The sequence below is a fragment of the Mesorhizobium metallidurans STM 2683 genome (assembly GCF_000350085.1).
Taxonomy (GTDB): Bacteria; Pseudomonadota; Alphaproteobacteria; order Rhizobiales; family Rhizobiaceae; genus Mesorhizobium; species Mesorhizobium metallidurans.
The window spans coordinates 1-108,587 of the sequence record NZ_CAUM01000149.1 but is presented as its reverse complement, the minus strand read 5'-3'; the positions used below and the strand labels follow the sequence as shown (position 1 = coordinate 108,587).

115 protein-coding genes and 7 pseudogenes are annotated in these 108,587 nt (G+C 63.2%); 55 read left to right on the top strand and 67 right to left on the bottom strand.

The window, feature by feature from the left end:
• Positions 1–133: 133 nt before the first annotated feature.
• The gene (locus MESS2_RS26695; RefSeq protein ID WP_008877703.1) at positions 134–592 is read right to left on the bottom strand and encodes a tRNA (cytidine(34)-2'-O)-methyltransferase; all 459 of its coding nucleotides are present in this window, start codon (positions 590–592) and stop codon (positions 134–136) included.
• 466 nt (positions 593–1,058) lie between these two features.
• On the opposite strand from MESS2_RS26695, the gene MESS2_RS26690 reads away from it, so the two are divergent.
• The 4 genes and pseudogenes from MESS2_RS26690 to MESS2_RS26675 all read left to right on the top strand — a co-directional run bounded on the left by MESS2_RS26690 (position 1,059) and on the right by MESS2_RS26675 (position 5,609).
• A complete protein-coding gene (locus MESS2_RS26690; protein ID WP_008877702.1) occupies positions 1,059–1,490 on the top strand; it encodes a hypothetical protein in 432 nt (143 codons plus the stop codon).
• A 27-nt stretch (positions 1,491–1,517) separates the two neighbouring features.
• Positions 1,518–3,398 (top strand): ABC transporter ATP-binding protein, encoded by a 1,881-nt coding sequence (locus MESS2_RS26685; protein ID WP_008877701.1) that lies wholly within the window; start codon positions 1,518–1,520, stop codon positions 3,396–3,398.
• Positions 3,399–3,408: 10 nt separating this feature from the next.
• Positions 3,409–5,290: pseudogene (locus MESS2_RS26680) on the top strand (ABC transporter ATP-binding protein).
• A gap of 8 nt (positions 5,291–5,298) precedes the next feature.
• Positions 5,299–5,609 (top strand): annotated as a pseudogene (locus MESS2_RS26675) (DUF6665 family protein).
• Between the two features lie 3 nt (positions 5,610–5,612).
• Here the strand turns inward: MESS2_RS26675 and MESS2_RS31585 are convergent.
• From MESS2_RS31585 to MESS2_RS26660, 3 genes and pseudogenes are all read right to left on the bottom strand, one after another.
• Positions 5,613–5,956: pseudogene (locus MESS2_RS31585) on the bottom strand (cupin domain-containing protein).
• Between the two features lie 5 nt (positions 5,957–5,961).
• Entirely contained in the window at positions 5,962–6,381 is a 420-nt protein-coding gene (locus MESS2_RS26665; RefSeq protein ID WP_008877697.1) for a type II toxin-antitoxin system VapC family toxin, read from the bottom strand.
• Entirely contained in the window at positions 6,381–6,677 is a 297-nt protein-coding gene (locus MESS2_RS26660) for a type II toxin-antitoxin system Phd/YefM family antitoxin (RefSeq protein WP_008877696.1), read from the bottom strand. The genes MESS2_RS26665 and MESS2_RS26660 overlap by 1 nt, the downstream gene beginning before the upstream one ends.
• A 259-nt stretch (positions 6,678–6,936) precedes the next feature.
• Here MESS2_RS26660 and petA point away from each other — a divergent pair, with 259 nt between their 5' ends.
• The 4 genes from petA to MESS2_RS26640 all read left to right on the top strand — a co-directional run bounded on the left by petA (position 6,937) and on the right by MESS2_RS26640 (position 10,347).
• Positions 6,937–7,497, top strand: a complete 561-nt coding sequence (gene petA / locus MESS2_RS26655) for a ubiquinol-cytochrome c reductase iron-sulfur subunit (RefSeq protein ID WP_006338541.1) — start codon at positions 6,937–6,939, stop codon at positions 7,495–7,497.
• Positions 7,498–7,515: 18 nt separating this feature from the next.
• On the top strand, positions 7,516–8,817 hold the full coding sequence (locus MESS2_RS26650) for a cytochrome b (RefSeq protein WP_040594093.1): 1,302 nt from the start codon (positions 7,516–7,518) through the stop codon (positions 8,815–8,817).
• A gap of 27 nt (positions 8,818–8,844) precedes the next feature.
• The gene (locus tag MESS2_RS26645) at positions 8,845–9,702 is read left to right on the top strand and encodes a cytochrome c1 (protein ID WP_040594092.1); all 858 of its coding nucleotides are present in this window, start codon (positions 8,845–8,847) and stop codon (positions 9,700–9,702) included.
• Positions 9,703–9,801: 99 nt separating this feature from the next.
• Positions 9,802–10,347 carry an adenine phosphoribosyltransferase gene (locus MESS2_RS26640; protein WP_008877695.1) on the top strand — a complete coding sequence of 182 codons (546 nt, stop codon included), beginning with the start codon at positions 9,802–9,804 and terminating at the stop codon, positions 10,345–10,347.
• A 170-nt stretch (positions 10,348–10,517) separates the two neighbouring features.
• Here the strand turns inward: MESS2_RS26640 and MESS2_RS26635 are convergent, their stop codons facing one another.
• The 7 genes and pseudogenes from MESS2_RS26635 to MESS2_RS26605 all read right to left on the bottom strand — a co-directional run.
• Positions 10,518–10,985: a MaoC family dehydratase gene (locus tag MESS2_RS26635; RefSeq protein ID WP_008877694.1), complete on the bottom strand. Its 468-nt coding sequence runs from the start codon at positions 10,983–10,985 to the stop codon at positions 10,518–10,520.
• Complete coding sequence (locus tag MESS2_RS26630; RefSeq protein WP_008877693.1) at positions 10,982–11,479, bottom strand: MaoC family dehydratase; 498 nt, start codon at positions 11,477–11,479, stop codon at positions 10,982–10,984. The genes MESS2_RS26635 and MESS2_RS26630 overlap by 4 nt, the downstream gene beginning before the upstream one ends.
• Before the next feature lie 103 nt (positions 11,480–11,582).
• Positions 11,583–12,557 carry a magnesium/cobalt transporter CorA gene (corA, locus tag MESS2_RS26625; protein WP_008877692.1) on the bottom strand — a complete coding sequence of 325 codons (975 nt, stop codon included), beginning with the start codon at positions 12,555–12,557 and terminating at the stop codon, positions 11,583–11,585.
• 224 nt (positions 12,558–12,781) lie between these two features.
• Complete coding sequence (gene ychF, locus MESS2_RS26620; RefSeq protein WP_008877691.1) at positions 12,782–13,885, bottom strand: redox-regulated ATPase YchF; 1,104 nt, start codon at positions 13,883–13,885, stop codon at positions 12,782–12,784.
• A 94-nt stretch (positions 13,886–13,979) separates the two neighbouring features.
• Entirely contained in the window at positions 13,980–14,690 is a 711-nt protein-coding gene (pth, locus tag MESS2_RS26615; RefSeq protein ID WP_008877690.1) for an aminoacyl-tRNA hydrolase, read from the bottom strand.
• A 23-nt stretch (positions 14,691–14,713) separates the two neighbouring features.
• Positions 14,714–15,358 (bottom strand): 50S ribosomal protein L25/general stress protein Ctc, encoded by a 645-nt coding sequence (locus tag MESS2_RS26610; protein ID WP_008877689.1) that lies wholly within the window; start codon positions 15,356–15,358, stop codon positions 14,714–14,716.
• A gap of 349 nt (positions 15,359–15,707) precedes the next feature.
• A pseudogene (locus MESS2_RS26605) lies at positions 15,708–16,049 on the bottom strand (MarR family winged helix-turn-helix transcriptional regulator); the annotation flags it as partial.
• Between MESS2_RS26605 and MESS2_RS26600 the strand changes: the two are divergent.
• A pseudogene (locus tag MESS2_RS26600) lies at positions 16,048–16,478 on the top strand (alpha/beta fold hydrolase); the annotation flags it as partial. The pseudogenes MESS2_RS26605 and MESS2_RS26600 overlap by 2 nt on opposite strands.
• Positions 16,479–16,552: 74 nt before the next feature.
• Here MESS2_RS26600 and MESS2_RS26595 read toward each other — a convergent pair.
• Positions 16,553–17,803: an MFS transporter gene (locus MESS2_RS26595; protein WP_008877685.1), complete on the bottom strand. Its 1,251-nt coding sequence runs from the start codon at positions 17,801–17,803 to the stop codon at positions 16,553–16,555.
• A 131-nt stretch (positions 17,804–17,934) separates the two neighbouring features.
• Between MESS2_RS26595 and MESS2_RS26590 the strand changes: the two genes are divergently transcribed.
• Positions 17,935–18,825 (top strand): AraC family transcriptional regulator, encoded by an 891-nt coding sequence (locus MESS2_RS26590; protein WP_008877684.1) that lies wholly within the window; start codon positions 17,935–17,937, stop codon positions 18,823–18,825.
• 247 nt (positions 18,826–19,072) lie between these two features.
• On the opposite strand, the gene MESS2_RS26585 is transcribed toward MESS2_RS26590, so the two are convergent.
• From MESS2_RS26585 to MESS2_RS32500, 7 genes are all read right to left on the bottom strand, one after another.
• Positions 19,073–20,008 carry a ribose-phosphate pyrophosphokinase gene (locus MESS2_RS26585; RefSeq protein ID WP_008877683.1) on the bottom strand — a complete coding sequence of 312 codons (936 nt, stop codon included), beginning with the start codon at positions 20,006–20,008 and terminating at the stop codon, positions 19,073–19,075.
• A gap of 169 nt (positions 20,009–20,177) precedes the next feature.
• Positions 20,178–20,801, bottom strand: a complete 624-nt coding sequence (locus MESS2_RS26580) for a hypothetical protein (RefSeq protein WP_008877682.1) — start codon at positions 20,799–20,801, stop codon at positions 20,178–20,180.
• 36 nt (positions 20,802–20,837) lie between these two features.
• Positions 20,838–21,989, bottom strand: a complete 1,152-nt coding sequence (locus MESS2_RS26575; protein ID WP_008877681.1) for a M24 family metallopeptidase — start codon at positions 21,987–21,989, stop codon at positions 20,838–20,840.
• Positions 21,989–22,783, bottom strand: a complete 795-nt coding sequence (gene pgeF / locus MESS2_RS26570; protein WP_008877680.1) for a peptidoglycan editing factor PgeF — start codon at positions 22,781–22,783, stop codon at positions 21,989–21,991. The genes MESS2_RS26575 and pgeF overlap by 1 nt, the downstream gene beginning before the upstream one ends.
• A 169-nt stretch (positions 22,784–22,952) precedes the next feature.
• Entirely contained in the window at positions 22,953–24,041 is a 1,089-nt protein-coding gene (locus MESS2_RS26565) for a class I SAM-dependent methyltransferase (protein WP_008877679.1), read from the bottom strand.
• Positions 24,038–24,877: a prolipoprotein diacylglyceryl transferase gene (lgt, locus tag MESS2_RS26560; protein WP_008877678.1), complete on the bottom strand. Its 840-nt coding sequence runs from the start codon at positions 24,875–24,877 to the stop codon at positions 24,038–24,040. The genes MESS2_RS26565 and lgt overlap by 4 nt, the downstream gene beginning before the upstream one ends.
• Positions 24,878–25,017: 140 nt before the next feature.
• The gene (locus tag MESS2_RS32500) at positions 25,018–25,176 is read right to left on the bottom strand and encodes a hypothetical protein (RefSeq protein ID WP_157357861.1); all 159 of its coding nucleotides are present in this window, start codon (positions 25,174–25,176) and stop codon (positions 25,018–25,020) included.
• A gap of 157 nt (positions 25,177–25,333) precedes the next feature.
• Between MESS2_RS32500 and MESS2_RS26550 the strand changes: the two genes are divergently transcribed.
• From MESS2_RS26550 to MESS2_RS26540, 3 genes are all read left to right on the top strand, one after another.
• Positions 25,334–25,636, top strand: a complete 303-nt coding sequence (locus MESS2_RS26550) for an accessory factor UbiK family protein (protein ID WP_008877677.1) — start codon at positions 25,334–25,336, stop codon at positions 25,634–25,636.
• Between the two features lie 409 nt (positions 25,637–26,045).
• Positions 26,046–26,546: a type III secretion system chaperone family protein gene (locus tag MESS2_RS26545; RefSeq protein ID WP_006338495.1), complete on the top strand. Its 501-nt coding sequence runs from the start codon at positions 26,046–26,048 to the stop codon at positions 26,544–26,546.
• A 6-nt stretch (positions 26,547–26,552) separates the two neighbouring features.
• Positions 26,553–26,912: a tRNA-binding protein gene (locus MESS2_RS26540; RefSeq protein ID WP_008877676.1), complete on the top strand. Its 360-nt coding sequence runs from the start codon at positions 26,553–26,555 to the stop codon at positions 26,910–26,912.
• 10 nt (positions 26,913–26,922) lie between these two features.
• Here MESS2_RS26540 and MESS2_RS26535 read toward each other — a convergent pair whose 3' ends face one another.
• The 4 genes from MESS2_RS26535 to MESS2_RS26520 all read right to left on the bottom strand — a co-directional run bounded on the left by MESS2_RS26535 (position 26,923) and on the right by MESS2_RS26520 (position 30,895).
• Positions 26,923–27,945, bottom strand: coding sequence for a glycosyltransferase family 4 protein (locus MESS2_RS26535; protein ID WP_040594089.1), 1,023 nt, complete (start codon positions 27,943–27,945; stop codon positions 26,923–26,925).
• A gap of 246 nt (positions 27,946–28,191) precedes the next feature.
• A complete protein-coding gene (locus MESS2_RS26530) occupies positions 28,192–29,604 on the bottom strand; it encodes an ATP-binding protein (protein WP_083918697.1) in 1,413 nt (470 codons plus the stop codon).
• Positions 29,605–29,655: 51 nt separating this feature from the next.
• Positions 29,656–30,375: a response regulator gene (locus tag MESS2_RS26525; protein ID WP_008877673.1), complete on the bottom strand. Its 720-nt coding sequence runs from the start codon at positions 30,373–30,375 to the stop codon at positions 29,656–29,658.
• The gene (locus tag MESS2_RS26520) at positions 30,362–30,895 is read right to left on the bottom strand and encodes a MarR family winged helix-turn-helix transcriptional regulator (RefSeq protein WP_008877672.1); all 534 of its coding nucleotides are present in this window, start codon (positions 30,893–30,895) and stop codon (positions 30,362–30,364) included. Before MESS2_RS26520 ends, MESS2_RS26525 begins: the two co-directional genes overlap by 14 nt.
• A 266-nt stretch (positions 30,896–31,161) precedes the next feature.
• Between MESS2_RS26520 and MESS2_RS26515 the strand changes: the two genes are divergently transcribed.
• The 3 genes from MESS2_RS26515 to MESS2_RS26505 all read left to right on the top strand — a co-directional run bounded on the left by MESS2_RS26515 (position 31,162) and on the right by MESS2_RS26505 (position 33,292).
• Positions 31,162–32,055, top strand: a complete 894-nt coding sequence (locus tag MESS2_RS26515; RefSeq protein WP_008877671.1) for a branched-chain amino acid aminotransferase — start codon at positions 31,162–31,164, stop codon at positions 32,053–32,055.
• Positions 32,056–32,200: 145 nt separating this feature from the next.
• Entirely contained in the window at positions 32,201–32,521 is a 321-nt protein-coding gene (locus MESS2_RS26510; RefSeq protein WP_006338484.1) for a hypothetical protein, read from the top strand.
• A 129-nt stretch (positions 32,522–32,650) separates the two neighbouring features.
• Complete coding sequence (locus MESS2_RS26505; protein WP_008877670.1) at positions 32,651–33,292, top strand: MBL fold metallo-hydrolase; 642 nt, start codon at positions 32,651–32,653, stop codon at positions 33,290–33,292.
• 136 nt (positions 33,293–33,428) lie between these two features.
• On the opposite strand, the gene MESS2_RS26500 is transcribed toward MESS2_RS26505, so the two are convergent.
• From MESS2_RS26500 to MESS2_RS32495, 4 genes are all read right to left on the bottom strand, one after another.
• A complete protein-coding gene (locus MESS2_RS26500; protein WP_008877669.1) occupies positions 33,429–33,842 on the bottom strand; it encodes a BA14K family protein in 414 nt (137 codons plus the stop codon).
• A gap of 199 nt (positions 33,843–34,041) precedes the next feature.
• Complete coding sequence (locus MESS2_RS26495; protein ID WP_008877668.1) at positions 34,042–34,254, bottom strand: cold-shock protein; 213 nt, start codon at positions 34,252–34,254, stop codon at positions 34,042–34,044.
• A 307-nt stretch (positions 34,255–34,561) separates the two neighbouring features.
• Positions 34,562–34,774 carry a cold-shock protein gene (locus MESS2_RS26490; RefSeq protein WP_006202520.1) on the bottom strand — a complete coding sequence of 71 codons (213 nt, stop codon included), beginning with the start codon at positions 34,772–34,774 and terminating at the stop codon, positions 34,562–34,564.
• 138 nt (positions 34,775–34,912) lie between these two features.
• Entirely contained in the window at positions 34,913–35,299 is a 387-nt protein-coding gene (locus MESS2_RS32495; protein WP_157357859.1) for a hypothetical protein, read from the bottom strand.
• On the opposite strand from MESS2_RS32495, the gene MESS2_RS26485 reads away from it, so the two are divergent.
• The gene (locus MESS2_RS26485) at positions 35,298–35,699 is read left to right on the top strand and encodes a Kazal-type serine protease inhibitor domain-containing protein (protein WP_008877666.1); all 402 of its coding nucleotides are present in this window, start codon (positions 35,298–35,300) and stop codon (positions 35,697–35,699) included. The two genes, MESS2_RS32495 and MESS2_RS26485, sit on opposite strands and share 2 nt — an antisense overlap.
• A gap of 58 nt (positions 35,700–35,757) precedes the next feature.
• On the opposite strand, the gene MESS2_RS26480 is transcribed toward MESS2_RS26485, so the two are convergent.
• The 5 genes from MESS2_RS26480 to MESS2_RS32490 all read right to left on the bottom strand — a co-directional run bounded on the left by MESS2_RS26480 (position 35,758) and on the right by MESS2_RS32490 (position 38,845).
• On the bottom strand, positions 35,758–37,311 hold the full coding sequence (locus tag MESS2_RS26480; protein WP_008877665.1) for an EAL domain-containing protein: 1,554 nt from the start codon (positions 37,309–37,311) through the stop codon (positions 35,758–35,760).
• Positions 37,312–37,468: 157 nt separating this feature from the next.
• Positions 37,469–37,693 carry a hypothetical protein gene (locus MESS2_RS26475; protein WP_008877664.1) on the bottom strand — a complete coding sequence of 75 codons (225 nt, stop codon included), beginning with the start codon at positions 37,691–37,693 and terminating at the stop codon, positions 37,469–37,471.
• Positions 37,694–37,736: 43 nt separating this feature from the next.
• A complete protein-coding gene (locus MESS2_RS26470; RefSeq protein WP_008877663.1) occupies positions 37,737–37,985 on the bottom strand; it encodes a hypothetical protein in 249 nt (82 codons plus the stop codon).
• Positions 37,982–38,248: a hypothetical protein gene (locus tag MESS2_RS26465; RefSeq protein WP_008877662.1), complete on the bottom strand. Its 267-nt coding sequence runs from the start codon at positions 38,246–38,248 to the stop codon at positions 37,982–37,984. Before MESS2_RS26465 ends, MESS2_RS26470 begins: the two co-directional genes overlap by 4 nt.
• Positions 38,249–38,554: 306 nt before the next feature.
• Positions 38,555–38,845, bottom strand: a complete 291-nt coding sequence (locus MESS2_RS32490; protein WP_157357857.1) for a hypothetical protein — start codon at positions 38,843–38,845, stop codon at positions 38,555–38,557.
• Between MESS2_RS32490 and MESS2_RS26455 the strand changes: the two genes are divergently transcribed.
• Both MESS2_RS26455 and MESS2_RS26450 read left to right on the top strand, forming a co-directional pair.
• Entirely contained in the window at positions 38,835–39,101 is a 267-nt protein-coding gene (locus MESS2_RS26455; RefSeq protein WP_008877660.1) for a DUF1488 family protein, read from the top strand. The genes MESS2_RS32490 and MESS2_RS26455 overlap by 11 nt on opposite strands.
• A gap of 160 nt (positions 39,102–39,261) precedes the next feature.
• Complete coding sequence (locus tag MESS2_RS26450; protein ID WP_008877659.1) at positions 39,262–40,896, top strand: tetratricopeptide repeat-containing sulfotransferase family protein; 1,635 nt, start codon at positions 39,262–39,264, stop codon at positions 40,894–40,896.
• Between the two features lie 55 nt (positions 40,897–40,951).
• Here the strand turns inward: MESS2_RS26450 and MESS2_RS26445 are convergent, their stop codons facing one another.
• From MESS2_RS26445 to MESS2_RS26415, 7 genes are all read right to left on the bottom strand, one after another.
• Positions 40,952–41,305 carry a DUF1428 domain-containing protein gene (locus tag MESS2_RS26445; RefSeq protein ID WP_008877658.1) on the bottom strand — a complete coding sequence of 118 codons (354 nt, stop codon included), beginning with the start codon at positions 41,303–41,305 and terminating at the stop codon, positions 40,952–40,954.
• 13 nt (positions 41,306–41,318) lie between these two features.
• Entirely contained in the window at positions 41,319–41,747 is a 429-nt protein-coding gene (locus tag MESS2_RS26440) for a VOC family protein (RefSeq protein ID WP_008877657.1), read from the bottom strand.
• Between the two features lie 132 nt (positions 41,748–41,879).
• Positions 41,880–42,068: a hypothetical protein gene (locus tag MESS2_RS26435; protein ID WP_008877656.1), complete on the bottom strand. Its 189-nt coding sequence runs from the start codon at positions 42,066–42,068 to the stop codon at positions 41,880–41,882.
• Positions 42,069–42,230: 162 nt separating this feature from the next.
• Positions 42,231–43,757 (bottom strand): ABC-F family ATP-binding cassette domain-containing protein, encoded by a 1,527-nt coding sequence (locus MESS2_RS26430; RefSeq protein WP_008877655.1) that lies wholly within the window; start codon positions 43,755–43,757, stop codon positions 42,231–42,233.
• Between the two features lie 238 nt (positions 43,758–43,995).
• Entirely contained in the window at positions 43,996–44,901 is a 906-nt protein-coding gene (locus MESS2_RS26425) for a DMT family transporter (RefSeq protein WP_008877654.1), read from the bottom strand.
• 191 nt (positions 44,902–45,092) lie between these two features.
• Positions 45,093–48,284: an excinuclease ABC subunit UvrB gene (gene uvrB / locus MESS2_RS26420; protein ID WP_008877653.1), complete on the bottom strand. Its 3,192-nt coding sequence runs from the start codon at positions 48,282–48,284 to the stop codon at positions 45,093–45,095.
• 119 nt (positions 48,285–48,403) lie between these two features.
• Complete coding sequence (locus MESS2_RS26415) at positions 48,404–49,339, bottom strand: LysR substrate-binding domain-containing protein (RefSeq protein WP_008877652.1); 936 nt, start codon at positions 49,337–49,339, stop codon at positions 48,404–48,406.
• A gap of 89 nt (positions 49,340–49,428) precedes the next feature.
• On the opposite strand from MESS2_RS26415, the gene MESS2_RS26410 reads away from it, so the two are divergent.
• The 3 genes and pseudogenes from MESS2_RS26410 to MESS2_RS26400 form a co-directional block, all read left to right on the top strand.
• Entirely contained in the window at positions 49,429–50,628 is a 1,200-nt protein-coding gene (locus MESS2_RS26410; protein WP_040594084.1) for a clavaminate synthase family protein, read from the top strand.
• A gap of 329 nt (positions 50,629–50,957) precedes the next feature.
• A complete protein-coding gene (locus tag MESS2_RS26405) occupies positions 50,958–52,007 on the top strand; it encodes a CapA family protein (RefSeq protein WP_008877650.1) in 1,050 nt (349 codons plus the stop codon).
• A 54-nt stretch (positions 52,008–52,061) separates the two neighbouring features.
• Positions 52,062–52,331, top strand: a pseudogene (locus MESS2_RS26400) (hypothetical protein); the annotation flags it as partial.
• 201 nt (positions 52,332–52,532) lie between these two features.
• On the opposite strand, the gene MESS2_RS26395 reads toward MESS2_RS26400, so the two are convergent.
• Together MESS2_RS26395 and MESS2_RS32485 are read right to left on the bottom strand one after the other, a co-directional pair.
• The gene (locus MESS2_RS26395; RefSeq protein ID WP_008877648.1) at positions 52,533–53,048 is read right to left on the bottom strand and encodes a hypothetical protein; all 516 of its coding nucleotides are present in this window, start codon (positions 53,046–53,048) and stop codon (positions 52,533–52,535) included.
• A 376-nt stretch (positions 53,049–53,424) separates the two neighbouring features.
• A complete protein-coding gene (locus MESS2_RS32485) occupies positions 53,425–53,577 on the bottom strand; it encodes a hypothetical protein (protein ID WP_157357855.1) in 153 nt (50 codons plus the stop codon).
• A 465-nt stretch (positions 53,578–54,042) separates the two neighbouring features.
• On the opposite strand from MESS2_RS32485, the gene MESS2_RS26390 reads away from it, so the two are divergent.
• Positions 54,043–54,981, top strand: a complete 939-nt coding sequence (locus MESS2_RS26390; RefSeq protein ID WP_008877646.1) for a diacylglycerol/lipid kinase family protein — start codon at positions 54,043–54,045, stop codon at positions 54,979–54,981.
• Positions 54,982–55,072: 91 nt separating this feature from the next.
• On the opposite strand, the gene MESS2_RS26385 is transcribed toward MESS2_RS26390, so the two are convergent.
• The 4 genes from MESS2_RS26385 to MESS2_RS34210 form a co-directional block, all read right to left on the bottom strand.
• On the bottom strand, positions 55,073–55,990 hold the full coding sequence (locus MESS2_RS26385) for an NAD(P)-dependent oxidoreductase (protein ID WP_008877645.1): 918 nt from the start codon (positions 55,988–55,990) through the stop codon (positions 55,073–55,075).
• The gene (locus MESS2_RS26380) at positions 55,987–57,201 is read right to left on the bottom strand and encodes a mandelate racemase/muconate lactonizing enzyme family protein (RefSeq protein ID WP_008877644.1); all 1,215 of its coding nucleotides are present in this window, start codon (positions 57,199–57,201) and stop codon (positions 55,987–55,989) included. Before MESS2_RS26380 ends, MESS2_RS26385 begins: the two co-directional genes overlap by 4 nt.
• Positions 57,198–58,814 (bottom strand): GMC family oxidoreductase, encoded by a 1,617-nt coding sequence (locus MESS2_RS26375; protein WP_008877643.1) that lies wholly within the window; start codon positions 58,812–58,814, stop codon positions 57,198–57,200. The genes MESS2_RS26380 and MESS2_RS26375 overlap by 4 nt, the downstream gene beginning before the upstream one ends.
• Before the next feature lie 422 nt (positions 58,815–59,236).
• Positions 59,237–59,734 (bottom strand): GNAT family N-acetyltransferase, encoded by a 498-nt coding sequence (locus MESS2_RS34210; protein ID WP_008877642.1) that lies wholly within the window; start codon positions 59,732–59,734, stop codon positions 59,237–59,239.
• Between the two features lie 175 nt (positions 59,735–59,909).
• Between MESS2_RS34210 and MESS2_RS26370 the strand changes: the two genes are divergently transcribed.
• On the top strand, positions 59,910–60,305 hold the full coding sequence (locus MESS2_RS26370; RefSeq protein WP_008877641.1) for an acyl-CoA thioesterase: 396 nt from the start codon (positions 59,910–59,912) through the stop codon (positions 60,303–60,305).
• A gap of 129 nt (positions 60,306–60,434) precedes the next feature.
• Positions 60,435–60,749: a hypothetical protein gene (locus MESS2_RS26365; RefSeq protein WP_008877639.1), complete on the top strand. Its 315-nt coding sequence runs from the start codon at positions 60,435–60,437 to the stop codon at positions 60,747–60,749.
• Positions 60,750–60,798: 49 nt separating this feature from the next.
• Here MESS2_RS26365 and MESS2_RS26360 read toward each other — a convergent pair whose 3' ends face one another.
• Positions 60,799–61,167, bottom strand: coding sequence for a winged helix-turn-helix transcriptional regulator (locus MESS2_RS26360; protein WP_008877638.1), 369 nt, complete (start codon positions 61,165–61,167; stop codon positions 60,799–60,801).
• A gap of 91 nt (positions 61,168–61,258) precedes the next feature.
• On the opposite strand from MESS2_RS26360, the gene MESS2_RS26355 reads away from it, so the two are divergent.
• Positions 61,259–61,864: an NADPH-dependent FMN reductase gene (locus MESS2_RS26355; protein WP_008877637.1), complete on the top strand. Its 606-nt coding sequence runs from the start codon at positions 61,259–61,261 to the stop codon at positions 61,862–61,864.
• A 267-nt stretch (positions 61,865–62,131) separates the two neighbouring features.
• Here the strand turns inward: MESS2_RS26355 and MESS2_RS26350 are convergent, their stop codons facing one another.
• Positions 62,132–62,818 (bottom strand): GntR family transcriptional regulator, encoded by a 687-nt coding sequence (locus MESS2_RS26350; protein ID WP_008877635.1) that lies wholly within the window; start codon positions 62,816–62,818, stop codon positions 62,132–62,134.
• A 291-nt stretch (positions 62,819–63,109) separates the two neighbouring features.
• Here MESS2_RS26350 and MESS2_RS26345 point away from each other — a divergent pair, with 291 nt between their 5' ends.
• The 8 genes and pseudogenes from MESS2_RS26345 to atzF all read left to right on the top strand — a co-directional run bounded on the left by MESS2_RS26345 (position 63,110) and on the right by atzF (position 71,371).
• Positions 63,110–64,237: a BMP family ABC transporter substrate-binding protein gene (locus MESS2_RS26345; RefSeq protein WP_008877633.1), complete on the top strand. Its 1,128-nt coding sequence runs from the start codon at positions 63,110–63,112 to the stop codon at positions 64,235–64,237.
• Between the two features lie 20 nt (positions 64,238–64,257).
• On the top strand, positions 64,258–65,382 hold the full coding sequence (locus MESS2_RS26340; RefSeq protein WP_008877632.1) for an ABC transporter permease: 1,125 nt from the start codon (positions 64,258–64,260) through the stop codon (positions 65,380–65,382).
• Positions 65,382–66,308, top strand: coding sequence for an ABC transporter permease (locus MESS2_RS26335; RefSeq protein WP_008877631.1), 927 nt, complete (start codon positions 65,382–65,384; stop codon positions 66,306–66,308). Before MESS2_RS26340 ends, MESS2_RS26335 begins: the two co-directional genes overlap by 1 nt.
• Before the next feature lie 16 nt (positions 66,309–66,324).
• Entirely contained in the window at positions 66,325–67,020 is a 696-nt protein-coding gene (biuH, locus tag MESS2_RS26330) for a biuret amidohydrolase (protein ID WP_008877630.1), read from the top strand.
• A gap of 10 nt (positions 67,021–67,030) precedes the next feature.
• Positions 67,031–68,563, top strand: coding sequence for an ABC transporter ATP-binding protein (locus tag MESS2_RS26325; RefSeq protein ID WP_008877629.1), 1,533 nt, complete (start codon positions 67,031–67,033; stop codon positions 68,561–68,563).
• On the top strand, positions 68,563–69,231 hold the full coding sequence (locus MESS2_RS26320; protein WP_008877628.1) for a cysteine hydrolase family protein: 669 nt from the start codon (positions 68,563–68,565) through the stop codon (positions 69,229–69,231). The genes MESS2_RS26325 and MESS2_RS26320 overlap by 1 nt, the downstream gene beginning before the upstream one ends.
• Positions 69,224–69,574: a cupin domain-containing protein gene (locus tag MESS2_RS26315; protein WP_008877627.1), complete on the top strand. Its 351-nt coding sequence runs from the start codon at positions 69,224–69,226 to the stop codon at positions 69,572–69,574. Before MESS2_RS26320 ends, MESS2_RS26315 begins: the two co-directional genes overlap by 8 nt.
• A pseudogene (gene atzF, locus MESS2_RS26310) lies at positions 69,571–71,371 on the top strand (allophanate hydrolase). The gene MESS2_RS26315 and the pseudogene atzF overlap by 4 nt, the downstream one beginning before the upstream one ends.
• Positions 71,372–71,591: 220 nt before the next feature.
• On the opposite strand, the gene MESS2_RS26305 reads toward atzF, so the two are convergent.
• Positions 71,592–72,647, bottom strand: coding sequence for a LacI family DNA-binding transcriptional regulator (locus MESS2_RS26305; protein ID WP_040594080.1), 1,056 nt, complete (start codon positions 72,645–72,647; stop codon positions 71,592–71,594).
• 199 nt (positions 72,648–72,846) lie between these two features.
• On the opposite strand from MESS2_RS26305, the gene MESS2_RS26300 reads away from it, so the two are divergent.
• Both MESS2_RS26300 and MESS2_RS26295 read left to right on the top strand, forming a co-directional pair.
• Positions 72,847–73,176 (top strand): MoaF-related domain-containing protein, encoded by a 330-nt coding sequence (locus tag MESS2_RS26300; RefSeq protein ID WP_008877624.1) that lies wholly within the window; start codon positions 72,847–72,849, stop codon positions 73,174–73,176.
• 78 nt (positions 73,177–73,254) lie between these two features.
• Complete coding sequence (locus MESS2_RS26295) at positions 73,255–73,641, top strand: hypothetical protein (protein WP_008877623.1); 387 nt, start codon at positions 73,255–73,257, stop codon at positions 73,639–73,641.
• A 104-nt stretch (positions 73,642–73,745) separates the two neighbouring features.
• On the opposite strand, the gene MESS2_RS26290 is transcribed toward MESS2_RS26295, so the two are convergent.
• Both MESS2_RS26290 and MESS2_RS26285 read right to left on the bottom strand, forming a co-directional pair.
• Positions 73,746–75,056 carry a hemolysin family protein gene (locus MESS2_RS26290; RefSeq protein ID WP_008877622.1) on the bottom strand — a complete coding sequence of 437 codons (1,311 nt, stop codon included), beginning with the start codon at positions 75,054–75,056 and terminating at the stop codon, positions 73,746–73,748.
• Positions 75,057–75,130: 74 nt separating this feature from the next.
• Positions 75,131–76,045, bottom strand: coding sequence for a LysR family transcriptional regulator (locus MESS2_RS26285; protein WP_008877621.1), 915 nt, complete (start codon positions 76,043–76,045; stop codon positions 75,131–75,133).
• Between the two features lie 285 nt (positions 76,046–76,330).
• Here MESS2_RS26285 and MESS2_RS26280 point away from each other — a divergent pair, with 285 nt between their 5' ends.
• On the top strand, positions 76,331–77,479 hold the full coding sequence (locus MESS2_RS26280) for a Gfo/Idh/MocA family protein (protein WP_008877620.1): 1,149 nt from the start codon (positions 76,331–76,333) through the stop codon (positions 77,477–77,479).
• Here the strand turns inward: MESS2_RS26280 and MESS2_RS26275 are convergent.
• The 4 genes from MESS2_RS26275 to MESS2_RS26260 all read right to left on the bottom strand — a co-directional run bounded on the left by MESS2_RS26275 (position 77,476) and on the right by MESS2_RS26260 (position 80,736).
• Entirely contained in the window at positions 77,476–78,183 is a 708-nt protein-coding gene (locus MESS2_RS26275; RefSeq protein ID WP_008877619.1) for an LssY C-terminal domain-containing protein, read from the bottom strand. The genes MESS2_RS26280 and MESS2_RS26275 overlap by 4 nt on opposite strands.
• Before the next feature lie 125 nt (positions 78,184–78,308).
• Positions 78,309–79,124, bottom strand: coding sequence for an extensin-like domain-containing protein (locus tag MESS2_RS26270; protein ID WP_008877618.1), 816 nt, complete (start codon positions 79,122–79,124; stop codon positions 78,309–78,311).
• 115 nt (positions 79,125–79,239) lie between these two features.
• Positions 79,240–79,785 carry an extensin-like domain-containing protein gene (locus tag MESS2_RS34205; RefSeq protein ID WP_425277760.1) on the bottom strand — a complete coding sequence of 182 codons (546 nt, stop codon included), beginning with the start codon at positions 79,783–79,785 and terminating at the stop codon, positions 79,240–79,242.
• A 525-nt stretch (positions 79,786–80,310) separates the two neighbouring features.
• Complete coding sequence (locus MESS2_RS26260; RefSeq protein ID WP_008877615.1) at positions 80,311–80,736, bottom strand: DUF3775 domain-containing protein; 426 nt, start codon at positions 80,734–80,736, stop codon at positions 80,311–80,313.
• Between the two features lie 224 nt (positions 80,737–80,960).
• On the opposite strand from MESS2_RS26260, the gene MESS2_RS26255 reads away from it, so the two are divergent.
• Both MESS2_RS26255 and greA read left to right on the top strand, forming a co-directional pair.
• Positions 80,961–81,497 (top strand): tetratricopeptide repeat protein, encoded by a 537-nt coding sequence (locus MESS2_RS26255; protein WP_008877614.1) that lies wholly within the window; start codon positions 80,961–80,963, stop codon positions 81,495–81,497.
• A gap of 284 nt (positions 81,498–81,781) precedes the next feature.
• The gene (greA, locus tag MESS2_RS26250) at positions 81,782–82,255 is read left to right on the top strand and encodes a transcription elongation factor GreA (protein ID WP_008877613.1); all 474 of its coding nucleotides are present in this window, start codon (positions 81,782–81,784) and stop codon (positions 82,253–82,255) included.
• A 307-nt stretch (positions 82,256–82,562) separates the two neighbouring features.
• Here greA and waaC read toward each other — a convergent pair whose 3' ends face one another.
• The 3 genes from waaC to rfaD are packed head-to-tail and all read right to left on the bottom strand — an operon-like array spanning position 82,563 to position 85,476.
• Positions 82,563–83,549, bottom strand: a complete 987-nt coding sequence (waaC, locus tag MESS2_RS26245) for a lipopolysaccharide heptosyltransferase I (protein WP_008877612.1) — start codon at positions 83,547–83,549, stop codon at positions 82,563–82,565.
• Positions 83,546–84,553: a lipopolysaccharide heptosyltransferase II gene (waaF, locus tag MESS2_RS26240; RefSeq protein WP_040594078.1), complete on the bottom strand. Its 1,008-nt coding sequence runs from the start codon at positions 84,551–84,553 to the stop codon at positions 83,546–83,548. Before waaF ends, waaC begins: the two co-directional genes overlap by 4 nt.
• The gene (gene rfaD, locus MESS2_RS26235; protein ID WP_008877610.1) at positions 84,526–85,476 is read right to left on the bottom strand and encodes an ADP-glyceromanno-heptose 6-epimerase; all 951 of its coding nucleotides are present in this window, start codon (positions 85,474–85,476) and stop codon (positions 84,526–84,528) included. The genes waaF and rfaD overlap by 28 nt, the downstream gene beginning before the upstream one ends.
• Before the next feature lie 767 nt (positions 85,477–86,243).
• Between rfaD and MESS2_RS26230 the strand changes: the two genes are divergently transcribed.
• The 4 genes from MESS2_RS26230 to MESS2_RS26215 all read left to right on the top strand — a co-directional run bounded on the left by MESS2_RS26230 (position 86,244) and on the right by MESS2_RS26215 (position 89,720).
• Positions 86,244–86,876: a LysE family translocator gene (locus MESS2_RS26230; RefSeq protein WP_008877608.1), complete on the top strand. Its 633-nt coding sequence runs from the start codon at positions 86,244–86,246 to the stop codon at positions 86,874–86,876.
• 136 nt (positions 86,877–87,012) lie between these two features.
• On the top strand, positions 87,013–88,506 hold the full coding sequence (gene rfaE1, locus MESS2_RS26225; protein WP_008877607.1) for a D-glycero-beta-D-manno-heptose-7-phosphate kinase: 1,494 nt from the start codon (positions 87,013–87,015) through the stop codon (positions 88,504–88,506).
• A gap of 7 nt (positions 88,507–88,513) precedes the next feature.
• On the top strand, positions 88,514–89,086 hold the full coding sequence (locus MESS2_RS26220) for a D-sedoheptulose-7-phosphate isomerase (RefSeq protein WP_008877606.1): 573 nt from the start codon (positions 88,514–88,516) through the stop codon (positions 89,084–89,086).
• Between the two features lies 1 nt (position 89,087).
• Positions 89,088–89,720 carry an HAD family hydrolase gene (locus tag MESS2_RS26215; protein ID WP_008877605.1) on the top strand — a complete coding sequence of 211 codons (633 nt, stop codon included), beginning with the start codon at positions 89,088–89,090 and terminating at the stop codon, positions 89,718–89,720.
• A 96-nt stretch (positions 89,721–89,816) separates the two neighbouring features.
• Here the strand turns inward: MESS2_RS26215 and MESS2_RS26210 are convergent, their stop codons facing one another.
• Positions 89,817–90,293, bottom strand: a complete 477-nt coding sequence (locus MESS2_RS26210) for an Lrp/AsnC family transcriptional regulator (protein ID WP_008877604.1) — start codon at positions 90,291–90,293, stop codon at positions 89,817–89,819.
• A gap of 251 nt (positions 90,294–90,544) precedes the next feature.
• Here MESS2_RS26210 and trxB point away from each other — a divergent pair, with 251 nt between their 5' ends.
• Positions 90,545–91,519, top strand: coding sequence for a thioredoxin-disulfide reductase (trxB, locus tag MESS2_RS26205; protein ID WP_008877603.1), 975 nt, complete (start codon positions 90,545–90,547; stop codon positions 91,517–91,519).
• 114 nt (positions 91,520–91,633) lie between these two features.
• Positions 91,634–92,530, top strand: a complete 897-nt coding sequence (locus MESS2_RS26200; protein WP_008877602.1) for a LysR family transcriptional regulator — start codon at positions 91,634–91,636, stop codon at positions 92,528–92,530.
• 21 nt (positions 92,531–92,551) lie between these two features.
• On the opposite strand, the gene MESS2_RS26195 is transcribed toward MESS2_RS26200, so the two are convergent.
• The 3 genes from MESS2_RS26195 to MESS2_RS26185 all read right to left on the bottom strand — a co-directional run bounded on the left by MESS2_RS26195 (position 92,552) and on the right by MESS2_RS26185 (position 96,863).
• On the bottom strand, positions 92,552–93,049 hold the full coding sequence (locus tag MESS2_RS26195; RefSeq protein ID WP_008877601.1) for a methyltransferase family protein: 498 nt from the start codon (positions 93,047–93,049) through the stop codon (positions 92,552–92,554).
• Positions 93,050–93,744: 695 nt separating this feature from the next.
• Entirely contained in the window at positions 93,745–95,796 is a 2,052-nt protein-coding gene (locus tag MESS2_RS26190; RefSeq protein WP_008877599.1) for an elongation factor G, read from the bottom strand.
• 200 nt (positions 95,797–95,996) lie between these two features.
• Entirely contained in the window at positions 95,997–96,863 is an 867-nt protein-coding gene (locus MESS2_RS26185; RefSeq protein ID WP_008877598.1) for an alpha/beta fold hydrolase, read from the bottom strand.
• Between the two features lie 243 nt (positions 96,864–97,106).
• Here MESS2_RS26185 and MESS2_RS26180 point away from each other — a divergent pair, with 243 nt between their 5' ends.
• Both MESS2_RS26180 and MESS2_RS26175 read left to right on the top strand, forming a co-directional pair.
• Positions 97,107–97,688, top strand: coding sequence for a methyltransferase family protein (locus tag MESS2_RS26180; protein ID WP_008877597.1), 582 nt, complete (start codon positions 97,107–97,109; stop codon positions 97,686–97,688).
• Between the two features lie 63 nt (positions 97,689–97,751).
• Entirely contained in the window at positions 97,752–98,147 is a 396-nt protein-coding gene (locus MESS2_RS26175) for a (R)-mandelonitrile lyase (RefSeq protein WP_008877596.1), read from the top strand.
• Between the two features lie 46 nt (positions 98,148–98,193).
• On the opposite strand, the gene MESS2_RS26170 is transcribed toward MESS2_RS26175, so the two are convergent.
• Complete coding sequence (locus tag MESS2_RS26170) at positions 98,194–99,396, bottom strand: pyridoxal phosphate-dependent aminotransferase (protein WP_008877595.1); 1,203 nt, start codon at positions 99,394–99,396, stop codon at positions 98,194–98,196.
• A 198-nt stretch (positions 99,397–99,594) separates the two neighbouring features.
• On the opposite strand from MESS2_RS26170, the gene MESS2_RS26165 reads away from it, so the two are divergent.
• From MESS2_RS26165 to MESS2_RS26155, 3 genes are all read left to right on the top strand, one after another.
• Complete coding sequence (locus MESS2_RS26165; protein ID WP_008877594.1) at positions 99,595–100,488, top strand: EAL domain-containing protein; 894 nt, start codon at positions 99,595–99,597, stop codon at positions 100,486–100,488.
• Positions 100,485–101,339, top strand: a complete 855-nt coding sequence (locus MESS2_RS26160; protein ID WP_008877593.1) for an EAL domain-containing protein — start codon at positions 100,485–100,487, stop codon at positions 101,337–101,339. The genes MESS2_RS26165 and MESS2_RS26160 overlap by 4 nt, the downstream gene beginning before the upstream one ends.
• A 113-nt stretch (positions 101,340–101,452) precedes the next feature.
• Entirely contained in the window at positions 101,453–102,064 is a 612-nt protein-coding gene (locus MESS2_RS26155) for a glutathione S-transferase family protein (RefSeq protein ID WP_008877592.1), read from the top strand.
• 288 nt (positions 102,065–102,352) lie between these two features.
• Here MESS2_RS26155 and MESS2_RS34200 read toward each other — a convergent pair whose 3' ends face one another.
• Positions 102,353–102,631 (bottom strand): hypothetical protein, encoded by a 279-nt coding sequence (locus MESS2_RS34200; RefSeq protein ID WP_008877590.1) that lies wholly within the window; start codon positions 102,629–102,631, stop codon positions 102,353–102,355.
• Positions 102,632–102,749: 118 nt separating this feature from the next.
• On the bottom strand, positions 102,750–102,962 hold the full coding sequence (locus MESS2_RS26145) for a cold-shock protein (protein WP_006338270.1): 213 nt from the start codon (positions 102,960–102,962) through the stop codon (positions 102,750–102,752).
• 296 nt (positions 102,963–103,258) lie between these two features.
• On the opposite strand from MESS2_RS26145, the gene MESS2_RS26140 reads away from it, so the two are divergent.
• The gene (locus MESS2_RS26140) at positions 103,259–103,585 is read left to right on the top strand and encodes a hypothetical protein (RefSeq protein WP_008877588.1); all 327 of its coding nucleotides are present in this window, start codon (positions 103,259–103,261) and stop codon (positions 103,583–103,585) included.
• Positions 103,586–103,609: 24 nt separating this feature from the next.
• On the opposite strand, the gene MESS2_RS26135 is transcribed toward MESS2_RS26140, so the two are convergent.
• Positions 103,610–104,179 (bottom strand): methylated-DNA--[protein]-cysteine S-methyltransferase, encoded by a 570-nt coding sequence (locus MESS2_RS26135; RefSeq protein WP_008877587.1) that lies wholly within the window; start codon positions 104,177–104,179, stop codon positions 103,610–103,612.
• A gap of 165 nt (positions 104,180–104,344) precedes the next feature.
• On the opposite strand from MESS2_RS26135, the gene MESS2_RS26130 reads away from it, so the two are divergent.
• Together MESS2_RS26130 and MESS2_RS26125 are read left to right on the top strand one after the other, a co-directional pair.
• Entirely contained in the window at positions 104,345–105,226 is an 882-nt protein-coding gene (locus tag MESS2_RS26130; RefSeq protein WP_040594073.1) for a lytic transglycosylase domain-containing protein, read from the top strand.
• A 33-nt stretch (positions 105,227–105,259) separates the two neighbouring features.
• A complete protein-coding gene (locus MESS2_RS26125) occupies positions 105,260–105,748 on the top strand; it encodes a GNAT family N-acetyltransferase (RefSeq protein WP_008877585.1) in 489 nt (162 codons plus the stop codon).
• Positions 105,749–106,005: 257 nt separating this feature from the next.
• Here the strand turns inward: MESS2_RS26125 and MESS2_RS26120 are convergent, their stop codons facing one another.
• Positions 106,006–106,356 (bottom strand): hypothetical protein, encoded by a 351-nt coding sequence (locus MESS2_RS26120; protein WP_008877584.1) that lies wholly within the window; start codon positions 106,354–106,356, stop codon positions 106,006–106,008.
• 199 nt (positions 106,357–106,555) lie between these two features.
• Between MESS2_RS26120 and MESS2_RS26115 the strand changes: the two genes are divergently transcribed.
• Both MESS2_RS26115 and MESS2_RS26110 read left to right on the top strand, forming a co-directional pair.
• Positions 106,556–106,978, top strand: coding sequence for a lysozyme inhibitor LprI family protein (locus tag MESS2_RS26115; protein ID WP_008877583.1), 423 nt, complete (start codon positions 106,556–106,558; stop codon positions 106,976–106,978).
• A 301-nt stretch (positions 106,979–107,279) separates the two neighbouring features.
• Positions 107,280–108,023 (top strand): DUF899 family protein, encoded by a 744-nt coding sequence (locus MESS2_RS26110; RefSeq protein ID WP_008877582.1) that lies wholly within the window; start codon positions 107,280–107,282, stop codon positions 108,021–108,023.
• A gap of 43 nt (positions 108,024–108,066) precedes the next feature.
• Here the strand turns inward: MESS2_RS26110 and MESS2_RS26105 are convergent, their stop codons facing one another.
• Positions 108,067–108,387, bottom strand: coding sequence for a DUF1476 domain-containing protein (locus tag MESS2_RS26105; protein WP_008877581.1), 321 nt, complete (start codon positions 108,385–108,387; stop codon positions 108,067–108,069).
• Between the last annotated feature and the right edge of the window lie 200 nt (positions 108,388–108,587).

Sequence of the window (108,587 nt, the reverse complement as noted above, 5' to 3'; positions counted from 1 at the left end):
AATATGCAAACCGCAGGAGAAGGCGATGTGCGCCTGGGTGAAAATGACAAGAGAGGGCGCAGTCGTTGGCCAGGAAGCAGCCGGGGGCCAGAAAGCGGCCGTGATTGCCATACCCACTGATGGCCGGCGAATCCTATCGGAGCTGCCGGATCGCTTCGCCGGCCACCATGGCCACGGAAAGCGCGACATTGATGCTGCGCGCGCCGGGCTGCATCGGGATCGTCAATCGCGCATCGGCCGCCTCGTGGACAGAATCCGGCACGCCTGCGGATTCGCGGCCGAAGAGGAGTACGTCGCCGGCAGCGAAGGCGAAATCCGTGTAGGCGATCGCGGCTTTGGTCGACAGCAGCACCATCCGCCGCGCTTCGCTTCGGCGCCAGTCTTCGAAGGCCTGCCAGTCGACATGCCGGGAAAGCCGCGCCATTTCGAGATAATCCATGCCGGCCCGTTTCAGCGAGCGGTCGGAGATCGGGAAGCCGGCCGGTTCGATAATGTCGACGCCAACGCCGAGGCAGGCGGCGAAGCGCAGGATTGTTCCGGTATTGCCGGCGATATCAGGCTGGTAGAGCGCGATGCGGAGACCGTCGTTCATTTCCAGGCCCTTTTGATCCGTGGCAGATCGGCCACAGCGGGTTCGCGGTTTCGGAAATTGCTGGACTGGCGGGTGGTCATTTTCTGCGAAGTCGGGTATGTCAGTTCCATTGTCAACCCGAACCGAAGGAGGGGAATTCATGATGACCATGCACATCCAGCACCCCTCTCGGGGCCTTGTACGCCCCACGGCGGTTTCGGTACGACGATTCTCCTGACACTTTAAGATTTGATCGCACCGATTCCCGCCGAACCCTGTTTTCGGCTTTCGAAGGAATCCTGCGATGTTTTTCAAACCGCGAAAGGGGCCGAGCGCCCCACCTGAACGTGTCCGGACCGATGCTTGGCATCCTGTCCGGACCGATACTTGTCGCATCCCGACCGACGCAACCCGTCTCTCCGGCCGAATGCCGGCGGTCGAGCTTGTTTCACCCTTTCTATCGCATCTTCACATGGAGGACGGACCAATGTTCGATCCCTGTAAAATACCCGGCTCAAGAAGCCTGCACGAGCGCAAGATGGCGACCTGGGCGCTGCTGATCGGCGAAACCTATTCGTCGGCGGTCCACGCCGAAACGCGCCGGCGTCCGCATCGCGGCATGCTGCCCGATGTCGATTTCTCGCGCGCCGTCCCCGACCACAGTCGTCCTTCGCTGGTGCGCCGGATCATCAGGCTGATCCGGCCAGGCGCGAAGATCCGGGTCGTTGACACCGCGCCGTCAGGATTGTCAAACGAGCCTGTCGGCGAAAAGGCCGCGACACCCTATATTGGGCGAAGCAGGACCGATGGCCCGGGTGATTCCGGGCCATCGGTCCTTGACGCCATGCGGCCTGGAGACGCTGCGCGCTCCGGGGACGCTGCGCGCTCCGGGGACGTTGACCACCGCCGTGCCGCCTGAGCGGAAGAGAGATTTGCGAGCATAACAATGTTTAGCTGGTTTGAAAAAAGGCTCGATCCGTTCCCTGCCGCCGAACCGGTAGAGCCGCCGAAGACGCTGGTCGCCTTTTGCGTGCACTATACGCGCGGCGCCTGGCATTACATCATTCTGGACGCGATCCTGGTGACAGCAATTGCCTTTGCCGAAGTGTGGATGTTCGGCTTCCTCGGCCGCATCGTCGACTGGCTGTCGGGGCAGAATCGCGAAACCTTCCTGCAGACCGAGGGCTGGAAGCTCGCCGGCATGGCCTTCATCGTGCTGTTCGCGCTGCCGGGCACGGTGTGGCTGCATTCGATGCTCAACCAGCAGACGCTGATGGGCAACTACGCGATGCGCATCCGCTGGCAGGTGCATCGCTATCTGCTGAAGCAGTCGATGGCCTTCTATCAAGACGAGTTCGCCGGGCGCATCGCGACCAAGCTGATGCAGACGGCGCTCGCCGTGCGCGAATGCGTCATCAAGCTGATCGGCGTGCTCAACTACATCATCGTCTATTTCCTCGGCATGCTCTTCATCGTCGGTTCGGCCGACTGGCGGCTCGCCGCGCCGCTGGTCGTCTGGCTCATCGGCTATATCGGGCTGCTGCGCTTCTTCATCCCGAGGTTGGGCAAAGTCGGCGAGGAGCAGGCCAATGCGCGTTCGACCATGACCGGCCGCGTCGTCGACAGCTACTCCAACATTCAGACGGTCAAGCTGTTTTCGCATGCGCGGCGCGAGGCGTCCTTCGCAAGGGAAGGCATGGCGGGCTTCCTCGATACGGTCTACCGGTCGATGCGGCTGGTGACGGTGCTCTACGGCCTGCTCTACATACTCAACTCGCTGCTCCTGTTCTCGGTCACCGCGATCTCGCTGTGGCTGTGGCTCGGCCAGGCGGTGACGATCGGCGCCGTTGCTGTCGTCATCGGCCTGGTGCTCAGGCTGTGGGGCATGTCGCAATGGATCATGTGGGAAATGTCCAGCCTGTTCGAGAACATCGGCACGGTCCAGGACGGCATCGGTTCGATCTCGCTGCCGCGCCTGGTCGAGGACAAGCCTGATGCCAAGGACATTGTCGTCACCAAGGGCGAGATCCATTTCGAGGACATCCGCTTCCACTATGGCAAGCAGAAGGGTGTGATCGAGAGCTTGTCGCTGACGGTGAAGCCGGGCGAAAAGGTCGGCATCGTCGGCCGTTCGGGCGCCGGAAAGTCGACGCTGGTCAATCTTCTCCTGCGCTTCTACGACCTGGAAGCTGGCCGGATCCTGATCGACGGCCAGGAGATCGCCTCGGTGACGCAGGATTCGCTGCGTGCCCAGATCGGCATGGTCACGCAGGACACATCGCTGCTGCATCGTTCGGTGCGCGAGAACATCCTGTACGGCCGGCCCGATGCCAGCGAGGAGATGCTGATCGAGGCGGCACGCCGCGCCGAGGCGCGGGACTTCATATCGGCGCTTGTCGACGCCACTGGCCGCAAGGGTTTCGACGCCCATGTCGGCGACCGCGGCGTCAAATTGTCCGGCGGCCAGCGCCAACGCATCGCCATCGCCCGTGTTATGCTGAAGGACGCACCGATCCTCATTCTCGACGAGGCGACGTCCGCGCTCGATTCAGAGGCCGAGGCCGCCATCCAGGAGAACCTTTACAAGCTCATGCAAGGCAAGACCGTCATCGCCATTGCCCACCGGCTGTCGACCATCGCCGCGATGGACCGGCTCGTCGTCATGGACAAGGGCCATGTCATCGAGGAAGGTTCGCATGAGCAGCTCGTCGCCAGCGGCGGGCTCTACGCGCAGCTCTGGCAGCGCCAGTCAGGCGGCTTCCTGCTCGAAGATAGCCCGGCCGACGCCGCCAATGACGCACTTGCAAAGGGTCAAGCCGCAGAATGATGGCCGCCGCATGATGACTGCCGTCTATCGCTGGTTCGAGAACTGGGTCTATCCGTTCCGGGAGCCCGCGAATTTTCGGCCCCCCCTCAGCGTCGGCGGCTTCCTCTGGCACTATGTCGGGCAGGCGAAATTCGCCTTCTTCGCCATGCTGGTCATCGGCGGTATCGCACCGCTGATCGAAGCCGGACTGTTCTATTTCGTCGGACGGCTGGTTGACATACTCGACCAGCTTCCCGAGCGCAGCTGGCACGCCCTGTGGACTTCCGCCGGTCCCGAACTGGTCTTCATGGCCGTGGTGGTGCTGGTCATCCGCACCATCGTCGTCGGATTGTCGGCGCTGGTCGACGAGCAGACGATCACGCCGGGCTTCTACAATCTGGTGCGCTGGCAGGCGCATCGCCATGTCTCGCGCCAGTCCTACGCCTTCTTCCAGAACGACTTCGCCGGCCGCATCGCCACCAAAGTCTGGCAGGCGGGGCAGGCAACCGGCGACCTGATGGAAAGCTTCATCGAGGTCGTCTGGTTCATGATCGTCTATACGGTGACGACGCTGGCGCTGATCGCCGGCCTCGATCTCAGGCTGGCGGTGCTGGTGGTGATCTGGATTTCCGCCTTCGGCTTTCTGGCCAAGCTCTATCTGCCGGCGATCCGCAAGCATGCCGAGGAAACCGCCGAGGCCGGTTCGATGATCACCGGCCGCATCGTCGATTCCTATTCGAACGTGCAGACCCTGAAACTGTTCTCCGCCGATGGCGACGACCGCTATCATCGGGAACGGCTTCGACATCTATCTCGACGCGCTTCGCCCGTTCACCCGCCGGCTGACCGGCGTGCGCATGGCGCTGACCACGCTGTCTGGCATCATGATCACGGCGATCGCCTGTTTTGCCGTCTACCTCTGGGTCGAAGGCTCGATCACCGTCGGCGCGGTCGCCTTCACGCTGTCGCTGGTGCTGCGGCTCAACATGCTGCTCGGCCGTTTGATGATGCAGCTCAACAGCATCCTCAGGAATCTCGGCGTGCTGGAAAACTCCAAGGCGCTGATTTCGCAGCCGCTCGGCCTGACCGATGCGCCGGACGCGAAAGAGCTTGTCGTGGCCGGCGGACGGATCGACGTGAAAAATGTCGAGTTCCACTACGGCAAGGGGTTTGGCGTGCTCAATGGCATCGATCTCACCGTGCGGCCGGGCGAAAAGGTCGGGTTGGTCGGACCGTCCGGCGCGGGCAAGACGACATTGGCCAATTTGATCCTGCGGCTCTACGACCTCGAAGGCGGGAAGATCACCATAGACGGCCAGGACGTTGCCAAGGTCACGCAGAACTCGTTGCGCGCCAATATTGGCGTCGTCAGCCAGGATACCGCACTGTTCCACCGTTCGCTGCGCGACAACATCAAGCTCGGCATGCCTGACGCGACCGAGGCGCAAGTGATCGCCGCGGCGAAGAAGGCGGAGGCGCATGAGTTCATCCTCGGCCTGCGCGACAATCGTGACCGCCAGGGCTACGAGGCCTTTGTCGGCGAGCGCGGCGTCAAACTCTCCGGCGGCCAGCGCCAGCGCGTGGCGATCGCTCGCGTCTTCCTCAAGGACGCGCCGATCCTGATCCTCGACGAGGCGACATCGGCGCTCGATTCCGACGTCGAGGCGGCGACCCAGGAGAATCTGGCAAGGCTGATGGAAAACAAGACGGTCATCGCCATCGCGCACCGGCTGTCGACCATCGCCGCGCTCGATCGCCTGGTGGTGCTCGATGGCGGCCGTATCGTGGAACAAGGCACGCATGACGAGTTGGTGGTGCTCGACGGGCTCTATGCGCGGCTGTGGAAGCGGCAGTCCGGCGGTTTCCTGTTCAACGAGGAAAGCGCCCTGGAAGAGACAAGGCCGGCGGAGTAGGACGAGCCATGTCGGTGCGGATGCCTTCGAATTTTGGACGTTCGGGCGCGCAGGAAAGCGCGCTCGATCTGCTCGGCCATGAAATCCTCGCCGAAAAGGCGGCGGCGCTCGGCCGCGCCGGGCAGCGCGTCGAGCAGACGCTGGCGAGGTTGCGCGAAAACGGTGACGACGAGCATCGGCCCGGCTGCTCAGGGATGCGGCCGAGGCCGTCCACGGCTATTTCATCCAGCGCGAACTGTGCGGCCTGCGCAAGCATGACGCGGTGATCCGCGAATACAACATCCCGAAAGCCGTGCTTGTCAGGCTTGGCGCGAAGTAGATGTCACTCCAACCATTCGGTGATGAAGCTGCCGTTCTCGTGGATATCGGTCGTTTCGAGCGGGCCAGGGCCAAGATTGGTGAATTTGTGCGGCGTGTTGGGCGGAACGATCAGGATCTGGCCGGCGGTGGCCTCGATTTCCTGATCGCCGACGGTGAACAGGCCGGTGCCGGCGCGGATGATGAAGATCTCTGCGTAGGGATGCCGGTGCAGGCGCGGGCCGCCGCCGATGCCGGGCAGATGGTTGAAGATCAGGCAGCTTCTGGAGCCCCAGGCGCCGCATTCAGCTCGCCTTGCCAGCGGTCGGGCGTGTTCGCCCAGCGGTCACGGTTGATGACATGCGCCACGACCATTAACCCGTCACCGGTATCCAGGGATTGAACAATTTCGCTCCCGTGCCTTCGAAATCCTTCGTATTGCGGGTCACGATCGTCATGTTGTTGACGAGCGCCGTGGCAGCGATGTAGGCGTCGCGGTCAGGCCGGGGATCCGGAACGTGGAGAGGCGCGCAGCGCAGCGCAACAGCAAGATCCACGGGGAGTATGCGCTCTGCGATCTCGGCAACCATTCCGTCGATCCAAGCGCGCAGGACGGCTGCTTTCCTTATGTCTTTTCGTTCTGCTCTCAGCGCGCCGATCTGAGCCTCGAGAATGCTGACGGCCGAAACATGAAACTCGGCAGGATTTCGACTCTCTGCCCAAACGCGAACGTTCGGATCGCACCGGTCTCTTCGTCTGAGTTCGGAGATGACATTCGTATCGAGTAGATACATCAGTCGAACTCGGGAGGCCGCAGGGACACGCTCTTGAATTCCGGGATGTCGAAATCAAAATCCGCTTCAGGCCGATCGTCCGCCAGAAGGTCCGCAAGGCTTCTGAATTTTTCCGGGTGGCCTCGATGGCTTTTCAATTTCTCGTATTCCTCCATCGACATCAGCACATGGGAAGGTTTGCCGCGATCGGTGATGAAGACCGGGCCATTCCTGGCGGCGCGCTTGGCGCGAGCCGTATCCTGATTGAATTCACGGCTCGACATGGTGGTGGTGATCGTCTTCGCCCCGATGTTCATTCGGCACCTTTATCGAGAAGATGTAGACATATTGCTACATTCATGTTCGTGGGTCAAATTCATGTCTGCGCGGGACGCCCGCGACAATCTGCCCTTGTGCCTTCACCCGTCTGGACAAAAACGGGCTTCACGCATAAACCGAACTCCAAATGCCGGAGGAATTCGCTAGCCTGTTCGCCATGCGCTGTCGGGCTGGCGTAAACGAGCGGGGAGCTAGGCTCGGCCACCGGCACGGAAGAGGCGAAAGGATCAGGCACCCGTGAGCGCAACCGACATCCACGATCCCAACCGTCGCGATTTTCTCTACGTCGCCACCGGCATGGCCGCAGTGGTCGGCGCGGGCGCCGTCGCCTGGCCGTTCATCGACCAGATGCGCCCGGACGCCTCGACGCTGGCGCTGGCCTCGGTCGAGGTCGATGTCGCCTCGCTGACGCCGGGCATGTCGCTCGTCGTGAAATGGCGCGGCAAGCCAGTGGTCGTGCGCAACCGCACCGAACAGGAGATGAAGGACGGCGAGGCGGTCAATCTGGCCGACCTCAAGGATCCGATCGCCCGCAACGCCAACCTGCCGTCAGACGCGCCGGCGACCGACGCCAACCGCACAACGCCGGGCAAGGAAGCCTGGATGGTGATGGTCCAGGTCTGCACCCATCTCGGCTGCATTCCGCTCGGCCAGGAAGGCGAGTTCGGCGGCTGGTTCTGCCCCTGCCACGGTTCGGTATACGACACCGCCGGCCGTATCCGGAAGGGGCCGGCGCCGGAGAACATGGCGGTGCCGGTATTCCAGTTCATTTCCGACACCAAGATCCGTATCGGCTGAGGGCTAGGGGACATTCCGATGAGCGAGGGACACTCGACCTATACGCCCAAGACCGGTATCGAACGCTGGTTCGACGCCCGCATGCCGCTGCCGCGGCTGGTCTATGACAGCTTCATCGCCTATCCGGTGCCGCGCAACCTCAATTATGCCTGGACCTTCGGCGGCATCCTGTCGATCATGCTGGTGGCGCAGATCCTGACCGGCATCGTGCTGGCCATGCACTACACGGCGGACAGCACGCTGGCCTTCAATTCGGTCGAGAAGATCATGCGCGACGTGAATTCGGGCTGGCTGTTGCGCTACCTGCATTCGAACGGCGCGTCGTTCTTCTTCGTCGCCGTCTACATCCACATCTTCCGCGGTCTCTATTACGGCTCCTACAAGGCGCCGCGCGAGCTTCTGTGGATCCTCGGCTGCATCATCTACCTGTTGATGATGGCGACGGGCTTCATGGGCTATGTGCTGCCCTGGGGCCAGATGAGCTTCTGGGGCGCCACCGTCATCACCAGCTTCTTCACCGCCATTCCGCTGGTCGGAGACTGGATCCAGCAGCTTTTGCTCGGCGGCTTCGCCGTCGACAACCCGACGCTGAACCGTTTCTTTGCGCTGCACTACCTTCTGCCGTTCATGATCGCCGGCGTCGTTGTGCTGCATGTCTGGGCGCTGCATGTGGTCGGCCAGTCGAATCCGACCGGCATCGAGGTCAAGTCGAAGACCGACACCGTCGCCTTCACGCCTTACGCGACCATCAAGGACGCGTTCGGCATGATCGTCTTCCTTTTCTTTTTCGCCTATTTTGTCTTCTATCTGCCGAACTATCTGGGACACCCCGACAACTACGTTGTCGCCAACCCGCTGAAGACGCCCCCCCATATCGTGCCGGAATGGTACTTCCTGCCCTTCTACGCGATCCTGCGCGCCATTACCTTCAATGTCGGGCCGATCGACGCCAAGCTCGGCGGCGTGCTGTGCATGTTCGGCGCCATCGCCATGCTGTTCCTGGTGCCGTGGCTCGACACCTCGAAGGTGCGCTCGGCGGTCTACCGGCCCTGGTACAAGCTGTTCTTCTGGCTTTTCGCCGCAAATGCCATCTTCCTCGGCTGGCTGGGCTCGCAGCCGGCGGAAGGCAGCTATGTGTTCATGGCGCAGATGGCGACGCTGTTCTACTTTGTCTTCTTCCTAGTCGCGCTGCCGGTGCTCGGGCTGATCGAGAAGCCGCGCCGCTTGCCGAATTCGATCACCGAGGCGGTGCTCGAGAAGAACAAGGGTGGCGGCCACCATCCAGCGGGGGCTACGGCCGCGCCGGAAACCAAGGGCTGAGCGGCAGAGAATCTAAGGGGATTTGGCATGAAGAAGATTCTCACCTCGCTGGCGCTGCTCGGCCTGGTCGTTGCCGGCACCGGCGCCATCGCCGCCGAGGACGCAAACAACGCGGCCGCGCCGACGCATCTCCCGATTAACGAGCCGAAGGAAATGGACTGGAGCTTCGCCGGGCCGTTCGGCACCTACGACAAGGCGCAATTGCAGCGCGGGCTGAAGGTCTACAAGGAAGTTTGCTCCGCCTGCCATTCGATGAATCTGGTGGCCTTCCGCACGCTGGAGGGGCTCGGCTATTCGGAGGCGCAGGTGAAGACGCTTGCCGCTGAGTACACGATCCGTGACGGCCCGAACGATGCCGGCGACATGTTCGATCGCCCGGGCAAGCCTTCCGATTATTTCCCGTCGCCGTTCCCCAACGAGGAAGCCGCCGCCGCCGCCAATGGCGGCGCTGCGCCGCCCGACATGTCGCTGCTGGCCAAGGCGCGCGGCGTCGTGCGCGGCTTTCCGCGCTTCGTCTTCGACATCTTCACGCAATATGCCCAGGGTGGTCCCGACTACATCCACTCGCTGCTGACCGGCTACGACCAGACGCCGCCGGCGGGCATGGTGATACCGGAAGGCACGTACTACAATCCGTACTTCTTGTACGGCGTGTCGCTGAAGATGCCCAAGCCGCTCTCCGACGGCCAGGTGACCTATGACGACGGTTCGCCGCAGACGGTCGATCAGTACTCCCGCGACGTCTCGGCCTTCCTGATGTGGGCGGCCGAGCCGCATCTGGAAGACCGCAAGAAAACCGGCTTTCGCGTGCTGGTGTTCCTGCTTCTCTTCGGCGCACTGGTGTATTTGACCAAGCGCAAGGTGTGGGCCGGCGTGGCGCACTGAGCGGTATTGGAAGAACGAAAATGCGCGGGGCGCCGAAGGGCGCCCTTTTCTTTTCGGCCGCTTACCGGCAAAACTGTACGGTAACGGAATCTCCGCCTCATGAAATCTTCGCTCGAAGACACGCTGCTTGCCGCGATCCGCACCATTCCCGACTATCCCAAGCCGGGCATATTGTTTCGTGACATCACCACGCTGCTCGGCAATGCGCGCGCCTTCCGCCGTGCCATCGACGAACTGGTGCATCCCTATGCCGGCGAGAAGATCGACAAGATCGCCGGGATCGAGGCGCGCGGCTTCATCTTGGGCGGGGCCATCGCCCACCAGCTCTCGGCCGGCTTCGTGCCGATCCGCAAGAAGGGCAAGCTGCCTTTCGACACGGTGCGCGTCGCCTACAGCCTTGAATACGGGCTGGACGAGATGGAGATGCACAGGGACGGCGTGTCTCCTGGCGAGAAGGTGATCCTTGTCGACGACCTGATCGCCACCGGCGGCACGGCGGAAGCGGCGGTCAAGCTGCTCAGGCAGATCGGCGCCGACATCCTCGCCGCCTGCTTCGTCATCGACCTGCCGGACCTTGGCGGCCGCGAAAAGCTCGAGGCGCTCGGCGTGCCGGTCAGGACGCTGATCGGGTTTGAGGGGCATTGAGGTGCAGCTCTTCCTTCTCCCCCTTGTGGGAGAAGGTGGCCGAGCGAAGCTCGGTCGGATACAAGGGGTGTTCCAGAAGACACCAATGCCTCATTCCTTCCAACACCCCATCCGTCTCGGCGCTCCGCGCCGATCCACCTTCCCCCACAAGGGGGGAAGGAAAGGGTGCCTCACCCCACCTTCACCAGCACCGCGCTGTCGAACTCCAGAACCTTGTCGCCGGTCGAATCGAAGGCTTCCGAGCGCAGCGAGAGCAGCCGCCAGCCCGGCCGCGAGACCATCGGACGATGGCCGAGCGCCGTGCGGGTGAAGGTCACGGTTTCCCCGGCATGGACGGGCTTAAGCCATTTGAGGTTCTTGAAGCCGGGCGAGGGACCGAATTCGGGCTGAGGTCCGGGACCCGTCCAGTCGCCCTCTGCCACCATGCGGGTTTCGAGGTTCAGTTTCATCCAGGTGGCGGCGGTGTGCCAGCCCGACGCGCAAAGCCCGCCAAGCACGCTCGTCTTTGCCGCTTCCTCATCGAGATGGAAAATCTGCGGATCGTATTTCCTGGCGAAGGCCTTGATCGCATCGGCCTCGAACTTGTGCGAGCCGAGCGTCACGGTGGTGCCGATGCAGAAAAACTCGTCGAGGGTCACGCCGCGGCCCCACGGGTCAGGAACATGACGGTGTTTTCGAGATCGAAGACGCTTTCGCCGCGCTGGTTGAACAGTTCGGACCGCATGGTGACGAAGCCGAGCTGGGGCTTTGACTTGGACAGGCGCTTGGCAAGGACGGTGGTGCTGCCGCGCAACATGTCGCCGGCCAGCACCGGCTTCTTCCACCGGACCTGGTCGACCCCGGGCGCGCCCTGGCAGGTCGAATCGAGCAGGAAGGCGTCACACAACATGCGCATGAACATCGCGCAAGTATGCCAGCCGGAGGCCGCCAGGCCGCCAAGGATGCTGGCCTTGCCCGCCGCCTCGTCGAGATGCATCGGCTGCGCATCGAATTCGGTCGCGAACTCGATGATCTCGGCAGCGCTTACCAGCTTGGTGCCGAGGTCGAGCGATGCGCCCTCGGTGAAATCCTCATAGGCCCAAGTCTTTCCGATGGCCCAAGTCTTTCCGATGGCCCGAGTCTTTCCGGTCATGGTCTGGAATCCGGTTCAAGATTGTACGATCCCGCGGATCGGCGTTCCCGGATGCAGGTCGGACGGAATTTGGTCAAGTGATTTCTAGTGAGCCAACTCCTGGTCAGAGCCAGCCACGGCGGCGGAAATACCAGAACGGCAGGACCGCCGACAGGATCATCAGGCCGATGGCGAAGGGGTAGCCAAAGTTCCAGGTCAGTTCGGGCATGACATTGAAATTCATGCCGTAGATCGAAGCGACCAGTGTCGGCGGCAGGAAGATGACGGCGGCGACGGAGAAGATCTTGATGATGGCGTTCTGCTCGATCGAGATCATGCCCAGCGTCGCGTCGAGCAGGAAGGAGATCTTCTGCGACAGGAAGGTGGCGTGGTCGGCCAGCGATAGCACGTCGCGCGCCACGGTCTTGATGCGCGCGCGGATGTCCTTGCTCGTCCTGGTTTGCGTCGAGGCATGGGCGAGGAAGCCGGCGAGGCGCTGCAGCGAGATCAGGCTGTCGCGGATCGAGGAGGCGATGTCCTCCTTGCGGCCGATGGCTTTCAGCAATTCCCGGAAATCGCGGTTGCGCTTGGACACCTTGGTCGATCTTGCCTCGAAGATGTCGCGCGAGATCGTCTCGATGTCACGGCCGGCGCGTTCCAGAATGTCGGCCAGGCGGTCGACGATGGCCTCCAGCAGGCCGATCAGGATGGTGTCGCTGCTGGTGCAGCCGGTCGCCACCTTCTCGGCGCGCAGCGGAAAGGTCGTGAAGGCCTTGGGTTCGTGATAGCGCACGGTGACCAGCCTGTTACCAGCCAGCACGAAAGTGACCGGCGACATCAGCGGATCGTCGACCTCGGTCTGGGAGGGCAGCGTGGCGGTCATGAAGTAGGCGCCGTCCTCGATATAGAGACGGCTGGAAATCTCGATCTCCTCCATCTCCTCACGCGTCGGAATGGCGACGCCGAGCCAGGTCTCGATGGTGGCGTTCTCTTCCTTGGTCGGGCTGAGAAGATCGGCCCATACGACCCTGTCGCCTTTTGCCAGGAGATCGTCGACGACGCGCAGGCGATCATTCTCCACGACGAAGGCCTTGATCATCGCCGGGTCTCCCTTGCTGGGGCCAAAGAGGTTTCGTTCGATAGCGACGCGTCGTTTCGGATTGCCGCGGGACAGGCGTTCTTGACGTAAGCCCGGGCCGATGCAGACGCCCTTTAGACCGGGTGCCATGGGTAGTCAAGCAGCGCGAAACGGCTTCTCTCCAGCCTGGCACGAAGCTGTGATCGGCAGCCCTCAGGCCAAATGCCGCGAGACCGTTTGCCGGCTCAGGTGTTGAACTTGAACAGCATCACGTCGCCGTCCTGGACGACGTATTCCTTGCCTTCGTCGCGGGCCTTGCCGGCTTCCTTGGCCGCCACTTCGCCGCCCAACGTGACGAAGTCGTTGTAGGCGATGGTCTGGGCACGGATGAAGCCGCGCTCGAAATCGGTGTGGATGACACCGGCCGCCTGTGGCGCCCTGGCGCCCTTGTGCACGGTCCAGGCGCGCGTCTCCTTCGGCCCGGCGGTGAAATAGGTGATGAGCTGCAGAAGCTCGTAACCGGCGCGGATCACCTTGTTCAGGCCTGGCTCATCGAGCCCGAGCGAGGAGAGGAATTCCATCTCCTCCTCGTCGCTGAGTTGGGCAACCTCGGCCTCGATCGCAGCCGAGATGACGACCGTGCGGGCGCCTTGGGCGGCAGCCATCTTTTCCACCGCCCTGGTGTGCTCGTTGCCGGTGGCGGCGTCGGCCTCGGCGACATTGCAGACATAGAGCACGGGATGCGAGGTCAGCAGGTTCAGTCCCTGCAGGATGCGCAGGTCTTCGGCGGAAATCCCCTTGAGCAGGATTCGGGTCGGCTTGCCGGCCTGCAGCAGTTCGAGCGCCGCCTCCATCATCGGCAGCACGGTGGTCGCTTCCTTGTCCTTGCCGGACGCGCGCTTGCGGAATTGCACGATGCGGCGTTCGAGGCTGTCAAGGTCGGCAAGCATCAGTTCGGTTTCGACGGTCTCGGCATCGGCGACCGGGTCGATGCGGCCCTCGACATGGGTGATGTCGTCATCCTCGAAGCAGCGCAGCACATGGACGATGGCGTCGACCTCGCGGATGTTGGCGAGGAACTGGTTGCCCAGCCCTTCGCCCTTCGAGGCGCCTCGCACCAGGCCGGCGATGTCGACGAAGGAGATGCGGGTCGGGATGATCTCCTTCGACTTGCCAATGGCGGCGATCTTCTGCAGGCGCGGGTCGGGCACCGCCACCTCGCCGGTGTTCGGTTCGATGGTGCAGAAGGGATAATTGGCGGCCTGCGCCGCCGCCGTCCTGGTCAGCGCGTTGAAAAGCGTCGACTTGCCGACGTTGGGCAAGCCAACGATGCCGCATTTGAAACCCATTTTGTCCGGTCCTATCGGGAAATCGAAATTTGATGAGGGCTATGGGGAAAGGGACGACGAGCGTCAAGCCCTCCGGGCTTGATCGTGCCAAAGCTCAGTCCTTGCCGCCGAAGAGCTTCTTCAGCATGGCGGCCATCGGGCCGGTTTGCGGCGGCTTGACCGCCGGCTGCTGCGGCCGCGCCTGGCGGATGTGGCTCTGCTGTTTGGGGTCTTCCTGCTTCGGCTTTTCGCCCGCTTTGCCCTGGACGGCAACGCTGACCTTGTTCATGAAGCCGGGCTCGTCACCCCTGACGATCATTTCGGCGTTGGCGGCGATGGCATCGAGCAGCGGGTCCAGCCATTCGCGGTCGGCTTTGGCGAAATCGCCCAGGACATGGTTATGGACCAGATCCTTGACGCCGGGATGGCCGATGCCGATGCGCACGCGGCGATAGGCGTTGCCGACATGCTCGTCGATCGAGCGGATACCGTTATGGCCGCCGGCGCCGCCGCCGGTCTTGACGCGGAGCTTGCGCTCGGCAAGGTCGATCTCGTCATAGAAGACGGTAAGCGCCGAGGGGGCGAGCTTGTAGAAGCGTAGCGCTTCGCCGATCGCCTGGCCGGACAGGTTCATGAAGGTCTGCGGCTTGATCAGGATGATCTTTTCGCCGCCAAGCATGCCTTCGGCGATCAGGCCCTGGAACTTCTTCGACCAGGGCGAAAAGGAATGGCGGCGGGCGATCGCGTCCGCCGCCATGAAGCCGACATTGTGCCGGTTATTGGCGTATTTCGCGCCCGGATTGCCGAGGCCTGCAAACAGCAGCATCGTCACCTCCGGGCGGAAAGGAATTACTTCTCTTCGGCGGCAGGAGCCGCCGCTTCGGGTTCAGCCGCCTCGACCGTCTCTTCCGTCTCCGGCTTCATCGCCGCGGAGCCGGCAATGGTCGCGATGGTGAAGTCGCGGTCGGAGATCACAGGCTTGACGCCGGCCGGCAGCGTGACCGCCGAGATGTGGATCGAGTCACCGATATCGGTGCCGGTGAGATCGACGGTGATGAATTCCGGGATCGCATTGGCCGGGCAGTGGAACTCGACTTCGTGACGCACGATGTTGAGCACGCCGCCGCGCTTGATGCCGGGCGACTTGTCCTCGTTGATGAAGTGGACAGGCACGTCGACATTGACCTCGGTGTCCTTGCCGATGCGCAGGAAGTCGACATGGACCGGGAAATCCTTGACCGGGTCGAGCTGGAAGTCCTTGGGCAGGACCTGGATCTTCTTGCCGTCGACATCGATCGTGGCGATCGTGGTCAGGAACCCGCCGCCATGGATCTTGTAGTAGATGTCCTTGTAGGTCAGCGCAATCGCCAGGGGAGGCTGCTTGTCGCCGTAAATCACTGCAGGCACTTTACCGTTGCGTCGAACTGCACGGGCGGACCCCTTACCGACCTGTTCGCGCGCTTCGGCCTTGAGCTCGTAAGCATCGTGGCTCATGACATTTCCTTTCGCGTTGTTCTGGAGCGCTCACGGTCAGCGTGGCTGGGCCGTAAACGTCGAAAGCCGCCGGGCCTGGATATCCGAAAGCCGGCAGCCGCATAAGCAAGCGGACCTGTGTTCGGGATCACAAGGGAAGGCAGCCTTCCGCCGCGTTGCCTCCAAGGGTGTCTACGCGGGTGGCGGCTCTATAGCCGAAGGCGGGAAAGGGTGCAAGCCGTGGCTGAAAGTCGTGGCTGAAAGGCCAACGAATGCCGGGCTTGGAGCTGTGAGCCGACATTCTCATTTCGAAGGTCGTAGTGCAATCGACTGCCGTATCCGCTAACCCAAGTGGCCATCTGGCGGCTGGCTATAGGCCACCACTCAACGCATTGCGCAGCGCCTGGACCTGCCGGTTCAGGGCATCAATCTGTGCCAACGTCATGCCCGAGCGCACGATCAGAGTCTCGTTCAGACAGTTGCACTGGATGAGCAGTGCGCGCCCGGCCGCAGTCAGATCGACCTGCACCTGGCGCTCATCGGTCTGGCTGCGCTGGCGGGTGACCAGCCCCGCCTGTTCCATGCGCTTCACCAGCGGTGTGACGGTGCTCGATTCCAAGGCGAGCCGGTGCGCGATGCTGCCAACCGACATGCCGTCGGCCTCTCCCAGCGCGTTCAGCACGAGATACTGCGGATAGGTGATCCCCATCTCTCCCGGCGGCCTGCCAATCGAGGTCTTCGACGGTTTCCGTTCCGCCCAGGCGGCCAATCGCGCCCAGTTCTTCCGCGACGTTCCGGCCGGTCCGTTTTACGGTTTCAACCGTCCCGGCGCGGAAGTCTCACAAGGGATCATCGACAATTGGTGGCGTCAGGGCATGATGGGCGGCACCAAGGCGCATTATGATTGCATCAAGGCCTTCTCGGAAACCGACTTTACTGAGGATCTGAAGACAATCGACGTGCCGGTTCTGGTCATGCATGGTGACGACGACCAGATCGTCCCCATGGCGGACTCGGCCCTACTGGCAATCAAGCTGCTCAAGAAGGGCGAGCTCAAGGTCTACAAGGCTTCCCGCATGGCATGGCCACGACCCATGCCGATGTCATCAACGCCGACCTGCTGGCCTTCTTCAAGGCCTAGGATATTTTTCGGAATGGAATAGAAAAGCATCCGCCTGAGGCGGGTGCTTTTCCCAGTCGCAGCCTAGGTCGCGTTCACCTGCTCGCCGCGCCGGCTTCCAGCTTTCTCGCTTCCTTCATATTGGGCAGGAACACCGTCAGCAGGCCGAGCAGCGGCAAATACGAGCAGACCTGGAAGACGAAATCGATGCCTTTCATGTCGGCGACTACGCCGAGCACAGCGGCGGCGATGCCGCCCATGCCGAAGGCGAAGCCGAAGAAGATGCCGGCGATCATGCCGACACGGCCGGGCACCAGTTCCTGCGCAAAGACGACGATGTTGGAGAAGGCCGAGGACAGGATCAGGCCGATCAGCACCGTCAGCACCATCGTCCATTCGAAATTGGCGTAGGGCAGGGCCAGCGTGAAGGGCAGCACGCCGACGATCGAGAACCAGATCATCGCCTTCTGTCCGTAGCGGTCGCCGAACGGTCCGCCGAGCAGGATGCCCAGCGCCGACGCGCCGAGGAACAGGAACAGCATGACTTGCGACATCTGCACCGAAACGCCGAACTTATGGATGGCGTAGAAGGTGTAGTAGCTGGAGAGGCTGGCGATATAGGCGTTCTTGGTCAGCACCAGCAGCGTCAGCACCGCCAATGCCCACATGACCTTGCGGCGCGGGAAGGGCGAGACGAAGCTCGCTGCCTTGCGGTTTGCCTGCGCGGCGCGCAGGCGGCTGTACCAACCGCCGACCTGCCAGAGCGCGACGATGCCGATCAGCGAGCCGACGGCGAACCAGGAAATGCTGGTCTGACCGAAGGGCACGACGATGAAGGCCGCCAGCAGCGGCCCCATGGCCTGGCCGAAATTGCCGCCGACCTGAAACAGCGATTGTGCCAGGCCGAAGCGGCCGCCGGAGGCGAAGCGGGCGATGCGCGAGGATTCCGGGTGGAAGATCGCCGAGCCGATCCCGATCAGCGAGGCGCCGATCAACAGCAGAAAATAATGTCCGGCATAGGCGAGAACGACCAGGCCGATCAATGAGGACGCCATGCCATAGGGCAGCGAATAGGGCATCGGCCGCTTGTCGGTGGCCATGCCGATCAATGGCTGCAGCAAGGACGCTGTCACCTGGAAGGTGAAGGTCAAGAGCCCGATCTGCCAGAAATCGAGACGATAATTGTCCTTCAGCAAGGGATAGATGGCCGACAGCAGCGACTGCATGACGTCGTTGATGAAATGGCAGAAGCTCACCGCAAGAATGACGGTGAAGGCCGTCGCTTGCGCCGAACTGTGGCTGGCCGTCGCTGGCGTGGCGACGGTGGTGGCTGTGGTGTCGGTCAAGGCAATGCTCCGAGGTCTTTCTGGCGGGGCGCTCCCACAGGCGGCCTTATCGCCGGGTTGCCTTATAAGTTACTTGCCGGGCGACTTCTTTCGTGGTTTGGTCCAATAGTTTCGCGAGTGGGCCATTGGCGATGCCGCATGGCAAGGAAATCTTCAAAGCGGACGCCGCCGAACTCGGGCAACTGCACGAGCGCCGCTGGCAGTGGCTGGAAGAGGCCGTCGGGCCGGCGGTGGCGCTGCCGACCGAATATCCCGACGGTTATCACGTGCCGCAGCATCGTCACAGCCGCAGCCAGTTGCTGCATGCGCTTGTCGGTGTCGTGCTGGTGACGACACGTCATGGGCGCTGGATGGTGCCGCCCGACCATGCCATGTGGATCCCCGCCGGCACCGAGCATTCCGTCGAGATGCTGGGCGATGTCAGCATGCGCTCGGTCTATGTCATGCCTGACGCCATTGCCGGGTTGCCGGACGGCTTACGTGTCGTCGGCATCACCGATCTGATGCACAGCCTGATCGTGGAATCGGAAAAGTTGCCACAGGGCGCCGAGCTTGAAGGGCGCGGCGGGCTGATCATGAATCTTCTGCTGCATGAGATCCCGAACCTACCGGAAAGGCCGCTCGGCCTGCCTTTTCCTTCGGATCCAAGGCTTGCGGCGCTGTGCCGGCGCTTCGTTGCGGCGCCCTCGCCGCATGCGACGATCGATGAATGGGCCGACGCTGTCGGCATGAGCCGGCGCTCGTTCACCCGCGCCTTCCAGCGCCAGACCGGGCTGTCGCTGTCGACCTGGCGCCAGCAGGCCTGCCTGTTCGCGGCGCTGCCGCGGTTGGCCGACGGCGAGCCGATCACCAGGGTGGCGCTCGATCTCGGCTATGACAGCGTGCCGGCCTTCATCACCATGTTCAAGCGCATGCTGGGAGCCTCACCGCGCGGCTATATGCGCGGCGCGCGCGACAGCGTTGATGCCGCACGGCGGGCAACGCCCGACACAGGAACCAGATTGCTGCCTTCCGGGGTTTAGTCCGAAGTTCGCGGCCCTAAACCGCTGAAAGCTGAATCTTTTGAGTCGGTTGGGCCGAAAATCGCTTTTGAGAAGTGTCCATGTCTCTGTCCATTTCGCCCTTCACACCTCGGCCAATTTGTGATTCGATTCGGCTGAAAACGTTCGTTGATGCCAGTGGGGGGTGTGTCCAGTAGCGGAAAAACCCACTTTTCAGATACGCGAATCAAATCAAGCAGTTGCTTGTCTCGCGAGCGCAAACTTCGGTTTAGTCGAACAGGCTCGACACCGATTCCTCGGTCGCGGTGCGCGAGATCGCCTCGCCCATCAGGTCGGCGATGGAGATGACGCGGATGTTGGGCGCGTCGAGCACACCTTGCGTCGGCTGGATGGAATCGGTGATGACCAGTTCCTGCAGCTTCGAGCCGCTGATGCGGGCAACGGCGCCGCCCGACAACACGCCATGGGTGATGTAGGCGGTGACGCTGGTGGCGCCATTGGCAAGCAGCGCGTCGGCGGCGTTGCACAGCGTGCCGCCCGAATCGACGATGTCGTCGATCAACAGGCAATCCTTGCCGGCGACCGCGCCGATGATGTTCATGACTTCCGATTCGCCCGGACGCTCGCGACGCTTGTCGACGATGGCGAGTTGCGCGTCGAAGCGCTTGGCCAGCGCGCGGGCCCGCACCACGCCGCCGATATCGGGCGAAACGACGACGACATTGGCAAGCTGCTTGTATTTCGCCTTCACGTCGCGGGCCATGACCGGCACGGAGAACAGATTGTCGGTCGGGATATCGAAAAAGCCCTGGATCTGACCGGCATGGAGATCGAGCGTCAACACACGATCGACGCCGGCCCGGGTGATCATGTTGGCGACCAGCTTGGCCGAGATCGGCGTGCGGCCGGAGGCGCGGCGGTCCTGCCTGGCATAGCCGAAATAGGGAATGACCGCCGTGATGCGCCTGGCCGAGGAGCGCATGAAAGCATCGATCATGATGAGCAGTTCCATCAGGTGATCGTTGGTCGGGAACGAGGTGGACTGCAGGATGAAGACATCCTCGCCACGCACATTCTCCTGGATCTCGACGAAGATTTCCTGATCGGCGAAGCGTCTGACGCTGGCCTTGCCCAGGGGAATGTTGAGATAGCGGGCGACCGCTTCAGCCAGCACCCTGTTGGAATTGCCCGCGAAGAGCTTCATGCACCGTTCCTGGCGAAGGATGGAGACTCTGACAGACTCGCTTGAGCCTCTTAGTCGGGCTTTTAGCGGCCCGTGCCGGTATTGCAAGCGTCGTGATCGGGAATCCGCCGGCTAATCTCAATAAACGTTTACAGCTGTCAAAGCCGGCATGCCGTCTGCGGGCACCCTGTCACCCCGCTTGCCCGCCAAGCCAAGTGGCGAACTGGTCGATCGTCTGGTCGGCGATCGACTGCATGGTCGCCGGCGCGACCGCCGCCCAGCCTTCGGCGCCGTTGGCGGAGGGCGCCTTCTGCTGGCCGTTGATGCGGTGCAGCCGGTTTCCCGAGGGGTCATAGACGTCCCAGACATAGATGACGGTGGTGTCCTTGCCTTCCGACATCGTCGAGAAATAGCCCTTCAGCACGTGGGTGGCGGCCTGGTCGGTGCTGCCGGCAAGCGTGATGCCGCGTTGCTTGGCGCGCGTCTGGAGTTCAGCGGTCAGCGGCGTCGCCGCTTCCACCGACGCGCCAACGATCGGCGCCACCTGCAGCCGGGTCCGCGCGATGGCCGAGGCGCTCTTGGCGGACGGCACGGTCGGCGCCGCGGCTTGCGCAGAGGCAGCAGGTGCCGTTGCGGGCTGCGCGCCAGCTGCCGGTGGGGCGGGCGTTGCAGGGGGCGTGGTGCCGGCTCCGGCCACGGACTGTGTCGATTGCGGGGCGATAGCCGAGGGCTCGAGAACGTCCTTGGCATTGGTGCACGCGGCCAGCGCCAGCGCCGCGAGCAATGACACGGTCGTCACATGCGATCGTCTCATTTGCCTGAAACTCCGATGACCGCCCCCATTATGGATTCACTGCACGATCAAGTCGAGATCATGGCGGGACAGCGGCTTCGGCTGCGATTCAGTGGTCAGATAGGTGCGGCCAAGCGTCATCGCGGTCTCCGTTTCCGAATCCATGATGATCATATGGGCGAACAACGTCATGTTGGGCGCGATCGGTTCGGGATTGCCCTGATAGAACATCGGCATGTCCATCCAGGACGGGGTGAAGCGGGCGCCGACCGAATAGCCGCAGGCGTTCAGCCGGTGCTTGGTCAGGTTGTGGGCTTCCAGCGTGCGGGCATGGGCGTCGAACACATCGCCGAAGGTATTTCCCGGCGTCATGGCTTTTTCGACTGCTAAAAGTGCCGCGCGAGCGGCGTCGAAAAGCTCCTGGTGACGCTTTGACACTTTGCCGGTTAGCACGGTGCGCATCATCGGGGCATGATAGTGATGGAAGACGCCGGCCCATTCGAGTGTCAGCTGGTCGTTCTTGGTCAGTTTGCGGCGTCCGGCCTTGTAGCGGCAAAGCAGTGCGTCCGCACCGGAACCGATGATGAACTCGTTGGCCGGATAATCACCACCGCCGGCGAAGACCGCGCCCTGCATGGCGGCAAGGATCAAGGCTTCGTCGCCGCCCTGCTTGATCAGCGGCAGCGCCGCATCCAGCGCATCGTCGGCGAGATTTGCCGCCTTTTCCGCCTTGGCGATCTCGGCCGGGCTCTTGAACAGGCGCAGCCGGCTAACGATGCCCGACGCGTCGGCGATCTGGCCAAAGGTCTGCAATTGCTCGTCCAGGCGGCGGCCATTGAAGGCGGTCAGGCCGTGGGTGTCGTATTCGACGCCGATGCGGGCGCCGAGCAGGTCGAGATCGTTGAGCAGATTGCGCAGGTCGATCGCCGGATTGGCGCCGTCGCGGTCCGTCCACAGCACGATATTGTCGATGATGGAGGTGTGGCGCGCTTGGCGCAGATCGGCCGAACGGGTGAGCAGGACCATCGAGCCGTCGGCCTTTACCACCAGGCACTGGAAGAAGCAGAAACCGAACGTGTCGTAGCCGGTCAGCCAGTACATGCTCTCCTGCGCGAACAGCAGCACGGCGTCGAGCTTCTTCTCGGCGAGTTCGATCATCAGCCGGTCGCGCCGCGCGTCAAATTCCGACCGTTCGAAATGCAACGCCATTACTCTTTCTCCAAAACAATTGCCGAAATCTGCCGCCCGTAATCCGGTTCCTTGCGATGCGTGGTGCGCCGGTAGGAATAGAACAGATCCTCCTCGGCGTAGGTGCAGCGGCCGAGCCCCTCGGCGGTCACGCCCGCCTTGGCGAGCCGATCGACTGTGTAGCGATTGAGGTCGAACATTGCATGTCCCGATTTCGCCGATGGCGCGAAATAGCTGGTATTGCCGGCATCGGCCTCGACGAAGCGGGCAACGAATTCCGGTCCGACCTCGTAATTCAAGGGGCCGATGGAAGGGCCGAGAACCGCAACGATGCGCTCGCGCCGGGCGCCGAGGCCTTCCATAGCGGCAATGGTGTTTTCCAGTACGCCCGTGAAAGCGCCCTTCCAGCCGGCGTGCGCGGCGCCGATGATGCGCGCCTCGGCATCGGCGAACAGGACCGGTCCGCAATCGGCGGTCGAGGCGCCGATGGCGATGCCCGGCCGGTCGGTGACGATGGCGTCGGCCCTGGGCCGCTCGGCGGAAAAAGGCTCCCTGGCGATGACCACGTCAGGTGAGTGGATCTGGTAGGCGGTCAAAAGATGGCTGGCCGGCACGCCCATCCAACTGGCGACGCGGCGACGGTTCTCTGCCACCAATGTCTGGTCGTCGCTCGAGCCGGTGCCGATGTTGAGACCCTGATAGATGCCGCCGGAGACGCCGCCAACGCGCGTGAAATAGCCGTGGCGGATGCCTTGCGCCCGCGCCTTTTCCAGCGAGGGCGACCGAACGGGATCCGGTTTGGTCTGATTCAACATGCGGGCGTTGTTGTCCGTGCGGGCGATTTCGTCAAGCGGCAGTCAAAAAAAGGGCGGCAGTCAAAAAAAGGGCGGCAGTCCAAAAGTGAGCGGCAGTCGAAAGAGGGCAGCAGTCGAAAGACGGGTGACAGCCGGAAGTCGGAAGAGTGGGAGAGGCGGCAGCGAAAAGTCAATCCGTTGCAGGAAAGGGTGGAACGGCAATCCCGGTGGGCAGGACAGCCAGCACCTTGAAGAGCTCGCCCATGGCTTGCGGGCCGGCGAGGCGTTCGACCTCGCCCGCTATCTTTTCGCGGGCCGCCTCACTGGCATTGGCGCCGAGCCGGCCGGCGCGTTCGAGAAGCCCCATCCTCACCAGGAATTCACCTTGCGTGGCAAGATGGGCATCAAGACCATGCGCCCGGACAATGGCGGCGAGGGCGGCGAAATCGACATGGGCGGTAAGGTCGGCCTCGCCCGGATTGGCCAGCACATCTTCGTGATCGTGCTTGCGCAAGGCCTGCAACGTGTCGCCGATCCCTGGCTGGAGATGGCCGTAGTCGAGGAACAGGCCGGCACCGCCAAGCCTGGCTAGTCGTTCGGAGATGGTCGCCATCAAGGCGGTGCGGGCCGGCGCGATCTCGGCGATCGCGCCTTGCGGGGCCTCTTCGGCATCATCCGGCAGCAGCGTCGGATCGACCGAACCGGCGCCGGCGAAAAAGCGCAACCCGCCCGTGTCGTCGAGCCCGATCATCCGTTCGCGCCAGCCTGTGCCGGCGTGGACGAACTGGCGGATGGGCACCGCGTCGAACAATTCATTGCCGACGATGAGAAGCGGGGTGCGCGGCAGCGTGTCGATGGCTTCATGCCAACGAATAGTGGCCGATGTGCCGGCAAGCGTCTGCCGCTGGATTCCCGTCAGCCGCGGGCTGGTCTCGATCATTGCGAACGAGGCGCCCGCGGTCAGCGCCGTGTCGAGCCGCGAAAGGGTGCGCAGCATGTCCTTCATCAGCGTGCCGCGGCCGGGACCGATCTCGGCGATGATGACCGGCAGCGGCCGGCCCGTCGCCCGCCAGGCTTCGTAGAGCCAGATGGCGACAAGCTCGCCGAACATCTGGCTGATCTCCGGCGCGGTGACGAAGTCGCCTGCGGCGCCGAACGGCTCGCGTGTCGTGTAGTAGCCATCCTCGGGATCGAACAGGCAGAGCGCCATGTATTCGCTGACGGGAATGGGACCTGTCGCATCGATCAGCTCGGCGATGCGGGTTTTCAGCCGCGTCATGCCGGCTGCGGCTGTGTCACCGGTTTCGCGGTGACCATCGCCCAGATGCCCGCCAGCACCATGGGTATGGAAAGGATCATGCCCATGGTCAGCCAATTGGTGCCGAGGAGATAGCCAAGCTGCCGATCGGGCTCGCGGAAGAATTCGACGAAGATTCGCGAGAGGCCATAGCCGCAAATGAAGGCGCCGCCGACGAAGCGCGGCGTCTTCAGCTTGAGTCTGGAATGGGTGAGAAGGCGCAGGATCAGGAACAGCACCAGGCCCTCGAGCAACGCCTCGTAGATCTGGCTCGGATGGCGCGAAAATGGCCCACCATTGGGGAATTCGACCGCCCACGGAACGTCGGTCGGTCTGCCCCAGAGTTCGGAGTTGATGAAATTGGCGACGCGGACAAGGCCGAGGCCGACCGGCACGCCGGCCGCCACCACGTCGAACAGCGACCAGGTGCGGATGCCGCGCGACCAGGAGAACAGCGTCATGGCGAGAATGACGCCGAGCAGGCCGCCATGAAACGACATGCCGCCCTGCCAGACGGCAAAGATGTCCAGCGGACGGGCGATGTAGCGCGGCAAATCGTAAAACAGCACGTAACCGGTGCGCCCGCCAAGCACAACGCCGATGGCCGCCCAGACGACGAAGTCGTCGAGATCCTCGGGCTTCATAGGCAGGGTGCCATCCGGCCAGAGACTTTTGTTGGTGACGAGCCGCTTCGCGTACCACCAGGCGAAAAGAATGCCGACGATGTAGCCGACGCCATACCAATGCACCGCCAGCGGCCCGATCTGGACGATGACCGGGTCGATGTTGGGGAAGGGCAGGGCGGCCAGCGGCAGCATCAAATATTGGCTCAACAAGGATCTCCCGGTTGCGATCACGTTCGGGCGCGGACCATGCGGCAGGGTTTTGGCACGGTCAAGGCGGCGCTAGCGCGGCAAATACGGCTTCGGGAAGCGGCAAATCGTGCTGTCCTGCCGCCTCAACGCCTGGTCTCGGCCAATGCCTTGTATTTGACCTCCAGGCGATCAAGCACGTTGTCGGCTGGCCTGACACGCCCTGCGTCGGCGTCGCTGACGCCTCTGGCAAGCGCCGCGGCAATTGCGGCAAGACGCAGGTCCAAATCCGCACTGGTAGCCATTGCAGACTCCCGTCAAAATGCTTTTCCTTGTGATGGTAGCAGCTATGGCTTGTCGGGTCAGATCAAATTGCATCCGACTTGATGACGCAGCAGCCTCAACGTTCTTGCATTCGGCGCCGTGCGCCACTACGTCAAGTCGAGCAAGCGAGGATTTGCCATGTCGACCGGACCGAACCGCATTCTCGACGAATTCGCCAAGCTGATGACCGACGCCGCGGGTGCGGCACAAGGGGTACGACGCGAAGTGGAGACCGCCTTCAAGGGGCAGGCCGAGCGCGTTCTGAACTCCATGGACGTGGTGCAGCGCGAGGAGTTCGAGGCCGCCCGCGACATGGCGGCGAAGGCCAGGGAAGAAAACACCCGCCTCGCTGCCCGCATCGAAGCGCTCGAGGCCAAACTGGCCGAATTGACCGGACAGGCCGCACCTGCCACCGCGGCCAAGCCACGTCCAAAAAAATAATCAAAAAAATTCGCTAAACTTTTCCACAAAGCGCAATCGCAAAAAGCGCTTTGTCGTGAATCGCTTACCGGCATTGCGTGAATCTTTGTGACAGTGCCTTTCCACATGCTGATAACGCAGTGCGAAAAATTGGGCTGGTCAGGCGACTCCCGATCAATAGACTGAATTTGTTGCATGATTCGGAGCAGGGTCATGCGCCGGGCGGTGGGGTCCGGTCAGGGTCTTTGCGTTGAGAAGTCCTGGCCGTCCGAGTTCTAGACAAGATTGTTCGTCGAGTGTGCCCCGCGGAGCGTGTGGCGCTCACTGGAGCGAAGTGCATCCACTTGGACGCACAAAGTACGCTCTAGAACTTTGAACGTTCGCATCGAACCGGTTTCGGGCCGATGCGAAGGAACGACAGGAAGCATTCATGGAACTTCTCGAACTCGAATTTTCCCGCGAAATCCATCCGGTGGATGTCATCGAGCAGGTGGCTCACAACAATGACTGGTCCTTCGAGCGGGCCGGCGACGACGAGATTTCGATCTCGGTTGCCGGAAGCTGGACCGACTATCACGTCTCATTCTCGTGGATGGAGGATTTCGAGGCGCTGCATCTGGCCTGCGCCTTCGACATCAAGGTGCCGGAGGCCCGCGCGCTCGAAGTGATGCGGCTCTTGTCGCTGATCAACGAGCAGATGCTGTTTGGCCATTTCGACCTCTGGGAGCAGGAGGGCGCGATCATGTTCCGCCAGTCGCTGCTGCTTGCCGGCGGGGTCGAGCCGTCGAGCCAGCAGGTCGAGGTGCTGCTGTCGTCGGCGCTGGAGGCCTGCGAATGCTATTTCCAGTCCTTCCAGTTCGTCGTCTGGTCGGGAACCTCGGCCAAGGATGCGCTGGCCGGCGTCCTGTTCGAGACCTATGGAAACGCCTGATCCTCGATGAGTTCCAGCAGCCAGCGCAAGCCCGAGATCAGCTTCGCGGATTTCGACCGTGTCGATATCCGTGCCGGCACGATCGTCGAGGCCGAGCCGTTCCCCGAGGCGCGCAAGCCGGCATTCAAGCTGAAGATCGATTTCGGCGCCGACATCGGGGTGAAGAAATCGTCGGCGCAGATCACCAAGTACTATGCGCCCGAGACATTGATCGGCCGGCAGGTGTTCGCGGTGGTCAATTTCCCGCCGCGACAGATCGGGCCGTTCATGTCGGAAGTGCTGACGCTTGGCTTTCCCGACGAGGAAGGCGCCGTGGTTCTGGGCGCGATCGAGCGCAGGGTGCCTGACGGCGGGCGGCTGTTCTAACGAGGCCTTCTCAGGCAGCGAGCTTGCGTGTCGTGCCCAGGGCTTCCTCGACCGTGTCGAGAAACATTTCCGCGCAGGCTTTCCAGCTGTAGCGCATCGCGCGCTGGCGCGCCTCGGCACGGTCGACGTGAAGGGCGGCAAGCGCTGCCTGCCGCAAATCCTCCGCTACGGCGCCGCCAATGCCGTCGCCGACAATATCGATCGGGCCGGTGACCGGATAGGCGGCGACCGGCGTGCCGCTGGCCAGCGCCTCGATGATGACGTTGCCGAAGGTGTCGGTGCGGCTGGGGAAGACGAAGACATCGGCCGAGGCATAGATTTCGGCCAATTCGTCGTTCGGTCGGTGGCCGAGGAAATGGGCTTGCGGATATTTCGCCTTGAGCTTGGCCAGTTCCGGGCCTTCGCCGACGATCACCTTGCTGCCCGGCAATTCGAGGTCGAGGAACGCACTCAGGTTCTTTTCAATGGCGACGCGGCCGACACAGAGGAAGATCGGTCCCTCGAGACCCAGATCCTTCCTCTTGTCCGGCCGGAAATGGTCGGTGTCGACGCCGCGCGTCCATGGCCTCAGCTTGGTGAAGCCGCGCGCGGCAAGATCGTCGGCCAGCGACTGGGTGGCGACCAGCGTGCCTTGCCCGGAATTGTGGAAATCGCGAAGCCAGCGATAGGCCCAGGCTTCCGGCACGGGCAAGCGCGCGCTCAGATATTCGGGAAAGCGCGTGTGATAGCTCGTCGTGAACGGCCGGCCCGTGTTGCGGCAGTAGCGCCGCGCCATGATGCCGAGCGGGCCTTCGGTGACGATGTGGATATGATCCGCCTTGCGCTCGGCAATCAGGCGCGCGACATGCCCCGGCGTCGTCAATGCCAGCCTGATGTCTGGGTAGGTCGGCAAGGGCAGGGTGCGGAAGATGTTCGGGGTCAGGAAGTCCGCTTCGACGTCGAAGGACTTCAGGGTCTCGGAAAGCCGCTCCAGCGTATGGACGACGCCATTGACTTGCGGGCGCCAGGCGTCGGTGACCATCAGGATGCGCATGGCGGCCCCTTGCCCAGGAAGTCGTCGGTTGCCTTGGCGCGATGCCTGAATGGCGACAAGGCCGCGACTCTCGCTTCGCTCCGGCGCACCTCGCTCCAGCGCACCCTGGCGGGCACGGGGTCGAATCGATGCCGAGGGGTCGAATCGATAGAGGTCGCGCGCTTCATGCGCGCTCTTCAGCATGGTTTCATGACGGGCGGATGAAAGGGAGACCCGTAAGCACACTCCGGAATGCCACCAGGCAGGTCAGGCCGGCACCTTGATGACGGCACGCAAGCCCCCGAGCGGGCTGTCGTCCAGCATGATGTCGCCGCCATGGCTGCGGGCGATATCGCGTGCGATGGCGAGGCCAAGCCCGGTGCCGCTGGCGTCGAGGTTGCGGGCCTCGTCAAGCCGCACGAACGGCTTGAACACCTCCTCGCGCTTGTGGGCCGGGATGCCCGGACCGTCATCGTCGATGGTGACGAGCAGCGAGCCGCGGCCATGGTCGGCCTTGATCTCCACCGTCTGGGCATAACGGAAGGCGTTGCCGACGACATTGGACAGCAACCGCGCGAAGGCGCGCGGCCGTACATGGACATGCGGATCGCCGGCAAGCGTGGTCGACAGCTTGCGCTTGCGCAGCGTGGCCTCCTCGCCGAGCTTGTCGAAATAGGCCGCAAGATCGAAACGGCCGGTGTCCTCCGTCGCTTCGCCGCGGGCAAAGGCGAGATAGCCTTCCAGCATCGACTGCATGTCGTCGATGTCCTGGCCAAGCGCCTCGGTGTCGGCCTTGGTTCCGGTCAGCGCAAGCTGCAGCTTGAAGCGGGTGAGGATGGTTCTGAGATCGTGGCTGACGCCGGTCAGCATGGCGGTGCGCTGCTCGAGCTGGCGTTCGATGCGCTCGCGCATCTGGATGAAGGCAAAGCCGGCGCGGCGCACCTCCTCGGCGCCGCGCGGACGGAAATCGCGCGGCATCGGCCGGCCCTTGCCGAAACTCTCGGCGGCCTCGGCCAGCGTCAGGATCGGCCGGATCTGGTTGCGCAGGAAGGGGATGGCGATCATCAGCAGCACCAGCGAGGTGCCGACCATCCAGATCAGGAAAATATGGGTGTTCGATGCATAGGCCTGGCTGCGGCGCACGAAAACGCGCAGCACCTTGCCCTCGAGCTGGACGCGGACCTCGACGATGTTGGAATTGCCGACCGTATCGATCCAGAACGGACGGTTGATCTGGCGCGTGATCTCGGACGAGAGGATCTCATCGAGGATCGAGAAGAAAGGTTTTGGACCGGGCGGCGGCAACGGGTCGGGCGGCAGCAGATCGACCTTCAACTGCATGCGATCCTGGGCGATGCGGATGACGTTGGCGTAGTCGGCGTCGCGCGGATAGGTTTCGATCAGGTCGACGATCGCGGCAATGTCGCGAACAGTGGCCTGCGACAGGCGCTGGGTAACGGTCTGCCAATGGCGTTCCATGAAGACAAAGGCGACGACCGATTGCAGCAGGATCATCGGCGCGATGACGATGATCAGCGAGCGGGCATAGAGCCGCTTGGGCATGTAAAGCGCAACGTACCGCCAGAACCGGTTCCAGGCGCGCGGCATGGCCTTGAGCGCCCGCGTGGCGCGTGCGCTCAAGCCGTTATCTCCCGGCCGTTCCAGTTGCGTGGTCGCCATTCGCCCTTTTTGCTCATCTGCAGCCGCTCAACAAGAGGCTGTGGCGGCAGTCTATTCCACGCTGAGCCGATACCCAATACCGCGCACGGTCTGCAGCCAGACCGGATTGGACGGGTCGCGTTCGATCTTGCGGCGCAGCCGGTTGATCTGGACGTCGATCGTGCGCTCGCCGACTTCCGAATCGTCGCCGACAAGTTCATGGCGCGGTATCGTCTCGCCCGCCCGCGCGGCGAAGATCGCCAGGATCTCCTGTTCGCGGTCGGTCAGCTTGAGGGTCTCGCCGCCGCGCTTGAGCTCCCGCCGGGCGATCTGGAACGTGTAGGGGCCGAAGACCAGCTGCTCGACCTTCGGTGTCGTCGCCGGGCCACCGCGGCGCAGGATGTTGTTGATGCGCAGGATCAATTCGCGCGGATCGAAAGGCTTCGGCAGATAGTCGTCGGCGCCGGCCTCAAGCCCGGTGATGCGGCTGTCGGTTTCCGACAGCGCGGTAAGCATGAGGATGGGCACATTCTTTTCGGCTCTGAGCGCCTTGGTGAGGTCGACGCCGGTTTCGCCCGGCATCATGACATCGAGCACGAGCAGATCGAAGTCGAGGCCGGCAAGCTTGCGCCGCGCCTCGCCGGAATTTCCGGCAACTGTGACGCGAAAGCCGTTTTCGGTCAGATATTGCTTGAGAAGATTGCGGATACGGGTGTCGTCATCGACCACCAGCAGATGCGGTGCATCGTCGTCCGGTGCTGCCGGCTGATCAACCTTTTCAATGGTCTCCATGGCTTTTCCCTGACATTTTTGCGGGCACAATGTCGATCTGCGCCCTTAGTTCCGGATCGACCATCGCTTCCAGAAAGCGTTCGATCAAGGCGCGTTCGCTGGCTCCGGAATCTTCCAATGCAGCACGGATGCGGCGCGACTGTGGCCGCGCCAGAGCCAGTGCCAGCGCCCGACCCTTGGCGGTGGGGTAAAGTTCGCGCTGCCGGCGGTCGCGTGGGCCCTGCAACTGGACGACATGGTCGGTGTCGATCAATTGTTTGAGCACACGCGCCAGGCTCTGCTTGGTGATTTTCAGGACATCGAGCAGTTCGGCGACCGTCAGGCCCGGCCTGCGATTGACGAAATGCAGGACCCGGTGATGGGCGCGGCCGAACCCGTAGTCGGCGAGGATCTGGTCCGGATCGGAGGTGAAATCGCGATAGGCGAAAAAGAACAATTCGATGATGGCGAAGTCGATGCCGTCCTCGTCGGCGATCGCCGTCCTGATCGGTTTTCCGGCTGGGGGGCTGCGATCCGTCATCATTTCTCCGATGGAAACAGGAAATTATGTCAGCACTATTGACGTAATTTTCCGGCGATGGTAATTTTTGACAAGCTTTTCGGCGGATTGCGAACGAAAAGGCAAGGGAAGACCGTTTTTCCGGAACTTCCTGAGTTTGCCAGACCTCAAATATCCGCTTACGCTTCGAGGCACCCTACGCTTTGAGAAATGGGCCGCCCGGTGCGGCCGACACGAAAAACGCAACGACACAATGATATGCGGGCTGTCGCCCGCGGGAGGTTACCATGGCATCCGTTCCCTTCGACCAAATGGATGGCTCTATCTGGATCAACGGCGAGTTCGTCAAATGGGCCGACGCCAAGATCCACGTCCTGACCCACGGCTTGCACTATGCCAGCGCGGTGTTCGAGGGCGAGCGCGCCTATGGCGGCGAGATTTTCAAACTGGCCGAGCACAGCGAGCGCCTGCATGAATCGGCACGCCTGCTCGGCTTCAAGATTCCCTATGCGGTTGCCGAGATCGACGATGCCTGCCGCACGCTGTTGAAGAAACAGGGATTCCAGGACGCCTATGTGCGCCCAATCGCCTGGCGCGGCAGTGAACAGATGGGCGTTTCGGCGCAGAACAACCGGATCAACTGCGCCATCGCCATCTGGCAGTGGCCGAGTTACTTCGACCCCGCGCAGAAGCTGAAGGGCATCCGTCTCGACGTGGCGGAATGGCGCCGCCCCGATCCGCGCACCGCGCCATCGAAGTCGAAAGCCGCCGGCCTCTACATGATCTGCACCATGTCCAAGCATGCCGCCGAAGCCAAGGGCTATGCAGACGCCATGATGCTCGACTGGCGCGGGCAAGTCGCCGAAGCAACGGGCGCCAACATCTTCTTCGTCAAGGACGGCAAGATCCACACGCCGACCCCCGATTGCTTCCTCGACGGCATTACCCGCCGTACGGTCGTCGACCTTGCCAAGGATCGCGGCCTCGAAGTGATCGAGCGCGCCATCATGCCGGAAGAGTTGGAAGGCTTCGAGCAGTGCTTCCTGACCGGGACGGCAGCCGAGGTGACGCCGGTTTCGGAGATCGGTCCATACCGATTCGAGGTCGGCGAAATCGCCAAGACGCTGATGAACGACTATTCTGCGGCCGTTCAACCCAAGCACGCGATCGCCGCAGAATAACGAAAGTCACAGCTTTTTTAACAAGTAGGGGCGGTTTTCGGGCCGCCCCTTATATTTAAGCACTTCTGCATTTGACTTTCGTCCAATTCGGCGTCTCATGATGCTGTCGGCCCGGGAGGCTGGCAGCTATGGAGGGACTGGTACTATGGACATGAACACGCTTCTTCCGATCATTATTCAGGTGATTACGGGTGTCATCGGTGGTCAGGCGGTGGGCGCGGCGATCAAGACGGCGGCGATGGGTCAGCTTCCCAAGATCCTTGGTGGCGCCGTTGGCGGCGTCGGCGGCGCGGCCATCCTCGGTAGCCTGCTCGGTGGTGGCGCACCGGTCGACCCGGCAGCGGCGGCAGCGGCAACGGGCGGATTGGGCAGTGCGCTTAATCTGCAAAACATCATCGGCGGTGCCGGTGGTGGCGCCATCCTGACCGGCATCATCGGCGCGGTCATGAATGCGATGAAGAAATAAGCTTGGCGGTTCCGGGCTTTCAAATGGGCGGCTTCGGCCGCCCATTTCCATTTCAGCCCAGCCCGTCATGGCGGTGGACGCTGTTCGCTTGCATTCCTACATCAGAGACGCCGCCACGAAAGGACGATCATGGGTCAACTCAATGCCGGTGTCGTGCCGGTCACGCCCTTCCAGCAGAACTGCACCATCCTCTTCGACATGGACGACAGACAAGGCGTTGTCGTCGATCCGGGCGGCGACATCGGCAAGGTGGTGGCAGTGCTGAAGGACAATGCGATCACCGCCGGCGCGATCTGGATCACACATGGCCATATCGACCATGCGGGTGGCGCAATGGAGTTGAAGGATGCGCTCGGCGTCGAGATCATCGGTCCGCATGAGGCCGACCGTTCGCTGCTCGCCAATCTCGAGAGCCAGGCGAAACTTTACGGTATCACTGATGCCGTGCGCAATTGCGTGCCCGACCGTTTTCTCGGCGAAGGCGACACCGTCTCGTTTGGCCAGCATGCGTTCGAGGTCTTTCATTGCCCCGGCCACGCGCCGGGCCATGTCGTCTACTACAACCGCGCGGCCAAATTCGCTCATGTCGGCGACGTGTTGTTCCGTGGCTCCGTCGGGCGCACCGACCTGCCGGGCGGTGACCATGCAGCGCTGATCGCTTCGATCAAGAACAAGCTTTTGCCGCTTGGCGACGACATCGGCTTCATCTGCGGCCACGGTCCTGGCGGCCGCTTCGGCGAGGAGCGGCGGAGCAATCCGTTCCTGGTCTAGGGCTGTGCCGATATCCAGGTGAGGCCGGCCTGACCCGAATCCCGACACCGCTGGCGGGCCGACTTGTTCGGTCAGCCAGATACAAAAAAGCGCTGGCCTTGCGGTCAGCGCTTTTTGGGGCAGGGAGGCCTTTGGTTTAGTTGGCGGTGCAGAAATGCTGTTCGCCATCGTAGCCGGTGAACGTACCCGTGCGGGCATTGAAGCTGCGGTAGCGATCCGAACAGTATTCGTACCAGCCACGGGTCCATGGTTCAGCGTAGCCGTCATTATAGGCGACCCGCGGCTCCACGTAGTAGCGGCGCACCGGGGCCGGGCGCGGCTGCGGATAGCGACCATAATCGTCATAGCCGGGGTCGTAGTAGCTCGGCTGCGGATTGCTGAGCGCGCCAGCGATCAGGGCGCCGGCCGCGAGGCCGACGACGCCAGCGGCGACGGCGTCGCCATTGCCATGGCGGTGACGCCAATCATCGGCGCTGGCCGCAGGCAACGTCGCCAGCGTGGTTGCGACGACGGCGGCGGACAGGATGGCGGTCTTGAAAATTCGATTCATATCGGTCTCCTTCGTGCCGGCCCGGTAGTGGGGATGCGGTCCGGCTTTACCGAAGACAATAGGCGACCGTGGCTGAACGGGGGCTGAACGAAATTGGCGGGCCGAAATCATGCGATCGGCCGTGGCACGGGCGGCAAATATCGCACGCTCATGGAGAGCGAGCCTGTTCGCGGGAGCCGTTCGGCTGTCGTGGGCCGGCTCAGCCGACCGACAGGTTGACGGCTTTCGGACCCTTGCCGCGCTTGTCCGGCTCGGTGTCGAATGTCACTTTCTGCCCATCCTCAAGACCGGGAAGACCCGACGCCTGCACGGCCGAAATATGGACGAAGACATCCTTTGCGCCATCATCCGGCGTGATGAAGCCGAAGCCCTTGGCATGATTGAAGAATTTGACGGTGCCGGTCTGCGGCATGGGAAGCTCCTTTGATCCCATCATGTCCAGTCTCGGGCCGGCAAATGCCCGAGTGGAAATTTGTCCTTTATTTTAGCGCTATCGGCAAGAGAAAGTTTTGCGGGCGCCGGCAGGCATTTTTTGCATGCCGTTATCGCAAGACCGCAGCGCACTTTTTGCGCGGCGTGCATCGGGACATGAAAAAGGCGCGACGAAAACCGCCGCGCCTTCGAAAACTCGCATCCGGCTCCGCGAGCCGGTTCAAGGCCCTGGAGCGACCCGTCGGCGCTCCTCGCATGTCCGAACGAACGTGCGACGCGCTGACGGCTCAGGCCGCGCGGAGGTTGACCGCCTTCGGACCCTTGCCCATGCGGTCGGGCTCGACGTCGAAGGTGACCTTCTGGCCGTCGACGAGGGTGCGCAGGCCCGAAGCCTCGATCGCCGAGATGTGGACGAACACGTCCTTGGCGCCGCCGTCTGGCGTGATGAAGCCGAAGCCTTTGGTAGCGTTGAAGAATTTAACGGTGCCGGTCTGGGCCATTGGGGAAACTCCTTCACCCGTGTCAGTCTTGTGGTTTGCCCGCCGCCTGGCGCCGTGGGCAAGTCCCGGTGGTTGTTTCGGCAGTCATGCATTGGCGCATGGTCAAACCCCCCGCCGAAAAACGGGGCCGTCAGAGATTCACAGTATCGGGGAAAGGTCGTCCAAAACGTTCCGCTCTCCGGGTCGCAAATGCCCGAACACAAAATTTATCGCACGGAAACGTGATGGTTGCAAGATCGAGCCGCGGGCCACCCATTGGCCGGCCCGACGCATCGCATCGATAGAGCCGGGTCTTTGCGCGGTCATCGGCCAGAACCCGGCCACGCATGGTCCAGTAAGCGCGATGCGTTCGGTTGTTTCCGGCAGCCGCCCAGAAACGGGATTGCATTTGCCGATGGAATGGCGAGGATCGGCGTTGGCAGTTGATTTTGCGCGTGATCCTTTCCGAAAATAGATTTTCGGAGTCACAACACTAGAGTGGAGCGCGTTTTGCGCCAGAGCGGGGATCGAGGGAGAAATAGTCATGAGATTTCTTGCGGCAATCTTTTCGCGGCAAGGTTTTGCCGTTCTGTTGTTGTCGGCAGTTCTTGCAGCCTGCACCGTGGTGGTGGATGAGGGGCCGGGATACCGTCCGCCAAGGCCTGGACCGCAATTCTGCACCAAGCAGTATGACCCGGTCTGCGCCCGGCGCGGCGGCGACCGCCAGACCTTCGCCAATACCTGCCTTGCAGAGCGGGCCGGATACCGCATCATCCGCGATGGCCAGTGCCGTGACGGTGGCGGTGGCGGTGGCGAAGAGCAGACATTCTGCACGCGCGAATATGCTCCGGTCTGCGCCAGGCGCCGTGGCGAACTGCGCACCTTCCCCAATGCCTGCGAGGCCCGTGCCGCGGACTATCGCGTGGTTGACAACGGCCCTTGCTGAGGGGCTGGCTCTCCTATCTCCCCAGCCGGGGGAGATAGGGCTGCTCGCGTGATCGCCTCTACGCCGACGGCTTCATCCTGCGGCAATAGGCGATGAACTCGGCCGCGGGCATCGGCTTGGCAAACAGCCAGCCTTGGCCATAGTCGACATCGCGCTCCAGCAGATAGTCGGCCTGTGCCTGCGTCTCGACGCCCTCGGCAACGATCTTCAGCTTCAACGTCTTGGCCATGTCGATGATATGCGGCGTGACGGAGCTGGTGGCGGAATTCGTGGCGATCGTATCGATGAAGGACTTGTCGATCTTCAGCGCATCGAGCGGCAGTCCTTCGAGATGGGAGAGGCTGGAATAGCCGGTGCCGAAGTCGTCGATCGCCACCGCGTGACCAAGCTCGCGGGCGCGGATGAGGGTCGAGCGCGCTGAATCGATATTGACAAAACCGCGCTCCGTCGCCTCCAGCCAGATCTGCCGAGGCCGAATTCCCGTGTGCTGCAGGGCTTTTTCGATGACCGGAAGGATCCTTGCCGTTTCGACGTCGGCCGGGCTGAGATTGACCGCGATGTGGAGGGAACGATTGGCGACGAGGAGCCGGTTCAGGTCAAGAACCACATGGGCGACCACCTGGTCGGTGATCGCCGCGATCAGGCCGCTCTCTTCGGCCAGCGGGATGAAGAGATCGGGCCGGACCAGCGAGCCGTCCGGGCGCCTCCAGCGCACCAGCGCTTCCGCCCCGATGCATCTGCCGGTCCTGAGTTCTACGATCGGCTGATAGTGGACGATGAATTCGCGCTTGCGCACAGCAATCTGCAATTCTCTCAGCGGCGACAGCCGCCGTCGCGACAGCCAGACAACCAAGCCGATGGCGAAGGCGGCGATGAACGCGCCAAGCGGAAGCAGCAGCAATCGCTGCCTGCGCACACTGTCCACGATCTGGCTCTCCGGTTCGCTTGCGACGGCGATCCAGTCCGCTCCGCGTGCGGTGGCGAACAGATGGCCGTCGTCCAGGCCTTTGCCCGGGCCGGTGATGATCTTGCCGATGCGGGCGGAATCAGGCCCGTTCAGCGTGCCGAGCAGGACGCCCTTGTTCGTCGCCAGAGCGAGCTGGATGCCGGGATCGACGATGACGTCGACAAAGCGCACGGGATCGACAAGGACATTGTGGTCCTTGTAGCGCAGCGCCATCAGCGGATGGTCCCGGTTGGCCTCGGGCTGCATGCGAGCGGTGACGGCAACGCCGTCCCGCGTGGTGAAATCCGGATCGGTTTGCGCGACGCTTCCTTCGGTCGACCCCCAGGACGTGCATTTGAGCAGGCCATTTTCGAAATAGCCCATCTCTTCGATCGAGCGCGTATTGATGGTGAGTTGCCGCATGCGGGCGATATGGCCAGCCGAGCAGCGGTCGCCGGTGAACCGGTCGATTTCGCGCAGTGCGCCGGTGGCATCCCTAAGCAATATGTCGGCCCTGGCGATCGCGCGGTTGGCGAACAGCTCCAGCCGGTCATGTTCTTCCTGAACTGCCAGCACCCATGAAAAGTGGTACATCGCCACGATGGGCACGATGGCGCCGAGCAAGGCCAACACCACCGCAGTCACGATGATGCGCGGCCTGTCCATATGCGCCTCCTGCCTTCGGTCGGCGATGACCTGCCGGGTTCACGCGCAATACCGCCGGGACGGGCACCGAGCCTCATTCCGGCGGACCCTTATATGGCTTCGACGTTACGTGACCTTTAATGCGATCCGTGCCGTAGTCGGGCGAGCGCGGTGCTGCTCATCCAGCCTTTGGATACGTCCCATCCGCTGGCCCGGCATAGAGCTCACTGCCGTTCTCATCGGAAATGCGCAGGCGGTCGGGGGTCTGCGGCATCGCCAGCGTGTGGAACAGCGCGGTGGCACCGTGCAAGGCGGCACGTAGGTTCGGTGCTTCGAGCGGCACCCGGTCGAGTATCGCTTTGGTGGCGGCGCGCGAACGATAGAACTCGACGACGAAGTTCAAGCATGCCTCCATGTTGCGGCGCGGCAATCTTGCTGTCGCTGGCTCACGTGGCCGGATCGTCGGCGACTTCGAGATTGTCTTCCGTGGTCACCCGCTCATGGGTCTCCTGGTCGCTGCGGATGCGGTACTGCGGCGAGCCGTCCTTGACCGGCAGCTTGCTCTTGATCTGGAACAGTTCCACGGTCTTCTGGACAAGGCCGGTGCGGCTTTTCATGCGGACTGTCTGGCCGACGGTGAAAAGATGCGCGGGCGTGTCGTTGCGCGGGCGCGCACTCTGCTGGAAGCGGATCATGCGGCGTTCTCCCGGTCGTGTTTCAGCGCTGTTTCGAGTTCGGCGTGGTCGATGGCGACAAGCTGGCTGGTCGAGCTCTTCATCGTCCTTGCCGGCAGATGGATGAAGGTGGCGACACGACGCCAGGCAAGCCACGACATGCCGTCAATCAGCTCTTCGTCGTGGTCGATGTCGTAGTCTCCTGCCGGCAACTTTCCTTCCAGCCCGCCGAGCATGAAAGGTGCCTCGAAATGCGCGATGGAATGGGTAGTGCGGCTAGACATTTTGCGCCTCGACGTCTCTATCCCGGCGTGTTCTGGCCTGGCGTGTTTCGGAAAGCGGTTTCCGCTTTGCCACGCTTAAGCGATGCGTCACGCGCCTTGTATCGGCAATTTGGGTGTCGGCGATTTGGATTGAGTTTGGCGGGTCGAAAACTTCCGACGCCGCGAGATGCCAAGCTTGGCCCAAAATTGACCCCATACCATTAATCCGAAATTATGGTTTATTCAAGAAAATTTCTGATAGAATTCGACTAATTCAGAAATTTAGCTCATACAAATTTCTAAAAAAACTGCTATGGTCCAATAATATCAAAAAATTCTTATTGAGATCGCCGGAATAATTTTTCCGGCGACTGAGTTTATTTTTTTAGAAAGGAAAAAACCTATGAGGCTCATGAAAACGCCGGATGGTCCGACCGTAACTGTCAAGCCGATAGTCAAGTTCCCAAAAGTCATGTCGGCGCGCCTGACGATAAGAAGCGACGAGGCAGCAAGGCGAAAGATCGCCGATACCGACGGTACGCTGCGGCGGGCGCGCCAGATTGCCGAAAGCAACCGGCTGATCTGACGTCCACCAGGGAGGTCGATGATGACGCTCAATTTCCCCAATCCCAGCCGCTCCTATGACGCGGCGGCAAAGCGCATTCGTTTCACCGGCCATGACGGCATGTTCGAAGTGCCATTCTTCGTCGAGGTTGCCGCGCTTTCGGCGGCAAGTCCGGCCACGACCGGAGCAGAAGCCGAATATCTCAGCGCGTTCGATGCGAAGCGCTCGTCGATCCAGGATGTCGCGCGGGAAGCCTATTCGCATGGTCGCAAGAACATGTACGTGCTGACGCGGGCAGATTTCCGGTAGGCTGGCCCGCGAACCCTTGAACCTGTCGCGCCGATGGCCTAGATCGCCACAGGCGGACAAACACGGCAGGTTTCCCATTAACAGAGATCAAAGAAGAGCGGCGGGCGCGGGAGCGAGGTCTGGCACTGGAGGCCAGCCGCCGCTGGGCCTCGACCAGTATGTGCAGCAGGCGCTGCAACTGCACCAGGCCGGGCGCCGGCAAGAAGCCGAAGCGATTTACCGGCAGGTGCTGGCGCGCAAGGCCAATCACGCGGCCGCGGCGCATTTCCTCGGGCTTCTGCTGCATCAAACCGGGCGCAGCGAGGAGGGCATGGATCTCCTCGAACAGTCGGTGCAGCTGCTGCCGACCAATCCCGATTTCCTCAACAATTTCGGCACGGTCATGCGCGACCTCGGCCGCGTCGCGGCGGCCGTCGATTTCTTCCGCGGCGCGGTGGATATCCGGCCGGACCAGCTGGCGGCGCGCGACAATCTCGGCTCGTCGCTGAAGCAGCTCGGCCAGTTCGAGGAGGCCGAAGGGATCTACCGCGGCACGATCGGCCGCAATCCCTTTCACGTCCGCGCCCGTATCGGTCTTGCCGAAACGCTGCAGGAGGCCGGGCGGCTCGACGAGGCGCTCGCCGTCTTCCGCGAGGCGCTGACGATCCGGCCTAAGGATGCCGACCTGCTGCACGGGCTGGGCGTCGGGCTGATGGAAAAGGGCAAGCTCGACGAAGCGGCCGATCTTTTCCGCCAGGCGCTGGCAGTCAATCCCGGCATGGCGCGGGCCTGGCTGATGCTGACGCAGGTCAAGCGCCAGAAGGAGCGCGACGCCGAGCTTGCCGGTATGGAGGCGCAGCACGCCAAGGCGCCGCAGGACAGCCTGGCGCGCATGCAGCTCTCCTTCGGCCTCGGCAAGGCCAATGACGATCTGAAAGATTATCCACGCGCCTTTGATTATTTCGCAGAAGGCAATGCCATTCGCCGCAAGGGCATCGACTATGATCCGGTGAGGACGCGGGCCGAGTTCGATGCGATGAAGTCGGTGTTCGATGCCAGCTTTTTTGAAAGACACAAGCCAAGTTCAATCGCCGATGACGCGCCGATCTTCGTCGTCGGCATGCCGCGTTCGGGCACGACGCTGGTCGAACAGATCATCGCCAGCCATCCGCAGGTCTATGGCGCGGGCGAGCTCAGTATTTTGAAGACGGTGGTCGGCAAGCAGTTTCCGTCGACCATGCCGGGTGGCTTCCCGTGGGGAGTATCGGATGTATCCGACGCGGATTTTGCCGAGGCCGGACAGGCCTATCTCGAGATGCTGCATGCCCGCTATCCGCATGTCCGCCATGTCACCGACAAGATGCCAGGCAACTTCCTGCTGATAGGCTTCATCCACATGATGCTGCCGAAGGCCAGGATCATCCATTGCGCGCGCGATGCGGCGGCGACCTGCCTGTCGATCTACAAGGTGCATTTCCGCGGCGACAGCCACCGCTATGGCTACGATCTCGGCGAGCTCGCCGACTTCCACAATCTCTACACCGACATCATGGCGCATTGGCGCAGCGTGTTGCCCGGTGTCGTGCATGACGTGCGCTATGAGGATTTCGTTGCCGACCAGGAAGGCCAGACGCGGGCATTGATCGCCCATCTCGGCCTGCCTTGGGACGATAAAGTGCTGTCTTTCCACGAGACCGACCGCCCCGTGCGCACAGCCTCGGCCGCGCAGGTGCGCCAGCCGATGTATCAGGGCTCGGTCGATCTGTGGAAGCGCTATGGCGATCGGCTGAAGCCGCTGCTCGACCGGCTGGGGTAGGCCGATATTGAGGTGAGGCCGGCCTGACCTCAATCTCGACCTACCCTAAGTGGTGCTACAGCTCCATGAAAGGCTGGAAGCCGCCGAAGATCATGCGCTTGCCGTCGAACGGCATCGTCGACCAGTCGCTCTTCAGGCGCGCGTCGGCCATCACCTTGGCCATCACCGCATCGCGGCTTTCTCGAGATTCATAGACGACCCACGAAAAGACGACGATCTCGTCGTCCTTGGCCTGCACGGCGCGCGGAAACGAGGTGACCTCGCCATAAGGCACGTCGTCGCCGATGCATTCGACATAGGCGAGCGCGCCATGCTCTTTCCAGACGATGCCGCCCATTTGCGCCATTTTCTTGTAGGCATCGAGATTTGCCTTGGGCACGGCAAGTACGAACCCATCGACATAGGACATTTTGGTCTCCTCCTTAGGCTTTCTTCACCGGCGCGTTCATCGCCCACTCCACGCCGAACGGATCGCGCATATTGCCCCACTGATCGCCCCAGAACATCACCTGCAGCGGCATGACGACCTCGCAGCCCGCGTCGACAGCGCGCTGCCACCAGGCGTCGATGTCGTCGCTGCCGAGATGAAGCTGCATGGTGTAGCCCTGCGGCTTCACGGCGGACATGCCATGCTCGGGGTAGAAGTCGGAAATCATCAGCGTCGAACCGTTGATATGCAGATGGATATGCATGGTGCGACCCTGCTCATCCGGCGGGTAGAAGAAGACCTGCTCGGCGCCGAAGGCCTTTTGATAGAATTCTGAAGCCTTGAAGGCGCCATCCAGCTGAAGATAGGGCGTCAAGCCGCCGAGGACTTTCGCCGTGGGCTGGGTTTGGGGCTGGTCGTTCATGTCTTGCTCCTCTTTGCGTTTGGTTGGCCTTGCCAGCCAAAGGACGAACGAGGCGGCGGCAATCCTACATGGCCGCCGAATTTTTTTCGAACGCCAAGATCAACGCTCAGGCCACGGACCGGCGGTCCGCCTTCATATTACCTTGGTCAACGTGGTTGCCGTGGCAAGATGACGGTCGTTTTGCGCGTCGAGGATTTCGGGCCAGCCGATGTCCTTACGCAATTCGATCGGCAGTGAAAGCAGCGCGCGCTCGCTGCGGTAACGGGCGCGGCTCGCAGAGTAACGGGTCGCGATGCGGCCTATGGATGACAGAATGGACATGATGCACTCTCCCTGGTTGAAGCCGGCATCATCGTGTCGGCGTCCCAAGGACGTGGTTCCCGGCCATCATCCGACAGATCGCCGGAATTTTTTTGCCACAAGGGAAATGCCGGCCGACATTGCCGCCAGCCCGGCTTTTTCGTCACGGCAGTCGCGCCGCCTTCAACCGCCAGCTTCGGCCACCGAGCGGAAGAAATCCTCCGGACTGTCGACCTCGGTCAGCCGCCGCTTCTCGATCAGCCAGAAGCGGTTGCCGATGGCGCGGATGAAGGAGCGGTCGTGCGAGGCGAGCACGCAGCTTGCCTGATGCGCCAGCAGCTCGGCTTCCAACGCTTCCTGGCCGTCAATGTCGAGATGGTTGGTCGGCTCGTCGAGCAGGTAGAAATTGGGGTTGGCGAGCCTGAGCGCCAGCATCATCAGCCGCGCCTTCTGTCCACCCGACAGAACGCCAATCCTGCGCTCCTGCATGTCGATGCTGACGCCCGCGCCCGCCAGCAGCGAGCGGGCGCGCTGTTCGCCGACATCGAATTTTCGCGAGACCATCGCCAGTGGCGTGTCGTCACCGCTCATCCCGGACAGCGCCTGGTCGCTGTAGCCGAGCACCGTGGACGGCGTCACCTTGATGCTCCGCACGGTTTCCGGTTCGGCGATCGCATTGCGGATCAGGGTGACGAAGCGTGACTTGCCGACGCCGTTGCGGCCAAGCAGGACGATGCGGTCGCCCTGGCAGATATGGCGCTTGCCGGTCCTGAACAGCAGCGTGCCGTCGGGTGTCTCGATCGCCGCGTCGTCGAGCGTGATCAGCACCTTGGCGTGGGTGCCGCGATTGGCGAGTTTTATCGCGCCCGCCGATTTCTCGCGATGCGCCGGTGACGCCGCATCTTCCAGACGCTCGGCGCGCTGGTTGAGCTGCTTGGTCTTGACCGTCAGCAGGTCGCTGCCCGAATTGATGCCGATATTGTTGAGCTTGGCGGCCTGCCGGCGCAATTGCTGCGCCACCTTCATGTCGTGCTGGAATTTTCGGTCGGCCGAGGCGTCGGCTTCATCCAAGGCTTGCCTGGCGCGCGAATAGGGGAGCGAAAACACCGGCGACTGCTCGGGCCGAAGGAACAGCGTCCGGTTGGTCGTGGCGTCGAGGAAGGCGCGGTCGTGGCTGGCGATCACCACCGGCACTTCGCGCGGCAGCGCGTTCAGCCAGGTCTCGAGCTGGTTGATTTTCGAAAGGTCGAGATGATTGGTCGGCTCATCGAGCAGCAACACGTCCGGGTCGGTGACCCAGACGCGTGCGATCAGCGCCAGCCTCTGCCAGCCGCCGCTCAAGGCTTGCATCGTCCGCTCGCGCATCGGCTCAGGCACGTCGAGTGAATCCAGCACCACGTCGACGCGCCATTGCTCGCTTTCGGCTTGCTCGGTCGGCAGGGCTTCCGCTACGACCTGATGAAAGGTGCGGTCGAGCAGAGCCGGCGGCACGGATTGTTCGACATGGCCGACGCGCAGGCCGCGCGTGCGGGTGATGTCGCCGGAGGTCGGCTCCAACTCGCCGGTCAGGCATTTGAGCAAGGTGGACTTGCCGCGGCCGTTGGCGGCGACGATGCCGAGCCGGTCGCCGGCGCCAATGGTGAGGTCGAGACTGGAGAAGAGCCGCGCACTCATGGTGACGCCGAGGGATTTGAGGCTGATCAGGGCCATTTGGATTTCTCTGGTCTTGCCGGAGTCCGGCTATGCACTTTGACGGTGCGCGTGCTGGCCATCAGAACAGGCGTTGCGGCACCACGAAGGGCAGACCAAAAATCGAAGCGGGAAGAAAACCCGGACCGTCCCGGTCAGCCCTGCAAGCTAGCTCGCAGGGCACAGACAGGGCCGCGCTGACGGTGGCGGTCGAAAGTCACGCAGCCCTCCTTTCAAGACGTTTGAGTGTCGAGACTGGCTACACCAGAGGTGGGGCCGACGGCAAGGGCACTGCTTTCAAACGGCGCGGGAACGGGTCGAGCACAAACACGCAGCCGCCGATGATCGCAACCGCTCCGACGGCCTGGATGACGGTCAGTGGCTCCTTGAGCATAACCGTGCCGACAAGCACGGCGATCACAGTCACGGCGAATTCGACGCTGATCGTGCGGGTCGCGCCGATGCTGGCATCCAGGCGGAAATAGACGACATAGGTCATTGCGCTCATCACGCAGGCGAGAATGGTGAGATAGAGGAAGTCGACGGCGCTCGGCATCGCCGGTATCGGCACCGCGAGAAGCAGCGGCAGCGTCATCAGACCGCCGAACAGGAAGGCGGCGCTGGTGACTTCCAGCGTGCCGACCGAGCGCAGATGGCGATTGGCGTAGTTGCTGCCGAAGGCGGCCGAGAAAGAACTGAAGAGCGAGGCGGCGCAGCCGAACACGAAGGAGGCTGTGACAGGCACCGAGGGGAAGCCGACCAGGACCATGATGCCGGCGGCGCCAAGGAGCAGGCCGGCCAGCCCACGAGCCGTGATGCGTTCAAGTCCCCATACCTGTCCGATGATCATCGAGAACAGCGGGATCGCGGCAACGAGGATGGCCGCCATCGCCGTGCCGATGCGCGGCGTGGCATAGGACAGGCCGATCAGTTGCGCGGCGACGGTCGTCGCGCCGACCATCGCGAAGCGCCGCCAGCCGGCGCTGAAATCGAGTCTGCGCCTTGTCGCCGCCGCCAGCAAAAGCAGCGTGATGCCGGCAATCAGCGAACGCAGCGTGACCGCGCCGATCCAGCCGAAGGCATGCACCACCTTGAGCAGCACCAGGAACGACAGGCCCCAGGTGACGGCCAGGAAGACGAAGGCGGCGATGTCCTTGGGTTTCATGGATTTGATGGCCGGTGGGCGGTTGGCTTCCAGAACGGAAGGGCAGGGTGGCAAGGCCCGTACAGGTTCCATTGGCGGCGGGCAAGGATGGCTGCATGGTCCAGCAGGCAGTTGCCGGGTGAAATTCGGCGAAGAGCTTTTTTATGGTGGAGGGAGATGTCCGGCAGGGCAGAGGGGGGCGTGAAGGATCGCTACCGCCCGGGCCGCCCTGTCTTGCCCGGCCGACGCTTTTCGCGGCGGGCGTCGCCCGGATCTTCATAAGAGCCGATGCCGGTGCGCTGGCGGACAATGGGTCTGGCGGTATCGCTGCGATCCTTCGCGCCCCCCTCTGCCCTGCCCTCTTTGCCACCACTTGGCATCTCCCCCACACGGGGGGAGATCGGCTGTGGCTTGGCCGGCACTTTTCCTTCGACCGGCTTCTCGGTCCGCCGCACCGTCATCTCATCGAGCGAGTTCTTCTTGAACAGCGGCTTGGTCGGTTCACCCGGTATACCGAAATCCGAGCCGTGCGCCTCCTGAGCCGACTGTTTCTTGAACAGCGAACGGGACACCGCGCCCGATGGCGTCGGCATGTCGGTGCCAGGCCCCATATCGTCCAGCGAAGGCTTGGCGAACAGCGGCTTCTTCACCGGCACGGCGCCGTCGGCGCCCATTTCGTCCAGCGACGGCTTGCGGAAGAGGTTGGGCCGGGCCGCCTTGGTTGCCTCTTCGGCGGCGCGTGCCTCGTCGAGCTTGCGGAAACGCTCCTGTTCCTCTGATGTACGATGTTTGGCCACGCCCTTGTTGTGCTTGCCTTTCTCGCGGCCGGAGACCGGGCTTTCCATGTCGGCGTATTTGGCCAAGGGATCGTCGGAGACGGACAGTTCCATCTCGCGCAGCCGCTTGATCTCGTCGCGGATGCGGGCCGCCTTCTCGAAGTCGAGATTGGCGGCGGCGTCGCGCATCTGCTTGTCCAGCGCATCGAGATGGGCCTTCAGGTTGTTGCCCATCATCGCGCCGGCGCTGTCGGTGAACTGCGAGATGTCGGCGCGGACGTGGTCCTTCTCGTAGACCGAGTCCAGAATGTCGGAGATGCGCGACTTGACCGATTCCGGAGTGATGCCGTTGGCCGCGTTCCATTCCATCTGCTTTTCGCGGCGGCGGTTGGTCTCGGCCATCGCGCGTTCCATCGAGCCGGTGACCTGATCGGCGTAGAGGATGACCTTGCCGTCGACATTTCTGGCGGCGCGGCCGATGGTCTGGATCAGCGAGGTTTCCGAGCGCAGGAACCCTTCCTTGTCGGCGTCGAGGATGGCGACGAAACCGCATTCGGGAATGTCGAGGCCTTCGCGCAACAGATTGATGCCGACCAGCACGTCGAAGGCGCCAAGGCGCAGGTCGCGCAGGATCTCGATGCGCTCCAGCGTGTCGATGTCGGAGTGCATATAGCGGACGCGGATGCCTTGTTCGTGGAGATATTCGGTCAGGTCCTCGGCCATGCGCTTGGTCAGCACGGTAACCAGCGTGCGGTAGCCGGCGCTGGTGGTGTCGCGGATCTCGCCGACGACATCGTCGACCTGGGTCTTGGCCGGACGCACCTCGACCGGCGGGTCGATCAGGCCGGTGGGGCGAATGACCTGTTCGGCGAAGACGCCGCCGGACTGTTCCAGTTCCCAGCCGCCCGGCGTGGCCGACACGGCGACGGAAAGCGGGCGCATGGCGTCCCATTCCTCGAAGCGCAGCGGCCGGTTGTCCATGCAGGACGGCAGGCGGAAACCATACTCCGCCAGCGTCGCCTTGCGGCGGAAGTCGCCGCGATACATGCCGCCGATCTGCGGCACGGTGACGTGGCTTTCATCGATGAAGACCAGCGCATTGTCGGGGATGTACTCGAACAGTGTCGGCGGCGGATCGCCGGGCTGGCGGCCGGTGAGATAGCGCGAATAGTTCTCGATGCCGGCGCAGGAGCCGGTGGCTTCCAGCATCTCCAGATCGAAGCGGCAGCGCTGCTCCAGCCGCTGCGCCTCAAGCAGACGTCCAGCCTTTTCAAGCTCTTGCAGGCGGTGCTTGAGTTCTTCCTTGATCGACTTGATGGCTTGATTCAAGGTTGGGCGCGGCGTCACATAGTGCGAATTGGCGTAGATCTTGACGCTTTTCAACTCGCCGGTCTTCTGCCCGGTCAGCGGGTCGAATTCGGTGATCGCCTCGATCTCGTCGCCGAACAGCGAGATGCGCCAGGCGCGGTCTTCCAGGTGGGCCGGGAAGATCTCGATCGTGTCGCCGCGCACGCGAAACGAGCCGCGGACGAAGTTGACGTCCTGGCGCTTGTATTGCTGGGCGACGAGGTCGGCGAGCAGCGCGCGCTGGTCGAGGCGGTCGCCGATCTGCATCTGGAAGGTCATCGCCGTATAGGTCTCGACCGAGCCGATACCGTAGATGCAGGACACCGACGCGACGATGATGACGTCGTCGCGCTCGAGCAGCGAGCGCGTCGCCGAATGGCGCATGCGGTCGATCTGCTCGTTGATCGAGGATTCCTTCTCGATGAAGGTGTCGGTGCGCGGAACGTAGGCCTCCGGCTGGTAGTAGTCGTAGTAGGAGACGAAATACTCGACGGCGTTTTCCGGGAAGAATTTCTTGAACTCGGAATAGAGTTGCGCGGCCAGCGTCTTGTTGGGCGCGAGGATCAAGGCAGGGCGCTGCGTCTCCTCGATCACCTTGGCCATGGTGAAGGTCTTGCCGGAGCCAGTGACGCCGAGCAGCACCTGGGTGCGATCGTTGCCGGTGACGCCTTCGACCAGATCCTTGATCGCCGTCGGCTGGTCGCCGGCCGGCTCGAAATCCGACACCATCTTGATGGCGATGCCGCCTTCGGATTTCTCCGGGCGGGCAGGGCGGTGCGGCGTCCACAGCACGCCGTCCTTGTGCAAGGGATTGCCGGATTCGATCAGGGCGGACAATGCGGCCACGGTGGCGGTGACGCCGCTGGAGGTCATGGTCTCGGCGTCTTCGAGAGAAATGTCGAGGCCGGCGACCGGATTGAGGCCGGCCGCGGTTCTCTCCCTGGCCGAGGCCGCGCCACCCATCGAGGTGCCGCGCGCCGTGCGGCCGGGCGAGGTGGAGCGTTCGGGAATCTTTTTCGCCGCCTTTGGCGATTTACCGCCGCCCTTGCCTGACGAGCGCCCTTCCTTCTCCGCTTCCTGTTCGATCTGCTCAGCCCAGTCGGCGATCGAGCCGGTCAGCGGCGTGCCGGACAATTCGGCTTGCGGCGCTTCGGCAAAACCACCCTTGTGCAGCGGCTCCGACGCATCGAGGAAATCGGTCAGCGGGCTGCGCCGCTTGGGCGGCGAAGCGCGGTCGTCACGCGCCGACGAAGGCGTCTTCTTATCGGAGGGTTTGGCCATGCCCCGAATATGGGAGGTCTCGGGGAAAATGGAAAGAGCGGAGTGAAGAGGGGCGCGGTGCCAGGCGAAGCTGCTGACAGAAGGCTGTCAGGAGCGATGTCGCCGTCGGACGGCACCGGCTATTTCACCGCGGGCAAAGCCCCGTCGATCCCCAACCCTGCGGTCGCGGCAAGTCCGGTGGCGACGGCTGCCGCGCGGCGTGCCTTCGGGCCATGCAAGGGCCAGACGAGGCGGCGCCTGATCGTCAGCGCCGGTACGTCGCGCGCGATCTCGACGAGATCGCCGGGCTCCAGGTGCCGGCGCAGAACCAGTTCGCTGGCCAGCAACGCGCCCATGCCCGCGATGGCGGCCTGCGCGGCGACGATCGTCAGCCCGAAGCGCGGACCCTGGTCGATGCCTTTCGGCTGCCGTCCTGCGGCGGCGAACCAGTGCCGCCATGCCGGATAGACATCGTCGCCCATCGTCGGGTCGATATGCAGCAGCGGCAGCTTGTCGAGCGCGTCCGCCGCGTCCGGCCTGGCAATGCCCTGGATGAGCGCCGGTGCGCAGGCCGGGATCACCCGTTCGGTGAACAGATCGACGGAAGCGAGATCCTGCGCGGAGGCCTTGCGGTAGCTGATGGCAAGGTCGACGCCTTCTTCCAGCATCGCATCGAGGGCGATCGAGGCGACGATGCGGACATCGAGCCCGGCAAGCGCCGGACGCACCTTGTCGAGGCGGGGAGCGAGCCACAGCGAGGCGAACGACGGGTCGGCGCAGATGGTGAAGGTCTCGGCCTGCCGCTCGAAGCTCAGCCGCCGCATCCCCGATGCCAGCGCGTCGAAGCCCCGGTCAATGTCGGGCAGGGCGCTTTCGGCGGCGCGCGTCAGGACGATGCCGTTGCCGGCGCGCCGGACCAGCTTGACGCCCAGCCTGTCCTCGAGCTGCCGGAGCTGATGGCCGACCGCGCCGGGCGTCACGCCCAGCTCCTCGGCGGCGCGCGTCAGGCTGCCGGTCCGCGCGGCCGCCGCAAGCGCCCGCAGCGCAGATAGTGGGAGGTCCCTCAGCGTCGTCATGGATTGAGTTTAACTCAAAATACATCGAAGGAAACTCGTTTGGTGCAGGGGATATTGGCTCATATGATCATTGAGGTGAATTCAAGGTCATGGAAGAGGCGACAATGCTCGACAGTCATTCCAATTCCAACGCCCAGCCGTTGCGCAACATGCACGGTGAGGGCGACCGCATCGCACTCGACTTAGGTGGCGGTAAGGTCGCTAAGCTGTCCACTCGTTGGCTGCGGCTGGCTTGCGAATGCGAGATTTGCGGCGACACCGCATCCGGCAAAAGGTGGCTGACGCCGGCCGATGTTCCCACGGGAATTCGGCCAGCGTCGATCGACGCCTCGTCCGGCGAGGTGACGGTCACTTGGGAAGACGGCCATGTTTCGCGGTACGCTTCCCGGTTCCTGGCAGATCATGCCGGAGGCGGAGCAGTCCGTTTCCAGCCCGAGTTGTGGGGCAGCGATCTCGGCGCGCGCCTCGGCCGGTTCGCCTTCGATGCGGTGGTCGAGGACGACGAGGCGCTGTTTCACTCGCTGCGCGCGTTGCGCGATCACGGCATCGCCATGCTGACCGGGGTTCCCGCCGAAACGGAAGCGACGGCGCGCGTCGCCGGCCGCTATGGACCGATCCGCGAGACCAGCTATGGCAAGGTGTTCGACCTGATTTCGCGGCCGGATGCGCGCGTCGCCGGCGAAACCGCACGCGCGCAGATCCCGCACACGGACGAGCCGTTCCGCTACTCGCCGCCGGGCTTCATCTTCTTCCACGCCATCAGGACTGGCGCCGGCACCGGTGGCACATCGCTGATGGTCGATGGGTTTCATGTCGCCGAGCTGATGCGAAGCAAGACGCCAAAGCTGTTCGAGCCGCTGACGCGGCACGGCGTGACCTTCCATCGCGAACATGCCGGCGAAGTGTTCTTCAGCGCCGAGGCGCATGTCATCAGCCTCGATGCCGCCGGCCAGGTGACCGGTATCCGCTACAATGACCGCTGCCTTGCGCCGCAAACTGCATCCGAAGACGAGATCGACGGGCTGATCGAAGCGCTGGCCGAACTGACGCGGCTGATCCGCGCTCCGCAAAACCAGTTCCAGCACCAGCTGCAGCCGGGCGAGGTGCTGGTCTTCGACAATCAGCGCGTCATGCATGGCCGCAGCGCTTTCGACCCGACGCTGGCGGTGCGGCATCTCAGAAGCTGCAACATCGATCGCGACGGCGTCCACAGCGCCTTGCGCACGCTGGCGCGACGTTTTGCGCCGGAAGAGGCGGAAACGGTGCTCTATCAGGGGGCGATTTTCTAGATCACATCGCTTGACGAGGTACCCCAGCCCTAACCCCTCCCCGCATCGGGAGGGGATTCCGTAGGCGCTAGCCACGGCAAATGCAGATGTCTCGGCACCTGCGATGAGTAAAAGGCGGACGGCAGTGCTCCCCTGCCCTTGCGGGAGGGGTCAGGGGTGGGGGTCAATCTTCGCAAGAATCCATATGTGGGAAATCGGAGCCTTCAGTTGAACAACATTTGGTGCCGTGCCCAATACTGGCGAATGCGTCAACGGTTTGTTTGATGTGCGCGGACACGCTTCAACCCATCCGGCAGACAGTCTACACAAGGCAAACGATTGGGCGTCGCGTGTCGAACTATCCGCTTTCCTACAAACTGTCGTGGCTGCCGCGTTTCCTCCGGCCTTCGCTCGGCGGCCATGCGCACGGTTTTGCGCCGGCCGCCGCAACCTTGATCGAGCCGTCACCGGCGAAAACAATTCGGCTGGCCTTTGTCGGCGATATTTCGGCGGTGGCCAATGGCAGTGCGCCGGACTGCGACCCGGCGCTTGCGGTGCTGCTCGGCTCCGCCGATCTGGTGATCGGCAATTGCGAAAGCCCAGTCGTGGAGCGGCCGAGCGCGGCGATCGGCACGCGGCTTGGCATCCACCACGCGATGACCGAGCGGTTTCTCGCCGAGGCCCTGGCGGCCGTCGGCATTGCGCGTGAAAAGCTGGTGCTGTCACTCGCCAACAACCATGTGCTCGATCAGGGCATTGAAGGTTTCGACGAGACGGTTGCGGCGCTGGAGCGGCTCGGCATCCGCACCATTGGCACCGCGGCGCCGGGGCCGGTCGAGCGCTTCGCGGTTGGGCCGCTCAGCATCGGCTTCGCAGCCTTCACGCTGTGGCGCAATACCGATGCGGCGGCGTTTGCCGGGCGCGTCTCGATGCAAGGCGATCCGGCACGGTGGCCGTGCGATGCCGCCGGCGGCCTCGATCTCATCTGCGCTGTGCCGCATTGGGATTGGGAGTTCCGCCATTTCCCCAGACCGGATACGCGGGCGCTGGCCAGGCATTTGGCCGGCCATGGCGTCGGGCTGATCGCCGGCCACCATGCCCATGTCGTGCAACCGGTCGAGCGCATCGGCAAGGCGCTCGTCGCCTATGGGCTCGGCGACTTTCTCGGCACCGCCTTCTCGCGCCAGGTCTGGCCCGGTCGCATCGGCGCTATCTTCGTCGTCGATGTCAGCACTGAGGCCGGTACGCGCGGGGCGATTACCGCTTACCGGTTGCATGCCTTCATGCGGCTGCGGGCTGGCGATCACGAGCGGCTGGTCCCGGTCGAGGCATTGGAAGGTCGAATGCGCAGCAAGGTCGAAGGCCGGTTGAACGCGATCTTTCCTTCTCCCACAAAATGATTGCCGCCCACCGGCTGGCCACTTTCCCGCAAAAGCGGCTATCATGCCGAGGCACAGGCAGCCCAGCCGCTGGTGAGCGGCCGGCTGGCGCAGGCGCTGAAATGGCTTGGCGAAACATGGCCCGACGATCCGGCGCGCGTCGCGCTCAACGGCAGCGATGGTTTTCTGCTGCTGCCGCAGCCGAAGAATTTCTTCGAGCTGCCTGATATCTCGGTGCCGCTCGACTATCAGACGCATGTCGCGCCGATGATATCGGACATGGGCGCCATGCTGGCGACGGCGGCGCTGGTGCGCAAGATCGGGGCGAGGGACGAGGCGGGTTAGTCAATTCAAAGTGTTAGAGCGTCCTTTGCGCGTCCATTGGACGCGCGGCACTCTAAATGTCCGCTGCGCTCCGGCCTACGCCGGCCGAAGCACTCATGAGCGCCTCCGCCCGATGAAGGCTACGGCCGGCGTAGGCCGGTTCTCGAAACCGCCACCATATGACTCGCCAGAGCGAATTTCGAAACAGTCTCTGAGCGCGACCTACAGGCCGCTCGGCATTTTCGCCGCCAGCCAGTTCGCGGAGCGCTTCGCCATGTCGACGGTCGCGGAGGCGGCACGGCCAAGATCGGTCTTGACCACGGCATAGCCATTCCTTGTGCGATAGAGCACGCCGGCATCGACCACTTGTTCATAGGCGACGGGCCGGGCGGCTGCCGCCGCTATGGCCGTCGTCGGCGAACCGACCGGGACGCTCGGCCGGTGGCTCAATTCCGGCGGCAGCAGGCTTTCGGCTTGCACGGCCCGGCTGGCGGGCTTCAGTTCCGGGCGGGATGCCGTCTCGGCCAATTGCGAGGCGGATGACGAGCCTTTCGCGCGACAGATGCCGGAGACCAGCGGATAGTTGAAATTGCGCTGGTGCAGCATCTGGCTTTTCATCGCCGCTTCGCATTCGGCGACGGTCGACCACTTGGCCGGCGTCTCGCCGATATATTCGCAAAGCCTGGCGTCGCAGTCGCAGCCGACGATGGTCATGGCGACAAGGGCGGTCTTGATCAACGGTCTCGTCCCTTCAGGTTCCACGTTACCAATCGGCGTGGAACAAGGCGGGATTTGGCCGCGATTGTGGAATGAGCGAGGCGACGCGCTACGCGCCGTTTCACAAGATGGCGGCTGTGACCGAAAAACCTCAGTAGTCGTGGACATGCTCCAGCTTGGCGCCTGCCTTCATCAGCGCCGGCGGCACGGTTTGCAGCTTGCGCACGGCGACGGTCGGCCCGGTTCACCAATAGGGAAAGCCGCTCGGCTGGTGCTTGTCGACGAAACCGGCATAGTCGCGGGCGGCATAGACCGTAAAAATTGTGGAGGATGCCAGGTCGTGGATGCGCGACCGGAAACGACAGTCGGCGCCGGGATTTCTCCCAGCGCCTCCCTGTCAGATCAGGACACGGTCGCGGCAGCAACTTCCGTAAAGACGTCGCGCCATGCCGGCCTTGATGTTGACGGTCCTGCCAGTCACCACCCGAGAGCAGCGTCCGTTCGGGACCACGCCGGCCTTCACCCTTGCGAGCTTCGTCCAGCGCGCCATCGAAGGTTTTTGCCGTCCTTCATGGCAGCATCGGTCCGCCGTTGGCGTTCGCACGCTTTCCGCGGCCCCGTAGGTCTCGGCATCCGTCCCTCCAACAGGCAAGCCTGTTCTTGTTCCGGGCCGTACGGGCCTCAGGAAATCCGCCGTTCCGCTTTGCCTTTCGGCGTGGCGATCGGTAGCCGCCTGAGATGGGTTCAACGTACGCCGGGTAAGTGTCCTGGGGAACCGGCCCGAGCCTGTGGATAGCGGGATTATCGGGGACCAGTGCGTTTTTTCGAGACAGGCCTCGACCCAGGCGCGGCGAGGACATCCACGGCGAACGAGCATCGTCAGATATTCGGCGCTTGCTCCGCTGGCCGGCGCGGGTTTCAATGCCGGCAAAGGATTCTTGGGCCGGCAAAGGATTCTGGGCCGGCAAAGGATTTTAGGGCCGAGGCGCTCTCGATGTCCTTTGGGGGAGGTTGCTTGAAGGTCGGGGTGGTGCTCAATCCGATTGCCGGTGGCGGCCGGTTGAAACAGCATTGGCCGGAGGTCAGTGCTTCGCTGAAAAGGCATTTCGGCGATTTCGAGCTGCGCGAAACGCAGGCCGAAGGCGATGCCGAAAGGCTGGCGCTCGACCTCGCAGCCAGCGGCTTCGAACTGGTGATCGCGGCGGGCGGCGACGGCACGGCCAGCGAAACGGCCGACGGGCTGCTGCAGGCGTTTCAGGAGCACGGCCGGACGGCCGCGCTCGGCCTCTTGCCTTGCGGTACCGGCATCGATTTCGCCCGTGGGCTTGGCCTGTCTGACGAAGTCGACTTGACCCTGAAGCGCATCGCCGGGGCCAAGGCCCGCAAGGTCGATGCCGGCCGCATCTGCTATATCGACGATCATGGCGCGCTGGCCAGTCGCCATTTCATCAACATCGCCAGCCTCGGCCTTTCAGGCGCCACCGACCGTGCTGTCAACGCCGACAAGCGCAAGGGCAAGATCTCGGCCAAGGCGCTGTTCTACTGGCGCACCGTATGGGAATTCATGCGCTACAGGTTCCAGGACGTCAGGATCACCGTCGATGACGGCGATCCGGTCGAGGCGCGCATGGCGCTGGTAGCCGTGGCCAACGGAAAATTCTTCGGCGGCGGCATGATGATCGCGCCGGACGCCGAGTTGGACGATGGTCAGTTCGACATCGTCATCCTGCGCGCTGCCGGCAAGCTGAGACTGATCTGGGACATCCGCCTGCTCTATGGCGGGCGGCATCGCAACCATCCGGCGATCACCATCCTGCGCGGCAAGAAAGTGGTTGTCGAACCGCTCGGCGATGTGGATAAGAACGGCGCGCTGGTCGACATAGACGGTGAGTCGCCAGGGCGCATACCCGCGACCTTCGAGATCCTGCCGGGTGCGCTGACGCTGAGATGTTGATTCAACGCGTTAAGAGATTGATTCAGGTCGCTGCGGCCGTGATTCCGACGATCCGTTCAATCCACTGAAATCGCTTGATAATTCCGTAACGTCAGATTTCCAACTTTGCCGGGAAACCGGGGGCGCGTAGGTCGATGCCGACTGCATCTTCCAGCAGTTTGACGATCTGGGTTGACCAGGCACCGCCGCCATAGGCGGCTTTGCCTTGCTCAAAAATCGCGTTGACGCGTGACGCCAGATCGAGCGGCACGCCGAAATCCTCGCCCATACGAAGCGCGAAGCCGAGGTCCTTCAGCGCCAGGTCCATGGTGAAGCCGATGTCGTAGGAACCGTTGAGGATGAGCTGGCTTTCGGTCTCATGGACGAAGCTGTTGCCGGAGGAGGCGACGATCGCGTGATAGGACTGGGCGAGATCGAGCCCGCCTTGCTTGGCGAGCATCAATGCTTCGCCGGCGGCGACGAGATGGATGAAGGCCAGCATGTTGGTGATCACCTTGATCACCGCCGCCGAGCCGACCGCGCCCATCAGAAACGATTTTTCGCACATCGCCTCGATGGCCGGTCGATGACGCGCATAGAGCGCCGCATCGCCACCGACCAGCGCGGTGATTTTTCCGACGGCCGCCAGATGCACGCCGCCGGTGACCGGACATTCCAGCGTCTCGATGTTCCTCGCCGAAGCAAGTGCCGCGAGCCGCACAATCTCGTCGCGGCCGTTGGTCGACATTTCGATCCAGGCGCCACCCTTGGGCAGGCCTTCGAGCAATCCGTCGGGACCGGTCAGCACCGCTTCGCTGACCTTGGGCGAGGGCATGCAAGTGATGGCGTTGCCGGTCCGCCCCGCGGCTTCGGCCGGGCTCTTCGCGGCGGTGGCGCCGAGCGTCACCAGTCGTTCGACGGCGGCGGGGTCGCGATCGAAGATGGTGACGGCAAAGCCGTTTCGGATCAGGCTGGCGGCGAGGTTGCCGCCGAGATGGCCAAGGCCGATGAAGGCGTAGCTTTCGCTCACGGCATCAGCGGCGTTTGCATCATCTGCAGATGCAATTCCTTGCCGTTCCAGGGATGCGCCTCGCAGACGGCTTCGTTCAATTCGACGCCAAGGCCGGGCTCCTTCGACGGAATGACGTTGCCGTCCTGCCATTCGATCTTCTTCTTCAAAAGTTTCTCGTGGAAGCCGTCCCACTGCTTCAGCGATTCCAGAATAAGGAAGTTGGGCAGCGTCACCGCGAGCTGGATGTTGGCGGCGCCGACGATCGGCCCGCAATAGCAATGCGGCGCCACCTGGATGTGGTAGGCCTCGGCCATGGCGGCGATCTTCTTGGTCTCCAGAATGCCGCCGGAGCGGCCGAGGTCGGGCTGCAGAATGGTCGCGGCGCGGTTCTCGATGACGCGGGCGAATTCGAATTTGGTCGTCAGCCGCTCGCCGGTGGCGATCGGGATCGACGTCCCACGAGCGACCTGCGCCATAACTTCGGGCATGTCCGGCGGCACCGGCTCCTCGAACCACAAGGGATCATAGGGCTCGATGGCGCGGGCCAGCCGCAGGGCGCCCGAGGCGGTGAACTGGCCATGCGTGCCAAACAGGATGTCGGCGCGGGTGCCGACGGCTTCGCGGATTGCCTTGATCATGCGGGTGGAGACATCGATGTCGAGCAGGCGCGGCTGGTGGCCATCGAAAGCCGTGTAGGGACCGGCCGGGTCGAGTTTTACGGCATTAAAACCCTGCTCGACATATTCGAGCGCACAGGCTGCCGCCATCTCAGGGTCGCTGTAGACGTTCCTGCCGTCCGGCGCGTCCTCGGAATGGACGCTGCCGGTGTGCGGATAGAGGTAGGTGTATGAGCGCAGCGTCTCGTGCACCTGGCCGCCGAGCAGCTTGTAGACCGGCTTGTTGGCCTCCTTGCCGATAATGTCCCAGCAGGCCATTTCGAGGGCCGAGAAACAGCCCATGCCGGAAACATCGGGGCGCTGGGTAAAGCCGGACGAATAGGCGCGGCGGAAGAAGTTCTCGATATCGTGCGGGTCGCGGCCGATGAGATAACGTTCGGCCATGTCTTCGATCATCCTGGCCGTGACATGGCCGGAGAAGGTGGCGTTATAGGCTTCGCCATAGCCGACGACGCCGCCATCGGTGATGAGCTTGACGAAGATGAAATACTTGCCGCCGATGCCCGGCGGCGGGTTGCCGACAACCCAGGTCTTGACGTCGGTGATTTTCATTTTTGGTCCTCCAGAACCAGTTCGGCGCCCTTCCATCCGGTCATGATCGAGGCGGCGTTGGTGTTGCCGGTGATATTGTCGGGAAAGATCGAGGCGTCGATGACGCGCAAACCCTCAAGGCCGTGAACTTTGAGGCGCGGATCGACGACCGAACGTGTGGGGTCCGGTCCCATGCGGCAAGTCGAGACCGGATGATAGACCGTGCCCGAACGCTTCCTGAAGTCGGCGATCAGGTCAGCGTCGGACTGGATTGACGGACCGGGCAGAACCTCTTCCTCGATGATCTCGGCCATATCAGGCATCGAGGCGATCTTGCGCACGAACTTCACCGCCGCCAGCATTTCATCGACATCGGCGTTGGTGGAATAGGCGTTGGCGCTGATCCTGGGGTAATCGCGCGGATTGCTGGAGCGGATCATGATCTCGCCACGGCTCGACGGGCGGCAATTGGACAGGCCGATGGAAAAGCCGGGCCACGGGTCGGGAGTCAGGATCGGGCGCTCGCCGCTCTTCGGGATGACGGTCGAGAAGGCCTGGAAGTAGAGCTGCATATTGGGCCGTGTCGCCGCCGGGTCGGTGCGGAAGAAGCCGCCGGCATTGTTCATCGACAGCGACAGCGGGCCGGACTGCGTCAGTATGTATTGCATGCCGACCAGCAACTTGCCCCACCAGGGGCGCAGGATTTGGTTGAGCGTCGGCAGCCTGCCCTTGAAAGTGTAGTTGATGCCGACATGGTCCTGCAGGTTCGCTCCGACATTCTCGTTGGCATGAACGATCGGAATGCCCAGCCCCTCGAGCAGCGCCGAGGGGCCGATACCGGACAGTTGCAGCAGTTGCGGCGAGTTGACCGAACCGCCCGACAGGATCACTTCGCGGCCGGCACGGGCGGTTTTCGTTGCGCCGTTCTGCTGATATTCGACGCCGACGGCGCGCTTGCCCTCGAACAGGATCCGGGTCGCCAAGGCATTCATCTCGACGCGAACGTTTTTGCGCTTCATTGCCGGGCGCAGGAAGGCACGCGCCGCCGACATGCGCCGGCCGTTCCTGGTCGAGATCTGGTAGATGCCGACGCCTTCCTGGGCGGCGCCGTTGAAATCGGGATTGAGCGGCAGGCCGGCCTGCTGGCCGGCGGCAAGGTAGCGCTTGGTCAGCGGATGGACCGAATTCGAGCAGTCGGTGATGTGCAGCGGCCCGCCGGCGCCTCGCCAGCGGTCGGCGCCGGCTTCATTGTCCTCCAGCGCCTTGAAAGCCGGCAGCAGATCGTCATAGCCCCAGCCGGGATTGCCGGCGGCACGCCAAGCGTCGAAATCCTCGCGCGCGCCCCTGATCCACACCATGGCGTTGATCGAACTCGAGCCGCCAAGCAGCTTGCCGCGTGGCCAGTGGTCGGCATTGCCGCCGAGGCCGGGATCCGGCTCGGCCTTGTAGTTCCAGTTCACCGCCGGATCGAAGAAGGTCTTGCCATAGCCGAGCGGCATCTGCACGTAGAACCGCCGGTCGGTGCCGCCGGCTTCCAGCACCAGAACGGAGAAGCGGCCGGAGGCCGACAGTTTTTCCGCCAGGACCGAGCCGGCCGAGCCGGAGCCGACGACGATGAAATCATAGGTCTGCATGATGGATGCGGCCGGCTCCGGAATTCTGGTTCTACCCTAGACTTGGGCGCAGCGCCACGTCGCCGGGCCTTCCGGCATGGCTTGTGAAAAAAGCGACCGGCGATGCTCGGTTTGAATTTCGCTTCCGACCCATTGCGGACTCTCGAATTGGCTTCGAACCGCAGTATTGACCACACGTCAATACCCGTTTAGCTATGCCGTCATGAACACTGGACTGGTCTTGGTCGTAGTAGGAAGGCGCATGGGCAGGGTGGCGTAGCCACCCGGCGAAAGCACCCATGCGCGGTAAGCAGGCTCCTGACGGGGCCTTTTTTTATGCCCGAGTTTGCGCGTCCCCGTCAGCCTTCTGAAATCCCGCTGACACAAAGGCCAGACCATGACCCGAGACGGTTCCATTACGGTGACAGTGCACTAATTGGGCCTTACGGTGACAGTGCACCAATTGGCGAGCGCGAACTCGTGCGCAGCAGGTTGTGAGCAATTGGTGCACTGTCACCGTAACTCTGGTAACTCTCTGGTTGACAAGCGGTCCGAGCGTCATACGTCATCGCCAGCATTTTGCTTGAAATCATAACGCATGATCGGGCGGGCTGGCATCCTGCGAGCAACGACCCTGAACCGGCGCGAGCGAAGGTGGAGGCGTATCCACTACCGGAAGCGCTCGGCGATACATCGGCATCAAAAGGATAGGCCTCAAGCGCAGGGGCGTTTGCGCGCCTTGCAGTCTCCAGCCCCGCTGCGATCAGATGGGACGTGACGCCCTGCCGGCGATATCCTTTTCGCACGTAGAGGCAGGACAACGACCAGACCGGCGCATCATCCACGCGCTTGAGTTGCCACAGTCGATCGAGCCACGGCACGGCATCCCGTGGTGTCACCTGGCACCAGCCGACGGCAGCGACTGCACACGGCGCTCTCATTGAACAGGTTCTCGAGTGCGGGCCAAAGATCCGATGTCAGAGGGCGAGAGGTAAATTTCATGTCAGGCACCTTCCTCAACTCACCCTGCGCAGTCTAGCACTTGCTGGTCTGCGTTGACGCATCGGTGCTACGACGATACGGGATCGGGAGAAGATCGATCTCGGGGACTTCCGCATGGTGCAATACGCGAACGGGCGGCCGCTCGGCGACCTTACGCTGAGAACCCTGGCGATGCCTTCGGACGCCAATGCGGCGGGCGACATTTTTGGCGGCTGGGTGATGGCGCAGATGGATCTTGCCTGCGGCATCCGCGCCGCCGAGCGCGCCAAGGGCCGCGTGGTGACGGCGGCGGTGAAGGAGATGTCGTTCGCCAAGCCGATGAAGATCGGCGACACGCTGTGCATCTACACCCATGTCGAACGTGTCGGCCGCACGTCGATGACGCTCAAGGTCGAGGCCTGGGCGCAACGCTATCTCTCCGACCTGATGGAGAAGGTCACCCAAGCCGATTTCGTCATGGTTGCGCTGGACGGCGAAGGCAAGCCGAAGGCGGTGCCGGCGGAAGTCTGACAAGCCAGATTCCAAGTTTCGATATCGCTGGCACGGCGCGCGATCTGGGCGACCGTTTCTGCGTGAAGCCTTTCACAGTCCCGTTCGCACATTTCCGTGACCATGTCCGGCAGGGCATGGGGGAAGACAATGCGTCAACGATTGCTGAACGGCGCATTGGCGGGCGCGCTTGCAGCCTTGTTCTGCCTGTTGGCCGCAACCGCCTATACCGAGGTTAAACAAAACCAGGCCGAAGCCAGTTGCGCCTCCGAAACCCACACCTTCAAGCGGCAAGCGAACAGGTGCGAAAACTGCGTGGCGACGACGTGCTACAACGGTGCGATGGCTGCGCGCAATTGCGGTCAAGGGGCGACCTGTACCATCGACGGCAAGGTGGTCAATCAGGCCCCGAAATCGAAGCGGACCGAAGGCCGTCTGTGGGCCGGAATGCAGATGCAGCCGTAGAATTCGCCTGTGCTGCCCGCCACGCGAAAACCCTTGCAGCGCAAGGGTTTCAGGCGTGAATCCCATCGAACTTTTCACGCGCCGCTTTGACCCGCGCGGTGTTCTTGCGCGCCCATTCGCCGAGCGCTGCGACCGGCACCAGCAACTCGCGGCCGAGATCGGTCAGCTCGTAGTCGACGCGTGGCGGGATGGTCGGAAACACTGTGCGCGTGACGAAGCCGTCACGCTCCAAACCGCGCAAGGTGGTGGTCAGCATCTTTTGCGAAATGCCGCCGACGGCCGCGCGCAATTCGTTGAAACGCAGTGGTCCATCGCCGAGCTTGCTGACGACGAGCACGGTCCATTTGTCGCCGACGCGCTGCAGGATTTCCGAGATGGCGCGGCAGTCCTCGGTGATATGCGGGTGCCTCAGTAACAAAAACGTGCCTCCTTGCACTTCGAGTTTGCGGTATCTCATATAGCGCCGGTATCCAAACGATACCACAATTTCCCGCAAGGAGAGCCCCTCAATGTCCAAACCCAAAATCGCCATCATCATCGGTTCGACGCGCGCCGCGCGCTTCGCCGACGTCCCGACCGAGTGGATCGCCAAGATCGCCAAGTCGCATGCCGATATCGATGTCGAAGTCGTCGATTTGCGCGACTTCCCGCTGCCGTTCTTCGACGAGGTCGCATCCTCCGCCTGGGCGCCGTCGCAGAACGAAGTGGCGCAACGCTGGCAGAAGAAGGTCGCCGGGTTCGACGGCTTCATCTTCACCGCCGCCGAATACAACCACGGCCCGACGGCCGTGCTGAAGAACGCCATCGACTACGCCGCCAATGAATGGAACAAGAAGCCGGCCGGCTTCGTCGGCTATGGCAGCGTCGGTGGATCGCGTGCCGTCGAGCAGCTCCGCCTTTATGCCGTCGAGTTGCAGATGGCGCCGGTCAAGTCGGCGGTTCATATCGCCTGGGGCGATTTCCTTGCCGTCCGCCAAGGCGAGAAGAAGCTTGAAGAGATCGAGCACCTGAACCAGGCGGCAACCGCGCTGGTCAACGACGTCGCCTGGTGGGCCAAGGTGCTGAAGGCAGCGCGCAAGGCTGATGTGATCGCCGAGGAAGCCAAGGCGGCCTGATCGCCTGTTTGAATTATCCTCCCAAGGATATGGGGCGGCGCTTGCGCCGTCCTTTCCAATTTCAGGAACTGAGATGCGCGTGCCGTGCCTGCCTTGGTCCGATGATGCAATCGGCCACGCCATCCAACTCGTTCAGCTCGTCCGATTAAATTGCTCACAGGCCGATCGTCAATTCGTCCGTTATGCGCCAAATCCTGCCGTTCGGGCGCTCTTGGCGCTCTCTCTCACTGGGGCCAGGCGCTCCGCAGGAATCAGTTGAATTCCTTCTCACCCGGCGGTGACCGGCACCGTGCTTGCGACTTTCGGCTGGTCGCCGGCGGCAAAGACGGCGCTCGCCTCGCTGACGATGGAAACGTGATTCTTGGCGGCGTTTCCCGCGGCGGCGCCGTCACCGCGCATGATTGCCGTAACGATCACGTCGTGCTCCTGCCAGGACTTCGCCAGACGGCCGGACAACATGAACTGGGCGCGGCGGAAAGGCGCCAGCCGGCTGCGCGTCATCACGGTCAGTTCATAGATGTGCTTGCTGTGCGCGCCGCGATAGAGCCGGGTGTGGAAGTCGGTGTTGAAATATTCATAGTCCTCCTCCGCACCCAGTTGCACCAGGCGGGCCGAGGCCTGGTGCTCGATCTCGAGCGCACGCCGCTCACCGGCGGTCATCCGTTCGGCCGAGAAGCGCGCGCAGATCGCTTCCAGTTCGGCCATGCTCTCGAACATCGAGGCGAGATGCTCCTGCGTCACCACGGCGACGATGGCACCGCGGTTAGGCCGCCTTTCGACCAGGCCCATGGCGCTGAGCTGGCCGAGCGCCTCGCGCACCGGCGTGCGGGATACGTCGAAGCGGGCGGCGAGCGAGGCTTCGTCGAGCTTTTCGCCGGGGCGCAGGAAGCCGGTGACGATACGGTCACCGATCGCCCTCACCATCTGATCGACGGTCGTGCCCGACCTGACCAAGCTGCGCTTCCCTGACAAATCTCCTCCGTCCGGTCTTCTGTGGAGTCAGTTGGCGCATCGGCCCATCGACTCAATATACCTCTCTATGCCTCTATTTTAATCTGTCTGTCAAACCGGCTATTTTCAAGGCAAAAAGTGCATGCAATTGCCTCCGGCATGAGCAGGCTCTTTTTAAGCAGCTGTTAATTCTATTCAATAAATTTAGCCTTCTGAATTGGCACGGCGATTGCATGCACTTTGTTGAGAAGGCGTTAACCGACCTGGAAAAGGGTCCACAGGGGAGCATAAGAGATGACCGACAGATTCATGCTTAGCCGCCGCCAGTTGCTCAAGACCTCCGCCGCCGGAGCAGCACTTGGGCTGGCCTCGGCATCCTTTCCCATAAGCAGGGCATTCGCTGCCGCCGCCACCGTCGGCTTCATCTATGTCGGACCGAAGGACGACTATGGCTACAACCAGGCGCATGCCGAAGGCGCCGCGGCGCTGAAGGGCATCGAGGGCATCTCCATCGTCGAGGAAGAAAACGTCCCCGAGACGGTTGACGTCCAGAAGACGATGGAATCGATGATCAATCTCGACGGCGCCTCGCTGATTTTCCCGACCTCATTCGGCTATTTCGATCCGCACATGCTGGCCATGTGCGCGAAATTCCCCGACGTGCAGTTCCGCCATTGCGGCGGCATGTGGAACAAGGACAAGCATCCGATGAATGCCGGTTCCTATTTCGGCTATATCGGCATGGGGCAGTATCTCAACGGCGTCGTCGCCGGCCATACCAGCAAGACCAAGAAGCTCGGCTTCGTCGCCGCCAAGCCGATCCCGCAGGTCCTGCTCAACATCAACTCCTTCCTGCTTGGCGCGCGTTCGGTCGACCCGACGATCACATGCCAGGTGATCTTCACCGGCGAATGGTCGCTGGCGGTCAAGGAGGCGGAAGCCACCAACGCACTGGTCGACCAGGGCATCGATGTCGTCACCTGCCATGTCGACAGTCCCAAGGTCGTGGTCGAGACGGCGGCCGGCCGCGGCGCCTTCGTCTGCGGCTACCACGCCAACCAGAGCCCGCTGGCGCCCGAGAAATACCTGACCGGCGCCGAGTGGAACTGGGCCAAGGTCTACAAAATGTTCGTAGACGACCTCGTCGCCGGCAAGCCGCTGCCCAATTTCACCCGCGGCGGACTGGCCGACGGCTTCGTCAAGATGAGCCCGCTCGGCCCCGCCGTCAGCGAGGCGGCCCGCAAGCAGTTCGACGCCACGCTGGCCGAAATGACGAAGGGCGGCTTCTCCGTCATCAAGGGCCCGCTGAAGAGCAACATGGGTGCCGTCGTCGCGACCGAAGGCCAGGCCTTCGCCGAGACCGCCATCGAGCTCGAAAGCATGGACTATCTGGTCGAGGGCGTCGTCGGTTCGACCGCCTGAACCCGGACGGAGGTGGCAGGATGACAGACACGGTGGCAGGGGCCGGCGTACCGGCGACATTCGGCGCCAGGGGTTATCCGGCGGCGCTGGAATGGATCGCCCGGCGCGCCGAGGCCTTCGTCATTCCGCTCGCGGCGCTGGTCGTCGGCATGGCCCTGTTCAGCCTGTTCATCCTGGCTGTCGGCAAGTCGCCGGTCCAGCTCTATGAAACGATGTGGCGCGGCGGCTTCGGTTCATGGTTCTCGATCCAGAACTCGCTGTCGCGCTCCTCTCCCCTGCTGCTGGCGGCGCTCTGCGTGGCGCTGCCGGCCCGGCTCGGCCTCGTCGTTATCGGCGGAGAGGGCGCCATCGTACTCGGTGGCGTCGCGGCCGCTGCCATCGGGGTGGTGCTGAGCGGTGCGCCATCCTTCATCGTCATTCTCGCCATGGGCGTGGCGGGCATGATCGCCGGTGGCATCTGGATAGGTGCCGTCGGCGCGCTGCGCCACTACCGCGCCGTCAACGAGACCATCTCCAGCCTGCTGATGGCCTATATCGCGATTGCCCTGATGAACCAACTGGTCGAAGGGCCGCTGCGCGACCCTGCCTCGCTCAACAAGCCATCGACCCACCCGCTGGCCGATGTCTACCGCATCGGCAACATACCGGGCATGGAGGTGCATTGGGGCCTGGCCGTCGGCGTGCTGGCCTGCGTGCTGTCCTGGGTGCTGATCGAAAAGACCCGCTGGGGCTTTGCCGCCCGTATCGCGGGCGGCAATGTCAGGGCCGCCCAGGTGCAGGGGCTTGCCGTCGGTTCGCTGATCGTCGGCTTCACCGGGCTCGCCGGCGCCTTTACCGGTCTTGCCGGCATGCTGGAGGTCGCGGCGGTGCAGGGCAGCGCCAACGCCTCGCTCGCCGCCGGCTATGGCTATACCGGCATCCTCGTCGCCTTCCTCGCGCGGCACAATCCGCTGGCCATCATTCCGGTCGCATTCCTGCTGGGCGGCATCGATGCCTCCGGCGGGCTGATCCAGCGCCGCATGGACCTGCCCGACGCCACCGTGCTGGTGCTGCAGGGCATGCTGTTCATCGTCATCCTGTTCAGCGAAACCTTTTACGGCCGCTTCAAGGCGTTCAATCCCGATCTCTGGCAAAGGAGCAGTTGATGGACGCCACCGGGATCGGCCTCTGGGGCGTGCCGCTCGCCATCCTCGGCGGCGCCATCCGCGTTTCCACGCCCTTCATCTTCGTCTCGCTCGGCGAAGCCATCACCGAGCGCTCCGGCCGCATCAATCTCGGTCTTGAAGGCACGCTGGTCTTCGGCGCCATGGCCGCCTATGCGGTGGCGGTGATGACCGGCTCCCCCTGGCTCGGCCTCATCGCGGCAGCCTTCGCCGGGCTCTGCTTCGGCCTGTTCCATGGCTGGATCTGCAAGTTCCGTGGGGTCAACGACATCGCCATCGGCATTGCCCAGATGCTGTTCGGCTCGGGCCTCGCCTTCTTTTTCGGCAAGCCGTTCATCCAGCCTTCGGCGCCCGACCTGCCGGCCATTCCCCTCGGCGCCTGGTCGAACATTCCGCAGGTGCAAGCCGCACTCGACGTCAACGTGCTGTTCCTGATCGGCGCGACACTGGCGGTGTTCCTGTGGTGGGCCTTCCGCAACACCCGCGCCGGCCTCATCCTGCGCGTCGTCGGCGACAGTTCCGACGCGGCGCGGGCCATGGGCCTCAACCCGGACACGGTGCGTCTCATCGCCACCGGGATCGGCGGCGCGCTGGCCGGCATCGGCGGCGCCTATCTGTCGCTCTACTATCCCGGCAGCTGGACCGAAGGCATCTCGTCGGGGCAGGGGCTGATGGCGGTGGCGCTGGTCATCTTCGCTCGCTGGAACCCGCTCGGCTGCTTTGCCGCGGCCCTTCTGTTTGGCGGCGCCGGTGCGCTCGGCCCGGCACTGCAGTCGGTCGGCGTCACGCAAGGCTACTATCTCTTCTACGCCGCCCCTTACATCCTCACCCTGATCATCATGATCGCCACCTCCTCGCCCAGCCGTTCGCTCGCCGGCGCGCCCGGCGAACTGTCGATCACCAAATGACACCGGAGTTTTTGCCATGAACGCCAGAGCCGGGCAGCGTTACATCGAGGCCGATCCCTATCCATGGCCCTACAATGGCGATCTGAGGTCCGACAATACGGCGCTGATCATCATCGACATGCAGACCGATTTTTGCGGGCCGGGCGGCTATGTCGATCATATGGGCTACGACCTGTCGCTGGTGCGGGCGCCGATCGAGCCGATCAAGTCGGTGCTGTCGGCGATGCGCGCCAAGGGCTACACCATCATCCACACCCGCGAGGGCCACCGGCCCGACCTTGCCGACCTGCCGGCCAACAAGCGCTGGCGCTCACGCCGCATCAATGCCGGCATCGGCGATCCCGGCCCCTGCGGGCGCATCCTGGTGCGCGGCGAGCCGGGCTGGGATATCATCTCCGATCTCTATCCGGCCGAGGGCGAACCGATCATCGACAAGCCGGGAAAGGGCTCGTTCTGCGCCACCGACCTCGAGCTGATCCTCAACCAGCGTGGCATCGAAAACATCGTGCTCACCGGCATCACCACCGATGTCTGCGTCCACACCACCATGCGCGAGGCCAATGACCGCGGCTTCGAATGCGTGATGCTGGAGGATTGCTGCGGCGCCACCGACTACGGCAATCATCTCGCCGCCATCAAGATGATCAAGATGCAGGGCGGCGTGTTCGGCGCGGTGTCGAATTCGGTCGCGCTCGTCGCCCAGCTGCCGTGAGGACATCGCGATGAGCGCAACCACCAACAGCAAGGCGGTCGGCGTCGAGACCATCGGCATGACCATGCGATTCGGCGCCTTCACCGCGCTCGACGATGTCTCGGTGAAGGTTCCGGCCAGCTCTTTCCACGCGCTGCTCGGCGAGAACGGCGCCGGCAAGTCGACGCTGGTCAAATGCATGATGGGTTTTTACCACCCGACCTCTGGCGACATCCTGGTCGACGGCCGCGAGGTGGCGATCGGTAGTCCGCGCGACGCCTCGGCGCTCGGCCTCGGCATGGTCTACCAGCATTTCACGCTGGTGCCGTCGCTGACCGGCGCCGAGAACCTGGTCATTTCGCGCGAGAAGGTGCCTGGCATCATCGACTGGCGCAGCGAGCGCGGCGAGCTTGCCGTGTTCATGGAGCGGATGCCGTTCAAGCTGCCGCTCGACGTCAAGGTGGCCGAACTCGCCGCTGGCGAGAAGCAGAAGCTGGAGATCGTCAAGCAGCTCTATCTCGGCCGCTCCTTCCTGGTGCTGGACGAGCCGACTTCGGTGCTCACCCCCGGCGAGGCGCAGGAAGTGCTGGGACTGGTGCGCGCCATGACCAGAGCGGGCGGCCTCACCGTGCTGATGATCTCGCACAAATTCCACGAGGTGACGGCGTTCGCCGACGACGTCAGCGTGCTGCGCAAGGGCAAGCTTACGGGATCCGGCCGTGTTACCGATCTCGACCACAAGGCGATGGCGGCGATGATGATCGGCGACCAGCCGATCGCGGCGCTCGACAGCCGTGCCGAGCCGAAGCTGGACGCCGAGATCGTGCTCAAGGTGAAAGCATTGAAGGCACCGGACCGCACCGGGTTGAAGTCGATCCGCATCGAGGATCTTGGGGTGCGCTCGGGCGAGATCGTCGGCATCGCCGGCATTTCCGGCAACGGCCAGAAGGAATTCCTCGAAGTGCTGGCCGGGCAGCGCCCGCGCGATACCGGCGAAGTCATGGTGCGCGGCACCGCCTATGCGGCGACGCGCGCCGAGGCGCGTGCGCTGAATGTCCGCCTGATCCTAGAGGAGCCGCTTAAAAACGCCTGTGCGCCGAAGATGACGGTGGCCGAGAACATCTCCTTCCGCACCTTCGACATCGACGGCAACGGCAAGCCGGTGAACTGGATCAGCGCCGGCGCCATCCGCGCGTTCAGCGCCAGGCTGGTCGAGCAGTTCAAGGTCAAGACCGCATCGCTGTCGTCGCCGATCGCCTCGCTGTCGGGCGGCAATGTGCAGCGCGCCGTGCTTGCCCGCGAACTGACCGGCGAGGTCGATCTGCTGATCGTCTCCAATCCCTGCTTCGGCCTCGACTTCTCGGCCGTCGCCGAAATTCGCGCCCGCATCATGAAGGCGCGCAATGCCGGCGCGGCCGTGCTTCTGATGTCGGAGGATCTCGACGAGTTGCTGGAACTCTCCGACCGCATCTTCGTCATGTCCGACGGCGCGCTTGTCTACGAGACGCCGATCGCACAGGCGAGCGTGCAGACGATCGGTGAGCACATGGCGGGACATCATTGATGGCTGAAATCGCGGCGCAGCCGTTTCCATTCGCCTTCAAGCCGCGGACCATGGCGCTCATCGTCATCGACATGCAGCGCGATTTCGCCGAGCCGGGCGGCTTCGGCGCCAGCCTCGGCAACGACGTCAGCCGGGTGGTGGCGATCGTGCCGACGGTGAAGAGACTGATCGAAGGCTTTCGCGCCGCCGGCCTGCCGGTTATCCACACCATGGAATGCCACCGGCCCGACCTTTCGGATCTGCCTTCCGCCAAGCGCGATCGCGGCAATCCGTCGATCCGCATCGGCGACGCCGGGCCGATGGGCCGCGTGCTGATCGCCGGTGAGCCGGGCACGGCGATCCTCGACGAGCTTGCGCCGCTGCCCGGCGAGATCGTCATCGAGAAGCCCGGCAAGGGCGCGTTCTATGCCACCTCCTTCGGCGAGGATCTCAGGAAGCTCGGCGCCGAGCAACTGGTCTTTGCCGGCGTCACCACCGAGGTTTGCGTGCAGACGACGATGCGCGAGGCCAACGACCGCGGCTATGATTGCCTGCTTGCCGAGGACGCGACGGAAAGCTATTTCCCCGAGTTCAAGGCGGCGGCGATCGCCATGATCAGGGCGCAGGGCGCCATCGTTGGCTGGACTGCGACCACCGACCAGGTGCTCGAGGGAATTGCCAATGCCTAATCTGAGTTTTGCCGGCCTGCTCGACGACGGCTGGCGCGATCTCGCGTTCGAGCCGTTCCGCGATGGTATCAGTGTGCATTGGCTGCTGAAGGGCGGGCCGGTCGAGCCGTCGGTCGCCATCCTCAACTACCGGCCCGGCGCCGGTGTGCCACGCCACCGCCATGCCGGGCTGGAGACGATCGTCGTGCTAGACGGCACCCAGAGCGACGAGAACGGCGACTATCCGGCTGGCAGCGTCGTCCTGAACCCGGTCGGGACCGAGCATTCGGTGTGGACGAAAGACGGCTGCGTCGTGCTGATCCAGTGGGACCTGCCGGTGATCATTCTGGGGGAGGCCAAATGAGCGACATCCACTTCGACATCGGCAGCCTGCATGGCGCCTATCAGGCTGGTACCGGCGTCGCGGAGGTGATTGACGCCGTCTATGCACGCCTCGCAGCCGCCGACGACCCCGGCATCTTCATCTATCTGGCCGACAAGGCCGCACTGCTGGCTGCGGCCGCGGACCTCGGCCGGTTCGATCCTGTCGCCAGGCCACTCTGGGGTATTCCCTTCGCCGTCAAGGACAACATCGACGTCGCCGGCATGCCGACGACGGCGGCCTGCGCCGAATACACCTACTGGCCCGACAAGGACGCTGCCGTGGTGGCGCGGCTGAGGGCGGCCGGTGCGCTGGTCGTCGGCAAGACCAATCTCGACCAGTTCGCCACCGGCCTTGTTGGCGTGCGCACGCCCTGGCCTATCCCGCGCAACGCCATCGACGAGGAGCTGGTGCCGGGCGGCTCATCCTCGGGGTCGGCTGTGGCGACGGCGCGCGGCATCGTCTCCTTCGCGCTCGGCACTGACACCGCCGGCTCCGGCCGTATTCCCGCCGGCCTCAACAACATCGTCGGGCTGAAGCCGACGGTTGGCGCGCTGTCGGCCGCCGGCGTCGTGCCGGCCTGCCGCACGCTCGACTGCGTCTCGGTGTTCGCGCTGACCGTCGACGACGCCTATAGGGTATTCTCCGTTGCCGCGGCGCGTGACACCGCCGATCCCTATTCGCGGGACATCGCCGTGCAGCCGCTCGCCGCGCGCCCACCGGTGCTGAGCGTCGGTATCCCGGCAAAAGCCGACCTGAAATTCTTTGGCGACGCTTCGATGCAGGCCGGCTTCGAGGCCTCGCTTGCCATGTTGTCGCGGCTCGGCTGCCGGCTGGTCGAAATCCCCTTCAGCGATTTCTACGCCACCGCCGATCTTCTCTACGAGGGCGCCTGGTGTGGCCGAACGCTACGCGGCCATTGCCGATTTCATGGAGGCCAACGAGGCGGCCATGCACCCGGTAACGCGCAGGATCATCGGTGGCGCGCGTAACCTCTCGGCGGCCGATGCCTTCCGCGGCCTCTATGCCGTGCAGGCCTACAAGGCGAAGCTCGCTCCGGTCATCACCTCGGTCGACGTGTTCTGCGTGCCAACCGCGCCGACCCATTACACGGTCGATGCGGTGCTCGCCGACCCGATCGTCACCAACAGCCGCCTCGGCACCTATACCAATTTCGTCAATCTGCTCGATTTGTGCGGCATCGCGGTGCCGACAGGCACGCGCGACGACGGTCTGCCGATGAGCGTGACCTTGCTCTCCATGGCGGGCAGGGATGGCCTGACCGCCACACTTGCCCGCGATATCCATGCCGCGAGCGGGCTTTCGCTCGGCGCAACCGTCTGGCAGCAGCCGGGCATGCTCCCGGCAGCGTCGTCGACCGACGACGGCATGATCGATCTGGTGGTCGTCGGCGCGCACCTGTCGGGCATGCCGCTCAACAGCCAACTCAGCCAGCTCGGCGCACGGTTCTCGCGCGCGGCAAGGACAGCCTCTGCCTACAGGCTCTATGCGCTTGCCGGCCAGTCGGTGCCCAAGCCCGGCCTGATCCGGGTTGGCGATGGCGGCACCGCGGTCGAAGTCGAGGTCTGGCGACTTTGCGCCGACGCCTTCGGCCGTTTTGTCGCGGCCATTCCGCCGCCGCTCGGCATTGGCACGATCGAACTCGAGGACGGCAGCGCGGCCAAGGGTTTTCTGGTCGAAACCGCTGGCCTGACCGATGCCTCCGATATCTCGTCATTCGGTGGCTGGCGCCGCTTTGTTATCGCGGCGGCCTCGTAAGCTATGTTCAATCGGATCGCCGCCAGGCACCTGGGAGCAGCGTTGCTCCGTCGGGGGCACCCCGTCGGTCTGTAATGACATTCTTTGTGAAGGCTGATCGTCAGCTCACCGCACGACTTCGCGATGGCCGCTTGGCAGGCGCGTGGCGATGAGCTTGTCGATGCGGCGGCCGTGTCGAGGTCGACCACTTCGAAGCGCCAGCCTTGCGTGCCAAGGAGACTTAGCGACGCGGTCGGGCGGTCGAGCCACGGACCACCAATTCGACTGGCATGACGATTTGCTTCGGGGCCGCGTTCGCGAACACCATGTCGGCGGCAAGCCGCCCCTTCCCCGCGATGTCCTGCGCTACGGTCGTGAGGGGGGGCGTGGTGCGAGCAGATTCAGCGGTGCCATCGAAGCCCACCACGGACAGGTGCTCAGGTATGTTTATGCCACGACGAATTGCTTCGTCGAGCACCGTGATTGCTTGCCAGTCCGACATGGTCAGGATCGCCGTTGCTTGCGGAACCCGATCGAATACGACCGCTCCGGCGGAAGGTTCTCCTGGGGTAGTCTCGATTATCGGGACATCGTTGATTGACAGATTAATCTCCGCCAGGCCCTGGGCGAAGCCCACGAGCCTTTCGTGGTCGAGCTGAAATCCCGCGGTAATCGCGCTTTTGCCGCTGCCCGGGATATGGATGATCGGCGGCCCGGATGTGCGCCGGATGGATAGGATGGCAAAACGCCGATGTCCAAGAGCAGCCAGGTGCCTGACAGCCGCCAGCGCGCCGCTCCTGCCGTCGATTCGGATTGAATTGACATCCGGACCTGCATCGCTTTCCAGGATGACAAAAGGCAGGCGCCGGCGCTGCGCCGAGGTGATGAGATCGATGTCCGCGCTGTGGCCCAGAATGAAGCCGTCGACCAATGCCTCTCTGATGCTGGAGTTACGCGTTTCGTCTCTGCCATTGATCAAGCTCAGCGTCGCTCCGGCCGCATCGCAGGCAATCGAAACGCCAAGCACCAGTTCTCGCCCGTATGGGCTTCTGATCACGTCGGCAATGGCATACGCCCCTGGCGGCAGGAAGCCGATGGCATTGAACTTGCCGTCACGCAGCACTCGTCCCCTGGGGTCGGGGCCGTCGTAACCAAGCTGGCGGGCCGCAGCCTTGACGCGCTGGTGCACATCGGCCCGCACAAGGTCTGGATGGTTGAATACATTCGAAACAGTGCCGCGGGAGACCCCGGCGACCCGGCCGACATCAGCGAGGGTTGGCATTTTGGAAGCACTCATTTTCTCCAGTTAGACAATTTTTTGGAGCGCTCCAAGTTTTTTCTTGACTCCGCGCACCAAAAGTCAGAATTTATCTTTGGAGCGCTCCAAAATAGCAAATAAGCAGATTTTCCTGGTATTTTTGTGCCGGCGAAGGCTAAGTATGCCTAACACTGGAAATGTTCACCAAAATCATAAAGAATCATGAAGGAGGATTAGCATGGCTGCGGCCAATGGTACTCCGACCTCGCTGGTCGGAAAGACTTTCGATTGCGCGTTCGGCCCGTTCGTGCCGAGGCTGACGGTCCTGTCGCTGACAGAATTGCGCGTGCAGGCTACGATCGGCGCTACTGAGGTCGACGAGGTGGTTCAGAGCGATCTGACAGGCGTTCGTCCGGGTCTCTTCATTATGAGTTGGACCGAGCAGAGCGGCAACTTCATCGTCCAGGTTCAGGATCACGAGAACAAGGTCGTCCATAATTATGCTCGGCTGGCGGACGGGCAGCTGTTCTGCGCGCAAGGCGCAATTCAATCGGTACCGGCGGCCTGAGACTCGCTGGATTCGGAGCTTCGCGACCGGTGTACCCCGGCGCCGAGCATCCGGGCAGTAACCCAATGGAGGAGAACCATGACCATCGATATCATCGACAAGACCGACCCGGGACAATGGGATCCTGAGCTTGACGCAGTGATTGCGGCTCCCGCCAACCACAAGGTCGTGTTTGAGAACGACAGGCTGCGCGTGCTTGAAGTGATCCTCGAGCCCGACGAAGAAGAGCCAACGCACCACCATCGCTGGCCGTCGGTCTTCGTGTTCGATCAGGTGCAAGGGCCGATCCATGACTTCGCGCCGGATGGGATCATGATGCCGCCCAATCGAGATGTCATACAAGCGATCCACGCGTGGGATGGCCGGGGCTGCCTCGTCGTCCACATGGCGCCCCAGCCGGCAGGTCGCGTGCTAAACGCCTCAGGCAAGACCCTGCATGGCATCCGCGTTGAGATGAAGTCGTAGGGGGGACAACCTCTGCCGGCCAGGTTTGGTATAAAAAGCGGCCGTTGGAATTAAGTGCCGGAGGTCCGCGTTGGGCCGACTTCTTCACACTATCGGTCGATGCGTCACCGCGCGACTTCGCGATGGCCGCTCGGCAGGCGCGTGGCGATGAGCTTGTCGATGCGGCGGCCGTCGAGGTCGACCACTTCGAAGCGCCAGCCTTGCGCGTCGACGCATTCGCCGGTCGCCGGCAGATGGTGCAGGTGCGACAGCACATAGCCGGCGACGGTCTCGTAGTCGCGGTTCTCCGGCAGGTCGATGCTAAGGACATCCGCCATCTCGTCGGCCTGCATATAGCCGGCGAGCAGCCAAGAGCCATCCTCGCGCTTGACGGCGTTTTCCTCGTCGCCGGCGTCGAGGTCCGCCCGGAAGACGCCGGTGATGGCTTCCAGTATGTCGGCCGGGGTGACGATGCCTTCGAAATGGCCGTATTCGTCATGGACCAGAGCCATCGGCACGTCGGATTCCTTGAGTTTGGAAAGCACATCCAGCGCATCGGCCTGATCATGGACGATGGGGGCGGCGCGCACGTGACGGCGCGGGTCGAGCGCGCGGCCGCCAAGCATGGCAGCCAGCACGTCGCGGGTCTGGACGACGCCGATCATGGCGTCGACGCCGCCATCGCCGGCCGGCAGACGCGAATGCTGGGTTTCCATCAAGAGCCTGCGGATCGCCGCATCGTCGGATTGCAGGTTGATCCAGTCGACCTCGGTACGCGGCGTCATCACCGCGCGCACGGCGCGGTCGCCGAGCCGCATGACGCCGGCGATCATGCGGCGCTCGTCGGATTCGATGGTGCCGTGATGCTCGGCCTCGGCGACCAGCATCTTGATCTCCTCATCGGTGACCTTCTCCTCGCTTTCGCCGCGCTGACCAAGCAGCCACAGGATGGCGCGGCCGGAAATGTCGAGCAGGAAGACCAGAGGGGCGGCGACCGTGGCGAGGATGGTCATCGCCGGAGCGACCCTGGCGGCGACGCGTTCAGGATCGCGCAGCGCGATCTGCTTGGGCACCAATTCGCCGATGATCAGCGAGAAGTAGGTGATGACGGCGACGACGATGCCGACGCCGATCGGGTCGGCAAGACTTTCGCGGATGCCGGTCGATGCCAGGAATACGGACAGCCGTTCGCCGAGCGTGGCGCCGGAAAATGCGCCGGACAGAACGCCGACCAGGGTGATGCCGATCTGCACCGACGACAGGAATTTGCCGGGGTTGGAGCCAAGCGCCAGGGCGCGGCCGGCACCCCTGACGTTGCGGTCGATCATCGCCTTGAGGCGGGCAGGCCGTGACGAGACAATGGCAAGCTCGGACATTGCCAGGAGGCCGTTCACGCAGATGAGGACGACCACGATAGCGATTTCAGCGTAAAGCATGAAGGGTCAATAGCATTGCGGCGTGGTCTTCGAAAATAGATGGCCGCCACTTTTCACGGTGAAGACTGCTCCATTCAGGTCGCATCCCAGGACGGCGACGAGAAATGCTCGATCAGGGCATCGACGACGACGCGGACCTTCGGCGTGAGATTACGCGTCACCGGCCAGACGGCGTGGACGACGATGTCTTCGACGAGACAGTCCGACAACACCATTTCGAGTTCGCCGCGCTTGAGACTGTCGGCCGCCAGCCAGGTCGGCAGAAAGACGATGCCGCAGCCGGCAAGGGCGGCATCCAGCATCGGTTCGCCATGACCGAGGACAAGCCGCGCCTGCGGTGCGAATTTCCCGACATGATCGTCGGCATGCCTCACGGTCCAGGGCCGGACGATGCCGTCGCGGCCGTAGCCAATGACGCTGTGACTGGCGAGGTCGTCGATCGATCGCGGCCTGCCGTGTTTTTCGAGATAGGCAGGGGCGGCGCAAATGGCCGAGCGCTGGGCATAGATGCGGCGCGCGGCGAGCGACAGGCTATCGTCGAGATCGCCCATGCGAACGGCCAGATCGATGCCTTCCTCGATCAGGTCGACGCGGCGGTCGTTGAAGGAAATTTCCATCGTCAGATCCGGGAACTGCCTGGAAATGTCGAACAGCACGGGGGCGACGCATCTGCGTCCGAAGGCCAGCGGCACGTCGACACGAAGCCGGCCGGAAGGCACCAGCCGCCGCGCGGCGAGCAATGACTGGGCAGCCTCGATCTCGGCGAGTGCCCTGACGCAGGCTTCGTAGTAGCCCAGGCCTTCGCTGGTCGGGCTGAGACTGCGGGTCGTGCGGTTGAGCAGGCGAACGCCCAACCGCCGCTCCAGTTGCGCGATCGACTTGCCGACCGCCGATTTCGTCACATGCAGCCGCCTGCCGGCCTCGGTGAAGCTGCCGGCCTCGACCACCTGGACGAATGCGAGAATGCCTTGCAGGCCGGCTGGTTCCAATGCAGCTCTCCAATTGTAGAGTTTTTGTCCTTAATTCGTTTCCGAATATGCTGCATGGAAGCGCTTTTCTCCATAGTGAAACGGCATAAATGTGCGGCGTAGTCACCAAACGCGGAGCGTGGAACGAGATGAGCCCGATATCAACAGATCCAGATACCAACAGATACTGGCAGATGAGTGGGCTCGGCCTGTCCAGGTCGAAGCCTGCTAGGGCAAGATTCCGGAACGGCCGGTTTCGCAATCCAAACGGCAAAGCCAGGGTTGCGTGAAGGAGAACCGAACACCATGCCAGGAAAACGCTTCAAGGTCGGTATCGTCGGATTGCAGCCGGGCAGGAGTTGGGCGGCACGGGCCCACATTCCTGCGCTCAATGCACTATCGGAGACCTTCGAGATAGTCGGCGTCGCCAACAGCAGCTTGGCCAGCGCCGAGAAGGCGGCCGGCGCGACCGGGCTGCCGCGGGCTTTCGCCAGCGTTGCCGAGCTGATCGCGGCGCCGGAGATCGACATCGTCACTGTCACGGTGAAGGTGCCTCCTCACCTTGGGATCGTGAAAGCGGCGATCGGCGCGGGCAAACACGTCTACTGCGAATGGCCGCTTGGCAACGGGCTGGCCGAGGCCGAGGAACTCGCCGCGCTTGCTCGGTCCAAGGGTGTCCTGGGCGTGGTCGGAACCCAAGCGCGCGTTGCTCCGGAAATTGAGTATCTGGGACATCTGATCGCCGACGGGTTCGTCGGCGAGGTGCTGTCGACCACCCTGGTCGCGCGGGGCGGCGGCTGGGGCGGCTCCATCTCCGAAAAGAAGATCTACGCCTATCTGCTGGATCGCGCCAACGGCGCCACCATGCTGACGATCCCGGTGGGGCACACGCTGGCGGCGCTCAGGGAGGTGCTCGGCGACGTCGCGGAGGTATCCGCGGTGCTGGCTACGCGGCGGCCCACGGCGCTCGCGGTCGATACCGGGGAAACTCTGCCCGTGTCCGCCCCGGACCAGGTGCTGGTCAGCGGGGTGCTCGCCAGCGGCGCGCCCCTGTCCATCCATTACCGAGGCGGCGCGGCGCGAGATGACGACGGCCTGGTCTGGGAGATCAACGGCACGGAAGGCGATTTCCTGATATCGGGTCCCTCCGGCCACACGCAGATGGTACAGCTTTCCCTCAAGGGCGCGCGGAACGGGGAGAAGGTGTTCCGGCCGCTGGAGGTTCCCGCCTCATACCGTTCCGGCTGGCCGGAAGATGTGGAGCCCGGGAACGTCGCCCGCGTCTATGCCAGGATGGCCAGGGACCTGCGCGAGGGTACTCGCTCGGCGCCGAGCTTCGAGGATGCGGTCGCAGTGCATCGCATCATCGCCGCGATCGAGAGAGCAGCCGAAAGCGGAAGCCGAACCGCGCTGGCGCGACCGGGGCCGGCCAAGGATCGCCAGCGACGCGCCTAGGGCAATTGCCTGAGCACGCCGATCACGGCCTTGCCGTCGGTGAAATAGGGATCGCCACCGCCGTTTCGCCCCGTCCTGGTTGCGCCGATACCGGGGATTTCGCTGGTCGAGATCAGCATGCCGGCGGCGGAAAGGTCGCGGATCAGGGAATCGCGCTCGGCGTCGATGTCGGGGCCGATATGGTGGGTGATGGCGCCGGTGTCGTGGCTGAGGCCAACGCCGCGATCGAAGCTTGCCGAACCCAGCCACAACGGCCGGCCATCGTCGCCGGTCGTATCGGTATGCCAGAAGCGGACGTGATGACGCCGGTCGGCGCTGTCGCCGACCGGTTTTTCGAAGGCCAGATCCTGGGCGCGGCCTTCGAACAGCAGCCGGCTGACCGGCGCGTCGGGATAGGGACGACCGAACAGCACGCTTTCGCCGATCTCGATCGCGGTCTTCAGCGTGATGGCGTCGGCGGTGTCCCAGCCGGCAACGGCGAAGGCGTGGACGAGCTCTTTTTCGGTGCCGACAAGGCCGACATTGATCGGATCGCCCGGAATGCCTTGCGGCGTGTGCGTCACCATCTCGAAGCTGTGCGAGCGGAAGTTGCGGTCCCGCAACGTCCAGAACTCAGGCGCGGCGAAATAGGCGAGCACGAGATAGCCAGCCAGGAATGCCACCAGCCAGGCCGTTGCACGTCGTTTCAGGCTTCGTTGGCGCAAGAGACGTCACCCAGGCGATATGGCGCCACTTTACGTGGTGCCGCAGACCTTGGGCAGAGGGCATTCGTTCCGTGTCGAAGCATCGGATTTTCCCAAAACCGGTATCCACTTTTGGGTCCGATGCTCTAGCGGCAGGCGCGATAGCCGTTCTTGCGGTTCTTGATGTCGAAATGGAAATGGTTGCGGTGGTCGTAATTGTAGCCGGGGCCGAGCACGGTGGTGAAATATTGGCAGCCGTCGGCGCGCACATTGTTGAGGAAGCCGCGCGTGCGGAAGGCGAACAGGCCAGGCTTGCGCACATCGATGTCGTCGCCATTGTTGAGCTCGATGCTCATGACGTCCAGTGCGTTGCCCTTGCCATGCTCCGACAGCACGCCTTCGCCGGCGATCCTGCGGCAGGAATAGCTCGAGCCCTGGTGGATGGTCTTGACGCCCGAGAAATAGCGCCAGCGGGCAGAGGGAACGAGCTCCTTCTTTGTCCATCCGGCGAAGGTGGCGGCCATGTCGCAGGTCAGCGTCGCCGCCGGCTTCATCTGGATGCTGCCGATGGCCGAGACCTTGACGGGATAGTCGATGCCGCACTGGCCCTCGTGGATCGGCGCCAGATCGGTGTAGACGACATCCAGGCGCTTCAGTTGCTGGCGGCAGTCGGTTTCGCTGGCCGGCATCTGCTCAGGCTGCGACATCGGGTCTTCCATGCGCGGATAGGCGGCCGTCATCATGTCGGGATTGGATGGGACAAGCCTCTGCATGCCCGAATATTGCGGTACGGCGGCCGTCTGGGAGCCGACATCGACGGCCGGTTCCAGTGAAAGCACGCTGCCGGTGGTGCAAGCCGAGATCGCCGTAATGGCAAGCGCTGCGGCCAGCCCGCCGGCGGCCCCCCGCACGCGCCTCGATTGCCGCGCGAGCACAGACGCCGCGCGAAATATCCCGTCCATCGGTGGAATCCCTTTCCAGATATCGGGCATTTTAACGATCAAGGGTAAAGGAAAACTCAGCGCCGGCGTTCAGGCCTGCGGCCAAATTGCGGCAGGCGGTTTGGGCCAACAATGTTTACTGGCAGAAGGTGCCGCTATTGCGGCGCGGTTCGAGGTCGAAGTGGAAATGCAAGGCGTGGTCGGCATCGGCGCCTGGCCCCAGCACGGTCTTGAATGGCCCGCAGGCTGCCTTGCGCACGGCATTGAGGAACTTGCCGTCTTTTTCCGGCGGCGCCAGGTCAATTTCGATCTTCTTGCCGTCCGGGAGCGTGAAGCTTGATATGTCGAGCGCGTTGCCGAAGGCGTGTTCCGACAGTTTCCTGGTGCCGTGGCGCGGCCGGCAGACAAAGGCGGATGCCTGGCTGATCGATTTGAGGTCAGCGCCGAATTCCGCCTTGGCCGCCGGCTGGATGATATCGGCGGCAAAGCGCGCCGCTGCCTCGGCCATCTGACAATTCAGCTCGGCCTGCGGGCCGATGGCGATCGATTTGCCGAGCGTCTTCAGCATGATCGGATAGGGGATCGAACAGCCGATTTCCGGATTGTGCTCGGGCTTGTGTTCCTCGAAGTCGACACCCATCGATTTCAACCGCCGCCGACAGGCAAGCTCCTCGTCCGGCATTTTTTCATCCGGCACGTCGGCCGAGCGCGGATCTGGCTGAATTTTTTTCTCTTGCTTTTCTTGCGCCTCAGCCGGCTTCTCCGGCGGTTGCCGGGCGATCGTGGGCGGTTGCGCCTCGGATTCCGCCTCAGCCGGCTTTTCGGTCGGCCCAGGCTTTTCAGTCGGCCCAGGCTTTTCAGTCGGCCTTGGCTTTTCGGTCGGCTTTGGAGCGTTCGCCGGCGGCTCCTGCCGATCAGGCTTTGGCGCGTCAGCGGGGCGCGGCTCGGGCACCGGCACGTCGGCTGGAGCGTCTTTTTGCGTTGGCTGCGATTGGTTGAGCGTCGGGACGGGTACGGTTTCGGGCAGTTTCGGAGCTTTGGCCAAGGCCGTTCCGGCAAGTAGCGTTGCCGCCGCCAAAGGCAGCGCCGCTCCGCTCAATCCGGCCAATCTCAGAAGGGTCAGCGCCGCCATCCGTCCCTAACGGCGGGCGGCTGTGGAAGTTGCCCGAAATGAGGGGCGGGCCGATCACGATCGGTGACGACGGCGTTACGCACCGATGGCTTCCAGCCCTTCCTCGAGCCAATCGGCCAAGAGCGGCATGCCGAGCAGATATTTGGCGGTGCGCTTGTTGGCGCGCTCCCGCGCGGCGGCCAGCGCGTCCGCCCATTCCGAGGCGTCATAGTCGCCGCGGCCGACCCAGGCGAGCGCCACGAGTTCGGCCGCCTCGTCGACATTGAGATCGTTGATCAGTTCGCGCAGTTCTTCCTCGGTGAGGTTTTCCGAACTTTCCTCGGCCAGGCCGTCATGATGGTGGTTGTCATGCGCCTGCCCGTCGAGTTCTATCTCGTGCTCGGCGCCATCGGCGTAGTCTTCGTTGACGGCGGCGCTGAGCGCCTTTGCCTTGAGGATGAACAGGCGCACGGTGTCGGGACCGATCGAGAGCTCCCATTCCCTTTCAAGGCGCTGCTGCACTGGCCTTTCTCCGCATGCTCCGTTTTGCCGGATGATAGCGAATTTGCAGCGCGCGTCACGTCACGTTCGCTCACAGTCTTTACCATTGGCAAACTCCGGCGGAGCTGTCTGCATGTCAGCTTCGATCGGAGGCCGGGCGGTTGGTTGTCGGTTCCTGGCTTTTGCGGGATGAAACGGCTTTCGCCCGGCGTTAGTGTTGCGTTGTTCTTTTCAAGGAGGCTTCGATGCGCAGACGATTGCTGATCCAGGTTCTGGCGGTTGCCGCCCTGCCGCTGTTTGCGGTTCCGGCGTTTTCGGCCGGTGAAGGTGGCGGCGGTGGTGGTGAAACCACCACCAAGTGCAAGAAGGGTGAGGTCTGGGACAAGAAGAAGCAGAAATGTGCGCCGCCGCAGCAAGGCATGCTGGATGACGACAATATCTATGAGGCGGGTCGCGACCTGGCGATGGCCGGCCGCTACGACGAGGCGATCGCCGTGCTCAGCCTGGCCGCCAACAAGCAGGATCCGCGCATCCTCAATTATCTCGGCTATTCGCATCGCCATTCCGGCCGCGTCATCGTCGGTCTCGGCTATTACGAGGAAGCGCTGCGCATCGATCCCGATTACACGCTGGTGCGCGAATATCTCGGCGAAGCGCATCTGCAGATCGGCGACCTGGCCGGTGCCCAGGAACAGCTCCGCGAGATCGAAAAGCGCGCCGGCAAGGGATCGCGCGAATATGGCATGCTGTCGGAACAGATCGAACATTTCATGAGGAGCTGATTCCATCCTCAATACTCCTCAATCGGCCACGAGCAATCGTGGCCGGTTTTTTGTCGCCCCTCGCTTCGCCAGCCTCGCTGTCGCGACGGCATTTGCACAAATGCGGATGAATTTTTGAAAACCGACTTTTTGGACGTGAAAACCGCGCAAAGATTGCTATATCTTGGGAAATTGTGGTGAAACGGTTCCGTTAGCCCGAGGCTGCCGGACCGTTTTCTTTTTTGTACCCATCGACAAGGCCATCCCCGAAAATGCGGGGGTGGCGGCAGGAAAGGTCAGGCATTATGAACAAGGTTCCGATGACAGGCGAGGGGTTCGCGTCATTGAAGGAAGAACTGCGTTGGCGTCAGCAGGAAGAGCGCCCGCGCATCATCGAGGCGATTTCCGAAGCGCGCTCGCATGGCGACCTGTCCGAAAATGCCGAATACCACGCGGCGAAAGAGGCGCAGAGCCTCAATGAAGGCCGCGTCAACGAGCTCGAGGACCTGATCGCGCGGGCGGAGGTGATCGATGTCACCAAGCTCAGCGGCGACAAGGTCAAGTTCGGCGCCACGGTTGTGCTGGTCGACGAGGACACCGAAGAGAAGAAGACCTACCAGATTGTCGGCGACCAGGAGGCGGATGTGAAGTCCGGCCGCATCTCGATCTCCTCGCCGATCGCGCGCGCGCTGATCGGCAAGGAAGTCGGCGACGCGATCGAAGTCAACGCGCCAGGCGGCGCGCGGGGTTATGAGATCGTCCAGGTGCAGTTTATTTGAGGGGATTTGAGGGGCAGGATTTGTCCCTGAATTGCGCTATTCCAATCCAAGGATGGTGCCGCCCCTCATCGCCTTGTCCGTCCTCCGCAGCAGCTGCGCTGCAGCTGCGGAGGGTGGACCGGGCACTTCTCCCCGTATAGTGACGGGGAGAAGGACGCCTTGTCCGACGATTTCGCCAATTTTCAGCTTTGCAAAATAGGCGCCGACTTTGCGTTCAGCCTCTTCTCCCCGTCACTATACGGGGAGAAGGTGCCGGCAGGCGGATGAGGGGCAGCGCCGACCTTCCAGATTGAATTAATTGAATAAATCAGCGCTTGCTGGCTGCCTGATCGACCATCTGCCGCTCCATCAGCCTCTCGGCTTCCGCCACTACTTCCGCAGGCGCAACGCGTCCGCCGGGCGGGGCCATAAGCGTCGATGAAAACGGCCCGCGCGGGCCGGTGAGCCCGGGCTCGGTCGCCAGGAATACGGCGACGGTCGGCAGACCGAAGGCGCTGGCGAGATGGGTGAGGCCGGTGTCGGCACCGAGTACCAGGGTTGACCGGCCGATCACCGCGGCGATCTCGGCAAGCGGTGATTTCGGCACCAGTTCGGTCCGCGGAACGGCCTTGGCGATCGCCTCGGCAACCACCTTCTCAGCCTGGTTTGACCAGGTGGTGACCGGTGTGACGCCTTTTTCGACCAGAAGGCGGGCGGTCTCGATCCAGTCGCCGACCGGCCATTTCTTGTCCTCACGGCTGGTACCGTGTAGCAGGAAGGCGGTTTTTTCGCCGACAAAGGTCGAACCGCCGGCTGGCGGCTGAATGCCAGATTCGAGCACGGAAAGATCCGGCTCGTAGCCGAGCGCAAGCCCGAACAGCCGCCTTGTGCGTTCTATGGCATGCAGTTCGCGCGGCACCGGGTAGCGGCGATCATAAAACAAGGCGGCTTTCGGTTCGCGCGCGCTCGAACGGTCGAAGCCGGCAATGGGTGCTGCTGCCTGTTTCGCCACCAGGGCCGATTTCAGCAGGCCTTGCGCGTCGATGACGAGATCATAGCGGCCAGCTCGCAAGGCGCGGCGCAAGCCCGCCGCCTCGCGCCAGGCTTCGCGGTCGAGCAAGTTCTTGCGCCAGCGCCGGATCGCCACGGTATGGATGGTATCAATCGCCGGATGCAAGGCAACGATGCCGGCAAAAGCCTCTTCCACACACCAGTCGAATGAGATTTCGGGCCGATTGCGGCGCGCATCCTCGACGGCCGGAAAGGTGTGGATGACGTCGCCCATCGATGATGTCTTGACGATGAGCACCTTCATGCGGCGGCCGGTATTTCCAGCAACCGATCCGCTGCCGCCGCGACCCGTGCGACCTTGAGCGTCTTCAGGCAGTTGAGATGGCCGAGCGGGCAGACCTTCTTGTGGCACGGCGAACAGTACAGGCCGAGCCAGACCAGTTCACGCCGCTCAGCCAGCGGCGGCGTGTTCTCAGGCGAGGTCGAGCCGTAGACCGCAACGATCGGCGTGCCGACCGCGGCGGCGACGTGCATCAGCCCGCTGTCGTTCGACACGGCGAGCCTGGCGGCCGATATCAGGTCGATGGCGTCTTCCAGCCGCGTCTTGCCGGCGAGGTCGACAGCGCCTGGCGCCAGCGCGGCGATTTCCGCCGTCACGTTGGCGTCGTTCTTCGATCCGAACAGTGCGACTTTGAAACCTCTGCCCATGAAGTCACGGGCAAGGCCGGCATAGTGTTCGCTGGGCCAGCGCTTGGCCGGACCGAATTCGGCGCCGGGCATAAGTGCTGCGAATTTCTTCGCTTCCAACCCGAATCGGGTCAGCAATGTCGCCTGGTTGGCTGCGTCGACGGTTAGCCTTGGAGCGCGGAATGTACCGCCCTGGGCGAGGTTGAAATAGGACTGCGCCGTGCGTCGCTTCCCGGCGTCGGGCAATGGCACGATATCGGTCAACAAGCCGTAGCGCATTTCGCGCAAATTGCCGACACGGCGCGGAATGCGGGCAAAGTACGGGATCAGGGCCGATTTCCAGCTTCCCGGCATGACATAGGCGATGTCGTAGCGGCCACGCAGCAGCCGGCCGAAGCGATGGCGGATGCGGAACTCCAGAGCGCCGGATTTCAGCGGCAAATCGATCTGCTGGCGTATCTCGGGCATGCGTGCGACCAGTGGCGCCGCCCATGCCGGCGCCAGCACATCGATCGCGGCATTCGGGTGAAGCTCTTTCAGCGCCGAAAACAGGCACTGCGCCATGACCATGTCGCCCACCCAGCGTGGGCCGATCACGAGGATCGTTGGGCTTTCAGCCATTCGACATAGTCTCTGACGCCGGTTTCCACTGTGCGAAATTGGCCATTGTAGCCGGCTGCGCGCAACCGGGACATATCAGCTTGCGTAAAACTCTGGTAGCTGCCCTTGAGGTGGTCGGGGAAGTCGATGAACTCGATCTGCCCTTGGCCCAGCGTGTCGATCACCGTTTCGGCAATCGCGCGGAACGGCTGCGCCCGGCCGGTGCCGCAATTGAAGATGCCGCTCGAGCCACGCTTCCACAGCCACAGATTGACGTCGGCGACATCGCCGACATGGATGAAGTCGCGGCTCTGCTCGCCGGGTCCGAAACCGTCATAGGCGCCGAACAGCTTCGGGTTCTGTCCCTGCCGGACCTGGTTGAACAGATGGAAGGCGACCGAGGCCATGGCGCCCTTGTGCGCCTCGCGCGGGCCATAGACGTTGAAGTAACGCAGGCCCGCCACCTGCGAATGATCGGTATCGAAGACGGTGCGCCTGACGTAGTCGTCGAACAGCTTCTTGGAATAGGCATAGACGTTGAGCGGTTGCTCGCATTGCGGCTCCTCGCGAAACTCGGCGCCGGCGCCATAGACGGAGGCCGAGGAGGCATAGAGAAAGGGCACCCGCAGCGCGAGGCAGGCATGCAGCAGCCGTTTCGACCAGGTGTAGTTCACCTCCATCATGAACCTGCCGTTCCACTCCGTGGTGGTCGAGCAGGCACCCTGGTGAAAGATGGTTTCGATGCGACCCAGGCCTCCAGCCTCCAGCCGGGCCAAGAAATCGTCCTTGTCGAGATAGTCGGCGATCTGGAGATCGGCGAGATTGGCGATCTTGTGGCCGTCGGTGAGATCGTCGACGACCAGAATGTCGTTTTGGCCCTCGGTATTGAGCGCTGCGACGATGTTGGAGCCGATCATGCCGGCACCGCCCGTGACGATGATCATGTGTTGGCCCTGATACGCGTTTCACTTGCCGATTCCGGCCCTTATAGGGGAGGCCGGCAGGGCTGTCGATAAAGCAGACGGCCGGGCAATGTCTCAGTTTGAAATTGGCACTTCCGCATATCCCGTTTGATGGCAGGGCGGAAACGCCTTTACGCTTAGTGGTATAGACAACCCTGAAGCCGGGGAAGCGTGGGCCGTGTAAGAAGCAGGTAGCTTAACTGGAATAGGAATCCTGTCGATGCGGCATCAGCTAACCGGCAACGCTGGTCTGTACCATGTAGCACGGGAGTTATCTCGCCGGGGTTGGCATGTTATGCCTACTGTGCGTAACGCAAGAGGTGCCGACCTGTATGCGGCAACTGACGACGAGAGTCGTGTCCTGCCTATTCAGTCAAAGGCACTCTCGAAGAAAAACCCGGTGCCGCTTGGCACTTCTCTGGACAACCTCCGTTCATATTGGTGGGTCGTGACCATCAATGCAAACACCGCAGCGCCAACGTGCTATGTCCTCACGATGGAGGAAGTGAAAGCCGCAGCCCACCGCGGAGTCAATGGTAGTGGCAAGGTGTCGTATTGGTTGCAGCCCAAATCCTATGCGCTATCTCAGTACAAAGAAGCGTGGGACAGGCTAGGGAACCCCGCGCCTTCCGAGGGCCTGCAAATTACCGTGACACTATCAGCGGCTGCGGGACGGCCGCCACAGTGACGCCGCAAAGCTTCCGCTCAGTCGGTGCTTGCCGGCTCGGCCGATCGCGAGGGACAAAAGAATGCCGTCGACCGAACTGCTTATCGCCTTCTTCGCCACCACCGCGATTTTCGCCTATATCCCCGGCCCGGCCATGCTTTACGCCGCCGCGCAGACCATGGCGCGCGGCCGCTGGTCCGGGCTGACGGCGGCATTCGGCATCCATCTCGGCGGCTATGTGCATGTTTTTGCGGCTGCTGCCGGGCTCTCCGTGCTGTTCCACGCCGTGTCGCCGCTCTACATGGCGGTCAAGCTCATCGGCGCGCTCTACCTGATCTGGCTCGGCGTTTCCTTGTTCCGCAAGCGGACGGACGGCGACGCGGCACTGCCCGCCATCGAGCAGAAATCGGCCCGCCGCGCCTTTTTCGAGAGCATCACCGTCGAGGTGCTTAACCCCAAGACGGCGATCTTCTTCATGGCCTTCCTGCCGCAATTCATCGATGCATCGGCCGCACTCCCGGTCTGGCTGCAATTCGTCGTGCTTGGAACCATCGTCAACCTGATGTTCTCTTCTGCCGATATCGTCTGTGTGTTCCTGGCGGGCGCCGTTCTCGGCCGCTTGCGTCGTTCGAGCCGCGCGCAGCGCCTGATGCAGCGGGCTGGAGGCGCGGTGCTGGTCGGGCTCGGTGTGCACGTGGCCTTGCAGAAAAGTTGACACAGCGAGCCGCCGTTGCGCTGGCGCGAATTGCGGTATATCGGCTTCGCCATGAAAGATCGGTCAGCCGGTTCATTTTCTCGGCGAATGGTTCCAAGAGCATTGAGATCGGCTTTTCCCGCGCGTTGCAAATGACATGATCAAGCACAATCCGCCTTCTCCCGAGCCATTGCACCGCGCTATTTCGCGGTTCGGCGACGTCACCGTGCTGGTGGTCGGCGACTTCATCCTCGACCGTTTCGTCAACGGCGTGATCGAGCGGATTTCACCGGAAGCGCCGATCCCCGTGCTGCATGGGCGCGGCGAGATGCTGGCTATGGGCGGCGCCGGCAATGTCGTCTCCAATATCGTTTCGCTCGGCGCTGCCGCCATACCGGTTTCGGTGATCGGCGACGACCATGCGGGCAACAATCTGATAGGCATGCTGGGAGAGTTGGGCGTCAGGACCGATGGCCTCGCGCGGGACCGCGATCGCATGACCTCGTCGAAAAGCCGCTTCAGCGCGCTCAACCAGCAGGTGCTGCGTTTCGACGAGGAGGAAATCAAGTCGCTGAGTGACGCCGAGCGAGCGATGCTGATCCGGCATTTCCGCGCAGCGCTGGCGCAAGCCGACATCGTCATCCTGTCCGATTACGGCAAGGGCATATTGCACGACGGCGTGGCCGGCGAGCTGATCTCGATCTGCCGTGAGGCGGGCAAGCCGGTTCTGGTCGATCCGAAGGGCCATGACTATGCGCGCTATGCCGGGGCGACCGCGATCACGCCCAACCGCAAGGAGCTCGGCGAAGCCGTCGGACGCTTAGTGTTTGCCGATGATGAGATCGTCGCCGCGGCGCGTGAGCTGATCGCGGCGCATGGCTTCGACTACGTCGTCGCGACGCGCAGCGAAAAGGGCATGAGCGTCGTCGGCGCGGAGGATGCCCGGCACATCGCCACGCAGGCCCGGGAAGTGTTCGACGTGTCCGGCGCCGGCGACACCGTCATCGCGACGTTTGCATTGGCTCTGGCGGCAGGCGCAGACCGCGTCATGGCCGCCTCCCTCGCCAATGCCGCGGGCGGCGTGGTGGTGGGAAAGCGCGGCACCGCGCGGTTGACGGTCGAGGAATTGACCGGCGCGCTGTTTCGCTCGCACGGGCCGGTCGCTCATCACAGCGCGATCCTCAATGCCGCTGCCGCTGCAAGGCTGGTGGCGACGTGGAAGAACGAGGGCTTGAGCGTCGGTTTCACCAATGGCTGCTTCGACATATTGCATGCCGGCCATGTCAGCCTGTTGCACGCCGCACGCAGCCAGTGCGACCGGCTGGTTCTGGGCCTCAACAGCGACGCCTCGGTGCGCCGGCTGAAGGGGCCGGGGCGTCCGGTCAACGATGAGCATGACCGCGCCTGTGTGCTGGCCGCCCTTGCCTCGGTCGATGCCGTCGTCGTCTTCGAGGAAGATACGCCGCTGGCGCTAATCGAGGCTTTGCTGCCCGACATACTGGTCAAGGGTGCGGACTACACCGTCGGCACCGTGGTTGGCGCCGATGTGGTGCAGAAGGCCGGCGGGCGGGTGGTGCTGGTCGACCTCGTCGCCGGCAAGAGCACCACCGGCACCATCGGCAAATTGCGCGCCGGCGGCATTACCAATTGAGGAATTCATGTCCGAACTGAACAACTATCTGGCACGCTCAGCGGCCGCGATCTCGGCGATGGTCGAACGCGACCTCACCGGTGAGATGGAGCGCGCGGTGAGCGCCGTCGTCGCCGCACTTTCGTCGGGGAAGGCATTGCTGATAGCCGGCAATGGCGGTTCGGCCAGCGACGCCATCCACATCGCCGGCGAGCTCGTCGGCCGCTTCCTGAAGGAACGCAAGGCCTACAATGTCATCGCGCTGCCGGCCAATGCAGCGGTGCTGACCGCCTGGGGCAACGACTACGGTTTCGATACGGTGTTTTCGCGCCAGGTCGAGGCGCATGGTGCGGCCGGTGCCGTGCTGCTCGCCATCTCGACCAGCGGCAATTCGCCGAGCATCCTGGCCGCCGCCGAACAGGCGCGCATGATGGACATGACGGTGATCAGCCTGACCGGCGATACCGGCGGCAAGCTCAAGCCGCTTTCCGACATCCTGCTTAACGTGCCCTCGACTTCGACGCCGATCATCCAGCAGGGGCATCTGTGCCTCTATCATCATCTGTGCGAAATGGTCGAAGCGCGCCTCAGCGATGGCTGAGATGGGCGCCGCCGTGACGCCGAACCCGCTGCTGGAGCCCGGTCTGTGGGTGGAGCGGATCGGCGATAAGGTTTTTCCCGAACCTATGCCGGCGCTGTTTCTCGATCGTGACGGCACCATCAATGTCGACACCGACTATCCCAGCGATCCGGCCGAGATCGTGCTGTGCGAAGACATCGCGCCAGCGATCGCTGCTGCCAACCGGGCCGGAATCCCGGTCGTAGTGGTAACCAACCAGTCCGGCATCGCGCGCGGGTATTTTGACTGGAACGTTTTCGCCAAGGTGAACGGCCGCGTTTTGGAGCTGCTGCGCGATCGAGGCGCGTTCGTGGACATGGTGCTTGCCTGCGCCTATCACGAGGCAGGCACAGAGCCGCTGGCCATCGCCGACCACCCGATGCGCAAGCCCAATCCGGGCATGCTGCTTGAGGCAGCGAAGCGCTTGCAGCTCGATCTCACGCGCTCGCTCATCGTTGGCGACAAGCTGGCGGATATGGAGGCGGGGCGGCGCGCGGGTCTTTCGCGGGGCTGGCTGGTCGATGGCGAGGCTTCTGATCGGGCCGGATTCAGCACCATGCGCTTGCGCGACGGCAACGACCTGGCCGGCTTGCATGCGGCGATCGAGGCGCTGTAGGCCCGGTTCGCCCAGATAGAGTCAGGTTCCTGCTCTACGTCATTGTTTTTTGCTGGTTTTGAGTGTTCGTGCTCCGTCTCCCCGTTGGCATTGCGATCAAGCCGGGAATGCCACCAGACCTTCATCCTTGACCCGGCGGATGGTCAGCGCGGTGCGCACCGTATCGACATTCGGCGCCGAGGCCAGTTCCTCGATGACGAAGGTCTGGAAGGCGCCGAGGTCGCTTGCCACGCAATGCAGCAGGAAGTCGGATTCGCCCGACACCATCCAGGCGTCGCGCACGATTGGCCAGCCGCGCGTGCGTTCGGCGAAGGTCTTGAGCTCGGCGTCGGCCTGGTGATGCAGGCCGATAAGGCAGAAGGCGACGACGTCCATGCCGAGCGCCGGCGCATTGAGCAGCGCGCGATAGCCGCGGATGATGCCGGCCTCTTCCAGCCGCCTGACGCGGCGCAGGCATGGCGGCGCCGAAATGCCGACGCGGCTGGACAGTTCGACATTGGTCATGCGCCCGTCCTGCTGAAGCTCGCGCAGGATCTTCCAGTCGATGGCGTCGAGATCGGCTTTGAGCGGCATGGATACCCTTCGGCGTTTCGCGCAAGAATCTTTCGTGATCTTGCAATTAAACGACTTACGCGTCTCGCTTCAATCGGCGATTTTCTCACAGTCACCGCGCAAGATGTTCATGGATCGTCTGTTTGCGCCGAAGCTTTCCGGGGACGAAGCTCAGGTCGTCTTGCTGGCGTCGTCTGCAACACCTAGATTAGGCGCGATATCGCTCCCTGTGCCGGACGCCCATTCGCGTCCGGTTGTTGTGAAAGCTGTCCATGACCACCAAGCACGCACCCGTCCTCATCATCGGCTCCGGTCCGGCCGGCTATACGGCGGCGATCTACGCCGCCCGGGCCATGCTGAAGCCGATCCTGGTCGCCGGCCTGCAACAGGGCGGCCAGTTGATGATCACCACCGATGTCGAAAACTATCCGGGCTTCGCCGATCCGATCCAAGGTCCGTGGCTGATGGAACAAATGCTCAAACAGGCCGAGCATGTCGGCACCGACATCATTAACGACATCGTCACCGAGGTCGACGTCAATGTGCGGCCGTTCCGCGCCAAGGGCGATTCCGGCACCACCTACACCGCCGACGCCTTGATCATCGCCACCGGCGCGCAGGCGAAATGGCTGGGCATCCCGAGCGAACAGACCTTCATGGGCTTCGGCGTGTCGGCCTGCGCCACCTGCGACGGCTTCTTCTATCGCGGCAAGGACGTCGCGGTGATCGGTGGCGGCAATTCGGCGGTGGAGGAGGCGCTTTACCTATCCAACCTGGCAAAGAGCGTGACGGTGATTCACCGGCGTAGCGATTTCCGCGCCGAGCGCATCCTGCGCGAGCGGCTGTTCAAGAAGGACAATGTCCGCGTCATCTGGGACACCATCGTCGACGAGATCACGGGCCAGCCCGGCAAGATGCCGCTGCCGCCGTCGGTCGAAGGGCTGAAGCTGCGCAATGTGGCGACCGGTGAGGTGACGCATCTCAAGGTCGACGGCGTGTTCGTGGCGATCGGCCATGCGCCGGCGGTCGAGCTGTTCGCCGGCAAGCTGAAGCAGAAGCCGAATGGCTATCTGTGGACGGCGCCGGATTCGACCCGCACCGACGTGCCGGGCGTGTTCGCAGCCGGCGACGTGACCGACGACATCTACCGCCAGGCGGTGACCGCGGCAGGGCTTGGCTGCATGGCCGCGCTCGAGGCGGAAAAATACCTCGCCGGCATAGAGGTTCACCGCGAAGCGGCGGAGTAAAAGTTCAAGAGGCGGCTGAGAAAAGCCGTGCAAAAGCCTGTTTTTTCATCCAGACGCTAAAGAGTGGGCAGCCGCTAAGGACGAGCAGACGCCAAAGAAAGCACGAGGGGTAAAATGGCGCTGGACTGGGACAAGCTACGCGTGTTTCACGCCGCGGCGGAAGCTGGGTCGTTCACCCATGCGGCCGAGACCCTGCATTTGTCGCAATCGGCGATCTCGCGGCAGGTCAGCGCGCTCGAACATGACGTCGGCGTGCCGCTGTTCAATCGTCACGCCCGCGGCCTGGTGCTGACCGAGCAGGGCGAGATGCTGTTTCGCACGGCGCATGACGTGCTGATGAAGCTGGAGACGATCAAGTCGCGGCTGACCGAGACCAAGGACAGGCCCTCCGGCGTGCTCAGGGTGACGACCACGGTGGGTCTGGGCGCCGGCTGGCTGACCGAACGCGTGCAGGAATTCATCGAGCTCTATCCCGAGGTCAACCTGCAGCTCATCCTGGCGAATGAGGAGCTCGACCTGACCATGCGCCAGGCCGACTGCGCCATCCGGCTGCGCCAGCCGCAACAGCCGGACCTTATCCAGCGCCGCCTGTTCACAGTGCATTTCCATCTCTACGCGGCACCGTCCTATATCAACAAATTCGGCAAGCCGGCTTCGATCACCGAGCTGAAGAGCCATCGTATCGTAACCTTCGGCGTGCCGGTGCCCGCGCATCTGTCGGAGCTGAACTGGCTGGAGACGGTAGGCGACTTCGAAGGCGGGCAAAGGGTGCCGACACTGCAGATCAACGACATATTGTCGATCAAGCGCGCGGTGCAGGGCGGTGCCGGCATCGCCATGCTGCCCGACTACGTCATCTCCAAGGATTCAGGCCTGGTACAATTGCTGCCGGAGACCGAAGTGCCGTCCTTCGACACCTATTTCGCCTATCCCGATGCGATGAAGAATCAGGCGAAGCTGCATGTCTTTCGCGACTTCATCATAGCCAAGGCTCGAAGCTGGTCATTCTAGGGTGCGCCGATACAGCGTGACTCACCCGCGCCACGGCGTCAGCCGAGGCAGCCAGCCGGGCACGGCGCGCCGGTAGGCCTCGTATTCGGCGCCGTAGCGGCGGGCAAGCGTCGGCTCCTCATAGAGCTTTACGAACGAGACCATGGCTGTGCCGGCAATGGCGACGTAAGCGGCGAGTGCCCAGCTCGAAAACAGCAGCGCCTGGCCAAGGATGATCGACAGCACCGCCACATACATCGGGTTGCGGACGTGGCGGTAGATGTCGCCGACGACCAGTCTCGCGGTTGGCGCAACCGGGGCCGGCGTGCCCAGGCCCTCCAGGGCGAAGCGGGCAAAGGCATGCAGCAGCAACGCCGCGGCAGCGACGATCAGAACCCAGCCGACCGGCACGAAGCCGGGCACGGTCGACCATGCCAGACGATAACGATCGGTCAGCAGCCAGGGTACCAGTCCCGCGACCACGCCGGGCGCCGCAACGAAGAACAGCGCGCTGCCGGCAATCGCCTGACGTGTCCGCACCGATGCCTCCTTGCCCGATTGCCATAAAAATGAACGTGGACTGCCCGATTCCACATCATTCGGCGTTTTCTGCGTTTTTGGCCGGGAATCAATTCCGTTTCGCTTCTCCCGCTACGATTCAGGCTCGCGACGCGCTGCATTTCGACGATTCCGCTGGTCCTATGGGCTTGCGGAATGGGTTAGACCACAGCCTGCCTCTTTTTGCATGCGAGTGTTGCAAAATAGATGCTTGTTTCTTGGGCATGATGAGCAGATATATAGTTCATCTCCTGGGCGCGTTCTCCTCCCATTAGCGCCCTCGAGTGTTCCCCTCTGGAGGTTAGCCTTAACAGGCACTTCCAATCAAACTCAGCCGGATCTTCGTTGATCCGGCTTTTTTGTTGCCTGAAATCTGCACTGCTCCGAAAACCGACCGAAAATTGTCGCGTAACAGTGACATGTAACCCCAGGTAACATGTTGCAGACACGCGGTATCGAGTAAGCAGATCATAGGACGCGGTGTGGTTCGTGCGGGAGATGGGGGCATCACTCGGACGATCCGGGCTCAGGCGGCTACCGCGTCCGAACCAATTCCACCGTCGACGCCGTCAGGCGCTGGCGGCATGAGCGGCGGACCTGCCGTTTCGCCTCCCACGAAGACGGTCCGCAAGAGAGCGGCGTCCGGATCATCCGGACGCCGTTTCCTTGTGCGCCGATCAAGCGGCCTTGCCGCTGGCATTCATCGCCTCGTCGGCCAGGCGGCCGGTGAGTTCGGCCATGTGGTCGAAGGCGGCGCTATAGCTGGCGACGCCCGCGGTGGCCGAACGCAGCTCGATGATCAGGTCGCCGATCTCGGCCTGCGGCATGGTCGCCTCGACGACATCCCATCCCGGCCAATCGGGCCGCGCGTCGTAGCCGAGGATCTGGCCGCGCCGCTGCGGGATGAGCGCAATGATCTTCGAGGTCGCATCGGAGGGCGTGACGATCTCGACCTTCATGATCGGCTCCAGAAGCACCGGCGAGCAAGCGGCCATGCCTTCCTTCATCGCCAGCTTCGCCGCCATCTGAAACGCCATGTCCGACGAATCCACCGCATGGTAGGAGCCGTCGGACAGGTTGACGGCGACATCGACCACCGGGAAGCCGAGCGGACCGGACTTCAGATAGTCGCGCACGCCGGTCTCGACCGACTGGATATAGGTTTTCGGCACGACGCCGCCGGTGATGGTGTCGGTGAACTGGAAGCCGGAGCCGCGCGGCAGCGGCTTGATCTCGATCACCACGTCTCCGAACTGGCCATGACCGCCCGACTGTTTCTTGTGGCGGCCGCGCTGCTGCGCCGGTTTGCGGATCGTCTCGCGATAAGGCACCGCCGGCGCATGGCCTTCGACCGGGATCTGGTTCTTGCCTTCCAGCCGCTCGCGCACGACGCGCAGATGCATCTCGCCATGACCTGACAGCACGGTCTCGGCCGAATCCTGATTGTGGCGCAGGCTGAGCGAGGGATCTTCCTCGGCAAGGCGCTGGATGGCTGCCGACATCTTGACCTCGTCCTTGCGTTCCTTCGGGCGCAGCGCGAAGGCGAAGACCGGTTGCGGCGGTGTCAGCGCCAGCAGCGGCCTGATGCCGCCCTTGGCCGAGCTCAACGTCTGGCAGGTCTTGACGTTGTCCAGCTTGCCTAGCGCCACCGTGTCGCCGGCCTTGGCCACGGTGAGCTTGGTCTGGTCCTTGCCGAGCATTCTGTAGATGCCGGACACTTTTGCCGTGTCGCCATTCGAGAGGTAGAGTTCGGAAGCGTCGGCGAGCTGTCCGGAGAGGATGCGCGAGACCGACAGTTTGCCGCCATGCGCGGTGTGGATGGTCTTCATCACCTGGACCACGGTGGCGTTGCCATCGGGTGCGCCGAGACGTTTGCGGGTCGCCTCTATGTCGGGCGCGTCATGGCGGAGCGTCTTCAACAGGCGCAGCACGCCGTTGCCCTTCTCGGCGGTGCCGATCAGCACCGGCGTCACCGCGCCGGCGCGCAGATCGGCGGCAAGGTCGTCGAAGATCGCGTCCTTCGGCGGCTCGATCTCTTCGAGAAGCTGCTCCATTAACTGGTCGTCATGGTCGGCGAGCGTCTCCAGCATGGAGAAGCGTGCCTCCAGCTCGCGGGCCTTGTCGTCGCCCGGAATCTCGGCGACCTCGCTCTCGGCATATTCGCGGTAGATGTAGGCGCGCTCCAGCGCGAGATCGATCGAGCCGATGACGACGCCGTTCTTGCGCAATGGAATCTGGCGCAGCAGCAAAGGCAGCGAGCTTGCCGGCTGCAGCATCTTCAGCGTGTCGCGCACGCCTGCTATCGCCTTGTCGACCTTGTTCAGGAACAGGATGCGCGGCACGCCGAGCTCGTCGAGCTTGCGCATAATGAGCTGCAGGGCAGGGATCTTCTTTTCGTCGGCCTCCGCGACGACCACGGCGATGTCGCAGGCGGCCAGCACCGGCTCGGCCTCGAAGGAGAATTCGATGGAACCGGGACAGTCGACAAAGGTGAGCTGCTCGCCCATGAAGTCGGTGGTGGCGACGGTCGCCTCGACGCTCATGGCGTGGGCGCGCGCCTCGGGCGAATGATCGGAAACGGTGCTTCCCGACGAAACGGGATTCTGGCGGGGAATGGCGCCCGTGCGGGCGAGTATGGCTTCGAGAAGTGTCGTCTTACCGCTTGCGAAGGGACCGACTATGGCAATGCATTTCGGTCCCGTGCGTCGTCCTCCGGCGCGAGTTCCCATGGCTGACCTCCACTCAGGCGTTTCCCTGGGAGCGGCGGCCGGCCTGGCGACCGTCGCGGGCGGGGCTTTTTTAGTTCGCCACCTACCCGAAAGCATCGTCCCACGGGTTAGCGAGGAGGGCAAGGGATTTGAGGGAGGGGCTGACGCGTCGCCGCTGTTGCTGCCGCGGATTCTGTGCGGACGAAGCTTCGGTGGGGAGGTCAGCCGATCTTGGTCCGGCGCCGTGCCAGCATGGTCTCGTCCACGCCGTGCATCACTACGCTATCGACAAAGCGCACCAGCAGCGGATTGAACAGATCCGGATGCTCCCAGAAAGGAGCATGCCCGGCACCTGATATGACGTGGCAATGCTCCCACAGCGAACCGTAGGCCAAGGTTTCGAAATAGCCGAGACGGACAAACGGGTCGTTCTCACCGTTGACGATCGCGACCGGAAATGCAGCCTGCTCGACCACCTGCTTCTGGTCGGCGCCTTTGCCGGTGAACATGCCGCGCGTCACAGCAGCGCGCAGCCGGCCGTCGGTGCGCAGGATGACCTGGCGGAACGATGGATCGGCAGTGTCGCCGAAGCACAATGTTTCGAAGCGCTCGGCATCGCGTTCGGAGTAGGTCTTCTTGGACGCCAGCAACATGTCCCAATGGGCATGGAAGCCACGCAGCATGCCGAACGGCCCTTTCGATACCGGTGGCGCGCCTGTCAGCATGAGCCCGGCGACGGCCCGGTGAAAACTCGCGAGCTCGATGGCGACATGCCCGCCAAGCGACCAGCCGAAAACGACGGCGCGGTCGATCCCCATGATGTCGAGGAGCTGAGCCGCCGATTGGGCAAGGCCGGCAACCGTATAGGCGTTTGCCGGATCGCGGGCGTCGGACGATTCACCATGGCCGGGCAGATCGAAGGCGATCAACCGGTGGGCCGCAGCCAAGGGACTGTCGAACTGGCGGGCGAAGACGGCCCGCGAACTGCCCGAGCCATGGATCAATACAATGGGAAGGCCGGAGCCCGACGACTGGCTGAGGCGCAAATCCGCTTGCTCGGTGCGGACCGTCCGGTGGGAAACGACCATGCTGGATTAGACCCTCAGATTGCCCGACGGCCAACATCGCATCCTGCTGTCACTATGTTGTTTAGGTTTGTGGTTAAGAAAGGATTTCTCTGCGCCAACAGGGTATGATGAGCGAATCCACGGCTAGAGCGTCATGCGTCCATTTGGGCGCAAAAAAATACGCTCCAGCATTTTAGAACCTGCGCACGTGCTCTGCGAAATCGATTCCGATTTTCGGGGCCAATGCGATAACCGGGGATTTCGATGATGGAAGGCGTGCTCGATCTCCTTGTCTCGATCGGCAGCATTGCGACGCTCGGCCAATATGCCTGGTCCATGCGTGCCCATTTCCAGTCGCCGACCATGCCCCCAGGCGCCATGATCATTTCCGCCGTGGTGATCGGAGTGGCGCTGTTCTTTCTGTCAATCCTGTGGATCGAACGGCAGCCGGTGACGGCGAAGCTCGGCGGGCTCGCCATCGAACTGGCAAGCGCGGCCCTGTTCTGGTGGGCGATTGTCATTTCGCGCAAGGCGCGGCTGCGCTTCGCATTCGACCCTGACAATCCCGACAGCCTGGTGACCGACGGGCCCTACTTCTATGTCCGCCATCCATTCTATGCATCCTACATCATCTTCTGGATCGGATGGGGCGTCGCGACCTGGTCGATCTGGGCGGTGGTGCCTGTCGCCGGGATCGTCGCGATCTACACGATCGCCGCGCTGGACGAGGAGAGGAAGTTTTCGCGCACGGCGCTGGCCGGCGCCTATGCGGCCTACCGCGCACGCACAGGGCTGTTCTGGCCGCGCATGAACCGTGATTGGCGAAGCCTCTGGATGCGGGCTTGAACAGCCGGTTGCGCCATGGCGGGTATTGGGCGAAACTGCCGCCAGCCTGAGGACTAATCGACGATGAAGATCATTGCCTGCGGCAGCGTGCCGACCATCCTTGCGCCGGAGAAGTATTTCACCGGCCGAGTGCTGCAGACGCCGATCATCGAGAAGGAAGCGCCGGCGCGGCTCAGGGCCGTGATGGTCAGTTTCGAGCCCGGCGCGCGGACCCACTGGCACACGCATCCGCTTGGCCAGACGCTCTATGTCGTCTCGGGCGCCGGCCTCGCGCAAAGCTGGGGCGAGCCGATACAGGAGATCAGGGCCGGCGACGTCATCTCGTTCGCGGCTGATGAAAAACACTGGCACGGCGCTGCTCCCAAATCGGCGATGGCGCATATCGCCATGCAGGAGGCGCTCGACGGCGTCCATGCCGACTGGCTGGAGAAGGTGACCGACGCGCAGTATGGCGGCTGAGTTTTCGGACTGAAACCCGGGTTTCATTTTAGATTGATGGGCCGTCTCAGGTCAGCGACGCTGTAAAGCGCTGGATGCGCGTGCAGGCCTCCTCCAGCAACGCCTCCGACGTGGCGTAGGAGATGCGGAAGTTCGGGCCGAGGCCAAAGGCCGAGCCGAACACGACCGCGACGCCCTCGGCGTCGAGCAGTTCCGAGCACAAGGTCTCGTCGTTGTCGATCACCTTGCCGGCTTTGGTCTTCTTGCCGAGCAATTGGGCGCAGGACGGATAGACGTAGAAAGCGCCCTCCGGCGAGGGGCAGGAAATGCCGCGCGCCTGGTTGAGCATTGACACGACGAGATCGCGCCGGGCCTGGAAGATCGCCTTGTTCCTGGCGACGAAATCCTGTGGGCCGTTCAGCGCCTCGACCGACGCCCATTGGGCGATGGTGCAGGCGCCGGAGGTCTGCTGGCCCTGGATCATGTCCATTGCCTTGATCAGCGGCACCGGGCCGGCGGCATAGCCGATGCGCCAGCCGGTCATGGCATAGGCCTTCGACACGCCGTTCATGGTCAGCGTGCGCTCGTAGAGCCTGGGCTCGACCTCGGCGATGGTCTTGAAGACGAAGTCGCCATAGATCAGGTGCTCATACATGTCGTCGGTCAGCACCCAGACATGCGGATGCTTTAAAAGCACATCGGCCAGCGCCTTGAGTTCCGCCCCGGTGTAGGCAGCGCCCGACGGATTGGACGGCGAGTTCATCAACAGCCATTTGGTGCGCGGCGTTATCGCCTTTTCCAGCGCCGCAGCCGTCAGCTTGAAGCCGCTGTCGATGGAGGTGTCGGCAAAGACCGAGGTGCCGCCGCAGATCGCCACCATCTCGGGATAGCTGACCCAGTAGGGGCGGGGGATGACGACCTCGTCGCCGGGATTGAGCGTCGCCATGAAGGCGTTGAACAGGATCTGCTTGCCGCCGGTGCCGACGATGGTCTGCTCCGGCCTGTAGTCGAGATTGTTCTCGCGCTTGAACTTCTTGGCGATCGCCTCGCGCAGCGGCACGATGCCTGAAACCGGCGGATATTTTGTCTCGCCGCGACGGATCGCCTCGATCGCAGCCTCCTTGATGTTATCGGGAGTGTCGAAGTCCGGTTCGCCGGCGCCCAGCCCAATCACGTCACGACCGGCGTTTTTCAGCTCGCGCGCTTTCTGCGTCACCGCGATGGTCGCGGAAGGCTTTACGCGGGAAAGGGTGTCAGCAAGAAAGGCCATGAAACGATGTCTCCAGGGAGCGGCAGCGGCCAAGGATGGCTGCGGCGCCTCTCATGTCGCATCATTCCACGAAGTGCAAGCGCAGTCGGATGAGCCAGGGCTCAAATCCCCGGCAACAATAAATTCATCAACGGCCGGTAAACCCTTGAGTGGCAGGATCGCAATCCAATTTTGCCAGTCTCGCGGAGCGAGGAACCCTTGTCGCGCAGCATCGGGCTTGCCCATATCATCCACCATGATGACGGCACCGCCAGCGGTGTCTGTGGCATCTACACGCTGCAAAGCGCCTTCCAGCCGATCTTCGCCTTCAAGGACGGCAAATTGTCGGTCGCCGCCTTCGAGGGTCTGATCCGGCCGTTTCGCGATGGCGAGGCGCAACCGCCGATGAGTTTCTTCAACACCTGTCCGGCAGCCGACCGCCTGCATATCGAGGCGCTGACAAGGACGCTGCACCTTTTGAACGCCGGCGCCTGCCTGCCGCAGGAGGCGTCCATCTTCATCAATTTCGACCCTTCGGTATTCACCGACCGCGGCATCGCCGACAAGGCGCTGCGCGAGATGCGGCTGGTGCTGCACGAAGCCGGTATCGATCCGCACCGCGTCGTGTGCGAGGTGACCGAGCAGAAATCGGCATCGCAGGAAACCCTCTACAATTTCGTCGAGGCGCTCAGGGGCAATGGCTTTCGCATCGCCGTCGACGATTTCGGCGCCGAAGAATCCGACATCAACCGCATCAAGGAGCTCAGGCCGGATATCGTCAAATTCGATGCCCAGTGGATCATGCAACTGATGGAGTCCGGCGCCGGCTTCGCGCTGCTGACGGCCATGGTGGCGAGCTTCGAGGAACAGGGTATCCGCACCGTATTCGAGGGCATCGAGGAAGGCTGGCAGCTTGAACTGGCCGAGAAGTCGGGTGCCTCGATGGTGCAGGGGTTCGCGTTGGCGCGTCCCGAGCTTGCGCCGACCAGCTTTCATGTCTTCGGCAAGGACACACAGATGCCTGCGGCCGCCGACAATGTCGGACGGGCGCCTGCGCTCGTGCAGCCTTCGCCGCGGCCGGCGCGAGCTTTCGGGCGCCGGGTGGCGCAATGACCGGGCGGCCCGACAGGCGGCGCAATGTCGGCGAGGCGATCTTTGCCGACGAGGTCGGGATCGAATACGGCGTCTATGGCGCATTCCGGCTGAGGAGCGCCTATCAGCCGATTTTCGCGCCGCGCGGCAGATTTTTGCGGGCCGTCGCGGTCGAGGGCCTTATCGAGCCGCACCGTGCCGGCAGGCGGGTGGCGCCAGCGGTGTTTTTCGAGGGCCTGCCCCCGGCCGATCGGCTGTTCGTCGAGACGATGTGCCGGGTGCTGCATCTCAGGAACTTCCGCAACATCGGCGTCGACCGGCTCGACCTGTTCTTCAACTACAATCCGCTGATCAACGATCATCCCGGGCGGGCGCTGGCCGAAATCAGGCTGATGACCAGGCATCTCGCCGATTTCGGCCTGCATCCAGGCATGCTGATCTGCGAAATCACCGAACAGGCGGCCGACGACGCGTTGCTCGTCAGCCTGGTGCGCGAGATGCGGCGCGACGGTATCCGCATCGCCATCGACGATTTCGGCACCGGGCATTCGACGGAGGAGCGGGTCGCGCTTATTCAGCCCGACATCGTCAAGATCGACGGCACATGGTTCGCGGAATTCTGCCGCCATGCCGCCGCCGAACGATTTTTCCGGCCGCTGGTTTCGGCACTGCACGACCGCGGCACCAAGGTGCTGGTCGAAGGGATCGAGCAGGCCACCCATCTGCGCGTCGCGCTGGATGGCGGCGTCGACCTCCTGCAGGGGTTTCATCTGGGGCGGCCGGCTTTGGCCGGCACGGTCTTCGACGAGGAGCCGCTGTCCATCGACAGGCTGCTCGGCATGGATAGCAAGGTCATCCCGTTGTTCGGTTAGGATATGCCGAGATAATGCATCAGCAGCGCTGATGGTCGCGACAAAACAAATCACTGGATCAGGCTGCCGCCGCCACCATAATTGCATCGGCAAGGGAACGGCAGGGGAATAAAATGACCATACTCTATGGAATGATCGACAGCGGCAATTGCTACAAGCCGCGTCTGCTGATGGCGAAGCTGGGCATCGCCTTCACCAATATCGAGGTGAGCTCGCACACCGGCGAGACGCGAAAAGCAGACTATGTCGCCAAGAACCCCAATGCCATGGTGCCGCTGCTGGAACTCGACGACGGCAGGCGGCTCGCCGAATCCAACGCCATCCTGCTCTATCTCGCCGAAGGCACGCGCTTCCTGCCGACCGACAAATACGAGCGCGGGCTGGCCTATCAATGGCTGTTCTTCGAGCAATACAGCCACGAGCCCTATATCGCGGTGCGCAGGGCGCTGCTGACTTTTCCTGAACGAGCTGGGGATGCGACGCCGGAGCGGCTGGCGGTGACGCTGGAGCGCGGCAACAAGGCGCTCGGCGTGATGAACAAATATCTGGAAGGCAGTGTGTTCTTCGCCGGTGACGCATTGAGCGTCGCCGATATCGCGCTCTACGCCTATACGCATACGGCAGGGATGGGCGGCTTCCAACTCGATGCCTACCCGGCGGTGGCGGCCTGGCTGAAAAGGGTGGAGGCGGACAAGGGGCATGTGCCGATGGAGTGGGTGGGGTAGTTTTTGTCCTCACGCCGTCGCCGCTTCGCGGCTGCTCCGGACGGGCGCGCCGGCGCATGACCCCGAAAATCGACTTCGATTTTCGGTAAGGATCATGCGCAAAATCAAAAGTGTTACAGCGTCCTTTGCGCGTCCGAGAGGGCGCGCGGCGCTGTAATGGCGCGACGCCCGGTCGGGCTTGCGGCCTTCGGCCGACGGAGCCTATTCAGACTATGTGAATGTGGCGGTGCGATTTAGAGCGGGCGGATCCGGCCGGCTCGAATCTCAGCTAAAGCTTGCTCTGCAAGCTCATCGAGCCTGCCTGCTTTTGCGTCGGCCTCGATCTGTTGGTCCCACAAATCGGCCTGCAATGCCTCGAACCAGGCGGTGAATGCCCTTTAGTTCTTCGCGGCTCAGTTCGGCAATGGATTTTTTGATCTCTTCGAGCTTGGTCATGGGCAGAAAATACATCTTCGGCGCTGCAAGGCCAAGCTGGCTGAAATCCAGGCAAAATAAAAAGGCGGGACAAAATCCCGCCTTCCCATGCTTGGTAGCCTGACTGGAGCGTTTTGGCCGGGCCGTCAGCAATCTGCTGCTTCGGCTGGTCGGGGTCTTTCCGCTCCGGCGCGCTTCTCGCGCGACCGTCAGTACATCCGTGACTTGCCGCGCGCCCCGAGCTCTCGCCCGGCGCGCGCCATTTTCAAAATCAGGCTGCCTTGCTCAGAGATCCAGCGGACGACTTGCCAGTGCGGCGGTCCTGCTCGATCTCGAAGTTGATCTTCTGGCCTTCGACCAGGGTCGACAATCCAGCGCGCTCGACTGCGGAGATGTGGACGAAAACGTCCGCGCCGCCCGCGTCAGGCTGGATGAAGCCGAAGCCCTTGGTGGAGTTAAACCACTTGACCGTACCAGTTGCCATTTCGATAGTCCTTCACATTTGCTTTTATTTGACCAGACCGAAATCCAGCCGGTGTGCATCGAGATTTTGGAGATAGACGTCAGCAAACGCGAATATCGCGAGGCCCGGATCGATCGGCCGAAATATCAATGGAACGCATATAGGCTGGTTTTGCGCGAAAAACAAGTCTGCGTGACAATGGCGCTGACGCGGCGCCGCCCAACGGCCGCCCCAATCGCATGAAAGCGTTGAGGAATTGCGCGTCGGGAAGGGGGCACAATACCTTCAGGCGCCGGTTCGGTTTTGGGAGAGGAACCATGAGAATTGTTCTGCTTGCCGCCTGCCTGACGCTTATAGCCGCCGAAGCGCAGGCGATCTCGCGCTATGACCCGACCCGCATGAGCTGCGGCAGGGTGCAGGCGACGATCGCCCGGCAGGGCGCGGTGATCCTGCGCTACCAGTCAAAGCGCGTGCCGGGGTTGCCGCTCTACGACCGCTATGTGCAGAGCCAGCAATTCTGCACCATGGGTGAGGTCAGGACACGTGCCTATGTGCCGAGTGCCGATGCGAAATCCTGCCCGGTCTACATTTGCAAGCGGGTGGAGGTCGACCATTTCCGCCGGCGCATCCTGCGGCGCCACTGAATTCAGAACCCGAACGAGACTTGTTCAGAAGCCGAAAGACACTTGCGCCGGCGGCGGCGGGCCGACGAGCACGCCTTCCATCGCCAGCATCTTTTCCTTGGTGGCCGAGCCGCCGGGGGCGGAAAACCCGCCGATCTTGCCGCCGGCGGCAAGAATGCGGTGGCATGGGATGACCAGCGGCACCGGGTTGGCGCCAAGCGCGGCGCCCGTTTCCCGCGCCAGCCCGGCATGGCCGGCGCTTTTGGCCAGTTCGCCATAGGTGGTGGTCTCGCCGAAGGCGAGCTTGCGGGCGGCGTCATAGATGGCGAGGCGGAAATCGTCGATGCCGGCGAGATCGACCGGCACGTTGGAGAAATCGACGTCCTCGCCGGCCGCGTAGGCCCTGATCGAGGCGACCAGCTCGACGACCCATTGCGGCTGGACGGTGGAGGGCGAAACGCCGGCCTGGCGCAGCAGCCGGCGCTCTACTGCTTCGCGGCTGCGTTCGGGCAGGCAAAGCCGGATGAGCCCGGCTTCGCTCCAGGCAATGCCCATTAAGCCGATCACTGTTTCTAACACTGCGTGGCCGGCGGTGATCGAAGTGGGGTTTTCCATGGCATGTTCTCCAGGCAAAACGACGAAAAACGGGTACATATCCAGAACAATATGGCACTGGGACTTGAGTCTCGCCACCCGAAAACCGCCGGCACGCCCCGATTGCCGGGCAAGAATCGCTGGTGTAAGGAATTTCTTAACAAACGAACCGGACCCGAGCGCGGCTTGCCAGCAAAACTCAACCTCATCGCGATCGGCGCGGTCCTTGCGGCGGCCGGCCTGGCCGGCTGCACGTCGACCTCGCAGGTCAAGCCTGCAACTTCCTTCGCCGAACCAGCCGCTGCAGCCGGCGCCGACGCAGGCTTCGCCCTGGCGCTGCCGGACACCGTTTCGGTCCTGCCCGAGCCTTCAGGCAACACGCCGGTGCAGACGGCTGCGCTGTCGACGGATCAGGCCGCACCGCCGGTCGAACCCGCCGCCGCTTTCGCCGGGTCGACGCCGGGAGCCGCGGCCGTGCCTGCCGTCATGACCAACAAGGCCGGGCCTGCCGCTCTGCCGGTCAACGCCGCGGCGCCGGTCTACACCACTGCCGGGCTTGTCGTGCCGACCACCGCCGGGAAAGCCGGCATATCAGGGGTTCAGCAGGTGGCCTATGCCGTGCCGCAGAATCCCAGCGCCCTGGCCCCTGTCGGTTCGCCGGAAGTACCCGCGAGCGGACCGCGCGCCGAGATCGAGCGGCTGATCGAGAAATATGCCGCGTTCTATCAGGTGCCGGTCGACCTGGTGCGCCGTGTCGTCAACCGCGAGAGCACTTTCAATCCTAAAGCCTATAATCGCGGCCATTGGGGGCTGATGCAGATCAAGCATGCGACGGCGCGCGGCATGGGTTATGCCGGGCCGGCGCGCGGTCTGTTCGATGCCGAGACCAATCTGAAATACGCGGTCAAATATCTGCGTGGCGCCTGGCTGGTGTCCGATGGCAACGCCAAGCGCGCCGACCGGCTATACCAGACCGGCTATTATTACGACGCCAAGCGCAAGGGCATGCTGGAGGAAACCGGCCTCGGCATCGACCGCAAGCGGCGGCGCTTGCAGCCTGATGCCTGATAGCGCGCTTTTGCGCGACAGGCATTGAACGTCATGCCTGAGCCGCGCGCGCCGGCGCCAAACGACATCAGGCTGCGCAAGATCCTCGACGTGACGCTGGTGCCGCCGCGCTGGCCCGAAGGCTTCGTCATGCGCGGCTTCGAACCAGCCGATGCGCCGGCCTTGCACGCGCTTTTGACCGAAGTGTTCGACGACGGCACCGACGGGCCGTTCGACGAATGGTGGTCGCGCGTTTCGGGCGACGCGGAATTCGATCCCGCTCTGTGCTTCCTGGTCATCAACGGCAAAGGCCGGCTGGTGGGCGCGGCGCTGTGCTGGACGAGGGCTTTCGTCAAAGACCTTGCCGTCCATCCCGAGGCGCGCGGCCGGGGCATCGCCGAGGCGCTGATGTGGCACGCCTTCGCCGAATTTCGCGAGCGGGGAGCCGCGCATGTCGATCTCAAGACCAATACGGTCGAGAACCCCGCAGCCGTCAGGCTCTACGAGCGGCTGGGGATGTTCGAGGTCGCCTGGGAAGGCTAGCTCGGCTCTGCCCTGCGAAAAAAGTGCATCCTTTGTGAACCGCTTCACATAGGCCGCGAACGGCAAATGCTAACCACCTGCCACGCCGGTCGGTCGGGGTAACGAGCGGAAGGTGTCGGAGGGGCTGCACCGGCATGTGTCAGCCGCACTCCACGGCGGGTCCCGAGGTTGGGGGTTCTACCGAGGCGGGCTTATCGGGATCCGCCACCTTGTACACTAGCAGGCACCGCGCGAATCCTCCTGTTCCCCAAGATCTTTCATGCTCGGACATCGGGCGCGCTGCCGATCTTCTGCTTGAGGTCGAGCGCCCAGGCGCGGCCTTCGTCGCCGCCCCGTAAAAGCCAGGCGATGTAGCCGGCCGACGGGTTTTCTTCACTGCCGAAATTGCGGCCCTTGTTGTCGACCTCGTGGCGGGCGAAATAGCTGACCATCCGCCGGACCGTGGAGGGCGAAAGCTTGTCGCGGTTCTTGAGCTCGGTGGCCCTCGCAACCCCGATCTCGGTGCCGCCGCGGCCAAATATGCCGCGCAGCCTGAGGCCCTTGGCGGCATTGTCGGCGACGATCTGCGGGCAGCACAGGTCGATTTCGTCATTGTCGGCTTCGCGCATGATTTTCCCCGATATGGAGCTATAGACCTGAACGAAGAATGCGGCGGAGTGCTTCCCGTACCGCAACGCTATTGCTGTCCTGTCGACGGAAGCGGCCTGAAAGGAACTGTCCACCAAGGCGACAGGCTGCATCTTGCCTGTGTTCGTCCCGCGGTTAAGCTTTGTTACAGCGGGGGCTCTCGAAAACCGGAGAAACACGATGCGGCTTTCCAAAACCGGCCTCGCCACCTTGATCCTCGCCATTCCGCTGTTCACTCATGCGGCGCGGGCGGCCGACGATTGCGCCAATGCGATGGATCAAGCGACCATGAACGAATGCGCCGGCAAGTCATTTGCCGCGGCCGACAAGAAGCTCAACGACGCCTACAAGCAGATCGAGAGCCGGCTGAAGGACGATGCGGCGTCGAAGAAACTGCTGGTCGATGCGCAGCGCGCCTGGGTCGGCTTCCGCGATGCCGAATGCAATTTCCAGGGCGGCCCGCGCGACATGGCCGGCAGCATGTATCCGATGGTCGTCGCCGGCTGCCAGGAGGCACTCACCGACAGCAGGCTGAAGGATTTCGAGGGCTACCTCAACTGCCAGGAGGGCGACACCAGTTGCCCGGTACCGGCGGCGCAGTAGCTTCGTTTGTTCCGCTATCCCGTCGAGGCGGCCCCCTCATCCGGCCGCTTCGCGGCCACCTTCTCCCCGCCGGGGAGAAGAGGCTGGCATCGACGCCGGCGGCCTCCTCTCCCCTCGGGGAGAGGTCGGATTGCCCCGAATTGCGCTTCGCAATTCGGTTGGCAATCCGGGTGAGGGGGACTTCTACCGCCCGTCTGCGCATACGAATGTCGGAACCGTCCTTCGCCATGCGTCCTTGAGAGGCAAGGCGCGTTGCCGGAACCTTGGCGCGCGTCGTCAAAATTCCAAGATGGAGATGACGATGATCAGCTTTCCCAACGAGACCAGCGAATACCGCACCGCCCGCGAAAAATTGCTGCAGAAGGAGATCGAGCTGCGCCGCGCCATGGAGGATGTGGCCGTCGCCCGCCGCGCGCTGCCCATGGGCGGGCTGGTGCCGCGGGATTATGTGTTCGACGGGCTTGGTCCCGGCGGCAGGCCGGCGCGCATAAAGCTGTCGGAGCTGTTTGCGCCCGGCAAGGATACGCTGATCCTCTACAACATGATGTTTCCGCGCCATCCGAAGGAGACGCGCGATGTGGCGACCAGCGGCGGCACGGCGAAGCTTGCGCGGCCGGACCAGCCGTGCCCATCCTGCACGGCGCTGCTCGACCAGTTCGACGGCGCGGTCGGCCATCTCGAGGCCGCCGGCTTCAATTTCGCCGTGGTCGGCAAAACCGCGCTGGAAAACATGCTGACGCTCGGCAGCGACCGCGGCTGGACCAACATGCGGCTCATCTCCTCGGCCGGCAACGACTTCAAGCGCGACTATCACGCCGAGGCCGAGGACGGCGCGCAACTGCCGCTGCTGTCGGTGTTCCATCGCGACGCCGACGGCATCCGTCATTTCTGGTCGTCGGAACTGGACTTCGCTCCGGCCGAGCCCGGCCAGGACGCGCGCGGCATCGGCACCTGCGAGCCCTTGTGGAACCTGATGGATTTTACGCCTGGGGGCAGGCCGGACTGGGACGAGCAGTTGCAGTATGGCGAGGCATGCTGCCACTGACTTTGGAAATCGGGCAAATCGGCGTGACGGCGCCGAGCGGTGCTCAGCTCGTTTTGATCTGCTCGACCGCTGATATCAGGAGTTCGGCCATGGCGCCGCGAATCTGAATATCCGACAGGGCGACGCCGGCCGCGTCGAAATCGGCGCGGACCTTGCGGAACACATCGTCGTCGCCTGCTTCTTCGAAGTCCGAACGCACCACCTCTTTCGCATAGGCGTCGGCGTCCGCGCCTGATTTGCCGAGCTTTTCAGCGGCCCACAGGCCGAGCAGCTTGTTGCGGCGCGCCATGGCCTTGAACTTCGTTTCCTCGTCCATGGCGAACTTCTTTTCGAAGCCTTCCTGACGGTCTCTCATGCTGGTCATGGTTTGCCTCGTTCGGGGGTTTGAGTCTCCGACCTTCATCCGGGAAGAGCGGCTGGCCGAGCATGGCGTGCGTGGACGTCATAAGCAAGCGTTCATGCCGCAGGAATTCGCTTCAGGTTGGCGCCGCGCCTTGCCTTGCCTTCCAGCATGGTGGCTGGCGAAAGCCGAAGCGTCATCCGATCTCCCCCCTTGCGGGGGAG

Bases quoted from the DNA above. Each gene is read 5' to 3' on its own strand.
- MESS2_RS26695 (WP_008877703.1), bottom strand. From the start codon at position 592: ATGAACGACGGTCTCCGCATCGCGCTCTACCAGCCTGATATCGCCGGC.
- MESS2_RS26690 (WP_008877702.1), top strand. From the start codon at position 1,059: ATGTTCGATCCCTGTAAAATACCCGGCTCAAGAAGCCTGCACGAGCGC.
- MESS2_RS26685 (WP_008877701.1), top strand. From the start codon at position 1,518: ATGTTTAGCTGGTTTGAAAAAAGGCTCGATCCGTTCCCTGCCGCCGAA.
- MESS2_RS26665 (WP_008877697.1), bottom strand. From the start codon at position 6,381: ATGTATCTACTCGATACGAATGTCATCTCCGAACTCAGACGAAGAGAC.
- MESS2_RS26660 (WP_008877696.1), bottom strand. From the start codon at position 6,677: ATGAACATCGGGGCGAAGACGATCACCACCACCATGTCGAGCCGTGAA.
- MESS2_RS26650 (WP_040594093.1), top strand. From the start codon at position 7,516: ATGAGCGAGGGACACTCGACCTATACGCCCAAGACCGGTATCGAACGC.
- MESS2_RS26645 (WP_040594092.1), top strand. From the start codon at position 8,845: ATGAAGAAGATTCTCACCTCGCTGGCGCTGCTCGGCCTGGTCGTTGCC.
- MESS2_RS26640 (WP_008877695.1), top strand. From the start codon at position 9,802: ATGAAATCTTCGCTCGAAGACACGCTGCTTGCCGCGATCCGCACCATT.
- MESS2_RS26630 (WP_008877693.1), bottom strand. From the start codon at position 11,479: ATGACCGGAAAGACTCGGGCCATCGGAAAGACTTGGGCCATCGGAAAG.
- corA (WP_008877692.1), bottom strand. From the start codon at position 12,557: ATGATCAAGGCCTTCGTCGTGGAGAATGATCGCCTGCGCGTCGTCGAC.
- ychF (WP_008877691.1), bottom strand. From the start codon at position 13,885: ATGGGTTTCAAATGCGGCATCGTTGGCTTGCCCAACGTCGGCAAGTCG.
- pth (WP_008877690.1), bottom strand. From the start codon at position 14,690: ATGCTGCTGTTTGCAGGCCTCGGCAATCCGGGCGCGAAATACGCCAAT.
- MESS2_RS26610 (WP_008877689.1), bottom strand. From the start codon at position 15,358: ATGAGCCACGATGCTTACGAGCTCAAGGCCGAAGCGCGCGAACAGGTC.
- MESS2_RS26590 (WP_008877684.1), top strand. From the start codon at position 17,935: ATGCCGCATGGCAAGGAAATCTTCAAAGCGGACGCCGCCGAACTCGGG.
- MESS2_RS26585 (WP_008877683.1), bottom strand. From the start codon at position 20,008: ATGAAGCTCTTCGCGGGCAATTCCAACAGGGTGCTGGCTGAAGCGGTC.
- MESS2_RS26580 (WP_008877682.1), bottom strand. From the start codon at position 20,801: ATGAGACGATCGCATGTGACGACCGTGTCATTGCTCGCGGCGCTGGCG.
- MESS2_RS26575 (WP_008877681.1), bottom strand. From the start codon at position 21,989: ATGGCGTTGCATTTCGAACGGTCGGAATTTGACGCGCGGCGCGACCGG.
- pgeF (WP_008877680.1), bottom strand. From the start codon at position 22,783: ATGTTGAATCAGACCAAACCGGATCCCGTTCGGTCGCCCTCGCTGGAA.
- MESS2_RS26565 (WP_008877679.1), bottom strand. From the start codon at position 24,041: ATGACGCGGCTGAAAACCCGCATCGCCGAGCTGATCGATGCGACAGGT.
- lgt (WP_008877678.1), bottom strand. From the start codon at position 24,877: ATGCTGCCGCTGGCCGCCCTGCCCTTCCCCAACATCGACCCGGTCATC.
- MESS2_RS32500 (WP_157357861.1), bottom strand. From the start codon at position 25,176: ATGGCTACCAGTGCGGATTTGGACCTGCGTCTTGCCGCAATTGCCGCG.
- MESS2_RS26550 (WP_008877677.1), top strand. From the start codon at position 25,334: ATGTCGACCGGACCGAACCGCATTCTCGACGAATTCGCCAAGCTGATG.
- MESS2_RS26545 (WP_006338495.1), top strand. From the start codon at position 26,046: ATGGAACTTCTCGAACTCGAATTTTCCCGCGAAATCCATCCGGTGGAT.
- MESS2_RS26540 (WP_008877676.1), top strand. From the start codon at position 26,553: ATGAGTTCCAGCAGCCAGCGCAAGCCCGAGATCAGCTTCGCGGATTTC.
- MESS2_RS26535 (WP_040594089.1), bottom strand. From the start codon at position 27,945: ATGCGCATCCTGATGGTCACCGACGCCTGGCGCCCGCAAGTCAATGGC.
- MESS2_RS26530 (WP_083918697.1), bottom strand. From the start codon at position 29,604: ATGGCGACCACGCAACTGGAACGGCCGGGAGATAACGGCTTGAGCGCA.
- MESS2_RS26525 (WP_008877673.1), bottom strand. From the start codon at position 30,375: ATGGAGACCATTGAAAAGGTTGATCAGCCGGCAGCACCGGACGACGAT.
- MESS2_RS26520 (WP_008877672.1), bottom strand. From the start codon at position 30,895: ATGACGGATCGCAGCCCCCCAGCCGGAAAACCGATCAGGACGGCGATC.
- MESS2_RS26515 (WP_008877671.1), top strand. From the start codon at position 31,162: ATGGCATCCGTTCCCTTCGACCAAATGGATGGCTCTATCTGGATCAAC.
- MESS2_RS26510 (WP_006338484.1), top strand. From the start codon at position 32,201: ATGGACATGAACACGCTTCTTCCGATCATTATTCAGGTGATTACGGGT.
- MESS2_RS26505 (WP_008877670.1), top strand. From the start codon at position 32,651: ATGGGTCAACTCAATGCCGGTGTCGTGCCGGTCACGCCCTTCCAGCAG.
- MESS2_RS26500 (WP_008877669.1), bottom strand. From the start codon at position 33,842: ATGAATCGAATTTTCAAGACCGCCATCCTGTCCGCCGCCGTCGTCGCA.
- MESS2_RS26495 (WP_008877668.1), bottom strand. From the start codon at position 34,254: ATGCCGCAGACCGGCACCGTCAAATTCTTCAATCATGCCAAGGGCTTC.
- MESS2_RS26490 (WP_006202520.1), bottom strand. From the start codon at position 34,774: ATGGCCCAGACCGGCACCGTTAAATTCTTCAACGCTACCAAAGGCTTC.
- MESS2_RS26485 (WP_008877666.1), top strand. From the start codon at position 35,298: ATGAGATTTCTTGCGGCAATCTTTTCGCGGCAAGGTTTTGCCGTTCTG.
- MESS2_RS32495 (WP_157357859.1), bottom strand. From the start codon at position 35,299: ATGACTATTTCTCCCTCGATCCCCGCTCTGGCGCAAAACGCGCTCCAC.
- MESS2_RS26480 (WP_008877665.1), bottom strand. From the start codon at position 37,311: ATGGACAGGCCGCGCATCATCGTGACTGCGGTGGTGTTGGCCTTGCTC.
- MESS2_RS26470 (WP_008877663.1), bottom strand. From the start codon at position 37,985: ATGATCCGCTTCCAGCAGAGTGCGCGCCCGCGCAACGACACGCCCGCG.
- MESS2_RS26465 (WP_008877662.1), bottom strand. From the start codon at position 38,248: ATGTCTAGCCGCACTACCCATTCCATCGCGCATTTCGAGGCACCTTTC.
- MESS2_RS26455 (WP_008877660.1), top strand. From the start codon at position 38,835: ATGACGCTCAATTTCCCCAATCCCAGCCGCTCCTATGACGCGGCGGCA.
- MESS2_RS26445 (WP_008877658.1), bottom strand. From the start codon at position 41,305: ATGTCCTATGTCGATGGGTTCGTACTTGCCGTGCCCAAGGCAAATCTC.
- MESS2_RS26440 (WP_008877657.1), bottom strand. From the start codon at position 41,747: ATGAACGACCAGCCCCAAACCCAGCCCACGGCGAAAGTCCTCGGCGGC.
- MESS2_RS26435 (WP_008877656.1), bottom strand. From the start codon at position 42,068: ATGTCCATTCTGTCATCCATAGGCCGCATCGCGACCCGTTACTCTGCG.
- MESS2_RS26430 (WP_008877655.1), bottom strand. From the start codon at position 43,757: ATGGCCCTGATCAGCCTCAAATCCCTCGGCGTCACCATGAGTGCGCGG.
- MESS2_RS26425 (WP_008877654.1), bottom strand. From the start codon at position 44,901: ATGAAACCCAAGGACATCGCCGCCTTCGTCTTCCTGGCCGTCACCTGG.
- uvrB (WP_008877653.1), bottom strand. From the start codon at position 48,284: ATGGCCAAACCCTCCGATAAGAAGACGCCTTCGTCGGCGCGTGACGAC.
- MESS2_RS26415 (WP_008877652.1), bottom strand. From the start codon at position 49,339: ATGACGACGCTGAGGGACCTCCCACTATCTGCGCTGCGGGCGCTTGCG.
- MESS2_RS26410 (WP_040594084.1), top strand. From the start codon at position 49,429: ATGGAAGAGGCGACAATGCTCGACAGTCATTCCAATTCCAACGCCCAG.
- MESS2_RS32485 (WP_157357855.1), bottom strand. From the start codon at position 53,577: ATGGCGCGCTGGACGAAGCTCGCAAGGGTGAAGGCCGGCGTGGTCCCG.
- MESS2_RS26380 (WP_008877644.1), bottom strand. From the start codon at position 57,201: ATGAAAATCACCGACGTCAAGACCTGGGTTGTCGGCAACCCGCCGCCG.
- MESS2_RS26375 (WP_008877643.1), bottom strand. From the start codon at position 58,814: ATGCAGACCTATGATTTCATCGTCGTCGGCTCCGGCTCGGCCGGCTCG.
- MESS2_RS34210 (WP_008877642.1), bottom strand. From the start codon at position 59,734: ATGAGAGCGCCGTGTGCAGTCGCTGCCGTCGGCTGGTGCCAGGTGACA.
- MESS2_RS26370 (WP_008877641.1), top strand. From the start codon at position 59,910: ATGGTGCAATACGCGAACGGGCGGCCGCTCGGCGACCTTACGCTGAGA.
- MESS2_RS26365 (WP_008877639.1), top strand. From the start codon at position 60,435: ATGCGTCAACGATTGCTGAACGGCGCATTGGCGGGCGCGCTTGCAGCC.
- MESS2_RS26355 (WP_008877637.1), top strand. From the start codon at position 61,259: ATGTCCAAACCCAAAATCGCCATCATCATCGGTTCGACGCGCGCCGCG.
- MESS2_RS26345 (WP_008877633.1), top strand. From the start codon at position 63,110: ATGACCGACAGATTCATGCTTAGCCGCCGCCAGTTGCTCAAGACCTCC.
- MESS2_RS26340 (WP_008877632.1), top strand. From the start codon at position 64,258: ATGACAGACACGGTGGCAGGGGCCGGCGTACCGGCGACATTCGGCGCC.
- MESS2_RS26335 (WP_008877631.1), top strand. From the start codon at position 65,382: ATGGACGCCACCGGGATCGGCCTCTGGGGCGTGCCGCTCGCCATCCTC.
- biuH (WP_008877630.1), top strand. From the start codon at position 66,325: ATGAACGCCAGAGCCGGGCAGCGTTACATCGAGGCCGATCCCTATCCA.
- MESS2_RS26325 (WP_008877629.1), top strand. From the start codon at position 67,031: ATGAGCGCAACCACCAACAGCAAGGCGGTCGGCGTCGAGACCATCGGC.
- MESS2_RS26320 (WP_008877628.1), top strand. From the start codon at position 68,563: ATGGCTGAAATCGCGGCGCAGCCGTTTCCATTCGCCTTCAAGCCGCGG.
- MESS2_RS26315 (WP_008877627.1), top strand. From the start codon at position 69,224: ATGCCTAATCTGAGTTTTGCCGGCCTGCTCGACGACGGCTGGCGCGAT.
- MESS2_RS26305 (WP_040594080.1), bottom strand. From the start codon at position 72,647: ATGAGTGCTTCCAAAATGCCAACCCTCGCTGATGTCGGCCGGGTCGCC.
- MESS2_RS26300 (WP_008877624.1), top strand. From the start codon at position 72,847: ATGGCTGCGGCCAATGGTACTCCGACCTCGCTGGTCGGAAAGACTTTC.
- MESS2_RS26295 (WP_008877623.1), top strand. From the start codon at position 73,255: ATGACCATCGATATCATCGACAAGACCGACCCGGGACAATGGGATCCT.
- MESS2_RS26290 (WP_008877622.1), bottom strand. From the start codon at position 75,056: ATGCTTTACGCTGAAATCGCTATCGTGGTCGTCCTCATCTGCGTGAAC.
- MESS2_RS26280 (WP_008877620.1), top strand. From the start codon at position 76,331: ATGCCAGGAAAACGCTTCAAGGTCGGTATCGTCGGATTGCAGCCGGGC.
- MESS2_RS26270 (WP_008877618.1), bottom strand. From the start codon at position 79,124: ATGGACGGGATATTTCGCGCGGCGTCTGTGCTCGCGCGGCAATCGAGG.
- MESS2_RS34205 (WP_425277760.1), bottom strand. From the start codon at position 79,785: ATGCCGGACGAGGAGCTTGCCTGTCGGCGGCGGTTGAAATCGATGGGT.
- MESS2_RS26255 (WP_008877614.1), top strand. From the start codon at position 80,961: ATGCGCAGACGATTGCTGATCCAGGTTCTGGCGGTTGCCGCCCTGCCG.
- greA (WP_008877613.1), top strand. From the start codon at position 81,782: ATGAACAAGGTTCCGATGACAGGCGAGGGGTTCGCGTCATTGAAGGAA.
- waaC (WP_008877612.1), bottom strand. From the start codon at position 83,549: ATGAAGGTGCTCATCGTCAAGACATCATCGATGGGCGACGTCATCCAC.
- waaF (WP_040594078.1), bottom strand. From the start codon at position 84,553: ATGGCTGAAAGCCCAACGATCCTCGTGATCGGCCCACGCTGGGTGGGC.
- rfaD (WP_008877610.1), bottom strand. From the start codon at position 85,476: ATGATCATCGTCACGGGCGGTGCCGGCATGATCGGCTCCAACATCGTC.
- MESS2_RS26230 (WP_008877608.1), top strand. From the start codon at position 86,244: ATGCCGTCGACCGAACTGCTTATCGCCTTCTTCGCCACCACCGCGATT.
- rfaE1 (WP_008877607.1), top strand. From the start codon at position 87,013: ATGATCAAGCACAATCCGCCTTCTCCCGAGCCATTGCACCGCGCTATT.
- MESS2_RS26220 (WP_008877606.1), top strand. From the start codon at position 88,514: ATGTCCGAACTGAACAACTATCTGGCACGCTCAGCGGCCGCGATCTCG.
- MESS2_RS26215 (WP_008877605.1), top strand. From the start codon at position 89,088: ATGGGCGCCGCCGTGACGCCGAACCCGCTGCTGGAGCCCGGTCTGTGG.
- MESS2_RS26210 (WP_008877604.1), bottom strand. From the start codon at position 90,293: ATGCCGCTCAAAGCCGATCTCGACGCCATCGACTGGAAGATCCTGCGC.
- trxB (WP_008877603.1), top strand. From the start codon at position 90,545: ATGACCACCAAGCACGCACCCGTCCTCATCATCGGCTCCGGTCCGGCC.
- MESS2_RS26200 (WP_008877602.1), top strand. From the start codon at position 91,634: ATGGCGCTGGACTGGGACAAGCTACGCGTGTTTCACGCCGCGGCGGAA.
- MESS2_RS26190 (WP_008877599.1), bottom strand. From the start codon at position 95,796: ATGGGAACTCGCGCCGGAGGACGACGCACGGGACCGAAATGCATTGCC.
- MESS2_RS26185 (WP_008877598.1), bottom strand. From the start codon at position 96,863: ATGGTCGTTTCCCACCGGACGGTCCGCACCGAGCAAGCGGATTTGCGC.
- MESS2_RS26180 (WP_008877597.1), top strand. From the start codon at position 97,107: ATGATGGAAGGCGTGCTCGATCTCCTTGTCTCGATCGGCAGCATTGCG.
- MESS2_RS26175 (WP_008877596.1), top strand. From the start codon at position 97,752: ATGAAGATCATTGCCTGCGGCAGCGTGCCGACCATCCTTGCGCCGGAG.
- MESS2_RS26170 (WP_008877595.1), bottom strand. From the start codon at position 99,396: ATGGCCTTTCTTGCTGACACCCTTTCCCGCGTAAAGCCTTCCGCGACC.
- MESS2_RS26160 (WP_008877593.1), top strand. From the start codon at position 100,485: ATGACCGGGCGGCCCGACAGGCGGCGCAATGTCGGCGAGGCGATCTTT.
- MESS2_RS26155 (WP_008877592.1), top strand. From the start codon at position 101,453: ATGACCATACTCTATGGAATGATCGACAGCGGCAATTGCTACAAGCCG.
- MESS2_RS26145 (WP_006338270.1), bottom strand. From the start codon at position 102,962: ATGGCAACTGGTACGGTCAAGTGGTTTAACTCCACCAAGGGCTTCGGC.
- MESS2_RS26140 (WP_008877588.1), top strand. From the start codon at position 103,259: ATGAGAATTGTTCTGCTTGCCGCCTGCCTGACGCTTATAGCCGCCGAA.
- MESS2_RS26135 (WP_008877587.1), bottom strand. From the start codon at position 104,179: ATGGAAAACCCCACTTCGATCACCGCCGGCCACGCAGTGTTAGAAACA.
- MESS2_RS26125 (WP_008877585.1), top strand. From the start codon at position 105,260: ATGCCTGAGCCGCGCGCGCCGGCGCCAAACGACATCAGGCTGCGCAAG.
- MESS2_RS26120 (WP_008877584.1), bottom strand. From the start codon at position 106,356: ATGCGCGAAGCCGACAATGACGAAATCGACCTGTGCTGCCCGCAGATC.
- MESS2_RS26115 (WP_008877583.1), top strand. From the start codon at position 106,556: ATGCGGCTTTCCAAAACCGGCCTCGCCACCTTGATCCTCGCCATTCCG.
- MESS2_RS26110 (WP_008877582.1), top strand. From the start codon at position 107,280: ATGATCAGCTTTCCCAACGAGACCAGCGAATACCGCACCGCCCGCGAA.
- MESS2_RS26105 (WP_008877581.1), bottom strand. From the start codon at position 108,387: ATGACCAGCATGAGAGACCGTCAGGAAGGCTTCGAAAAGAAGTTCGCC.